The sequence below is a fragment of the bacterium genome (assembly GCA_016786595.1).
GTDB lineage: Bacteria > Bdellovibrionota_C > UBA2361 > SZUA-149 > JAEUWB01 > JAEUWB01.
This window is the reverse complement of sequence record JAEUWB010000035.1, coordinates 1-86798: the sequence shown is the minus strand read 5'-3', so window position 1 is coordinate 86798 and position 86798 is coordinate 1. Positions and strand designations below refer to the sequence as shown.

Sequence of the window (86798 nt, the reverse complement as noted above, 5' to 3'; positions counted from 1 at the left end):
CAAAAGCCGAGTGCTCAACAAACGAAGGTAAATACAATACTTCTCCCGACTTCAGCACTAACTCGCGGTAATTGTCTGAGCCTTCTTTGCCTAATCCAAAGCGCACCTCGCCAGATACTACAAGTGCAAATTGCTCGTTCTCGTGCGAGTGCGAATTAACAAAGCAGCCCTTTTTTAAGACTACATTTGAAATCATCATTTTATTGCCGATAATTCGCTGACGCTCTAAAAGTGGCATCGGCGAATCCATTGGCAAATCGTCCCACTTAAAAACTTCTGCGTTCTGCATAGCACCTCCAGCTTAAAACTTAATCAATTCAGATCTGATCTGCATACTCACTAGCAGCAAGGGTTAAGGTAAAAAATTTATGCTTATCAAAAGTGCCAGACCCTAACTTCACAGCATCTTTAGCTGTAACAATCACAGGCAGCTCCTGAGCATTTAGTTCCTCAAGCAAATTCACGGGGAATTGGCTGTGATCTGCTAAGGCAATTTTTCGTTTAGTCGACAATCCCAAACCTTGCAACATCCCAAAGAAAAATTCAGGTTTAGCAATCGCTGTCAAAGCCACAACCTCCTTGTCAACAAAGTAATCCAGCGCAAACCTTTCCCGCGAAACTAAATCGACAAAAACATCAGGATAAAGCAAAAATTGCGAACATGGCTTCGCTGCAAGTATCTCATGGCGGCCAATCCACTCCGGTAAAGGCTCAGCCTGATGACTTAAGACGCGTCTCACGAAAACTAGCTTTGTTGCCCGCGTTAGCGCCAGATCAAAATCTTCCCGCAATTTACCAGCAGGCAAAATTTTTTCCGACAAAATTGACTCACCTCGATCAGACGCGCTGATATCAAGCAAAACTAGATTTTCGTCCCGCGCTAAAGAGCGGTGCTGCAAGCCGTCATCCAAAATAATTAAATCCCCCAGGTCAGCATCTTCAATATACTTAGCTCCAGCAACACGCGAACGAGCAACAATCACCGGACATTTCCCACCCAACTCTGCCTTATGTAATAAAGCTTCATCACCGACTCGACTTGCCTCTTCCGAACCTAAAACTTGGTACGGGCCAATTTCTGACCCCCCATAACCACGCAATAAAATTGCAACGCGTCGCCCCTCCCGCAAATAACGCTGCGCTAAATGCTGCACGTAGGGAGTTTTTCCGTTTCCACCAACGGAAATATTTCCAACAGAAATTACTGTTAACTTCGAGCGATATTGAGAAAGCGTGCCGCGATCGTAGAGACGATTCCTTAAACCAGTACCAAAACGATAAAGCAGTGCAAAAAATTTTAAAATCATACTTGGAACCTGAGTTCGGGATAAGCTATCTACTACGAGAGCTAATATACCGCTATCTTTGGAAAAAATATTTCCGTGCGATGCTCGATCTGTCGCAAGCTTACACGTCTACGCTTCGTGCAGAAATCTTTTATCAAATCTATCAGCATCTTAGCCCTCTCGTAACGAAATCTTATCCCGAACTCAGGTTTTAACTTATATATTTGCCAAGTCTTTCAAGCACCCGATCAGTTGCACCTTGCGCCGCTAAAAAAGCCGCTTGTGCATTGTTGCCGATTTGCAGGCGCCTTTCAGGCTGCAGCAGTAAATCCGTTAGCACGCTCACAAGCTCCGTGCTTGAATTAATTTCAAATACACCATTGGTCTGCTTTAATAATTCTACGCCCCAGCGAATATTCGCAGTATTGCGCCCTAAGATAATCGGCACAGCAAACTGTGCTGCTTCAAACGGATTATGGCCCCCAATCGGAACTAATGTGCCGCCGATAAAGCTCACTTCTGAAGCCTGATAAGCCTGAGTTAATTCTCCCATTGAATCTAAGAGCATCACCCGCGCCTGCGCAGAAAAAACCTGCCCCAGGCTGCGTCGTAAATAATTAATCTCTGCACGGCTCAATTCAGCCTGAATTGTAGTAACTTGATCCAAATGCCGCGGCGCAAGGATTGCATAAAAATTTTGATTTAACTGCAATATGGTTTTAATTGCAGCAATAATTGATTCATATTCTCCGGGGCGAATACTTCCGGCTACAAATAAAAAATCCCTTTCGCTTAGCGCATAGCGCTTACGTAGTTCTAGGCGGCTCTGATCCACAGCCCCTTGCAAACTATCTAGTTTCGTCAAGCCCAGGGCTTGAATCTTATTCTGCTCTGCCCCGATTTCTACAAATTTTCTGAAGTCATCCTTGGATTGCACGAAGATTGCGCCGATGCTTTTCAAGAGCGGTTCAAAGAAAAATTTAAATCTGCGATAGCTCTCAAACTTGCGATCGGAAATTCTAGCATTCACAAAAACTACAGGAATCTTTAAAATTCTTGCAGTCACAAGCAAGCCTGGCCAAAGTTCTGTTTCAAAAATCAGGATTAACTGCGGCTGAATATATTTCAGGAAAATCCACTGAAAAAGCAGGAAATCATAAGGCAAAATTAAAGCATGCGGCGTTAACGCCTGGGCCTTGGTCAAGCCCGTGTCGGAAGTAGTAGAAATTACAAAGTCACAATCCTTGAGCTTAATTTCAAGCTTTTGCAATACCGGCCGCACACCTTCTAACTCGCCATAAGAAGCTGCATGCATCAAGACTACGCGTGGGCGTGTAAGTTTGAGCGGGCTTGCCAAGAGCAAACGCCGAGTCAAAGTGGATCTTAGACGCGCATTCAGCAAGGAAAAGAAAATAAACCCCGGCAGAATGATGAGCAGCAGGAGTTGATAAATAACGAATTGAAGCCAAAATAGGAGCATGCTTGCCTACTATTGCGTAAAGCGTGAGCGCGGTTCACCCTGCTGATGCTCTGCGCTGCCTTCAGCAAACTGTAAATTATATAAATATTGATACACACCTGATTGCTTAAGCAAATCTTGATGTGTGCCACTCTCGACAACCTTCCCCTGTTGAATCACTAAAATTTGATCGGCACGGCGGATCGTTGAAAGGCGATGCGCAATCACAATTACAGTGCGACCGACAACTAGCTGATCTAAGGCCTCCTGCACTAAACGTTCAGATTCGCTATCAAGCGCAGCTGTTGCTTCATCAAGTAATAAGATTGGAGAATTCTTTAACAGCGCTCGAGCAATTGCTAAGCGCTGGCGCTGCCCACCGGAAAGGCTCATGCCAAATTCGCCGATTACAGTTTGGTATTGTTGTGGCAAATTTAGGATAAACTCCTCTGCGTGCGCCGCCCGAGCTGCTGCTTCAACTTCAGCAACAGATGCCTGCAAATTTCCGTAGGAAATATTATTAAAAACCGTGTCGTTAAATAAAAAAGTATGTTGTCCGACAAAACCGATTTGCGCCCTTAAGCTTGCAAGCTTCAAATCACGCAAATCTTTTCCGGCGATTTCAATACTGCCCTTGAGGGGATCATAAAAGCGCAGCAATAAATTACCAATTGTACTTTTTCCACCACCTGAAGGCCCAACCAGAGCAAGTGTTTGCCCGCGCTGCAGTGTAAAGTTTAAGTGATCCAGCGCATACTCATCCTTCGACTGATATTTAAAGCACACTTGATTGAATTTGATCGAAAAGTCTGAATTTAAATTAAGTGCTTGTGCATTTTGTCGATCGTCAATCTCACTCTTAGTATCAAGCACTGAGAAGATGCGCTCGGCTGCAGCCGAGCCAGTTTGCAACATATAGTTAATGCGACTTAACTTCTTAAAGGGCTCATAGAGCATAAACATGGCAGAAAGAAAGGCAACAAAATCCCCTTGAGTACGAACCCCCTGCAATACGCTATAACCGCCGTAAAGCAGCACTAAGCCAATCGCAACGCTGGCAATCAATTCATTAGTCGGCGCAGAAAGTGCTCCATACTTTTCGGCCTTAATCAGAGTTTTAGTTAAGTTCGCATTCTCAGCGGCAAAACGCTTTGCTTCATATGCTTCTTGATTGTTGGCTTGAACAACTCCATGGCCGAGCACGGTCTCTTGCAACAGCGAGGTTAATCCGCCAAATTGATCTTGACCCGACTTACTTAATTTTCTGATCCGCTTACCAAAACGAATCAGTGGATAAAACCCCAGTGGAAATCCAATCAAGGCAATCAACGCCAAAACTGGGTCGAGATAGATTGCAGCAGCTAAAAGCGCAAGCACACGAACCGAGTCTCGTAAAATCGAGGAAAGTGCGTCGGTAATCGCTGTCTTTACCTGCAGCGTGTCGTTGGTCACGCGCGAGATTAAAGATCCAGACTGTTCACGTGCATAAAAAGCAGGAGAGAGCGTGAGTAAATGCGATTGGATCGCATTACGAATATCACGAATAATCGAAAACCCAATTACCCCAGACAAGTACTGCTGTACAAACCCCATGCTTCCACGCACCAGCGCAAAAATCAGGATATAAACCGGAAGTGCATAAAGCATGGCTTCATTCTTCGCGCCAAAAATATCATCTAAAATGCGTTTGATTAAGATTGGTAAAATTCCATCTGTCGCTCCGTAGACAACCATCGCCAGTAAAGCAATCGAGAATTTAGATTTATAAGGTTTTAAAAAACCAAGTAGTCTACGGTATTCGGGTGAGAAAATTGTCATCACAAAACGTCCTAAAATTCCTTGGTCAAATTTCTGAATCCAAATTTCTGCGTCTAGCTACTCGGCTTAGCAAATAGCACTTGCTCTGCTAAACGTGCAGCACGCAGTGCCGTACTTGCTCCATCCTGTGGGTTACCCTGTAAACGTTGTGAAACAAGGTCTAATCCTTGACGCATCTTCGCAGCATGCTCAGGATTACCCAGAATTGACTCTAACTCGAGGTGCAAACGCTCTGGCGTGACCTGATCTTGCAAAAGCTCAGTTACTAATTTTCTACCCGCGACGAGATTTACCAAAGAAAAATGCTTCACGCCTCTGATTAATAATCGTGCCAGAAAATAGCTAAAATTCGAAAGCTTGTAGATCACAGCACAAGGAGTCTTACACAGTGCTGCTTGGAGTGTCGCAGTACCAGAAGCAACAAGCGCTGCCTCAGCATAAGTCAGACACTCACGTGCCTGTTCACGCACAAGTGAAACATGCGGATGTCCGCGGACGAGCTTTTCCAGGCTTGCATAATCTAGTCCAGCAGCAACAGGAATCAGCGCTTGTAGTCCGGGACGTGCCGTAGAGAGCCTGTCGAAAGCTTCGAGCATAACTTTGAGCAAATTTCTGACTTCACTTTTGCGACTACCTGGCAAGAGCGCAATGTAGTTTGCAGCCAGCGGCAACTGATTGTTACGAATAAATTCGTCACGGGAAATTTTTACACGGTGATCAACCAGAGGATGCCCCACATAAGTTGTAGGAATTCCATGCTGAGAAAAAAATGCTTCTTCAAAAGGCAAAATTACGGCCAGCATGTCAATACGCTTACGAATTGTTTTCACACGTGACTTGCGCCAGGCCCAAACTTGAGGGCCAACGTAGTAAAAAATTTTAACACCTTCACGCTTCAAAAATTTAGCAAGCCGCAAATTAAAATCTGGGAAATCTACCAAAATTGCCAAATCTGGGCGACGTTCACGCACCGCTCTTTGTATACGCTTAAACGCTGAAATTACCTGAGTCAGTCCGCCCCACAGCTCTGTGATGCCCATCACTGCAGCGGACTTTTCTGCGTCAACAACTTGATCCAGGCCCGCAGCCTTAAGCTTTGACCCACCCATGCCAAAGAATTCAAACTCGGGATGACGTTTTTTAAGTTCGGCAATCAACTCTGCCGCGTGCTCATCGCCCGACGCTTCGCCAGCAACAACTAAAATACGCTGCGGCGTATTCAGATTACTCTGCGTTTGATTTAAATTAAATTCCATCACCAGATTGGAGCTATAGCTATGCGCTTTGGACTGCACTTTCTGCTCCATGAGCTTGAGTAGGACTCGCTAGCTCTACTTGTTCATAATTTGCATAGATCGCTTGGCGAATTTGATCGGCAAGCATCACTGCGCGATAGCCATCCTCACCGGTAACTTCTGGTGTAGAGCGAGTTAAAACAGCATTGAAGAAAGAATCAATTTCGTCATTGAGAGCATCGCGCTCGCCAATTGATATTTCCTCAACCCCCAGCTTAGGTCCCTCTGGAGTTTCAACCTTTGTCGTCAAACGTAAGCGTTTGCGGCCAAAATCTACTGCTAAATATACTTCGGGCTGGAACACCCGAATTGAGCGTTCAGTTGCATTCGCAACACGACTAGCTGTGATATTGGCAACGGCACCATTTTGAAAAGTCAGGCGAACATTGGCGATATCAATTGAAGCTGTCAAGACTGGAACTCCGACTGCATCAATGCGTACAACTTCGGAATTTGCTAAATGTGTAATAATATCTAGATCGTGAATCATTAAATCAAAAACAACATCGACATCAGAGCTTCGACCCGAAAATGCACTGACGCGCTTTGCTTCAAAGAAGCGTGGAGCTGTTAATTTACCTTCAAGGGCTTTGTAGGCGGGATTGAAACGCTCGAGATGTCCAACCTGCAGGATGCGTTGATGTTTTTTGGCAATGGCGATTAACTCCAGTGCTTCCTGAGCTGAAGTCGTCATTGGCTTTTCGACTAGGACATCAATTCCATTCTCAAGTAAGTATTTTGTAATTTCGTAATGTGCTGGAGTTGAAGCAGCGACACTCACACAATCAATGCCTTTACCCACTAAGGCTTGATAGTCGGTAAAACTCTGGCATTGAAAGTGCTCGGCCATTGCACTGGCGTGCTCTGGATTTCGATCCACGACCGCAACTAATTTAGACTTTGTCGAGCTTGCATGCTTTTCAGCATGAAAACGCCCAAGATATCCCACTCCTACAACTGCTGATTTTAACTGTCTCATTTTATTCCAATTTCTTTTCTAAAATCTTGAAGTCCCGGGAAACTACCGCAAAAACTGAGCTTTTGAAACATTTGCCCAAAAAAATCTGCTGATTGGTCAATTGTGTCTAGATAAAAATCAATGTAAGTTCCCCCATTCATTGATTATTCTTCAGCACGACGAGAACACACTATATATATGAGTAGAAAATTAAAAATCGTAACTGGATTAATTATCTTACTTGCTAGTGGTCTGGGCATTTTGGCCTTAAGCCTAAACTCAGTTGTTCAATCACTCAAACCACAGATTCTAAGTTTCCTTGCTGGGCATTTAAAAACAGACGTAAGCTGCGGGACGATTGAAGCGCATCTTTTTCCAAATGCACATGTCGTGCTTGGCGATGTAAAAGTCGGCACCGACGCGTTGAATGTTAAAAGTTTAAAGCTCAAAGCATCACTACTGCCACTGATCAGTAAAAAGCTTGATGTTTCTAGCATTCAAATCGTAGGCTTGAGTGCTACGGCTAAGCGATCAAAAGACGGCACTATCACCATGGGGCCTTTTAGTTCTAAACCAACTAATCCTGCCCCAGCCACAGCGACACCCCCGCCAGCAGCAACACCAATCGATCTAGCTGTTAAAGAAATTCTCCTGGAGGACATCAATTTTAAGTTCATCGACGAGCAACCAGAAAAACCTCAAGAGATTTCGATCGCTAATATTCGCGGGGAAATTCAAGGTATTGATTTAAAGCAAAAGTCTTTAAGGATCGGGCTGTCGCTACGCATGTTTGGCGATGAGGAGAACAATATTAAGATTGCAGGACAGATCGCCGACCCACGCAGTGGGAATATTGACCTTAAAATCGAAACATTGAACATTGCACTCGATAAAATCGCAGCTCTACTCGAGAACTATGGTTTTGACTCGGGCGACCTCGTGATGGACGGGACTACTTCTACACACTTGGCAATCAAAACTGCCCCCGGTGGAATTAAAACTGAGATCGATCTTAATGCGACCGATGCTCAAGTAGTCTACAAAAACTTACTAAATAAGAATAAAGGCGTCCCGGTTAAGATCAATACTAACGGACTACTTTCTGTCAGCGGGGCATTCCATGCAGATCAAGCAGACTTGACCTTCGGATCAAATCAAATCAGCCTCCCCTTTGATTTCCTTGCGCCGAATTCCCCAATTGACTTTAAAATCAAATCACCAAAACCAATTAACTTAGCAGAACTTGGAAGCATTTTTCCGCAAGCGAAAAATTTTAATCTCGGGGGCAATCTCAATCTTGATTTAAGCGGCACACATAAGCCACAAACTTTCCCCAACTTAACTGGCAATCTCAACTTCGATGGCATCAAGGGCTTACTACCATTGAAACCAACAGCACCAGTAGCAGGCGAAGAAGATAGTTCAGCAAGTCCGACAATCAGCTTAGATTCGCTTGCTGGAACACTGATTTTCAAAGATGGCGGCTTTGAAAGTGATAAAATGAAAATTAAAATTGCCGGCCAGCTCTTCGATGCAATCTTGAAAGCAAAGTCATTTAAAGGAGATGGCTTGATGTTTGGGATTGTTAGCCCCGCTTTTGAACTTGCGCCGTTAACTTCAGCATTAGTCACACCAGGGCAAGCAAATCCACTCACGGGCGTAGTACAAGGATTTAAATTTTCAAGTAACTACTCTCTACCGGAACAAGTCGGTAGTGCCTTAATGCAAATTACTGAGCTCAAATTACCACAAGCTTCCATTGCAAACCTCGCCCTCGATCTTCAAGCAAACGCCAATACAATCACGCTTAAGCCAACTGCGTTTGAAATCTTCAGTGGCAAAATTAATATCCAAGGCGATGCTTATCGTGTTCCACCAAAAAATTTCAAATTTCAAATTGATGGTAGCGGAATGGTGATCAACGAAGCGCTTCCAGCAGTCCACAATGTGCTCTCGGGAACAGTCAAAACCCTCTCACTGCAAACAAATGGTAACCTCGATAATCCAAAAGGTAGTTTAAACGGACCTTTAGTGCTTAGTATCGGACAAGGCGAGATTAAAGGTTTAAATATTTTTGGCTCAGTAATGAAGTCACTTGGCGATGTGCCTGCGCTTGGACAAATTATTGGATTACCTACGGAGTTACTACAACTGGCCCAAGGTTCAGGCACAGCTTTTGATGAGATTAATCTAAATGCGCAAATTCAACGCGAGCATCTAGATATTTCTAGTCTAACACTCAGCCATGCGCTCTATAATATTAGCGCCCAAGGCACTACTGGATTTGATGGCTCGATGCAGCTCACAGCGCAATTCCGCTTAAGCCCAGTTTTAATTAGCAAGCTTGTGACCAAACAACCCAAGTTGAAGTTGCTGCTTGATCGCAAGGGAAACTTAGTAATTCCTGTAACGATTTCCAAGCGTGAAGGTTCTACGATGATCGTTCCAGATATTTCCGAACTTGGTAAACAAGCATTAGAAAATACAGCAAAAGAAGCAGCAGGTCAGCTAATCAAAGGAGCGGTTCCTGGAGATGCCGGTAAGCTTTTAAACTCGTTATTTTAAAGGGTCGCTTCACTTTTTAGTGTAGCAAATTCTCTTGATGCTCTAATAAATGCAAGCTGTTTTAATGATTGAAGTTACAACTGCAGTTTGAGCCGATAAAAACGTCGCGATGAAAAATTTAAGCACTAACCTACTTCGTGCGCTCGGATTGCTGCTGATCGTTCTGCCCTTGTTACCATTGGCTTCAATCTTTGGGCCACTCCCCGATCAGCATTCATTTCGCCCACCTGCCTCTTGGATTGGAGGCATCGCCTTGGTCATTTCACTGGGAGGCGTTGCGCAGCTGCTAGTGCCTCAGTATTTCGGCAATTTTTGCAAAGCCAAGTGGCGAGATTTTTTAAAATTTCCCGACTCTCGATTTTTGTTACTCGCAATCAGCTTGTATCTAGCAATCGTATTTAAGCTAACACTAGCACTCTCGAGCGGAAGCCCTTTTTTTCTCGATGCCCTCGTGCAAAGTTTCCAAGCCCAAACATTTGCTAGCGGAAGAGTCGTGCTTGAACGTCCAGTGCATCCGGAGTTTTTTCTAATCCCGAATGTCGTTCTCGATCAAACAACCTGGTACAGCCAATTTCCACCGCTACATGCGCTCTTACTCAGCATTGGGCTCTTTTTTGGCTCAGAGTTACTAGCGATCTTAATACTCTGCGCTGGAACAATTTTATTTTTCTATTTTGCGTTGAAAAATATTTATGGACTAGAAACTGCACGCTTAAGCACAATCCTGCTACTTACGTCTTGTCCATTTTTCTTAATCATCAACCTTAGTTTCATGAATCATATCTCGACATTGTTCTTGATCTGCGCAGCATTTTGGGCCTTATCTACCGGCGAATGTTCTTCCGGCCTGCGCCCCTACTTACTTGCCGGACTATGCCTTGGGTCATCGTTTCTGGTTCGACCACTTACGGCGCTGGCGACTTTTCCAATCTTTCTTTTCGCCACTTTGCGCGCAAAGAAAGTCAGTGCATCAATTCTTTTCACAGTCGGATTTTTTTTCGCAGCAAGTCTACTCTATGCGTACAATGCTGCAACCACGGGAGAATTTTTTGTAAGTGGCTACGAAAAGCTGTGGGGTAGCGCCCACCAGCTTGGGTTCCATCAAACGCCATGGGGATTCGACCATTCAGCACTACGTGGCCTCAAAGAACAATTGTTAAACCTCTACTTACTTGAGGACTCTCTTTTCTCCTGGCCAATCCCCTCACTTTGGTTACTTGGCATTTTACTCTTTAAATTCCCGTATACCTTAAAAAGCTGGGATCGCTATTTATTGTCATTGTTAGCACTAACGCTACTTGCTTATCTATGCTACTGGCATCGTGATTCACTTTTTGGTCCGCGCTATATTTACTGCGCGGCTATTATGTCCGTGATCCCACTCACTGCGCGAGTCTTAATTTTACTGAAAGAAGCCTTAAGTAATAGCGCCCAAGTAATCTTCACCCTACTCGGCGTGGCGATAGTATTCTCGAACTCAATTACACTATTGATTCGACTGCCCGGATTACAGGCACAGAATTCCATTTATCGTGAAAGTGCGATTAAAACTGCGCAGGGAGCCGGGATTGAATCAGGGTTAATTTTCGTTGCCGTCCCTTGGGCGCAGCGTGTCACAAACCAGCTCCGTGCCGCAGATTTTCCGCCGACTTTAGTCGACCGGGCATATCTGCAGGGAGATATTTGCGAGTTGCATTTAATGCTTACTCAATTTCAACAAAAAATTATTACTCGAGAAGAAATGCAAAAAGTGCTGGAGCAAGCTAGTCGAGATCATGTGCAAGCTAAGCTTTACCCGGGAAACATTATCGCACGCCTGAAAGATCCCAAAAACATCGCCGAGAGTTGCGCCGAGGAATTACGTTATGATGCTTTAGGCTATACGAGCTACCTTCCGCATTTTCTGGAGAATCGCTTCCCGCTAGATCGACCCTTTATTGTGGCTATCGACTTAAGGGCAAAAAACAAGCTCCTCGTTCAGGATTTTCCAGGACTAAAACCTTACCTCTATCGCAACGGGTCACTACAACGACTATAGAATTCTGATTCAGTATACTGAATAGAGTGACAGGCGGGGCACCTGGTAAGTGCCCCGCGCTTGGGCCTTACTTCATGCTTTGCATCATTTCCATCATCGCGCTTAGTCGTTTTTGAATTGTCTCCAAACGCTGGCGTGCGACATTAGAATTTTTTGTAATCCATTCCGTATTTGTAAAGGCAGTTGGTGAAACGTCCTTACGGAATTGCTCAATGTAAGGATAAATCTTAGCGTAGAAAAATAAGCCCTCAGCATTGTTCTCAGCTAAGAAGTCCGCATGCGCAATGCCGTGGCGCGCCATGCTATAGGCCATTTCCCAATAACCAGAAACTTGCCGGAAAGCAGCATTCAGCTGATGGTCAGGCTTTGTAATCGCTGCAAAATCTTCATATGACTTGGGCCAGAATTTTCCATTTAATAGATTCCGTGATTCACGCATCACGGTTTCACGTCGTAAATCATAGAGACGCAGGGTTAATTCTGCATCTTGAAAGGTTGGTGTTGATTGCGCCATAAATATTGCTCCTATGCGAAATTGTAATCGAAATCTTTTAACATCCTAGCCCGAAATAGAGAAATTGCAGTTTTTCAGTGAATAATTTAGTAAAGATCAATGCCTCCTGCGATTTTCTACGACCTTGAAACATCCGACCGCTTACCTGTCGGTCAAATTTTAAATTACGCCTTCGTTGCCGTCGATGATCACTATCAGACACTGAGTCAGCTGACGGGGTCGATTCGACTTTCACGCTTGCAACTCCCTCGAGCTGGGGCAATTCTCAGTAACCGTATCGATGTGCTTGAACATCAAGAAAAATACGACGAGCTAGAAAAGCCGCATCTGCAAAGCATCGCTGAATTTATTAATAACTACGCTAAAAAAGCAGGTGACTATAAAGTTACCTTAATCGGCTATAACTCTTCGGGATTTGATTTGGATTATTTACGGACAAGCATGATCCGTAATGGCATTAACCCCTACTTTAAAGTAACTAATCGAGATGTTTATCTTGCTGTGCAGTATCTTTATACTTCAAACCAAGATTTTTATGAGAAACTTAGCGCTGACGCAACGCGCAATGAGCAGGAAATCAGTTTTAAGTTAGCAACAATTGCTCGCGTCTTTAAATTACTAGAAGGCGAACAATCACATGAAAGCCTCGCTGATACAGAACTAACAGTTAAACTGGCTCAAACCCTTGATGCAGGGTTTGATTTCGACGTTCGCACGCATGAAACTTATGACCCCTTTGCACTACAGCATGCTCAGCCTGGAACAATCATCCAACGACTACTGCGCAGCAAAGCCAAGCCCACAGAAATTACAAAAGTTAAATACTGCCTACAGTCAGCTAAATTTAAGCAAGGCTTGTGGATTAATTTAGATACGTTTGCAAAACTTAAAGCTGAAAATTCAGCAAAGTCTATGCTTTCCTGGCTGAAAGCCGATAAGTCATCGGTTGTGATTGACCGAGAGTTCATACCAACTCTTGAAGATCGTGAGTCTGCTAAGCTTGCACAACTACGCTGCGCTGGCATTTCTCTCGATAATTACTTTGAGGAAACCGATTGTGACATTGAACAATTTATTTATCGTGTCGCGCCAAACGAAATCGCACCACTTGAGGCATTATTTAATGGCACAAAGCAATCCTCGCAAATTTCTAATGACATCCGCACACTGCATCAGCGTTATCGTTTGACCTATTACACGCTTGGATCAAGTGCTGACGAACAAATGCGTGAGGCACTGAAGAGTTATGCACTTTATCGCTATGGAGGAAAAATGAAAATTTCAAAGAGTCCTAAAGCTGAACTTGCCGAAAAAGATTTTCACCCCACTTACCAAGCGTTGGTTGAAGAAATCAACTCAGGCTTAAAAAATGCAAGCCCAAGTGACCGGGTCCTGCTTGAATCTTTACTGAACTTTTACGAAAATTCCGAAATCGCAGCTGCGCTTAAATAAATTCTTTTAAGAAATATTTTCTTTACTTCAACGCAACAAATCTTCAATTCCGGACGAATATATAATTAAGGGCAACAAATTCGAGCCGGGCCTAGGCATCACACCCAGGCTCGGCTCGCTTTTTTGCTACACTTAAGATTTATTTGACACTATACGGTATTACGGTATATTATTATGACTATTAAAACTTTTAGGAATGAAGCCAGCAGGGACGTTGCTACAGCCTTAAATTCAAAGCGCGCACGTCAGATTTTGCCGGTACATTTACACCCTAAAGCTTTATTACTTTTATCTGTGCTTCATGCGGCAAGAAGGCTTGAGGATTTGATGATCTCACCCGGGTGGCATCTTGAAAAGTTACTTGGAGACCGTCGCGGGCGCTATAGCTTAAGAATCAACAAGCAGTATCGTGTTTGTTTTACTTGGACAGGGTCTGACGCAGAAAATGTAGAAATTATTGACTATCATCGGTAAGGGATTATGAAAAGAAAAACAAAAATTAAACCAAATCGACCAATTGCTGTACACCCAGGAAAAGTATTGCAAAGCATCCTGGACGATAATGAAATTTCGCAATCCGAACTCTCGCGTCATCTAAAAATGCCTCAATCCAAGATCAATGAAATCTGCAGAGGTAAACGCGGTGTTTCAGCTGAAATGGCATATAAACTTGCACGTGTGTTTAATTCCAGCCCTGAATTTTGGCTAAATTTGCAACGCGAATGGGAATTGAAAGAATTTGATGAAAATGACTTTTGCCATATTACACCGTTAAAAATCAGAGCTTAGTTTGAGCGCGAAAATTTCTGTTGTTTAAGCTCTAGTACGGGCACTCAGGCTAGACGTTTCACTTTTCGGTGTAGCGACAAATTACATCGGTAAATCATAAAGCATTGCCATTGGACTCTTGACCTGATCCGAGGTCACTCCAGTTGGCAATGGCTTTTGTGACAAGTGAATGCGCTCTTCGGCCAATTTATTGGCAACTTGCCCAGGAGTCAGATGTCGCAATGAAGCCTCTTTGTAGATCATTTTGATTGTGTCGTAGATTTTTTTGACTCGATCCTTAACACGCTCGTCGTTAAATCCACCAGCTGCGTGCTGATCAACGCAAGCAATGATTCCACCAGCGTTAACTGCAAAATCTGGAGTATAGAGAATGTTTCTTTTATTAAGAATTTGTTCAACCCCTGGTTCGCTGAGCTGATTGTTTGCCCCACCCGCAATAATTGAACAGTTTAAAAGTGTTGCCGTGCGGTCATTGAGAATGCCTCCAACAGCGCAAGGAGCAAAAATATCAAAACGCTGATTAAAAACATCATCGGATGAAACTGCAGTTGCCTTAAACTCCTTGACGATTACCTCGGCGCGCTCAGGATGCGTATCGGCAATTAAGATTTTTGCATCTGCAGCAGCTAATATTTGCGCAAGGTAATAGCCCACGTGTCCTGCACCTTGAATCATGACTGTGCGGTTTTTTAGGTCGGCCACACCGTAAACGTTTTCAACCGCAGCGCGCATGCCATGATAAACTCCTAAGGCCGTGTATGGTGAAGGATCTCCACAGCCGCCCTGCTCTTTGGGCATTCCAATTACATACTGGCAAGTTTCAGAAACAGTAACAATATCAGGAACTGACGTTCCCATATCTTCGGCAGTGTAATATTTACCAGCAAGGCTTGCGACAAATTTACCAAAGCTTTGAAACAATTTTTTACGGTCAAAATTAGGATCCACTGGGGGAATAATCACTGCTTTACCGCCACCGTAGGGAATACCTGCTAAGGAATTTTTGTAGGACATGCCTTCCGCTAAGCGTAGTGCATCGTAAAGAGCATCAGCAAAGGAGTCATAATGGCGCAATCTACAGCCGCCTGCTGCCGGGCCGAGTTTAGTACTGTGCAGGGCAATGATCGCTTGATACTTAAGGTCTGGATCTTCGTAGCAAAAAACTTTTTCGTGGCTCTTCGTGTCGATTATTTTTACAGCATTAGCATTAAAGTCTGGCATTACAGTACCCTCAATCTAGTAGAGCTTGGATCGAGGTAAAAATATCAGATTTAGCGAAATAAGAAATAGCCATTTGCTTTTTTTGTATTTACCTCATTATTGCTTATAATATTGTCGATAATCCGGATTTATGATTTTCAATTTGCGTATTATTGACAAAACCTGATATATTCTTGGGAAATATACGTAGCAGTGATTCACTATGACTGAGCCGACTCTCACTAAAATTGATGAAATCGACCGCGAGATTTTATCTGAGCTCGATCATAATTCTCGCCAATCAATCGCAGAGCTAGCAGCAAAACTTAACTTACAACGCGATCGCATCACCTACCGGATTAAAAAGTTAACTGAACAAGGCGTCCTAGTTGCGACAACAACAACTGTAAATCCCTACAAGTATAACCTTGTTGTCTATAAAATGTATTTACGCTTGCAAAACGATCAAGCCCGTATCAAAAAACTCGTTGCCAAAATTAAGAACCATCCCAACACCTACTGGGTAGGAGAAAGTGACGGCAAGTGGGATCTGATGTTAGCGATTTTTGCTCGCCATCCCGCAGAATTTAGATCTTTTCAACAAGAGATTCTTACCGACGCGACAGATTTAGTAATCAGCTTCGCAGTTTACACGCTGACTGATTCGTTTTTATTCCGTAAGCGCTATCTGGGGAAGAAAAGCTCGACATTTATGCGCCTTGGCGGCCACCCAGGCTCAGTTGAACTCGAAGAAATCGACTTTAAAATGCTTAAGCTTTTAGCTTTGAATTCGCGCTTAACGATTACTGAACTTGCGCAAAATTTAAGAACTACGCCGCGAATTGTTCAATCGCATCTCAGTCGTCTGGAAAAGCTTGGAGTGATTCTTGGATACCGAGTAATTCTCGATTTCGATCGACTCGGAATTTCACACTTTAAGGCTCAACTCCAATTGACCAGCACCGACCCCAGCCTGGAAGCAAGAATTTTTGACTACTGTCGAGGGGTTCCCAATATTACATATGTCGTCCAACAACTTGGCGACTGCGTCTTAGAGCTAGAGTTAGAAGTTGACGACTACCCGCATTACAATGCACTGATCGCTGATTTAAGAGCAAAGTTTGCCGATGAGATTCGAGAAATCGAAACAATCTTAATTCGTAAGCAGTTTTACCGCTTTTAGAGCAGTTCACTTAGTTAAAAATGACAACAACGCAAACTCAGTGACTTAAGGGTCTGACGCGAAATTTAGTTTTGCGACAGACCCCTCAAGCGCGGTAGAGGTAAAACGGTTTTACAAGACAGGTAAATGCAACCCTTTCGCCTCTGCAGTATTTTTTCATTTCAAAATACAACTTACAACTTATTTAAATCCCAACGCTTTTGCAGATGAAGCTTGAAGTTTATCCAGTGTTAAAAATGTTAAATCTTTCCGGTCTTCACCTGCGATCCATACCGCAGTTGCAAGATGTAGTGCATCAGCCCCACGTATATAACCATGAGACTGCACTTCTATGATTTCGTTTAATAATGAATGTGCAGGGAAAACCAAATTGATCAGTTCCAAGTTCTTGCGAGCCAAAACGGGATCAATGCTTTCACGAGAAAACGTTGCAATCAATTCAGATTCAATCAAATGATGTGAAACTATGTGCTTGTATCTTAGCAAGCGCTTGATCAACGTAGCATAGCCAGTTTCCTGCATGGAAACTGCGACTAAAACGCTCGTATCTAGATAACAAACCGACATTATTCTCGTTCCTTGAGGAAACGATCGAGTGCACCAGTCTTTTTTACCACAGAACTGAATTTGCCCTTACGAGCAGCTACAATGTAGCCCTGAGCCGTGAGTTGCTGATAGCGTCCGCTTAATGTCTGAACAGCTTTGTAAGGAACGATTTCAGCGATTGGCAAACCACGCTCCGTAATGATCGCAGTCCCATTTGCCTTAACATGCCTGAGGAGCTCGCTAAGTTTTGCTTTTGCTTCATAAATTGAAAATTGCTTGGCCATAATTAATCGTAGTCTAGCATAATCTAGTCAGACTAGTCAAATTATTAATCTAACTGGCCTTTTAATGATCCATACTTTTACGCTCCACGTGCTCTATTGCACATACTTCGAACCCAAATAATCATAGGAAAACAACTTGTTGGAATTAATACCATTGGTAGTTAAGGAGTTATAGGAAGTCTGTCCGCACGGGTTCGAGCCCGATTTTTTCTCCCGATTAAAATATTATTACAAAAATTGAGCGAACCTAGCAGGAACTCCGACTAGGAGTTCCGAGAATGAGTAAGGATAGACTTCCTTTAACTCCTTAACCGTAGAGCTGGAAAACTCTAGAATAAACGTATCCTTGATAGAACAGTCGAGAGACCTTAATACGCCTTAGCAAAAATCGCTTCGGTTGTTGCTGGCTTGCCGGTTAAAACACACTTGCCTTCGCTACCAGTTTGATCAAGCGGCAAGCAACGCACCGTAACCTTCAAATCATCCAGTAACGCCGTCGAAGCAGGATCCTCTGACCATTTAGCCCGCACAAAGCCACCGTGAATTTCAGGCTTAGCAGCCTGTTTAGCTGTGAAGTAGGCTTTAAAATCAGCAAAGTTATTAATATCAGTGCGCAGATTGGTCGCTAAATGATTTTGCGCTTGCTCATAGAGCGTAGCTTGAATTTCTGTAAGTAATTTCGGTAAAAGTTCTGGCATGGCCTCAAGTGAAACTTCAATCTTTTCCTTAATGCCCTTGTCGCGCCGATAAATCACAGCCGCATTTTTGTCAGCATCACGTGGACCAACTTCAACCCGCAGTGGAATCCCCTTTTTGATCCATTGCCAATTCTTTTCACCACCACGAATATCGCGACGGTCAACAAAACTCACCAGCGGATCTCCCGCATAACTCACCCCATGCAAAGCCGCTTCAACTTTTGCTGCATACTCAAGCACCTTGGCTTCACTCTCAGCCTTAGGAATCACCGGTAGAATCACAACGTGCTTTGGCGCAACTCGCGGCGGTAAGCGTAAGCCGTCATCATCTCCATGCTGCATAATCACGCCACCAATCATGCGCGTGGAAACACCCCAAGAAGTTGTGTGTACGTATTCCTGAGTCCCCGCTTCGCTGGCAAACTGAATGCCACTGGCTTTTGCAAAATTCTGTCCCAGGTAATGCGAGGTGCCGGCCTGTAACGCCTTACGATCCTGCATCATCGCTTCACAAGTATAACTATCAACTGCACCAGGGAATCTCTCGTGATCGGGCTTTTTCCCCGTAATCACCGGCAAGGCCAAAACATCCTGCATAAAGGATTGGTAGATATTTAAGATTTTTAGCGTCTCCTCGCGTGCATCTTCTTCAGTCGCATGCGCAGTATGCCCTTCCTGCCAAAGAAATTCCGCCGTGCGCAAAAACAACCGCGTGCGCATTTCCCAACGCACCACATTGGCCCATTGATTAATTAATAACGGCAAGTCACGATAAGAGCGAATCCACTTGGCAAAAGAATCCCCAATAATGGTTTCTGAAGTTGGACGAACAATTAGTGGCTCTTCAAGCTCGCTCGTTGGAATTAACTTACCGTCTTTCATCTCCAGACGATGATGCGTAACTACAGCACACTCCTTAGCAAAGCCCTCAACATGCGCTGCTTCTTTTTCCAAAAAACTCAGTGGAATGAAAATAGGGAAATACGCATTCTCGTGCCCCGTTTCCTTAAAACGGCGATCCAAAATGCGCTGCATGTTTTCCCAAATGCCATAGCCCCAGGGTTTAATCACCATACAGCCGCGCACCGGTGAAACTTCGGCCAAATCGGCAGCACGAATGACTTGCTGATACCACTCCGGGTAATCTTCGTGACGCTTAGGTGAAATTGCAGATTCCATAGTTCAAATGCCTAGATTTTTTCTTCCGAAACTTTTCCATTGTTCATCCGTAGCGAATAGACGCCGGTTTTTCTAGCGACAATCACTTCGTCAGTACAGCCATAAAATAACCCACTCTCGATCACACCCGAAATACCTTTGATGCGCATTTCTAAGTCTGGAGTAATTGTTGCAAATTTAGCATCGAGAATTAAATTGCCGTGCTCAGTAATGGTCGGTCCATACTTAGTAATCGACTCACGTAACTTCACTTCCGTGGCATTCAGCTTAAAAAGCTCGTTTCGCACATATTCCTCCGATTCTGTAATCACCTCAATCGGCACAGGATGCTTTTCACCTAAATGCGAAACGATTTTATCCTCACTCACAATAATCACTAGACGACGACTAACTCGAGCTAAAATCTTTTCACAAGTCATCGCCCCGCCACGACCCTTGATTAAATTCAAATGTGGATCAACCTCATCAGCCCCATCAAAAGACCAGTTAATGTCGGCCTGCGCTTGTAAAGGTAGCAACGTAAAACCAGATTTAGCCGCCTGCTGGGCAACTCGAATTGACGTAGGCACTCCGGTAACTTTAAGACCCTCTTCTGCAATCCGCTTACCAATGCACTCAATCGCAAGCTCAACAGTCGTCCCCGAACCAAGGCCAATTAACTCACCAGACTTCACACGGTTAGCAAGGGTCTGGGCAACTATGATTTTCATATGCATTCCTACGTATCTGGCAAAACTAATTTGGAGATCTTTCGACTCCGCGAGCTTCGCAAAGCGAAACTCGCTCCGCTCAAGATGACAACAGTAAGCGATTTTAAGCGCGCCCTGAGAGATTCACCCTACTGATTCGGCAGCCTAACGGCCGCCCGGTTCGAATCCTCTAGTTGCAAATCCTCTGCACTTCTCTAGCCACCGCACCCTGAGAGATTCACCCTACTGATTCGGCAGCCTAACGGCTGCCCGGTTCGAATCCTCTAGTTGCAAATCCTCTGCACTTCTCTAGCCATCGCGCCCTGAGAGATTCACCCTACTGATTCGGCAGCCTAACGGCCGCCCGGTTCGAATCCTCTAGTTGCAAATCCTCTGCACTTCTCTAGCCATCGCGCCCTGAGAGATTCGAACTCCCGACCTACTGGTTCGAAGCCAGTTGCTCTATCCAGCTGAGCTAAGGGCGCACATTTGCCACTTCTCAGCAATCTAAAACGGATTGCCGAATGAGTAAAGTTTTCAACAAGATACCCGATGTTAAGTGCTTATTTTGCACCCCTTGTTATCTCGCGAAGAATATCCTAGTTTCTCTGCTTTAAATTCTTTAACTTAGATAAACAAAGAAACTATATCAACGGACAAAAGTATGTCAGCAACAAATTCATATGATTGCATCGTCATCGGATCAGGCCCAGGCGGCTACGTCGCCGCAATCCGCGCCGCACAACTTGGCCTAAAAACAGCCTGCATCGAAAAAGAATCCCCCGGCGGCATCTGCCTAAACTGGGGTTGTATTCCTACAAAGGCGCTGCTCAAAAGCGCAGAAGTATTTCAAACCATGCAACACGCTAGCAGCTACGGACTAAACGCCTCCGGCATTACAGCTGACTTCCCGGCAATCATCAAACGCTCTCGTAACGTTGTCGATAAAATGACTGGCGGAGTAAAATTCCTGCTCAAAAAAAACAAAGTCGATCTCATCCCCGGAACCGCATCCCTTGAAGCTGGCAACTTTGTTGTCGTTAAAGACTCAGCCGGCAAAGCAACATCCTATAGTTACAAGAATGTAATTATCGCTACAGGAGCCCGCGCAAAAACACTGCCCAGCCTTCCCGTCGACGGCGAACGCGTGATTACTTATCGCCACGCCTTGGCCCTCAACGAATGTCCAAAGAAATTACTTGTCGTTGGTGCCGGTGCAATCGGCATCGAATTTGCCTACTTCTACAGCACCTTCGGCGCAGAAGTAACAGTCGTTGAATTTCAAGATCAAATCCTACCGATCGAGGACCAAGACTGCGCAAAAGGCTTAGAAAAAATCTTTAAAAATCAGAAAATCGAAATTAAAACTAAAACTGTCGTCGAAAGCCTAACGCGCAAAGGTAATAGCGTTAACGCACTTCTTAAAAGCGGCGATAAAGTCGAACAATGGTCGGGCGACTATTGCCTCGTGGCTGTCGGCGTTCAAGGCAATGTAGAAGATCTTGGCCTTGAAAAAATCGGCATTCGACCTGAAAAATCTTTTATTAAAGTTGACCAATATTATCGTACTGGCGTGCCCGGCGTATACGCGATTGGAGACGTGATTGGCCCACCACTACTTGCCCACGTCGCAAGTCATGAAGGCATTATCGCCGCAGAAGTCATCGCCAACCACCACACTCATCCACTCGACTATACGAGTATCCCGGGTTGCACCTATTGCAAACCACAAGTCGCCTCAATTGGCATGACCGAAAAAGCCGCACGCGACGCAGGGAAAAATGTCCGCATCGGGCGCTTCCCCTTTAGCGCCAGCGGCAAAGCAGTAGCTTCTAATGAAACAGATGGATTCGTGAAAGTCGTTGTCGATGCCGACATTGATGAAGTACTAGGAGTCCACATTTTACATCCTGAGGCTACAGAATTAATTGCTGAAGCTTCAGTGATTCGCTCATTAGAAGGCACAGCAACGAGCGTAGCTAATACTATCCACGCTCACCCAACACTATCCGAAGCAATGATGGAGGCAATGGCAGATGCGCTTGGAAGAGCAATCCACATCTAAGAACAAAAAAAGCAGCAGCGGAAAGACCAGCTCCAGCGTTCTTGTCGCCTCCAGCAAAAAACCTAAGACTAGCTCAACGCTAACTAAAGAGCTGCTCGCTCGCGCCTATCGCGACGCGCTCCGCGCGAGGTTAGCCGATGAAAAGACGATTGTCTTATACAAGCAAAATAAGTGCCACTTCCAAATTGGCTGCGCTGGACATGAAATTGTCCAAATCGCAGCTGCATACAATTTTAAGCCTAGCTACGATTATTTTTATCCGTACTACCGCAACATGGCTTTTTGCGTTGGCGTAGGCATGACCACAAAGGAATTAATGCTTAACGCCATGAATCGCGCAGACGATCCAAATTCTGGCGGTCGTCAAATGCCGATGCACTATGGACACAATCAACTCAACATCATCAATCAAAGCTCACCTACTGGAACACAGTTCCTTCAAGCCGTCGGAACTGCCATGGCGGCGAAATACCGTGGCACCGACCAAGTCGTTTATGTCTCTACTGGCGAAGGCACAACTTCCCAAGGCGATTATCACGAGGCTTTAAACTGGGCCGCACGCGAAAAACTTCCCGTCGTGTTCCTTGTCGAAGATAACGAATACGCGATTTCAGTCCATATCTCTGAGCAAACTGCCGGCAAAAGTGTTGCCGGGATTTCCTCGGGCTACGACGGATTGGAGGTCGTAGAAGTTGATGGCTTAGATTTTGAAGCTTCGCATCAAGTCTTTGCCACAGCAGTTGAACGCGCACGCTCAGGAGGCGGCCCAACAGTTGTAGTCGCCAAAGTTGTGCGCCTACAAAGCCATTCGATCTCTGATAACCAGGCTAAATACCGCGACGAAAAGGACATCCTCGGAGATCAAAAGCGTGACCCGCTACTACGCATGGAATCCTATCTTACTGCTACGGCAGGTTTTAGCACGACAGAACTAAAGAAAATTCGCGAAGAAGTCATTCAAGAAGTCGACGCTGGTGCAAACTGGGCTGAAGCGCAGCCAGAGCCAGCTCCGCATACTGCACTAGATCATGTCTATGTAGATCTCGATCCCGGTGCGGGCATTGTTGAAAAACCAGCAACTGGCGAAGAAACATTTATCGTTGACGCAATTAACCATGCACTTGACGAAGAGCTCGCACGGAATCCTGAGATGGTGATCTTCGGGCAAGATGTCGCGCATGGCAAAGGTGGAGTGTTCACGGTAACAGCTGGACTGACTGCTAAATACGGCATTAAGCGCGTGTTTAACGCGCCTCTTGCTGAAGCTTCAATTGCTGGAGCTGCTGTGGGCATGGCTGCTGTGGGCATGCGGCCTGTCGCAGAAATTCAATTTGGAGATTATATCTGGACTGCAATGATGCAAATTCGTAACGAGCTTGCAATCATGAACTACAGATCTAACGGCACATGGACTTGTCCAGCAGTGCTACGTGTTCCAATTGGCGGATACATTCATGGTGCGGTCTATCACTCGCAAAATATCGAAGCGACTTTTGCACACTTTCCCGGGCTCTATGTAGTGCTGCCCTCAAATGCGACAGACGCCAAGGGGCTTTTAAAATCGGCAATTCGCGGCAAGGACCCAGTGTTATTCTTGGAGCACAAAGGTCTATATCGCCAAGTTTATGCCAAGGGCAAAGAAGGCGGAGCTGATGACTTAATTCCGCTCGGGCGCGCTAAGGTAGTACGACCTGGTAAGCATGCAACAATTGTGACCTGGGGCGCCTTAGTGCAAAAAAGTCTCCTTGCTGCAGAAGAACTTGCTAAAGCAGGCGCCGAGGTTGAAGTAATCGACCTACGAACAATTGTTCCGCTTGATACGCAAACTATTTTAGAAAGCGTGAAGAAAACTAGTCGCTTACTCGTTGCTCATGAAGATGTGCTTTTTATGGGTTTTGGCGCAGAAATTGCGGCATTTGTAGCAGAGCATGCTTTTGAGTATCTTGACGCTCCGGTTAAACGAATTGGCGGCAAAGCATCGCCCATTCCACATTCACCAGTTCTAGAGGCGCAGATTTTGCCACAAACTGAGTGGATCACCGAAGGGTTAAGGCAACTACTTGCTTATTAACACTACGCTTAATAACTTGAGTAGTTTGGATTAAAATAAACTCTTCGGAGCTGTTACACTAAGTATCCGTTTGCTGAAGATATAAAGCACAAGGGCTTTGCAGCTGCTTTGGGCTTGAAAATCAAGGCGAAAAATTTTGAGGCAAAGATGATTACCGGTAATTTGCCAAAACCGGACTTTATTTGAAATAAACGAGGATTTTAGCTAATATCCCGTGACCAAGTATTTGGCCAAAAGTGCTCGCCGTATAGGAGATAATATGAAGACAGAAATGGTAATGCCCCAGATGGGCGAATCAATCGCCGAAGCTACAATTTTAAAGTGGCACAAAAAAATCGGCGATAATGTCAAAAAAGATGAGACGATCTTAGAGATTTCAACTGACAAAGTTGATTCAGAAATTCCTGCTCCCGCCAGTGGAGTTTTAGTCGAGCTTAAGGCGATAGAAGGCCAAACAGTTGCTGTTAAATCTGTAATCGCAGTGATTGATTCTGAAGGTGGTGCTGCGGTTAAAGCTACAACAAACGGCGCAGCTAAGTCAGCTCCAGTTGAAACTAAAGCCGAAGCCAAGAAAGAAGCTACAAAGCTGGCCCCTGCGCCTGTGGTCACACAACCAAGCCCGACTGCTAACCCAGCGCCACAAGTCGCAGTAACTGCGCATGAAATTCCTCGTGACTACGGCAATAAATTCCTATCTCCGGTTGCACGCAATGTCGGTGCAGCTTATGGCATGACGCCAACAGAATTAGCATCGATTCCAGGATCTGGAGTGCAAGGTCGCGTTACAAAAACTGACGTGATGACTTATGCCCAATTCCGGGACATGAAAGGTGGTGCGCCGTCAAAGAAAAGCCTCGATCTACCTGCGGCTCCACAACTCGAATATGGTCCTGACGGAACCCGCCGTGAGAAAATGGACAATATGCGTAAACGCATTGCCGAGCATATGGTCCGCTCCAAGGCCACGAGTGCGCACGTTTATTCCACTGCTGAAGTCGATGTTACAAACATTGTGAAATGGCGTGAACGCGTGCAGTCACAATTTCAAGCTCGCGAGGGCTTTAAATTAACAATGACTCCGCCGTTTTTGGAAGCCGCAATTAAAGCTCTGATTGCTTATCCACATGTGAATGCTTCAGTCGAAGGCGATGAAATTGTTTTAAAGAAAAATGTTAATTTGGGTTGCGCGGTTGCGCTTGGAAACACAGGCTTGATTGTTCCGGTGATTAAGAACTCAGAGACTTTATCACTCACAGGCATTGCCTCTTCACTGAATGACTTAGCCCAGCGGGCACGAAATAAAAAGTTAAACCCTGACGACACTCAAGGCGGCACATTTACCGTCACTAATCCGGGTGTTTTTGGTAACATTATTGGGAACCCGATCATTAACCAGCCGCAACTTGCGATTTTAAGTATTGGTGCCGTGAAGAAGCGCCCGATGGTAGTGAATGACGCAATTGCAATTCGTGACATGGTTTACTTAACGTTAAGTTACGACCATCGCGTAATTGACGGTTCACTTGGTGGGATGTTCTTACAATATGTGACCAAGTACTTAGAGGCTTGGGAAATCGACCGCGAGTTGTACTAGAGAGGTATACTACAGCCCTGTCATGTTGATCCCGTTTAACACTGCTCAGGGCAGGCTCCGCAATCTGTTCACTAAGTTTTCACCAGTCATAGCGAGGGAGGGTAGCGACCGAAGCAATGACACAAAACGCAAATAGATTGTCATCTACCACTGTGATCTTATCTTAGACCCGAGCGTTCGATTTCACTTCTTGTCATCTCTCGCAAATCTAGATCAATACGACAACTCGGCCACCGCATCATGCTCATGCAGTGACTCAAAATGCGTAACTTTTATCTGGGCATGCTCAATACGCGGTTCTTTACGAAGCTCTGCGTATAGCAACCGCACTGCGTCTTCAACAAACTTTGGATGCTCAGCATTAAGCTCAGCAAAAGCCTGCTCGTCGCCACGTTTTACCAATGTTTGCACTTCAGTCTTCAGTGCACTAACCAGCAGTGACTGCACTGCTTCAATTGTTAAGAGTTGTTGTGCAGCAAAAGTTAGATCGACTACAGCCAAACTACGCTGCGAATGCGGCACGGCAGAAACTCCACGAAACGTTTCTGCATGTTCAGATAAAAGCTGTGAGCAGGGGCAAACAGACGAATACAAAAATGAAAAATTCAAACTGACGCGGCTAGGCAAATTATGCTCTTTTTTGATTTGAATTTTCACAGGATAAAAACGCGGCGCGCGCACTTGCGTGCGTAAGCTAACTTGATCGATTTGATAATTAAAACCAAAAGCAATCTCACAAGACTTACTACCCATCAATTGACAAAGTCGCTGCGCTAACTCGTCTAAAGCTTTCCAGGAATATTCAAGCACTGTAGATTCAGAAAATAATTCAACAAAGCGCGACATATTAATCCCCCGCGCCTCTTGAGCTAAACTAACACTCACATCAATCTGAGTTTCTAATTTTGAATTCAGCGCATTCGAGAACGAAAATGTAAGTGGTAATTTTAAATTTTTAATGCCCACAACTGGAATGCTGACCTGCGCATCCATAAATGGATTAGCTGAGGCCATGATATCAGGAAGTGTATTTTTTACGTTATCGTGCATTTATTTTAATCAAGATGAAGATTCCAATGAACTGCCGATATAGCGCGAAAGCACTGTATTTTCAAGCACCAGACAAAATGGTCCTGGGTGGTCCTTGAGAACTGCTTTAATTCTGTTGAATTTATGCTTGCCCTCTTTTATCTAACTAGCATAAGGATAGCTCATAAGTGAAAACTAATTACGACTTGCCTAAACTAAGGAGATTCAGCTGTCATGAGAAATAAAATTATTCTCTCCCTTATCACTCTACTAATCCCATCATTTTCATTTGCAGATGATTTAGAAGATTTAGTGGATGCGATCAATGAAGTTTCGACTAACAACACCGAAATCAATCATTCGACTAAGGCACTTCAAGATGTCTGCTCAACAATCGTGAACATCAAGAGCGAAGGCAAATGCGCTGTATACAAAACTAAGATCTCAGGACATATCGGCAACAGCAATCCAAGAGCTAAGGGCAACACTTGGATTGGCTTTCGTGGTTGCACAAAACGTTACGGCAATAAAATGAATTTCGTCGACAGTAAGGGCAATGTCGTGAATAGCCTTGTGCGCTATAATAACTCTGGCAAAACTTATGCCTACAGATTTTACTGCACACAAGGAGTACAAAGCTGTAGCGGATGTTGCCGCCGTGCTCGATCAATCTATAACACCGCAGTCCAAAACACAGGCTCAGGAACAATTTACGCCGTTGGCAAAAATAAACGCTGCGTAGAAATCCCTGATGCACGCAAATGCTACAACAGCTCAGGTTGCTAATTTTTAATTAATTAAAAGGATTAGAAAGCTCATGAAAAAATATTTATTACTTTTAACATTGATCATGCCCTTACCGGCTTTGGCAGATGAGTTAGATTCAATTGCTGACGAATTAGAAGATCTAACTCGCTCAACCAGCGCTTTTTCGGATGTCTGTAAATCGGTTGCTTCCTTACCGGGTTGTTTGATTTACAAAGGCAAAAAGCAATCAGCGCATATTCCACGGAATAATCCTCGCCACAAAAGCGGATCACTAATTGCTAAGCGTGGTTGCGCAGTAACATTTTCTGGGAAAATAGTTGATAATAAAGGCAATCGAATCGCCAGTTGGGGACCTTATACTCCTGCAGGTGCATTGTATAAATTCCGCTACTATGGTTGCGGCACACCGGGCGCAAATTGCCAAAGCACAAAATCAATGGCGTCAAAAGCAAAAGCAAATACAGGCTCAGTTACCGTGTTTGCTGTAGGAAAAACTGGAAAGTGCTACCGCATTCCAAATCCGACAAAGTGCTATAACAGTTCGACTTGCTAACACTGGAACGGATAGAATCATGAATGCTCTAAGGAAGCTATGATTAAGTTCGAGGTTGAGCCAAGATCGGACTTATTAGAGCTTCCTTAGTTAACCCTGAATCGCCCATATCCTAGGGCGGTTCTTGATCCCAGCCCAAACTCAACAAGCATTTGCTGCAATAAGTTCCCTACCGTGCCAAGTAGCGACTCTTCTGAGCCAGGCCTCAACGCAAAACTAAATGTATATTCAGCTCCAGGTTTAATCACAGATAGATAGTCTCGTTCAGGTAACTGAGTATCAGCTGCAGAACCCCGGCCATGATACCAAGCAGGGAATGAATCCTGCAGAGTTTCAAATCCAAGATCAGGCAAAGCCCGCGTAGGAAAAGAATCAAAGAAGATCACCCGGCCTGGTGCCTCTGTTGTCCCAAAAATTTGTTCAAAATCTCTAGCTACTGCAAGTCCAGGATCTCCAGCCAGTAAGTTTTGTAGATATTCTTTAAAAGTTCCCTTGATCATTGACCCATGCACCACAGGATAACCATAAAGATGGTCAGTAACGACACTGATTTGCCGTAATAAACTAGAAGCATTCTGCCCAAGCACTAGTGGTGTAGATAATTTTAAAACACGATGATCGAGTAAATAGCCCTGAGTTCGTAGGGATTTATAAATTTGGATCTGCCGAGTTTTGAGTGCCTCTAAAGGGATAAGATTCTTCACTGCATTTTGATAAACCGGCAGAAATGTTTTGTGCATAAAATGCCGAAAATGATCGCGATTACGCTCAAATTCATTATTTTCAGCATGCTTCCAGGAAATGCCCTTTGCTAGCAAAAAAGCTGGATTAGCAGTGCCCCAATTGACCATACGTCGACGCATATCACGCGGCAGTGGAGTTGCATCATGGGCAATGCGTAGCGAAAGTTGTCGCTTAGGGATCACACGTAATTCTTGAGCTTGCTGCGAAATTTTTGAAGCTGATTTTGTGCGGTTGTTTCTGGAGCGGTCATTACGAGCTCCACGCTGCAGTGTCGTGCGAAAACTTTGAGCAGTTGCATCAAATTTTTTCTCCTCTTCCCGTACGGGAGAACGCTCAGTAATAGTTACCGTACTTGCAGTTACAGGCGAGTATTTTCCTTTTTTATTTTTTACCGGATCTGCTGCTGCGAAACTCACTTGGTCACCCTTAACTGGTTCAGGTGTCGGGTTCGTAACAACAGAAAGATAGAACCGCGCAGGGACATCAAAACCGGCAAAAGCGATTTCTCCCATTTTGTTGGCAGCATTATAGCTAATGATCTTGCCTGTTTTTTCGCTCATCTCAGTCTTACTCGTTCAGTGTTACTCGTTTAGTTGATCAATTGTGGCTGTCTGTTCGGGACTTTCCAGATTCTCCTGCAAATCAGTCTGCACTTGCGTGAATTGCTGAGCTTGCAGGGCAAAAAATTTGAGCGCTGCGCTAGTGATTGACATTACCAACTGCGAATCGCTTTCCCAAGCTGCAGTGCGAAAATTTTTAAGCTTTTGAGCATCGCTTCCTGCTTGTTCACAGATCCAAAGTCCTAAATAATGTCGAACCATTTTACCTACTGGACTCTGCTCTAATTCAGCAATAGCTTGTCCGATACCATGGCGTGCAATCACAACCGGCATACGATAAATCAGCGCTTTAGTTGCGCCAGATTTTCGGCGCTTTAGTGCAGCAGAAAATAAATTGTCTGCCGCAGCAACTACCGCAGTTCCGCGATCAGCTGTTTTATGCTCCAAGGTCATAACTACTTGCTCTCATAATTAGTCGAGATAGCCCTCGTCCGGTGCTAAGATTATTCCCGAGTTCAATTAATTTTGTCTCTGTTGGCAAGTTTTCTGCAGCTAAAGCGGTAATTAGCACCGCTTCTGCTGGAAATAGCTCTTCGTAGAGGTAGGGAGTCTTCCTTGCGATTTGAGCGGAATTGCCGGCAACACGTGCGCGTATTTCCAGGGCCGTTTGCAGCATTGCAGCAAAGGTTTGGTTACTGACGACAACGAGATCCATTTGGAGTTTCTTTTGCCACCATTCATATCCTGGGTCAGAAAAAATATTTTTTGCAAGTTCAAGCGCGATCACATCAAGTTCATTACTGTATTTTGAACGTAAGAAATATTCTTCAATTATTAATTCCCGATCGAGTAAAATTTGACACGACCGTGTAACGTAAGCTTGAACTTCAGGATTAAAAGTAAAGCCTTGGATCGTTTGATTGCTATTCGACCCGAGTAATTTCATTTTCCCGAGCGCTGCCGGACAAGTGATCCAGGCAAAAAGTCCCGCGGGGGTGCGCACCGGTAAAAGCAATAAGCTCGGGTCATAAGAAATATTCTCAGGATTGATTGTAATTTTAGCATGCCGCAACGCCCGCATTAAGGTTGAGGTTCTGATGACTGGAATTTTTAAATCCGTGTCTATGGCCGCTTCCATGGCCGCGCGTGGTAGATAAGTCAGGCTTGCAGTTTTCTCACCGGTCGAGCCAATGCCCGTTAAGGCATGAATAAAAACTGTTTTCTCGCTCATGGAATTGCAACCTCTTTACGGTTCTGCTTGAGCGCAGCTAAAAATTCATCTAGCTTATCTCGATTGGCCGTTTTAACTCGGGGCAGCGGCAATAAGAGTGTGACAATCATTGTCCACCCGCTCTTTAACTCAATTAGCCTGATCCATACTGGTGATGCATAACGCTTGGAACCTTCTCGACTGAAGCGCTCTTTTCGTTCTGCCTGCGCTCCATTCTCTCCCTGATTGATCTTCAACGGCAAACCAAAAATTTGGTTTTTAAATTGCCGTAACTTAAGCATGAGCTTAGCGCGCGCTTCGGCTTCGCTACTAGGGCCGAGGTCAGAAATAATAATATGCGAACCATCTTTACCGCTAACCAGTTGTGGGATATCGCCGCGCAACTGATTGGGAGTTTCAATATTTTTTCCGCCTTCGAATAATATTTTTCTGGCTTCAATTAAACCGGCACTTAATGCATTCTTAAGTTCGTCACTCGACCACTGCTGATGGATTACTGGCAAGTTCAGTTGATACGAACCTGAGATTGAAATAACCCGCACTCCTCCCGCTCCACGTCGCGAACGCCGACCAAATCCACCGATTGTAGCAGCAAGCCAAAGTGCAGCACAGGCTTTTAGAAAATCCTCGTCACGCATCGAGTGTGGTTGTGATAACACAAGTTGAAATTCATGCCGCGCTGGCAAGGCGCGCAAAGGTTTAACCCGTTCCTTGTGTGGCTGTGGCGAGATTTCTTGGGGCAGGACGTTTGGTCGGATTAGTTGGAGACGCACTCCCCTCGTGGCCTGGCCTTGTCTCCCACTAGAGCCAAAAATTTGCGACTCTTTATGCGCAAGAGATTTAAGATTATAAGCAGAAGCACAGAAGGCCCTATACCAGTAGCGCATTGCCCCCTTAAACGCCTGCTCACGCAGTGGCAGCCCGCCAAAGGCCAAAGAAAAAAGCGCTGTTTCCGTGCGAAATGAAAATGTTACTGACTTCATGCTTAAAATTATCTATGTTTTAATATTTAACGATTAACTTAACGCGGATCAAGTATTCAGAATAGATGTCAGATAATAATCAAAAATCTAAAACTACAACATGGGAACTAACCCTCGGAGCGCTGGGAGTTGTTTTCGGAGATATCGGAACCAGTCCATTATATGCGATGCGGGAATGCTTCTCCGAAGCACATGGATTAAGTTTAACACCTAGCCATGTACTCGGGGTACTCTCCTTAATTATCTGGTCTTTAATTATTTTGATCAGCATTAAATATGTAACTTTTGTGATGCGTGCCGATAACCAAGGTGAAGGCGGAATCTTGGCGTTAATGGCCCTGGCCAAGCCGCGCGACCATTCGACTCTGACTGTGGGCATTATTGTCATGGGACTTTTTGGAACTGCCTTACTTTTTGGTGATGGAGTAATTACTCCGGCAATCTCAGTGCTCAGCGCAGTTGAAGGCCTAGCAATTGTTACACCAGTATTCGAAAAATATGTGATCGGCATTACCATTCTAATTTTACTTTTCTTTTTCATGAGTCAACGTTTCGGCACGGCACGGATTGGGACTGTTTTTGGGCCAATCATTATCCTCTGGTACGCGGTATTGGGACTTTTAGGTATTTACGGGATTCTCAAAGAGCCTTCAGTATTTTTATCTTTCAATCCAAGCTATGCCATTGAACTAGCACTTGATGATCCAGCTCACGCTTTTTTTCTGCTCAGTTCAGTATTTCTAGTGGTCACTGGTGGCGAAGCGCTCTACGCCGACATGGGACATTTTGGACGGATTCCTATTAAGTATGGCTGGTTTTTCTTTGCCCTGCCTGGACTGCTCTTAAACTATCTTGGCCAGGGAGCACTACTCTTGCACGATCCCTTATCAATTAAGAATCCGTTTTACATGCTTGCACCAACCTGGGGACTAATTCCATTAGTTGCGCTAGCAACAGCAGCTACTGTGATTGCCTCTCAAGCAATCGTCTCGGGAGTTTTTTCACTAACTCGCCAAGCGATTCAACTCGGATATTTTCCGCGTGTGCGCGTCACCCATACTTCAGCAGAGCAAATCGGCCAGATTTACGTACCTTCGATAAATACTGCCCTACTAGTTACCACGCTCTGGCTAGTATTAACCTTTCGCACGTCAAGCGCACTTGCTGGCGCGTATGGCGTAGCAGTATCATTGACGATGGTGCTAACAACATCAATGATGTTCTACGTGACGCGTGGAGTCTGGAAATGGTCATGGGTCAAGTCGATAGTTGTAATTTTACCAATACTCATAATTGAACTCTTATTTCTCGGGGCCAACTGTTTAAAAATAGCAGATGGCGGCTGGTTCCCGCTGGTTACAGGCATAGTAATTTTTGCAATGATGACAACCTGGCAACGCGGTCGAGGTATTCTTGCTGAACGCCTGCGTGAACAGACCGTGCCGCTTGATAAATTTTTCAGCGAACTTCCAACACGTCAGATTTCGCGAGTTTCCGGGACGGCAATTTTCATGACTGGCTCGACTTCAGGTATCCCGCCAGCATTAGTGCACAATCTGCGTCATAACAAAGTGCTACACGAGCGCGTTCTTTTTATTACAGTGCTTTTCGAACAAACTCCAGTAATCCCATTTCACGAACGAGTTTCGATTCAACAACTCGATCACGGCTTTTATCGGATTCTGGCACGTTATGGCTTCATGCAAAAACCCTCAATTGAGAATATCTTAAGTGCCTGCCTCGCTCACGATTTAGAAGTGCGCACTGAGGAAGTGACATTCTTTCTTGGGCGCGAAATTTTACTTGCGACCCCGCGTCCGGGCATGGCAATTTGGCGCGAGAAATTATTTGCTTTCTTGCAGCGTAATTCGCAGCCCGCAACGCAGTATTTCAAGATTCCACCAAATCAAGTTTTGGAAATTGGCTTGCAGGTTGAGTTGTAGACTCAGTGCGAAGGTTGTCTCTTAGGCTTAGGCTTGAACTTCCCCTTAGCCTTCGACCTTTTTGTTCACCTGTGTCATAGCTGAAAACATTGACGCAATTTCGCTCAGAAGTGCGCGACATTCGCTCAATTCTTCCTCACTTGAAAGCTTCAAGATAACCAATAAATCAAATATCGCAGCACATTCTAAAGCAGAGCCACGTGCTATCGAATAAAAACGTCTTTTATCCATAGAACTTGTCTTACCTGCACCTTCGGCAATATTAAGCGCTATTGAGATCGCTGCCCTCCTCAACTGGCTTACGATGTCTTTGTTCCCCGGTGGAATTTGGACAAGAATGTCTGCAATTTTTGAAAAATAAGTTATAGCCTTTTGATATACATATAATTTTTGATGACTGAACATAGATGCAATTGCCTCCATATCTATATTCCTCCGTTTCTGTGTGCTTGTTGCGGAAATGAAGCGAAAATTTATGAAAACAGCAGGTTAAGAGTAAGGATAAGGAGCAGTGCAAGCCTAAGCCGAAGCAGCATCACCCCCCTACTTCGCGACCCATTCACGAAAGGGCATTTGACCGTTTGTTTCTTGCTGATAATCCCAAATCAAATCATCGATGGTCGGGTAGCCATTTAAGAATTCAGCAAACTGGCGTTCCGCTTTGACAAAACCGTAACGCGGACTCATTTGCTCGAGTGCTAGACTCAAATCTTCATGCGCCTGGGTTAACATCCAAATCGCACTGACGACACTGGTGCGATGCGCTCCGTCACTACAATGCACAAGCACCGGGCTTTCTAGCGTGTCTAAAATTTGAATGAGTTCTTGAATCGTTTTCTGCTCTGGACGGCGGGATGCGCGCAGTGGGAAATGGAGATATTTGCCGCCGAGTTCCGCAACAATATCTTTTTCACGCTTGCCATCTGCTTCTGGGTCGTCTTCTCCATAACGCAAATCCAGGACTGTTCTGATTTTATTGCTTGTAATTGTGCGGGCCAACCGTTGATGTGACATTTGCCCTGATCGATAAAATTCTCCTGGGATAATTTCTGCAAAATTTCGTTTGAAGATTAAGCGCGGCAGATATTCGGTAACGAGCTCGGGTCCAATAAAAATACTGGCCAGCAAAACCGTCGCAATCATCAAAATCAGTATATTTTTTATGTGCTTAAACATATTTTCTTCGTATAAGGCATAGGCATGTTCCCATTACGAGACAATAAGCGTCCATCTAATTTCCCTGCGGCGACTTGGACATTAATTATTATAAATATACTAGTATTTTTCTGGGAAACAACATTAGACAAGCGATCGATTGAAGACGCGATTAAATTATACGCGCTAGTTCCGAGGGAACTCCTGACTGCTGAAGCAATAAGCTGGCAGAGTCGCTTCCTCCCTTTACTGACGAGTCTTTTCTTACATGGGAGCTTGCTACATCTAGCGCTTAATCTGTGGACCTTGCACCTATTCGGCGACAATGTCGAAGACCGCATGGGGGTTGGGCGCTTTATTTTCTTCTATATTCTCTGCGGCTTAGGTTCAGGGATTGTGCATGCAGTGGTATTTAAGAATTCCTCCATGCCTGTGATTGGAGCTTCTGGGGCTGTGTCAGGGGTGATAGCTGCGTATGCGTTTATGTATCCCGGGGCAAAAATCATTACTGTGATCCCTATCATTATCATTCCCTACTTCATTCAAATTCGAGCATTTTTCTATATCGCTGTTTGGTTTATTGCGCAGATTCTTGCTGGCAGCCAGCTTGGTGCTGCTGCCGGCCAGGAGAATGTTGCATGGTGGGGCCACATCGGAGGATTTTTGACAGGCTTTTTTATTTTTTGGATTTTCATTCATCCCGAGCGATCAGACTAAATTTTTTCCGAAAAATTACGTTAAGATTAGAATTCTAATCTTGTCTACTCAGTTAAACTCGATTAAAGTCCAGCGTATTAGTGGCGCTTTTTTAGTGAATCCAATCAGGCACTTATGAAAAATCATCTCTCAATAGTTTTAGGATCAGCACTGCTTGTAATTGCACTTTCTGCTGTCTTAACAACTAGAGATAATACGCGCTCTAGTGATTTAGAATTAACGCGTGAGCAGTTAGTAGAGAAATACAGTAGCGGAGAAATTCCGCAAACAGATCACAATTTATCATTGCGTTTAATTCAAACTGCGCAAAAAGATATTTAAGCACAAATATTAATCGCCTAGTGGCTGAGATTAGATCAATTGAACCAGCCCTTCATCACAACGATCGACAATCTTCAGCTTGGTCTTTTTGATTTAGGCGGAGTGCTTTACCACGCAAATTATTTTGTAATCTACGAACGTGCGCGCGAAGATTTTTTGCGCTCAATCGCCCTGCCCTACTCGGACTTAGTAAAAGAAAATTATCACTTGGCGGTCATTGACGCAGAGCTACAGTATAAAAAACCAATTCGCTACGGTAACGAATTAGTAGTTGAATTATATTTTTCTGAAATCGGCAAAGCGAGCTTTCAAGCAAATTATAATATTTTCTCTTCACGCAAATCTGCAATTACAGATTTATTACACCATGGGCGCACCAAGCACGTTTTTGTAAAAACAAGCCCAACTCATGAATTTGAGATTTGCCCTTTACCAGAACAACTCAAGAAAGCCCTGCATAATTTCCCTAGCAAAATGAGTTAAATATGAGTTCTCCTTGGGCCGATCTCTTTCTTCTAGCAGCTAAAACAATTAGCTTTCATTCAGGGATTTTAAAAAAAATTGCAAGCCTCAGGGGATTAAATCATCGCCTACTTGCATTTGAAAGAATTATTGATCCAGAGAAGCTTCCCTATCCGATTGCTAGCAACCGCTATATCACACCGGAACATTTTGAAAACTTATTGCGCTGGGTTGCTAGGCATATGACCGTAATGCCTTTAGAAGATCTAATCGAAGCACGAAGTCACAATCACAAGATCAATCCCCTCACGGTAAGTCTAATCTTAGAAGGCGCATATCTGGAACATTACTTCATTGCACTGCCAATTATTCAAGAACTCAAACTTCCGGTCACAATCTTTCCGGCTACGGCATACCTTGGGACCGCGGAAATGCTCTGGCAAGACAAGCTTGCTCTGGCCCTACTCACCTGCTTCAGATCTCGTAAAAAAATACTCAGAGACTTAAGTGAGCAAGGCCTAACCAAAGACAAAGTAGATCCGACGCGCGATTTGCTGTTTCGTCTTTTAGAAAAAGAATCCGACAACGATTTTTATCTCGCCTTAGATGAACTCACCGAAGCACTTGCTCAAAGTTCTCCAGAAAATCGCTTTATAATCTTAGGGCTCTACGGAGAGCTTGCCCGCAACTACGCCGAGCTAAAGAGTGATGTCACGTTTATGTCTTGGCAGCATTTAACCGAACTCTCCAACAATCATGTTACGATTGGCCTGAGCACTCATACTTTTCGCCCTTTAGTTGAGCTTGGCACCGATGATTTACCCAAAGAGATTGAACACACTTTAAATACACTTCGTGAGCATAAATTATATGCGAACAATAGCTTCCTGCCACCTCAAGGGAAAATTCAAGTTAGATTCAACCAAGCGATCCGCGATGCTGGAGTTGCGGCAATACTTTATCACCAAAATCAGCAATATAATCTGAGAGAATGTGTTTGTGTTCCGGTCTTACACTGCTCAGAGGCCAGTAACTTTTCGCCACGAGAATTACTTGAAGATGGCTGGCTCTCCCGCAAACGCGGCAGTATTTAATTGCCGGATTTTTCCGTCTTAGCGAGTTTTTGATTTTCCTCAAGTAGGCGATCTAAGGATTGTTTCAAATCCGCCATCGAAGTGTAGCGATCTGCTAACAAGTTTCTAGCTATATCAGCCTCGCGGTTACCAAGCCGAGCATCGTCGATTGCCTGCTCTAAGCGTGCAGTTACGTGCTTACGCTCCGCGATTGAAGCTTCACTTAAATCCATTGTCCCATAAGAACGCTGGTTCCAATCTTGTAGGTTTGATCCGACCACTTTCTCAACAACTCCTGCATAACCAGGCATTTCCGGAGCACGTCCTCCTGGACCACTGCCAATTGCATTGTCATGGAAAGTTTGTTGATCCAGTGCGATGTCCATGTGTTGGTTTGGAGTGTAGCCGAAATCTCCCATTTCTAGCTGATCAGCTACGCCTAATGTAATAAAAATTGGCTCAAGCTGTCCACCGATGAGAGGGGTGCCATTAGTTTTACCTCCGAAGCCCCCACCTTTTTTACCCGCCTTATCTACGCTACCTCGCATTTTTTTGCCTTTACCGTAGTTCTCGATAAACTGCACGCCACCGCGAGTAAGATTGAATCCCGTGTTACTAATTGCCTTAGCGCTCTCAATTAACCGTTGGTCTTTAACCATTCTAGCGGCGTAAATACTTTCGCCCGGATCGTCATATGCCGATGGCAATTCAAAGCCTCGATAAACGCGTCTGTCTTGCGCATGAGCCATGCCTGCAAAAGAAAGTGAATAGTCAAACATTTCTTCGGCAATAACTTGCCCAACTCGAGCTTGCATATGCTTGTAAGCAGATTCTTTCTCAAATGCTACTTTTGGTAAGGCTGTTCCTGCTAAGCGGCGGGTTGCAAAAGTAATTGGAGTTAATGCGTTGTCAACATCCACATTTTGCGCGTCCTTCCCAGGAGTCTCGATATTTCCAGCAATGCCTAAATCTCCTGCGAATTTACGCACAAGGCCGCTTCCTTTATACCCTTCAAACGCTCCCTCCCAAGCACTCCAATACACAAAATCATCTTTCAACTGCTGAATGCTGCGCCCACTAATAGAATCAACGCGGTTATTGGGCATTATTGGCAGTCCACCCTTGCGCGACTGATATTCCATATCTGACATGTCATTACGAGTTTTCGCATTGTCATTTCTTAAGCGGTTAAAAATATTATTCGTTGCTGCTCTAAATTCTCCTGCGCGAAGTTGTAAGTTCTGGCCTTGGTTTTGCGATAACCCAGCACCAGTTCCGATTGAAGTCGCATATGTTTTTGCGCCGTTTTCAATCAGCTGGGCTCCGCCTTTCGCCGCACCCATCACCATATAGCCCATGATCACCGGAATAGTAGAAAAGCAAACGCCCACAATATAATAATAAGTCGATAAATTCATCGTCGGGTCGTATGCCGAAAGACTGGCCATCACGGTGCCCAAATCATTGGAAAATTGCGATGCCGTAGGATCTTGATTAGCTGCAAACATTCCAAACAGAATATCATCAAGCATCATTACAACAGCATAGCCAATATCCCAGCTCTTCACCCACAACCAGAGCACGCACCACATTAACGCGCCCGTATACTTACCAGGGATCACTAAAAGGATCGCAAAGAATGGAAAAGTATAGGCCAAGAAGTAAAGCATTAGCCCTTGATAGTATGGTAGCGTCATCGCAGTTGTGACCAGCCTACTTTTATGCTCTTGCTCGCGGCCCGACCATTTCATGCGTTCTACCTTAGCAACAGAGCCCGCTTCGCCACCTTGTCGCGCAAGCATTTGAGGATAGCGTGCGCTTGATCCCTTGTGCGACTCAATTTTCAATAAATGCTTAGCTAATACTTGATGCAGTTCATGCCCACGATTTGGATCGTCAGCAGTCATGCCGCCTAGAGCTTTTGTTAGATCTGCCTCAAATTTCTCCTCAGGGATACCTAAGGACTTGGCTCGCTCAGTTAAGCGAGTCTGGATTTGAGCTGATTGATCTAGGAGATCTTCGTAAACTAAATCCCAAATTTCTTGGCAGGAGTACGATCGTTGCGCTTCTTTTGCCACATTTGCACGATTCGCAGGATCAGCACGCGAAACCAAATAATCAATTGTGTATTGACTATAGGGAACAATTTCTTGATCTTTATTTTGACTATAAAAGCGTTGATACTCACCCTTTGGATCAGCGCCACGATCACCAAGGCTGGCAAGATGAGTTTGCCTTGCGGCCTTAGCAAGCTCACCACAATGTCCCCAAAGACCTGCGTGAATCATGGAACTCAAGCGCGGATCTGAAATCGATTGAGTCACGGCAGTTTGTAGCAACTGCGTGCGCGCGACAAAGGTCATATCCGCTTTTTGACGCTGCTCTACTAGTTTTGTAACAATTGAGCGCACAAGTTCGCTCGTTAAATTATTGTACCAAGCAAAGAAAGAAGAAACTTTTGGGGTATTTGTATTATCGATTGTTGTGATTGATTGGATCACTTCATTTTTTTCGGCTTGATCGCGAGCTTCATCGCCAAAAATCCAATTTGAGCCTGTCGTAGGTTCGCGCGTCAAAATAACAGCTGCTAATAACCCCGGACCAACTACAAACCAAAGAAAAGCCTTATATTCACCGGCAACAACATACTGAGTAATTGCTAGTATCCCTGCAACAATAAAGGCAATCGCACCAAGTGGCCCCATGATTGTAGAGCTGAATGAATCAAGCACATAGGACTGGTAATAATAACCAGCAGTCTCCAGAGCTGAAGCAACCATTAATGCTGATGAGCCAACTGAGACAGGGTCTGCCATACTTACCTTCCCTCAATTCCCCCACCAGTGCCTAAGTATTTTCTCTGATAGGCGATATACTGATCGTTTTCAGCGCGATCTTGATACTTAGTCATGCGATTTTCAGATCGACCGAGCATGATATCCCCTCCATCAATACGAGTCCCTGAGTAAGTGCTGCGTTGGACAACGTTAGCCAAGTCCATACCATCGCGGCGTAGGTCTGGGCGCTGTTCGTGCGCAATCGTCGAAGTAATTTGGTGGGTATACAATGGCTGCAATACGAAACTCGCGGGACTCCCACTACTGAACAACCCAGCCATCACAGTGAGTTCTCGCGGAATTTGTGCATAAATATCTCCTACGCCTCGCACTTCTTTCCCTTGATAAGCCACATCGGTAAACCACTTAAAAGGTTCAGAATATCCCTTACGCTCAAATTGACCTAGTTTCGCCAATTCGAATTTACGTTTGTAATCCCAGACCGGCTCGTCTTGGAAATCGTGGTTATACCAACCGTAAGAGACCGCACTCCAAGCATGCTTTAAGACATCTTTAGAGATACTTGCCTTATAGACGTTATTCGCCATTTCAAAGTCCATAATTGAACCGGCAATATTGGCGCTCTTAGTAGATTGTCCCTGCAGCACTGACTTAGGATTAATCAAGACATTATTAACAATACCACCTTTCGAGGCTTGGCTTGCGCTACTAAGGACCATTCTTTTCTCGTAAGCGTCTGAGGCGCGGGCAAATGCTCCGCCACGGGCTGCCATCACGGCATCTTCTTTTTTCTTAGCCATCAAGGCAACTTCGTTCTGGGCGTGAATCGAAGATTCGTAGTCGCGCATTGCGTTACCGATGCGGCCAGCAAACTTACCCATACTATTGCCAACAGCATCAATAATTTCACCGGCTCCGCGTTTAACGATAAATCCCGTCAACACTGGCACTGCGGCCATCGCTCCAGCAATAATTAGATAATGCGTATTCATCGAGTAAAGTGGATCTGACCCTAGCACCTGCTTAAAGACTAGCCCCGGATCTTCGGCAAAACGATCATCAATTGCGTGAGTGCCGGGCAAGGTTGACCAGAGAATTTTCTCTAAGAGCATGACTGCTGCCATGCCAACATCCCAAGATTTAACCCATGCCCACAAAGCCATCCAAGCCAAGAAAAGTTCATATCTACCAGGAATGATCAAAGCTAAAGCAAAAAATGGAAAGGCAAGTGACAAATAAAATAGAAGCATGCCTTGCACATAGGGCAGAGCTAACATCGCCTCAAGAAAATCACCGACACCTTTATAGCGTTCTGGAACGTTAATTTTGGAAACAATTTTATTGACCGAAAAAACTTGATCATTGGCCAGCTTAAAATCCCGGTCGGCAAGCAAATACTGCGAGCCTGGATTCAATTCCTTCAATGCTTTATTCATCATCCGTGCAGCAACTGCATTATAGACAATGTTAAATTGCTCAGCAGGAGTGTGCGCCGCAGTGTCAGGGTTTAGCTTTTTTAAAATCGCTTGCATTACAGATGCATCTGTCACTTCTTGCGGCACTGAGCTCATCGTATCTAGCACCATTCTGCGCGCTTCTTGCTTCAGTGAGCAAAATGCCAAATTCCAAATATCAGCGCAGGCTATATTTGTTTTACCTGCGATGTGTGGGTCCTTACACTCAGCGTTAGGATTCTCGAACATGCTTTTTGCAAAAGGTGAATCCATAAACTGCCTTAAATACGGGTGCGTATCTAAAGACACAGGGAAGGCCCCATAATCCCGCATTAAACCCTGAGCTTCGAGTTGATTTTTAGTAGTTAAGTTATCGTCATAAGCACTTCTTGCGGCCGATACATAGGGAGCACATTCTTTGAGCAAGACAAGCTTTGTTAATGTTTGAAGTGCAGGATCTTCAATGCGGGAATTGAGCATCGCTGCATAAATTTGGCTTTGTAATAAGAATTGTAATTGATCTTGATCCTTGATTTGAAAAATAACCTTAATCAAGCCCTGGTTGACACTATCTACAATTTGCACCCAGGTGCTAAAAAACACTGAAACTTTCGCTTGCTTGAGCAGTTCCAACGAGGGGCTATCAATCGCTTCATTCAACGCAGCTTTTTTCTCGTCCATGGTAATTGGCCGCTGCCCCATCGAAAAGGATGGGCCAATTGAAGGGGTGCGCGAAAAAACAACTGCTTGAAAAAGAATTGGCCCAGCGATAAACCACATTGCGTGCAGATATCTGCCGCCAAGGGCAACAGTCATAATTGCGCCAATTGCTGCAGCGATATAGAGCACGGCGCCAATTTCATTGGAAAGTCCCTGCGAGAAAGTATCAATTATTCCGGATTGGAGATAATGCCCGCCAGTTTCCAAGGCGGCAGCAATCAGAGAACCTGCTGTTCCTAAAGATCCTGATTCGATGCTATTGACTGGATCCGGCATGCCTATTCTCCAGAACCATCATTATCACCACCCGACGAAACTGAAGCATCTGCATTCGTCGCTGTAGTATCGTAATTCTCTGATCCATAGAAGCCACTCTCGTATCCCTTTTCCTGGATATACAATTCTGCTTCTGAATCGATTGCTTGTTGTGTGTATTTAGCGCTGTAGTTCATCTTACGAGCACCCCGCAGCATATTGGCTGAAGATTTTTGCCAAATAATGTCATCATCGTGACTGCGCTCAAAACGCGCAAGATTTGCTTTAGCATCGACGTAGCGGGCATAAAGACCATCGCCTTGTTTTTTCTTAGCTTTACCAGCTTCACTTTTCATTAAGGCGACACGTGCATTATCCCATGCTTCACCAGTAGCCATTTTCCACTCATTATCTCGAGTTCCTCCTAAGCGGTTACGCTCGACGTTCTTTTGACGCGCTTGAACACGAGAGCCATATGAAGACAGGCGTGAGTTAAATACATCAAGTAAGTCAGTACTGGCCATGGTCAGGTGGGCCGTGATCACCGGAATTGCTAAAGTCGATACGCCTAAAACGGAGTAATATAAATTCGGCGAATAAACTGGGTCATTGCTAAAGATTGTGGTCCAAATTGAATTCGGATTCGTCCAGTCTGCTGTGTAAGCACTAAGTTCACTACGTACAACATGCGGCATGAATTCCCAAAGCAGCTGCTCGATCATGTGCACAAGTGCATAGCCAATATCCCAAGACTTGACCCAAATCCACATTGCAGGCCACATGAAAAATGTATTCACTCTTCCTGGCATTAATAAGAACAACGCAAAGAATGGGAAAGTAATCGACAGTAGAAACAAGGCCACACCTTGAATATAAGGTAGCATTCCACTGAGCGTTAATAAGTATGCTTGATCCCCGATTGATTCAGCATCTTGTCCCCATTCAAATATCTCACTAGTCATCTGCGAGTGTTCAGTCAGACGACCATAAAGGCCACTAGTTAATGCGCCGTGAGGAGTTCTCAGCACATGGTTCTGTAGTAAATGTCCGGCAATCACTTGAAACGCTGCTGAAGAAACTTCAGGATTATCAATCTCCCCAGTGGCTGGAATTTTCTCCAAGACTTCTTTTGCTAAGTCTTCCCATTTCAACCCAAGCTTGGTGTTTTCCTTAGCAAGTTTTTCAAATTTATATTTTGCTTCCTGGTATGTACCTAAGAAAACATATTTCCAAACGTCGCTACATGATGCCGAGTCTTGACTCCCGCGTTCACTCGGGCGCAGGTAGGATAGTGGCTCATAGCAGCCGTACAAGTCCGGACGTGTGCAATTTAATTCCTGAAAATTGCTGCCAATGAAGCAACCTTGTAAGTCTTGCAAGTATTGACAAACTGGTCGTGAAAACTGCACTTTGCGGTCACTAAATATGCGAGCTTGTTCTTCTTCGAGTTTGCTTTTCTGTTCTAAAATTTTCGGATCTAAACTCGAACCCTTAGCACGGGCTTTCTCTTCTAGAATTTTAATACTTGAGAGCGATTGCATATTATTTGTCGCTTGCCCGCACTCACCGACAAGACCCGTCATAATCAGTTCATGCAAGCCTGCGCTATTGGGTCGCTCTTGAAAGAGCGATTCGAATAATTTCATGCGGGCAACAAACTTAAGGTCGCTTTGGCGATCTTGGTCGACTAGAAATGCTACTGTGTTTTGCACGATAGCAGAAACTGCTTTGTCAAATTCAACAAATATATTCGATAAGTAGGCTGTTCCATTTTCTGGAAGCTCTACCTTAAGTTCCTTGAGCTTTTCCTCAATCGCAGCCTTTGACTCCTCTTCTCCACTATTTAGCCCGGCATTCTCACCGTAACGGTTACCAAACTTCCAATTGGTAAGCTCAACATTTTGCTTAGAGAAAATTACATATTGAAAGAGAACAGGCGCGATCACAAACCAAAGCGCGCCGCGATAGGATCCAAAAATGACAAGTTGGCCGAGAGCCATTGCTGCGAAAGCAATAAAAATCAGCGCTCCCATTTGTTGAAACCAGAACTGCATAGTCGCAAGAATCTCAGACTGGCCATACATGCCAGCTGTCTGCATCACTGCAGCGATTAAGTGCCCTACAGCACCAATTGCAACTCCATCCGTTTCTGGTGGCATATTATTTTTAAAAATCTTTACCTAAACCCGTTGCCAAAAGTTTTTTCGATTAACGAAACTTTCGTCAACGGGTATTTATTTATTTTGTCCAGTAAAATCAGTTTACTGGACGATTAGACTGAGTGCCTCAACTACAGCCTAATTAACAGCTATTTTGGCACTCAGTCTAAAAGTTACGGTGTCCCAACTCCACCTGGTTTAGGTCCACCACCCTTGCCAGAAAACCATGATCCAATTTCAGCTAGCTCAGCAGTATCTCCCAGCATTTTCCCGATCTGATGTGTATCGATGCTGCCAGTTTTTGCTTGCATCTCTGTCGCAAAAGTTGCCAACTTAGCTATTGATTGACTGTCAACATCCGGCAAGTTCCAAAACTCAATACGGTCAGTAACTGCTGCACGATACATATCAAAGGCCTGATAACTGCGGTCTTTCTGTAAATCTTGGTATAACATTCTTGCATTTAATTTCGTGTAACCAGCTCGCCCTTGATTTGCTAAACGACGCTTATCAATCATTGCCCCTGCTGTAGACATTCCTGAACTAGCCATCGCACCTACTCCTGCACCGATTAACGGTGCTCCAACCACAGCACCCACTCCAGTAAAACAGCAGATAACTCCAGCGACTGTAGCTACTCCGCCTAGCACCATCCCTACCCCACCATTAATCAGGTTTTGCGACTGACTTGCTTCGGTGGCATCAATTTGTTCTTTAATTCCAAGGAGTTCCCTACGCCCTGTTCGAGCGACTTGGCCTTTACGAAGGCGGTTTTTAACTGTTTTTACCGCGTATTTTTCACGCAGTTTATCGATAACACCTGCCTGATATGAACCGTACATCATGTCTGCATCTGCGCCACGCTTCTGCCCAAGCGCCTTAGCGCCATTTAAAAATGGAGACACTAGTGCGGCTTTGCCGCCAAGAATCGCCTGTCCAAAAACTACAGGGATACTCACAAGCGCAACAGAAAGAATGTGGTAGTAATTTGAGAGGCTGTAACCCGGATCATAACCAAAAGCTACACGCAAGGCATCAACCGGTGCTCGCGTAATCTCTCCGGTGCCTTCCATCGCAGAGCGCCAATCGTAATTTGCGTGTGGCATAATTTCCCAGAGAAATTCATCGAGGACCTTAACCATTGCAAACCCGACATCCCAGAATTTCACCCACATCCAAAGCGCAGGCCAAATAAAGAATGCCCCGGCAAAACCTGGAACAAGAATAAAAATACAGAAGAACGGAAATAGTAGTGCGAGTATATAAAGCAATACACCTTGAAAGTAGGGCATCGCCATAGCCGTGCTGTAAAGTGTAAAGCGATGCGTATAAGAATCTAGTGCTTCACGTAAAAGTCGCGAACCTTTATAGATATCCTCATTTTTACTGAAGTCCCCCGGCACATTATTTTCGTACTCGGTTTTGATTTTATAATCGTATTCAATGCCGTCAATACTGAGGTGTTGGTGCAAGGTGCTTGCCCAGTTGCGACTTGGGTCACGAGTCAGCTCATTCCGAATAAAATAACCGGCAACAATCTGTGGCAAATAGGCTGAGGGGGCCTCGCCTCCAGAACCGTTAGTCAACTTACTCAAAAGTTCTTTAGCTACTTCTACACGCAATTCTGGCTGCTGAGCGTTAGTGGTCAAACTCCCGTCAATCGCTTCGGTAATCGCACCACAAGCTTCTTGCTTAGCACCGAGATAAACCCAATTCCAGATATGAGCGCAGGAAACATTATCGTAAAACTCACTCGGCTCCTCAGTGCAAGCAGCTCCGTTTGAACAGGCAAGATCCAAATTCATTTTCGCTAATTCTGTTCCAGTTATACCAATGCACTCATCATAGGAGACATCCGTTGGAGCACTGGCACTTGCAGTTCCTGTCTTCTCAATAATTGTTAAGTTCCCACGGACATAGTTTCGCGCCGATTCGCTAAGTTTATTTTCACGCGAACCGCTTTTAAGATCGAGCTGATACTTGGTCGCATTCCAATCGCGCTCTAAAGCCTCAGCCGCTCTTACTTCCTCTGGACTTAATCCGCCACGGTCGGTTGGGTTTTTATATTTCCTGTACAAATCTTGCGTTTCGATATCGACCATGCGTTGAATTAAATTCGTATTCTCAGCGCACTGTCCGCGCATGCTTAGATGGATTAATTCAAGTAATCCCGGATCGGCAACACGCGATGACATCACTTTATCCATAACTTGCTGACGTACATTAAAAAGCAAATCTGGCTTTTCGCTACTCTTGGTCAACATGTCGATCAGTTGGCGTGAAAGCTCAGAGACAAATAAATCCCACTGATGGAAGGCCCAGGAGACTTTAATCTGTTTACCTTCCATCGAAGGAAAGACTTCTGCTGCATTAGGAGTACCGCGGTCGAAGGTACCAAACTGCCATTTAGTTCCATGCGCTTCGATACGAGAACTGAGGATCCAAATAAATAGCGGTGGTCCCAATAAGAACCATTTTGTCGCATCGGCACGCCCGTAAACAACAAAAGAGACTATGGCAAAAATTGCGCAGCCTAGTAGAATCACTACGCCAATTTGATCAAACATCCAGCCTAAGTGGGCAAGAATTTCAGATTGCGCGAAGTAACCTGCAGTCTGTAGCATTGCTGCCATTTCTGTTCCGGCGGATACGTAGTCAGCCATAAGCTATTTACGCTCCTTTTCCCAGACATCAATTTGCATTGGCACTGGTGATAATTCATTGCCCTCGTCGTTTTGCGACCAGAGATATAGTGACGTTGCAAGATCACTACGCACAAAACCCTTGATCGCCCCACCCGTAACAGGGCCAAAATTTCCGGCTTTTTGATTGCCCCCAATTAACTTATCGAAACCGCCACTCAAACCCTTTACAGCACCGCCACCCAAATCTTCTGCAGCTCCAACAAAAGTTTCTGTATCTTCTTTGTACGCGCTTGAGAGACTAGACCAAAGCGCTTTGACCTCATAAAGCTCAAGCTCAAAGCCACCGCCGCCATCAATCGAGTTATATTGCGCAATCATTGTAAAAACTGAATGTGAAAGTCGCACTTTCCAATGCTGTTCTTGAAACTCACGACTCATGCCAGCGCCATAGAGTCTTTTATAGTTACTGAGATATTTATCAATGCCCGTTTGGGCAATTCCCAGCCCTGAGTCAATTGAATCTAGCTTGGCATTTTTCTTATCTAACTTTGAAGCCTTAGAACCTTTTGAAAAATTACCAGCCTTGCCTGCAAGGCCTGGAATACTACTCATCACCTCTCCAGCACCAGAGCTAACGCCACGAATCATTCCACTCTGGCGTGCATGATCTGTGACAGCACCGCCATCGCTACTTTCATTAGTTTTTCCTCTACCGCTTTCCCCCCATGGGGCAAGATCCGAATAAGCAAGGTCCCGGCTGCGCGCACTTAAGCCCGCGGCGTTTTTAAATGCTGTCATTGCCGCATGGTTCATGTTCATGACCTTTACAGCATAGCGACCTTCTCCTAACTCTTTTGACTCATCAGCAGTTTGACTTACTGCATGAGTAAAACTTGAAAGAATCGCGGCACGACCTTTTAAAATGCCAAAGCCCATTAAGACTGGTGTCGACATGATCGACATCGCCATCAACGCATAATAGGTATTGATATGATATATCGGATCCCCCGATAATGCGTGTGTTAAAATGTCTTCCGGAGGAATTGCAGTGAGAGATGTTTTTTCGAGAACATCATAGTGTGGCATTAAGTTCCAAAGCACTTTCTCCAGAACCATCGCAACCGCAAAACCAATATCCCAAGATTTGACCCAGAACCAGAGCAAGAACCAAGTGAAAATCGACTCTGCCTTGCCGGGCATAACAAGAACCACTGCCATAAAAGGGAAAACAATACAGAGTAGATATAAAATTACTCCCTGAAAATATGGAAAGGTTAAAGCTGCAGAGAAAATCGCTTGTCTTAATCCATAGGAGGTATATGTCTGCTGCTCACCGAAAGCGTTATTAAAAGCATCTACAGAAGCAATTTTTTTGAATTCGACCTCAAGCACTTCTGGCATTTGAGTTCCTGCTTGCTGTGCAGATTCAAGTTCAGACTTAACTTGCGCTGCTGAAAGCTTAGCATCTAATTGCACTCTTGATCCGAAATCTTGAAGCCACCGCGACGGTGCACGTTGTCCGATTGCGCGCTTAATCAACATCGCACCTAAAACGTTTTCTAAATTACATTCTTCGATAACAGAATTTCCGCCGGGATCGGTCACGTCACCCTGCACAAGAACTTCTTTTCCACAGCGTAAACGTGTTCGCTGACCCCGTGGCGTTTGCTCAGAAGGCAGCGGAGACATTCCAAAGACTTGTCGAATTTCATTGCACAGAACTCTTTGCTTCGGTTGGCCAGGTCGGCCAGTGTACTCGGCAAGCACTTCTTCGATCCTATATTTTGCGTTTTTCTTTACTCCAGCTGCTATATACGACCATAATTCTCCACAGGTCATTGTAAAATCAGGGGCTTCAACTTCTTTGTAAGTTAAAGGATTCAGCTGCAGTCCATATCGATCCTTAAACCCCGCAAGATCTGTCGTGCCTAAATCTTTAACTAAATACTCCCTTAAAGTCGGGTCACCCTTAAGACTTACATTATACTCTTCAGCGCGACAGATAATCTCCTCGTATTGCTCCCGCGTTGCCTTTCCTTGCTCCACGGCCTTTTCAAGCTCAACCGCTTGAGCAATCGCAACTTCCTTTGATTCCGGAGGAGCATCAGCTGCAATTTCAGTTCTAATTTCACTCGCTTTCTTTGTAAGATGCTCGAAGTAATCATATTGCAGCTTCGGATCAGCAACTCCAAGATATGCGGCTGAAAGCTCTCCGCACTCTCGATTCAATGAGCTACGAACTACTGCAACTAAGTTACCATCGACTAAGTCGCTCGCGAACATTTGATCCAAAACTACACCGCGTGTAAGAAATAAAAGCTCATTCTTGCCTTCGGCATTTGTCTGCTCGCTTGCTCCAACAATTGTCGAGGTAATTTTATTGACTACACTACTGACAAACCTTGTGTATTGATCAAATACCCAAGAAACCTTGGTGTCACTCGTAACGTTATAAGTCGCAAGATCTCCAGATAATGCCCCCTGCACTGCTTCTTGAGCAACTGGGGTTGACCCCATTGCCCATTGCACATTTTCAGCGGGAGTTACGGAATAAACAAATAATTGGAAAAGGGCGGGACCGAAAACGAAGTAACGCGCAGCTCGATAGCTTCCGTAGATAGCAACTGAAACAATCGCGCCAAGAGCAGCAACCATATAGAGTAACGCTGCCCAATCATCGAATAGCGCTTGGAAGTCATGCAAGACCTCCGACTGCGAGACATATCCTGCCGTCTCTAAAGCGGCGGCGATTAATGTCCCAGCTGATTGTATTACATCCTGTGCCATCTACCCGAAAAAACCTGGTTCAGTGCCAAATAACTCCCAGTTATTGAGAACCTGGTCGTCCGTAACCTTTAAGTCCTTGCTGTGTTCCGGTATTAAGTCGACCAGACTGGTTTGCGGCTGCTGCAGCTTCTTGCTCAGCAAGGCGACGCTTGTCGTATTCCGTCCAAGCCTCTAAAAGCATCGTTTTAATCGTGCTTTCTGCCGCCATGTTATTAAATGCATAGTTAATCTTGTTGAATGCACGAGTTGTTAATCCGCGAACAAGTTCTTTTTCATTCTCTGGAACCATGCGCTGCGTGACAAAAATATCTTCTGCTTGCGCAGCCATTGTGCGTAGGTACTTGGAGTAAGCTACAATTGCAGAGTTGCCTGAAAAGTTTTCGATAAAACGGCAACGTGTTGATTCCGGCATCGATGAAACATGCATGATATCTGCAAAGGTAACATTCGCGCCTAGCGAAGCGCGTTCTAAAGCAACGCGGAAATTCATTTTTTCGCAGGCGATGTTTTGCACATTCGAGCCCTCATTTGCCCCACTATACATACATATTGGCCGTGATACTTCTGTTGCCTGACAGATAATGCCCTCTTCTGAATTTTGAAGATTTTTGTTTTTATCGTAGCACTCTACTGCGCATACCATTGCTCGTTCAATTCTGCGTGCGAAGCGGTCGATATACCAAGTGGTTCTTGTTTCATCGCCAGCTGGAGCATTCTTTGCAGCCCTAAAGCTGTAATTAAGTGCGTTGCCTCCAGTAGCACCAGCGGTTGCTCTAGTCGTCAAATCGCCAAAATGTGTGGCAAAACGACATGCATATTTTAATCGTGGCGCGATATCGGCAGGTGGAGGCGTAGCAAGCTTAATACCTTGTGGAATTCCAAAAACTTTGCGCACCAAAGACCATTCACTTTCGTCAGGCATTTCCTTGCGCGTAAATGGATCCACAATCTTCTTGCCTGCCAGTTGCTCGACCTTAGCTAGGCAGCCTGCGTAGTCACAAACGCCAGGAACAAACTCGCCGTTACACTGTTGCATGCAATTCTGCAGCGCCATTTCAGTATTGGCGAATGCATGTGACAATTCAGGAGAAGCTTGCTTATTAGCTGCCCAGGAAATTTGCTTTAATAACATTTGCGTTACTTGCGCGTCAGCTTGGTTCTGTACCGCATTTAAACCCGAAGCAACTGTTTTATCGAGATATGCAAGTGTCAGATCAGAAACACCTTTCAAAGTGCTAAATAATTGCATGTGCTGGTCAACAATTTCTTGATTTTCCACTGCACTTGCGCGCATTGCAGAAAGTGGCTGAAATTGCGCCATCGAAGTCAAAACAACTTGATTGTCGTTAGATAAGTCCTGGATAGTAAACTGGCGATAAAGCTCATTGGCGGGAATAACATTTTGCTTAATCCCAGCTTCTTTTTCAAGTGGAAGCTTTTGAATGACTAGCGGGTCGCCAACCATTCCATTTAATTGGAAGCTCCAACCTCCAGCATCTTTAGCAAGGTTATTCTTCTTATAGTAATCTTTCTCTTTATAGTTACTGTCACCAGTTTGCGTATCTTGATAGAAGAAGCTGGCACTTTCACTGGAGAATTCATCCATTTTACGAGCACGCATCGCCTTCGCCTCGGGTGAACACCAGGGATCAATGCGGCGGCGCTCTGCGCTAAGTGTTTTACAGAACGTTTCACGGTCATCTTGTTTTTCTTGCCCTGTCGTTCCGGTTGCTCCAGTAACGCCAGCAAGGCCGCCCGTATCCGTAGAACTATCTTGCGCACTCGCGCTACTTGCAAGCAGCACACTCAAAACTAAAATTGTATAAATTTTATTTGGAGAAAACATTTTTACTAACATATTCATCACCATTAAATTTTTCCCATTAAAACTTTTGACTTGTTTCATCACTGCACCTAAAACCTACTTAACCCTGACGCTGAAGAATTGGCTGGCTGAGCTTTTCCTTTGACTGATTTGTACTGGGCACGGATTGAGTCTTCACGTGATTTCGCTGCAGCTCCAATCGGCGTTGATAAAATTCCTGACTGCTCAAGTGCAGTTAAATCAACTTTCTCGCCTTGAATCGTCTTGACAAAGGTGTAGAGACTTTCAAAACCTTGTTCTCCAGAACGTGAGTACCCGCGCTTATCGTTTTTGGATAAAACGACCACTGCTGGAGCAAAGGCGATACCCATCGCTTTTGACATTTCTTCACCGCGAGCGATGGGCATTGTCAACCCAGTGTATTGTTTATATTGATCGATGATTTCTTGTTTTTCATCGATCATACTCAAAGCCAGCATTTTTACGCGCGAATCATTTTTAAGTATGCGATACAAACGCTCTACTTCCGGACTCATTCTGCGCGCGTGCTCACTTTGCACCGTAAAGAAATAAAAGATTTCAATCTCACCGCCTGAAACAGACTTAATCAGTGGTAGCGTATCTTTCTCGGTAATTTTCAACGGGGAGTTTGAGTCTTTGCGTGCTTTCGCCAAATTGTATTTTAAATATTGATCTGCTCCAAACCATTGCTCTTCAGTGATGATTCCTTCGGCAATCATCGCCTTTCCAATTAAGGCAGTTAATGCGGAAACGTCTGCCATCAGGCGATTCTGATAGCGCGCATATTGGCGTGCGTATGCAAATGCAGTTTGCATATCGCCGGCTTGGAAGCGCTCAGCCATAGCCTTGAATGGTCCAGGTGCTTCAGGATTGATACGAATCGCTGGGTCCTTGTCGGGGGAAACGATGTGCGACTTCGGGTCGCTATTTACAAATTGGATCTGAGTTGCAGAGGATTGCTCGGTTGTTTCGATCTTTGGACTCGAATTAGCTACTGCTTTATTTTCAGAAGTATTTTCTTCTGGCGTGCTAGCAATTAATTTCGATCCGAGTTTGTTTGGGTCGGAATTCTTGTCACAGAAAAAGCTCGTGCAAACTTCGGCGGCAACAATATGTGCCGGTAAAAATCCGCTCACCAATACGCATGAGAATATCAATATGAATTTCTGCATTTTACAAACTCTCTGAAGATAGACTCGCCCCGGTTACAGTCACTTATCAGGACTTCTCAATTGCATGCCCCAGATCGAGGGCTATCTTCCTAGAATTGTTATGGATTCATCGGCGGGAGGTGTGACCTATAACTCCGACAAAAAGTAGCCCCCCTACTTGCCTAAAAGCTCAAAAAGTAACCCCGTACCTTGCCCCCCTCTGCTCCAGAAAGTAGCCCCCCTACTTGTGGATGCGCAGAAAAAGAGGCCTGGCCCAAGGCCAAAAGAAAGCGTATGATAAGAAAAAGCTAGTTATTATAGGAACTTACAAATAAGCCTTTTACTGCCGTGACAGAGCAAACCTCAAAAATCGCACAAGACTTTGCTGCCTACTGGCAAACCCGCTTCCAGAAATTCCCCCTCCTCCACCTCGATCACTCCTGGTTCAGCCTCGGCACGGTCGATCACCTCGCCCTGGGACTTCGCGGACAGAAAGACTATTCTAGCGCAGACCTCGAATTACTAACCGGAATCTCAGCTTACCTCGGCACAATCATTGCCCCAATTCTAGAATCAGTCGGCATCAAGTCCGACCAAGGACTAATTAAATTTAGTGAGCGCATCGGCATCTACCTCGAGGCACAAAATTCACTGGAAAATCTTGCCGACAAATCCCCGACACCATACTTCGTCCATATCCAGGAGAAAATCGCACAACGCCTCAGCCGTCCCGAAATTCTTTTCCCCTACATCGGAGACACCCTGCGTCCCGTCGCCTTTAATTCCCAACTAATCAACCTCTTCGCGGCAAGTTTAGCTCTAGGACTATGTGCCCAGAGTGAAGGTAATGAAAAAAAATTAAGCTTTCTCGATTACCAACCAACCCTAGAGCAAGCTGTGAAAAAAATTGCTCAATCCTGCGCCGATACTTACGGCAAGCTCTTTCCTGCCGAGCTCGTGGGCCAATCCCCAGAAGTCTACATGGAAGGTGTACTTTTTCCGCCTCCATATATTGAAGAAGATTATCCCTACACTAGAGCAATTAACCGCTTTCTCGAATACGCAGCTGAAGTTGGTATTGGCACAGATCATATTAGCGCCTTTAGCACAAATTTAGCGCGAGTTGCTGAAGAGCAGTTGTCTGATTTTGGATTTATTTTACTTGCCGCAACATCCGGATCAGCTCTACCTGAAGAAGTCTTAGCTATTTCAGAAGCAAAAGGCCTAAGGATTTGCCAACTGCGTGAAGCCTACGCCCAAGCCTATCAAATTATTTGGGGAACGGAGCGCTGGACTGAAATCGAAAAATTAGCTGAGCCCGAAGCTGATGCCATTCTACTTGAAACCGAGTTGGGATTTCACCCCTGGCTCAAACTTGAACACGCCGACTTAATGCGTAATCGCTTGCGACCACTACTTTCGGCAATTGCCGCACTAGATCTAAAATCAGCCTGCCAAATTAGCGAGGACTTAAAATTACTTGCCAGCGAAGCACCGGCCGTACGTGCCCAAGCTGCCTATTTAGTCATGTTACGTGGCGGCATGCAGGAGGCATACACGAATCTACAGGATGCCCTGAAGGATGGGCCTGAATGTAAAGATGAGGCCCAGATTCATTATTTACTGGGATTGTGTGCGCTACGCATGAATAAGCCAGATCAAGCTTTTGACTATTTTCGCACTGCACAATCATTAGTGCGCGGCTTTAGGCGCCAAGACCTTTTAATCCGCACAAATTTAGCAACACTTTTAATGGTAAAAAACGAAAACGAGCAAGCACTCAAGGCCTTTTCTGATATTCTGGAAGCACGGCCACTGCATATTTTTTCATTAATTAATCGCGCCGTGATTAATTCCCAATTGCAAAAATTTGATTTAGTTACCCAAGACGTGAAAACCACGATGAATTTCTTACCCACCCATCCTGAGGTTTTTAGAAATATCCTCTACTTCACTGACCCTGATTCGCCCGAGTGGACAAAGGAAGTTTTAGGGAAACTTTAGTCATCCTCCAGCAATAATTCTTCTGATCGGGACGATAATATACTCGAGGAGGACGATCACATGAAAATCAGTTACGTATATATTTTATCTAACGCTTGGAACACGGTGCTGTATATTGGAGTTACAGCAGATCTAATTAACAGAGTTTTACAGCACAGAATGGGCCTAAAATCGGGATTTGCGCACAAATACTGCACTAGTAAACTAGTATATTTTGAGGAATTCTTCGACATTTATCATGCCTTCGAAAGAGAGAAACAGCTCAAGCGCTGGGGGCGAAAGAAAAAGCTAGAACTCATAAGCAAATGTAACTATGCGATGCGAGATCTATTCGAAGAGCTAAATCAAGGAGTGAATAAGCCAGCCTAATTAAGTTCATACGAAACAAGCGCCCCTAGAACATCTTTTTGGAGATTTCTCGACTTCGCCTTTCACTCTCTCCGTTCGTTCAGGCTACACTCGAAATGACGACGCTGGTTGTCGGTATTAGAAATGAAGACAGCAGCACTTACCAAATATGTTGCTAAGTTTTACTATCGACATTCAAAATCGCGTCATCTCGACCGAAGCACATCGTCACTTTAAAGTGGCGATGTGCATAGTGGAGAGATCTCCAAAATAAAGTTCTGTTACTAAGACTCCTGAGCCGCCCGCTGCCCCACAATCAACTGCTCAACAACCCGACGGTCCAAGGGCGCAAATTTAGCCAAGGCTAGTTCTAGCGGCTTAGCCGCTTCATCTTTGCCTAGCACCCGCAAGATAAATAACTTATTTAATAGGGCTGTCACCGGGTATTGATCGATAGAAATTATATCGTCAAGAATTTTTAAAGCGGCCTCGTAATCGTTAGCAAGCATCAATGCCCAGGCATAATTATTGCCAATTCGTGAAAGACTTTCTCTACTCTTCGTCGCGGCAAGCACACTTGCTCGCGTCAAACATGACAAGGCCAGCGCCTGATCGCCTCGCGCTAAAGCACACAACCCACGCTGTTCCTGCACTAAGGCGTCCTCTTCCGCTCCAACTTCAGTAGCAAGCGTTTCAAAGTTTGCTTGGGCATCATCGAATTTGCCTTGAATCATGAGCAGCACATTTTTTTGAACTGCAATCAGTAAATCTCCAGGGGTTGCTTCTAAAATTCGATCCGCCTCCTGAAGCGCCGTATCAAGATCAAGATACGCTAAAGCCGTCACAAGTAGTTGCAAATCCTTGATCCGCAACAGCAAATCTTGCGCATCAATCACAAACCAAGGCAGCATTCCAAGCTTACGCTCAAGCTCAAACCTAAATTTATCTTGCGGCGTAAATAACGTGTCGGCAAACCAATCATCGCCAGCAACACTGCGCTGCGCGCCGCCCTTAACTTGGGCTTGGCTTTCAGCCAGTTCGCGTCGAAATTGAGAAACGGCACTACGCAGCTCCGCCATCACGACACCCTTAGTTCGCGCTTGCAGCACGACCTCGGTGGGTAAATCGCGTTTGCTTAACCCCGCGCAAAGCATTAGACCCACAAGAGAGATTTGATCATCAGGGTGCACGGCCATAAATTGCGCTGCATCGAGCAACTGCTCACTAGAATATTTTTGGTCGCTAAAATACTGATAAGCAAGCTTGAGGTGATTTATTCCTGGGGGAGTCTCTCCACACGCAAGTGGAGGCCAAAATAACCCCCTGTCGTATAATTTATAATCTAACCCATAGGTGCGCTTAGGATAGAGTAACTTCCAGGACACTGCAGTTTGTTTGGCAAGGAGCTCTCGCCACGCATCAGGAGCAGGCACTCTGGGGAAGTCTTGGCTAAAAAATGGGCTCGCTAAGTTAGCAAACCCAAGCGCAAGTAAGCTTAAGAAATTATTCTGCGGGGGAATGATGCGAAAATAATCCTTAGTGATCGGCAGCGGTAAAATCGGTTGATAGAGAAATGCGCCGATAGCTTTTTCTAGCGGCAGCACGCCACGCGCTCCAGTTTGCTCAGGGTGCTCAAACCAAACTTCCAAAATATCATCGACAAGCACTGCACTAACTTTCAGCCCCGCAGCCTCCCAAAGCGGATCCAAAACTCTTGCCAGATAGCAAGCAGCCCCAGCCAGGGTTTGTTGGTCTTCGGCATCAAGCTGCGATTTGCCGCGTAATGAATGCGTAATTAAATCTACAATACCAACACTTGGCCAATTGCCATCGAGTTTATAGAGCGGCGAATAGCTGGCAAGAAAATCGAAACGATTAACAAAATCTTCGGCACGGAGTTCGACAGCAGCGCTGATCATGCGATAAAGTAATTAAGCCTTCTTCTTGGAGACAACAATCACTGATCCATACTCTTTCCACTTCTCGTTTGGCCAGATAGGATTTGGAACTTTAAACACAGTAGTTTTGCCTGCCGTAGTCAGGGTTTTAAAGTAAGCTAGATAATCTCTTAAAAAATAAGGCCAACGTCCCTGCTCCTCGCAGCGCTGGTCTTGACTAAGCCCAGGCAGATGCTGCTCAAGTAAAATCACTGATTGCCTCGCAATTGCCAACATGTTGGAAAGCACTAAGCTAATGTCATCTGGTGGAATATAAAGCATGCACGCAGACGAAATCACCAAATCGTAGGAATTCTCCGGAAAGCGTCGCGCCAAGCTCTGGGCCGAACATCGATCTAATTTGCAATGCTTAAGACCAGCTGCTTGAAGCTGAATATTTCCCGCATCAATCCGCATTTTGTCTTGATCGATGCCGAGAAATTCAACTTCAGGAAGGAGTTTTCCCAAAGTGTGAAAATTTGTCCCATAAGAAGCACCAATTTCTAGTAAGGACCTAAATGGATACTGCTCGAGAATTGCTTCTATCAGCTTTGCCCTTTCAGTGTCGCGAATTGGCCCGGGCAAAACTCCTTGATGGAGTTGGCGTTGCTGCTCTTCTTCGGCGATCCAGAAGTTATTCCATAATTGGCGACGCAGTAGTCTCCAAATAAACTTGGGTAATTTTTTCTTGTAGAAGAGAATTTTTTCAGCCTGCGTCACGGAGAAAAGGATAGCAGATTGAAGCAGATCTAGTAAGAATTTTGTTCAATCGCAACGACCCGACCAGCGCGCGCTTAGAGCAATTCTTTCTCGATCCTTTCTGCCACTTTCTGCGGCGTAAAGCCGAAGTATTCGGCTAAAGCTTCAGCCGGAGCCGAGGCGCCAAAGCTATCGATGCCGACCGTTAAAGTGCTCTGCGAGTTACCTTCGACATGCTGTAACCAGCCAAATGTCGACCCAGCTTCAAGGGTCGCGATTTTAGCTGTCTTCGGGATAACTTCGTCACGATACTTCCGGTCTTGTGATTTGAATATTTCAACACAGGGCATTGAGACCACGCGATATCGATAGGTCTTGGGCAATAATTCAACTGTCTTACAAGCTAAACTAACCTCAGAGCCGGTGGCAACAAGCACACAAAGCGGCAAGTTTGCAGCGCCGGCTTCAAGAACAACATATCCGCCACAACGCACGTTTTGCGCAGTAACATTTGCACTACGTTTAATTGGTTCTAAATTCTGCCGGGTGAGGATTAGCGCAGCGGGACCATTTTGATGTTCTAATGCTTGCGCATAAGCCACTGCAACCTCAAGTCCATCAGCTGGTCGAAAAACACGCATGTTCGGAATCATCCGCAGCGCGTTGACGTGCTCAATTGGTTGGTGCGTTGGTCCGTCTTCACCCAGAAAGATACTGTCGTGCGTGTAAATGAATAGATTTTGTAATTCAGATAAAGCAGCCAGACGCACACTCGGCTTTTGATAGTCAAAAAAGCACAAAAAGGTCGATCCATAAGGGATAAAGCCGCCATAATAAGCAAGCCCGTTACCGATTGCGCCCATCGCATGTTCACGAACTCCGAAGCGCAAGTTCCTTCCCGTAAATTGACCGCTCTGCACATCGGTTGAATCTTTAATCAAAGTCAAACACGAAGGTTCGAGATCCGCAGACCCGCCAACCAGAAATTCCAGTTCCTTGGCAGCAACCTGCAAAATGTCCGAGGATAATTTACGAGTAGAAATTGCCTTGCCATCACTAGGCACAACGCTAAGAAATTTTTGATCTAAGTTTTTTGGGATTGTGCGATTTAAGCGCTGGGTGAGGCGCTCAGCTTTTTCCGCGTTTTGACTTTTCCAGCTAGAAAATTTTTTCTGCCAAGCATCATAATTTTCTTGCCATTCACCAGCACGCTTACAGAAAAATTCTTTGACCTGATCAGGCACATAAAAACTTGGTTCAAGCGGCCAAGCCTTGATTTTCTTTGTAGCTTCAAGTTCGTCCTTACCGAGCGGCGATCCGTGGACTTCTCCGGTATTAGCTTTGTGTGGGGCATCTTTGCCAATAATTGTTCGACAAGCAATGATGCTCGGTCGGTTTTGATCTTGCACTGCAGCTGCTAAAGCCTGGCGAATTTCTGCATAATTATGCCCATCAACTCGTGCAGTTTGCCAGCCATAAGCTTCGTAACGCTTAAGCACATCTTCCGTAAACGCCAGCTTCGTGTCTCCGGCAATACTAATATGATTGTCGTCAAAGAGCACTATCAAGTTGCCCAGCCCAAGGTGTCCCGCGATTGAAGAAGCTTCGCTACTGATGCCTTCCATTAAACAACCGTCGCCGACCATACAAAAAACACGGTGTGAAATAATTTCTTCACTTGCTGTATTCATTTGCGCTGCAAGTAGTTTTTCACCAATGGCCATTCCGACAGCATTTGAAATTCCTTGGCCCAGTGGTCCTGTGGTCGCTTCAACACCAGGAGTTAAGTGAAACTCTGGATGCCCTGCAGTTTTACTATGCAGCTGGCGAAATGATTTCAAATCCTCAAGCGTCAGCCCAGTGCCTGACAACGCAAGTAGAGCATAAAGCAACATCGATCCGTGACCATTCGAGAGCACAAAACGGTCGCGATTGATCCATTGAGTATCGCGCGGATTCAACTGGAGATATTCAAACCAAAGAACTGCGGCAACATCGGCCGCCCCCATCGGCATACCTGGATGGCCAGATTTTGCTTTTTCAACGCCATCAGCGGAGACCATGGCAATCGTATCGGAAATAAGTTTTAATTCTGAATCGGATAATTTCATACGAGCTATTTTTATAAAGGTTATCAATAATATACAAGTATCAGTTGTTTAGCGCGACTTGTGCTTTGCATTTTGCTTAGGCATAGGCTTGAACTTTCCCATAAATCGTAGTGCCTCATCCTAAAATTTGCCTGCGCGGGATTTTCCCTCTTCCCCTTATCCACTGAATAGACTATATCGGCCGCGCAGCCTGCGACAGTCGCGGTAAAGGAAGTAAGTAGTTATGGAACGTCTCGCCGAAGGTCTTAAATTAAAACTCGGAAATCCCGCACCATATTTTAGCCTCAAAGCAACTGATGGGCGCGTCTACTCATTAGCTGACTTTGCCAATAAGCAAGTTTTAGTAACGATTTTCACTTGCAATCATTGCCCCTACGCTCAAGCTTACGAAACTCGGCTTGTCGAACTTGCGCGATTTTATCAACCTCGCGGTGTGCAGTTTATTGCCATCTGCGCAAATAACGCCGATGCCTACCCTGAAGATAGTTTTGAGAAAATGGTTGAGAAGGCAAAAGCCTTGGCCTTACCTTATCCTTACCTCCAAGACGTCGATCAAAATGTTGCCAAAGCCTACGACGCCCAATGCACACCAGAAGTTTATATGTTTAATGCCGAACGAAAATTAATTTATCACGGCCGTATCGATGATAATTATCAAGAGCCAGAGAAAGTGACCGTCCATTCACTACGCGATGCCTTAGATGCTGTTTTGTCAGGTGAAGCTCCCAATCCAGCGCTAACATCCGCTGTGGGCTGCTCGATTAAATGGAAATAGTAAATTTTACTGAATGGTTAGTCTTTGGCTTAGGCTTGAACTTACCCTTCCCCTTAACCTAAATTTAAAGCTGAAGTTCAAGCCTAGCTTCAAGGTCGTAAATAATATCTGGCGCACAGCCAAATATCCCACTACAATACTCGTCAATGGATCTTTACCGCTACTTCCATCCGCATCATAACCCGCGCCTCATTTCTGAGCCGGTCAGGGCATTAGAGCTTAGTGAACTTGAACAAGCAGCAACTGAGCTGCGCATGGCCATTGCCCGAGCTCAAGTGCGATCGAAGAATGCCTCGCTCGGTCTAAAATCAGAAGAAAATTACGAAGAAATCCTCGTTGCTCTAGATTTCGCAATTGCCTCAATTCATCAAATTTCCGAAGAGCACCCAGGAGACGAACCTGAAGTATTAGAGCAAATGATTGACGAGCGCAGCGATGCGCCTGGCTGGGAAAACTGGACGAGACTGCTGCGTCAACGCATCGAATTATTAACGCATGGGATTCAACAAGACGTCGATAGTAACCATGACGTCATCGAAACTGAAAAAACCGGCACAAACGACGACGAATAAATATTATGCAAGAAGACAAAGGCCAGCGCCGTAGGCGTCTTACCGATCGCTTAAATATCCTCCGCGATCGCATCCGTTTTATCGAACAAGAACTTTTAGAATACACCAATGACTTTTACCGCGTTTGCATCTTTGGCAGCGCCCGCATTAAGCAAGATGATGAGCTTTACAAAATCACAGAAGAGCTTGCGCACCTACTTGGCCATCAAGGCATTGACGTGCTCACGGGCGGTGGACCAGGACTAATGGAGGCTGCAAATAAAGGCTTAACTGAAGGGCGCAATGAAACGCGCAGCAAATCGAAGTCGTTCGGGCTTTCGATCCAAGGCGGGATTGAAGCCAAACATACCAACATGCATCTCGATATTAAACAACATCACCGCACATTTTCTACACGCCTCGACGACTTCATGCGCCTTTCCAATGCAGTAGTTGTCATGCCTGGAGGCATTGGCACACTGCTGGAGCTTTATTTCTTTTGGCAGTTACTGCAAATCGGACACCTCACAAGTCGGCCAATTATTTTAATCCATGCAAAATTCTGGCAAGGGCTACTCGACTGGATGCGCAAGCAGCAAATCGACCGTGGGCTTGTCGGCCCAACTGACATGCGTTGGATTCATGTCGTAGAAACCCCCGCAGAGGCTTTAGCAATTATTAAAGTTGAGCATCAGAAATTCTTAGATCGCAAAGAAGCGATTACTTAGGAAAAAGCAGTATCCCTGCCAAAAGCAAGCCGAACACTAGGACTTTCAGCATCGAGTAATGTCGCTGCTGTTGCAAACTGCCGCGCTTAAGCATTAACGCAGAAGCGCTATGCATCAGCTTGGAGTTTGACGCCTGCTGATAAGCACCAAGCAAGATGCGCCCAGCACGAAGCATCAGTCGCTCAGAAAAATTCATTCGAGTTAACGTGCCCTTGCGACGCTGCCTGGAAACTCTAGTATCTGACCGCGCCTCAAGTTGGCCATTCAAAACTGGGCTAACGATATTTTCTCTGAGCATTTGCTCGCTAACCTCGCGATAAGCACTGATTGAAATCCGCTGTGGACGAGTAACAATCAAGTGTTCATTGCTTAGCGTATTGCCCTGATGCACGATCCGTAATTGGTCAATTAATTTTGCCGCCTTACGAATACTACTTGCGATCAAATGATCTTCAGTAGCAAGCATATTCAAACTGATTTCTCTTACGCGGTCAGATTTACGCCACGCTTCGGGAAGACGCTCCAAGCCAACGACTACCAATCTAGCATCGCGCATGCTCAGCTCTTCAATAATCAACTTCGCTGAACATTCCATTAACGCCAAAGAGAAATCACTGAAGGGGTTTTCTAAGTATATTACCGGGGAGCGCGTCATCACTGCGTTGAGCAGGCGCACTAGGCCGCGCGCAGCATGTGGCGCATGCGCCCACAACATTGCGGGATTTTCTACGCCAGCTAAACCGAGAAGTTTTTCCGCTAGGTGTCGTGGTAGATTGACACGGTCGAGTATCAAAATTAAGGGTTGATCGTTCCAATGCGCATTGACTAGTCGATTAGAACTGAGTTCTGATTCGTAGAGCTCTCGTGCGCCGACACGTAAATCGACGCGTAAACTTTTAGTTTGAGTACAAATATCGAATTTTTCTCTAATTTCACGTAGGTCCTCGATTACACCTGTTCTTAAGACTGCAATCGTTCCAGGCAAGACATTTACAATGCGAGGAAACTCGCCCGAGAGTGGGCGCAATTTAAATACCAAAGCGTCGCCAAGCTGAGTGTATTCGGATCTTGAATTTTCTGAGGGCATCAGGCGCACTGGAGCTTATCTTCCTATCTGATTTGTCTATTTTCTATGCTCGCTGTAATTAGATGAACGGATTTCCAGCTTAGTTTCTAAAGAATTATTATTATTTTGATGTATGCTTAGTTCTGTGATGAATTAGGGTCGAACCAAATCTAATTATTTCAACAAGTTATGGCCAAAGCAGAATTTATGGGTGAAAAGCTTAAACTATACAATACGCTCACAAGAACCACAGATGTCTTCGAACCCTTATCCAAGGGCGAAGTTAAAATCTATTGCTGTGGGCCAACGGTCTATAATTATCAGCATATTGGCAACTTAAGAACCTACATTTTCGAAGACATTCTAGTCCGCACCCTAAGATTTGCTGGCTACTCCGTGCGCCACGTGATGAATATTACTGACGTTGGTCACCTTGTTTCTGATGCCGATGAAGGCGAAGACAAAATGGCTCTTGCCGCCAAGCGCGAGCGAAAGAGCTCAGCAGAAATAGCTGCCTACTATACAGAGATATTCTTTAACCACTGTGCGCTATTAAACATTCAACGTCCTGAGATCGTCTGTAAAGCCGCCGATCACATCCAAGAAATGATTGAATTGATCAAGCGCCTTGAGGCTAAGGGCATTGCCTACGAAAGTGGAGGAAACGTCTATCTCGATATCACTAAAGTTGATGATTACGGCAAGCTTGCTCGCTTGCCGCTCGACCAACTTCAAGCCGGAGCGCGCATTGAAGTCGATAGCAAAAAGCGTAACACCCTAGACTTTGCGCTATGGTTTACCAAATCAAAGTTTGAAAATCAGGAACTCCAGTGGGATTCACCTTGGGGCCGAGGCTATCCAGGGTGGCATATTGAATGTAGCGCTATGTCGATGAAATACCTGGGGGAGAGTTTCGATATTCACTGCGGCGGGATTGATCACATCCCTGTGCATCACACCAATGAGATTGCACAAAGCGAAGGTGCGACTGGAAAACCCTTTTCGCGCTTTTGGCTGCACGGCGGGTTTCTGCTGGACAACAATGACAAAATGTCAAAATCCAAAGGAGGGTTTCTCACACTAGATAAACTGCTTGAGCGTAAAATCGACCCTATCGCCTACAGATTATTTTGTTTCACAAGTAAATATAGCCAAGAGTTATCGTTTAGTTGGGAGAGTCTCGAAGCAAGCATCAACACCTTGAAAAAAATTAAATCAACGATCTTAAGTATCAAAGCTGTCTCGGGCTCGTCATTGCAAGGGAGCGATAGCGACCGTGGCAATCTCGTCCACTCCGACCCTAATAACCCACAATCACAAGTCCGTCAGGCTCAGTCAAACCAATATAGCCAACTTTTCAACGCAGCACTCTTCGACGACCTCAACATGCCGCGAGCTATTGCCGTACTACATCAGCTTTTATCCGACAGCAGCTTGGCTAGTGCCGACAAGCTGTGCCTACTTTACAAGTTTGACCAAGTTCTTGGACTTGGCATTGAAACTTGGGAAGAAGGAACAGTAGAGATTCCAGCAGCAGTACTGACGCTACTTGAAGGTCGCCAAGCTGCAAGAAAAGCCAAGGATTTCAAGCTTGCCGATGAGCTGCGCGACAAAATTCTTGCCCAGGGGTTTGTAATTGAAGATAGTGCGACTGGACCAAAACTAAAACGCCAAAGTTAGTATTTAAGCTCAGTTGGAATATGACTACAAAACCCAGAATTGTCGTTTTTGGTGGCGCGGGATATATCGGCTCCAGTCTTGTGCGGCACTTAATCAATCATGGCTTCGCTGTCAGAGTGCTAGATAATTTTCGCTATGGCGATGATGGATTAAAAGGGCTTGATTCCCCCGATTTAGAAATTCTGGATGGCGATCTCTGTGACGTCCGTGAAGTTTCGCATGCAGTCAGAGATGCCGAGGCTGTTGTCCTACTTGCCGCTGTGGTCGGACACCGTTTTCAAGAAGTTAAGCATTCAGGTATTCGCGATGTTAATTTTCTTGCCTCAACGGTAGCGCTTGATGCTGCAATTGAGCACGGAGTGGAGCGCTTTATTTTCGCCTCGACAGACAGCGTCTATGGCAATGTCAGTGGCGTTGTTTTTGAAACTACCACCCCTGAACCTGTGAGTCTTTACGCGCGCTTAAAGCTGCGCATGGAAGAGCGCGTGATTCGGGCCAAGCGCACCGGGATTCACTCTACTGTGCTACGCATCGCACAGTGTCATGGATTTTCTCCGCGGATGCGCTTTGATGCGGTAGCAAATCAATTAATGCGCGACGCTGTATGCAAAAAGTCAATTTTTATTGGTAGCGCCGAGCAATGCCGGGCGATGATTCATGTTGATGATGTAGCTCAAGCAATCTTGGCTTGTCTCCGGGCTCATGTAAATTTAATTAGCGGAGAGACCTTTAATCTGGGAGACAATGACCAGAATCTAGCCGTCAGTGACGTTGTTCAGGTTGTTAATAGCCTGGTTCCAGGCACTGCAGTTGAAATTGGAGAAGAGGATGCTGACCTTTTAAATTACCATCTTTCCTCGACAAAGATTGAGAAAATTTTAGACTGGACCCCGAAGTATTCCTTGGAAGCAAGCCTAGTTGGACTGAAAGAAAAGATCGAAAATGGCTATTTCGCAAACCCCTATTCGATTCAGTACCAAAACACCGATTGGCTATAAAAAGTCCGGGCACACCCAAGCGGAGTGCTTTATCCAACTTTTACTTTCCTGAACGCTTATTCTACAAGATTTTTGTCGACAAAGAACATTCCTTGCTCATATAGTAGAATGATAAGTATTGACTAAGGCTGATGAAAAAAAGTGTCTTTGCACATTTAAGCTTGATTATTCTGGGGGCCACGTCTCCGGCGTTTGCCATCGACACAATGTTAGCAAGCAAACTCTCACAAGAATTAAGCAAAGAGCCCTTTTTTACTCAGCAACAATCGAGCACGGTCACTTCATATCAACCAAAACAGGGCTTACGAGGCTGGGATCATGCCTTTAAAATCCTGAGCACTAAGGGCATAGATCCAAAGCACCTTGAAGCAATTTTATCTGACCCGCGCCTACCGCGCCATGAACCTTTGATTTTCTCACTTAACCCACGTGAATCGCACTACCCTTACCGCAAACTTAACACCAAACGTAATCGCGCCAATGCTTTAAATTTCTATCGTAAGCACCGCACAGATTTTCTTCGTGCTGAAACTGAGTTTAATGTTCCGGCAAGTGTGATTTTATCGATTCTACAAGTCGAAACTTATTGCGGGAAAAATACTGGCAAACGTCCTACCTTCCATGGATTACTACGCCTGGCAAATGCAACCGATGCAGAAAGCCTCGAGGCGACATATCGCAGACGTAAAGCCGAAAACCCAAATGTAACTCGAGAAGCTGTATATCAGCGGGCAAAGTATCTCGAAGACACTTTTATGCCGCACGTGGTTGCGGCAATTATTCTAGCGTCGCGCTCAAATTTAAGCCCGCTTGATTTACGGGGCTCGGGTGCCGGGGCGCTCGGTATTCCTCAGTTTCTTCCGGGAAACGTGCTCGCTTATGGTGTAGATGGAGACAGGAATGGCCGGGTCGATATCTTCACTCCTGCTGATGCAATTAATTCTGTTGCAAAATTCCTTGCGCATCATGGCTGGAGCAGCGCACAGATGACTTCTAGCGCAAAGCGTCAGGCAATTTGGCACTACAATCGCTCCGAGCCATATATCAGCACGGTGCTGGCTATGGCCGAGATGCTGCGCACTTCCATGCGGCAGTCGTAGCCACTCTTTTCGTAGTTTTATTTTTGGAGATCTCTCGACTCGCACTTCGTGCTCGCTCGAGATGACGGTATTTATTATCTATAACGCTAAAAAGATTGTCATCCTGAGCGAGCACGAGCCAAATTTATTTTTGCTCGGCACAGCCGAAGGATCTCCAAACAGGCGACACTGAATGTTTTGGGAAAGCTGCTCTAGCTGGAAAAGAACAAAAAGGCAGAGTAGAGCTCAAGTCGTGTACAAAAAAAGAGCAGGTCAGCGTGCAACACATAAACCTGCTCTAGGGCGATAAATGAAATTTTTAACTTAACCGGCCGAAGAAGAACCTCCGCCATTTCCGCAATTTAGAACTGTAGCGCCATTATAGCCGAAAAACATTCTTACAAATGAGCGCAGTGTAAATGAAGCACAAGCCACGACCAGCAAACTTAATGCTTGTCCATAACTGCCAAGCGCAGCAGAAATAACTGTGCCAAGACCAGCGACAATCATAATTAGTGCGCCGAGATTACCTTCAATAAGTTGGATTAACCGACATGCAAATACCCCGATTCTGGTATCGCCTGTTGAGTTTGGGTCACCGATTCCTACATCTTGAGCAATGGCAACACTTGTAAGTCCGCATGCTAGCGTAACAAAACCAAGTGCAAACAACATCAAGGTCTGATGTTGATAGGTAAAAGTCAGATAGTGCGAATAAAAACTGCTACAAGCTTTCGAATAATTTAGCTTTATTTTTTTTAGATTTGCTTTGCTCAATACATCCATAAATCTTAAACTCTTAAGGTATTTTTAACTTCTAGAACTGTTATGGCGATTGTAATAAAAGATGTGCCTTTCAAATGCGATTATTGTTTAAACCAGAAAAACTATAATGAATTTGGAGCCTTACCGACCATATCTTCCATCTCTGCGGCATGTTTACCGCGTGCATCGAGATCTACATCTGGGCGAGCGGCCCAGTCTGACCACCATTGATAATATGGGTGTAAGTAGTTATCGCCACTGCGATATCCTTCGACTGTGCAGAAACTTGATGTTTTCCGCCCACGGCAGAAGATTTTCTGTAAAAATCCCATGTCAGGATTCGGCCGCCTAGCCCCAGAAGGAGTAGTGCCCCAAATATAGTTTGCATTTACAGAACTTGCTGATTCTTCAGATGCGGTAAATGCATGGCCATTTGTTCCAATATAATCCGAACCGTAGACGCCTAAGGCTAAAAAGCCTAAGCCACAGGAAATAAAGAATATTTTACCCTTGATGCCAAGCCTTGCTGGCTTTAAATTTTCTAAATTCTCGTCCATTAATTTAAACTCTTGTAATTGTTATGACTGCTTGATTCGATTTGTATCATTCAATCTAAACCCGATCATTATAAAAGGGCGGGGAGATTGGGAATCTCAAAAACAGTAGGGAAAAGTCGAGAGGGCCTTTTGGGCCACTCTCGAACTTTTCCGACAACAGTTTCATCACCGCCTCACTCGATACTCCAGCGCGACTTGATGTCGTCAACGTCGGGGACCTCTTTGATCTCAGGATAGCGAAGCGCTTGACCGAGGTCGCGTGCTTCTTGATCCGTGAGAAACTCAGCGAAGTTGTTGACGATCCAAGTTTTGAGAAACTTGTGGGCTTTTTTGATCTCTTCGGGATTACCGTAGAGAAAGCCCACTCGTGCCTTGTCCTTCTTGGCGACAAGAGACACGGCGGTCTCGAACTCGCGAAGACTTTCGCCGAGCTGATACATGCTGCGAGCTTGCCAGCGCATCTTTCGAGGCGTCGGGTTGCCTTTAGCATCCACGTTAAGGACCATTTTGTCGAACTGCGCGTAGCAGACCGCCTCGAACTTTGCGTCCTCAACTTTCGCATCCGCCTCTTCTTTCGCCACATCCGCAGCGTGTTCGGAGGTTTCCCGCGTGAAGCGTGCTAACGCAGTCTCGGCGCCAGGGGTTCCAGTGAAGGACGTGCCCTTGGCTTCGAGAGCCGCAATGTCGCCGATGAGTGCCTTCGCTTTCGCGAGAGCATCTTCAACGACTGCCGTTTCAGCGCTTGGCCATGCAATATCGAGGCCTTGAGATTTCTTGGTCTCGGCGGCGATGGCAGCTTGCTCAGCAGCATCGAGGAGTTTGTCGACGTTCTCATCAGAGAATCCGTCAACGCGGCCCTTCATGGTCTTCCACACAGGGTGGAGATCATCGGAGCCAAACTCGACGGTGTCGAGAGCGGCAAAGGCCTTGCGGACTTCCTCAGCTTTCGCCGGAAGTTCCGCAGCGGCGTCTTCGTATGCTGCCTTGGGTTTGTCCCAGGCAGCCTTGGCCGCTTTTACCTTCTCTTCTTGCGCGATGCGAAGTTCGTTCGCCTCGCGCTCTTTAGTCACCTGTTCGGGCGACTTATGGACGGCGGCACGAATCGCAAAGAATGCGATCGCGCCGACGACGATGAAGGCGGCCAGGAAAAACCCTGTCCGCACGAAGACTCCGAATCCTTGTTTCACAAGGCTCGGAGCTGGCGCTGCCGCCGGAGTCGAAGTCGAAGTCGTGGACCCTGCCGCTGGCGGCGGGGTCGTGGTTGACGAGGTGCCGCTGGCGAAGCGGCCGTTAAGCCAATCGAAAAGTTTCATAGTTTTGTTGTCGGATTCCTCCAGGCTTTGCACTTCAGGTAAAATGCAAACCAGGGAGGAATCCAAACAACGTATTAGCGATGAAAAATAAAACAAATAATAACCTTAAAATATTCCCAATCTCACCCATATTAAATTTTCAAAGAACACACTAAAAGCACTAACCCCGCTTGCGCTGGAGATTGCTAAAGCAGCTTAAAACTACAAGCACCGTCATTTCGAGCGACACGAAGTGGAGTCGAGAAATCTCCAAATCCTAGAATGGATCATTCTAGGAGATCTCTCCACTCGTAATTCGTCTAAAACAAATTTTAGACGAACTACTTCGGTCGAGATGACGCCAGTAATGCCATTGACTACTGGCTTTGCATCACATCATAAAAATGACATTCACTGTCATTGCGAGGCTACGTTAGTAGCCGCGGCAATCTCCCGCACAGCGGGTGCAAGGCAAAAACATTTATACCTTGCGGCACATCACATCATAAAAATGAACGCGACAGAGTTTCGTAACCTAAAGGTAGCCAAAAAAGGTCGCCCAAAAAAGTCGTAGGAGGAGTGTGTTCAGGGGCGGATCAGATTTCTCTTTTCCGCCCCAAGAGGACACACTCCTTTCTACTTACCTTGCTCCGCTTCGGCTGGTTTATCTTCCTGCCGAAGTTGAAGCTTGGCGATCAAGTCCTTCAAGCGATTGCGAGCGTCATCCTTGCCGGAGACGATCTGAACAGCAGTCGGGAAGTTGTCACCAACTTGGCGAGCGATGTTGTCAATCACACCAGCAAGCAGAATCGCAACTTTATGGAAGGCAACGACTCTATTGCAGAGCGCTTGGACATCAGCCTCTTCGACCGTATCCCAAGCGCCAAGCTCCTTGTCAGTGCCACCAAACGCCTTGGGATAGTCCCCAAGAGACGCCCAGAGGCGCTGGAACCAGAGGAGATACTTGCGGAGACCCGCGTTGCTCTTCTCCAGATCTGCAACCTTTGCCTGTCCTTCCTCGATCGCCTTCTGCAGACGCTCTTTGTCCTTGTTCAGAGCTTCGACTTGCTTGAGAGTAGTCTCGAGCTCTGCCTGCGCAGCTTTGAGCTGATCAAGCAAGGTCGGGTCGCACTTCGCCTGCAGCGTTGCGACTTCTTTTTGGAGCGCATCGATCTGCTGCTGGGCGAGCTTCAGCGCATCCTGAGCATTCTTGAGTTGAAAGCCAGTTTGCTTGCTGGTTTCCTGTGCAGTCGAAGCAAGTTCGGTCTTTTGCTTGAGCAAGGCTTCCGCGTTGGCCAATTTCTGCCTCAGAGTATCTCTCTCTGCTGCATCGATTGTCGCTTGCTCTTGCATCGCAGTTATCTGCGTTGCGAGCGGGTCGGTCTGGGCCGCTGAGTTGGCCCTGAGAGTCTTGAGTTCGGAGTTAGCTTTCGCTAACTCCTTGGCGTTGATGATCGCCCACCACGCGCAAAGCGCGGCAACGGCGATGACGATAAGTAGAATGATCCACATGGTTTTGTTGTGTCCTCCGAACGAACTCTGGAAAGTGACGATTCACTTCCAAGCGCTCGAGTGAAGACACAAAGCACCATGATAAAAATAAATAAAACCTTAAATAACTCTGTCGCTGTTCGATTGGAATCGGCGTGTTGAAACTGTTTAGCCTTAGGCTTGCACCCGAACTTATGCTTCCCCTTCTCGATCTACTTCAGACAATCGAACAAAAGCTAAGGATAAGTTTAAGTGCATGTTCAAGCCTAAGCGTGAATGCAATGCTAATTCCACTCGTACTCACGCCCCAAACCCAATTGAACAGCGATTAAATTTCCTCTACCGCAAAAAAATAATTTTCAGAGAACACTCTTCTTCAGCCACTTAAAGTGACTGCAAGGCCCCCACTCCTTCACGAATTTTTTTGCAAAAACTCCAAGCAAAGATACGAGTTAGGCTTATTTGTTATGCTGTTTTACTGACCGTACGAGCTCTCAAAATTAAATGACTATTTAACAGCTTATAATAGTTACAGAATTTCCGATTTACTGACAGTAGACACCTGTTGCCTTTGATTATTAGACGTACTATAATCAAATCATGAAAAGTATATCATCTAAAAGCATCTCGCAATTAAGGGAGTTAAATCCAAAGCTAGAACATCTCTATGACAAACTCATTAAGCGTTTAATCGAAGGACATTTAATTGGCTCAACACTAGTCGAAGGTTCTACGTTCACAGAATATCAAGCCCAGCAAGTCTTAAACGGTAAAGTAATCCATGGACATGCTGTTGATGAACACCTTGAATTAACAAACGGTATTCAAAGCGCAAGTTATATTCATCGCATTTTCTTGCAACATGAATTGATTACTACAAAACATATAGACCAAGCTCACAAAATCTTAATGAGTGGGATTGGAAAGCCAAGAGATAAAACCCCAGGCAAAAATCGCGGCGCAACTAACCTCAGTGCTTATACAATGCGGACAGAAGGTTCTAAGCTGGTAGAAGTACAGTACGCAAATCCGATTGAGGTTAAAGAACAATATCAAGCTTTTCTTGATTTTCATATTAATAAGCACTTAGCGAGTAATCGAAAGTTAGCAATCGGTGCGTTGGCAAAACTCTATTTTCATTTTCAAATGCTGCATCCCTATACTGATGGGAATGGACGTATCGGCCGGTTTCTCGTTAGTGCTAAGGTTGCAAGTGAACTAGGATATTTCTTTCGTTTTGAACTCAATGATGGCCCTGAACACCTGAAGATTATGATGCAAATGACTGGGCAATATGTAAAAGATAAAGCTAAAATTTCGTATTCGCATTTAGAAAAATTTTTGGATAAACACTTAACCTCGCTATGATTAACCTCAGCAACCAAGAAGCACTCAAGCACCTAAAAGATCACAAACAGTTCAAAGCATTCCTGGAAGCACTAGATTTCAGTAAATATCCAGGCCTTAACATCGAGCAAGTATTTTTATGGATTTCCACCGGGACGCTAGTCAAAGGAATGAATTTAAATTCTACGTTATTATTATTAGGAGAAATTAAATCCTGGGCTTCGGCGCATTCACAAGGGGGTTATCGCAAAAATGCCGGTGCACCAAAACGCAACATAGAAATTCGAAGAATTACACTAAGCGCAGAGCGTAAAGATATTGAGCGTGCCCGAGCTATCGCCACGCAAAAAAACACAAGTCTTCAGGCAATGTTTCGAGAGTGGCTGAAGTCAAATTAGTGGACTGCAACTTTTCTCCGATTAGCAGATACTCAACGTGATTGTCGTTGAAAGCTTGTAACAGCTCTTTGAAGTCGGGGCTCATCTTTTATCTGCTCCTTACGTTGGAGAGCGTAAACTACTAGCCCCCAAGCTGCGCGCATACGTTCTGAGGTGGTTTTTTGTTGCCAATATTTAATATCAAAAGAACGGTTCATATCGACCAACTTGCCAAACCTGGCAATATTGCCTTGCTGATCCGCTAGCTCGATCGGGCAATCTTTAAGTTGCTGCTTTAAACCACTCATAAAAACTATTTTAACATACTGCCTCTCGATGCGCTACCTAAAGGTCAGTCTGATTAATCTAACAAATTCGGAGCTAACCACTGCTCCACCGCAGCAACTGTCATGCCCTTACGCTTTGCATACTCTTCAACTTGGTCTTTAAGAATTCTACCAATTCCAAAATAGTGACTTTCCGGATGGGCGAAATAAAGTCCACAAACTGCTGCAGCCGGAGTCATTGCATATGATTCCGTAAGCTGTATCCCAGTGTGTTTAGTTACGGCTAGAAGCTTGAATAACTTTTCCTTCTCCGTGTGGTCGGGACAGGCTGGATAGCCTGGCGCTGGACGAATACCTAGATATTTTTCGCGAAGTATTGCCTCAGGCTTTAAATTCTCATCCGGCGCATAGGCCCAAAGCTCGCGACGAACGATCTGATGCAAACACTCAGCAAAAGCTTCAGCTAAACGGTCAGCTAAGGCCTTAAGCATAATCGAGCGGTAGTCATCGTTCTCTTTTTCTGCAGCTTGAACCAGCGCAGCTAAGCCAATTCCAGACGTCACAGCAAACGCGCCCAAGTAATCACGCACCCCCGACTCTAATGGAGCAACATAATCGGCAAGTGAAGTGTTAAAAATTCCTTCGCGCTTTTCCCCCTGCTGGCGCAACATATTAAATGTGATCAGCTCTTCCAACTTACCTTCCGAAGAAAAAACTTTAAGATCATCTGTAGCTGTAGAATTTGCCGGAAAAATTCCAACAACGCCTTTGGCACGGATCAGTTTTTTGTCAATCAAGGTATCTAGCAACTGACTTGCGTCATGATAAAGGCTTCTAGCTTCCTTGCCATATTGCTCTGAATCTAGAATCTCTGGGAACCGCCCCGGGAGTTCCCAGGCATTAAAGAAAGGTCCCCAATCAATGAAATTTCTTAACCTAGCAAGCGGAAAATCGTCATAAACTTTGACGCCTAAAAATTTTGGCACAACTGGGTCATAGCTCAGCTGTGGCTTATGCTTGCGGGCTTCTTGAATCGGTAAATAATGTCGGTCTTGTTTTTTTTGCGCAAACTCATCGGCAATTTTCTGATATTGAGAGTTAATTTCCGCAAGGAATTCGGGCTTGAGCGTTTTATTAATCAACTTGCCGACAACCGGTGCTGCTCGCGAGGCATCATTTACATGCACCACGCCGTGCTGGTAATGTGGAGCAATTTTCACCGCAGTGTGTTTGCGTGAAGTTGTCGCCCCACCGATTAAGAGCGGGATTTTAAAGCCTGAGCGCTCCATTTCTTTAGCCACATGCACCATCTCATCAAGCGATGGAGTAATTAAGCCACTTAAGCCGATAATATCGACCTCTTCCTGTCGAGCTGTTTCTAAAATCTTCTCACAAGAAACCATCACACCAAGATCGAGGATCTCGTAGTTGTTACAGCCCAAGACAACTCCGACAATGTTTTTCCCAATGTCATGCACATCGCCCTTAACGGTTGCAAGCAAGATCTTGCCATGCTTCTTGCTAACTGCAGCCTTTTTGTTTTCTAAATATGGCAGCAGCACGCTAACGGCTTTTTTCATTACACGCGCACTTTTTACAACTTGCGGCAAAAACATCTTGCCACTGCCAAAAAGTTCTCCCACTACGTTCATCCCAGACATTAAGGGGCCTTCAATTACAAGCATTGGTTCTTTAAGTTCACGATAAGCTTCAGCGGTGTCATCTTCTACAAAATCAGCAATGCCTTTGACTAGTGCATGCGTCAGCCGCTCCGCTACGGGGAGATTTCGCCAAGTTAGATCCTCGCTTGCCGATTTTCCAGTAGAAGTTCCTTTTAATTTATCAGCAAATTGCACCAAGCGCTCAGTGGCATCAGGACTACGGTTGAAAATAACATCTTCAATGTGATCACGTAACGTCGGGTCAATACTTTCATAAACATCTAATTCAGCAGCATTGACGATCGCCATGTCAAGCCCGGCACGAATGGAGTGGTATAAGAAAATAGTATTAAACGCCCTACGCACCGTATTATTTCCGCGGAAGGAAAAAGAGACGTTACTTAAACCGCCACTTACGCCAGCATGTGGCAAATTCGTCTTAATCCAACGCACCGCATCAAGAAAGGCAACGCCATAATTATTGTGCTCTTCAATTCCCGTCGCCAGAGCCAAAATGTTGGGGTCAAAGATAATATTTTCCGCCGGGAATCCAACCTGCTTGGTCAAAATATCATAGGCACGCTGGCATATTTCAATGCGACGATCGAGCGTATCTGCTTGGCCCTTTTCATCAAAAGCCATGACAATCACAGCCGCCCCATAGGCACGAGCAAGCCGGGCATGCTTAATAAACTCCGCTTCCCCTTCCTTCAGGCTAATTGAGTTAACAATCGACTTACCTTGACAGCATTCAAGTCCAGCTTGAATCACCTCCCACTTTGAAGAATCAAAGACGAAAGGAACACGCGAAATGTCAGGTTCGGATACAAGTAAATTCACAAAATCACGCATGATTTGCCGAGAATCAATCAAACCCTCATCGACATTGAGATCTAAAGCTTGGGCACCAGAGAGCACTTGCTCGCGCGCAATTGTTAAAGCTGTATCGAGATCATTATTTTTAACTAGTTCAAGAAATTTCTTCGACCCAGTTACGTTTGTACGTTCGCCAATATTAAAAAAATTCGACTCGGGAGTTTTTGTATATGGCTCTAAGCCAGAGAGATGAAGATAATGATCTTTAAGCTCCGGAATGACTCGCGGCTTAACACCTTCGACTAAGTCTTTAAGTTCGCGAATGTGATCTGGCGTTGTTCCGCAACAGCCACCAACTAAATTTACCAGCCCGCGCGACAAAAACTCTTTTAATTCACCACAAAACTGCCCCGGCGTTTGGTCGTAGCCACCAAACTCATTGGGTAGTCCAGCATTCGGATAGGCAATGACTGGATAAGGAATATCGCGAGCTAGTTCTTCAAGAAAAGGTCGCATTTGCTTTGCGCCAAGTGCGCAGTTTAAGCCAACCGCAGCAAGTTCTGGGGCATGCGCGATCGAATGATAGAAAGCCTTGGCGGTTTGCCCGGAGAGCGTGCGGCCACTTAAATCAACAATCGTGCCTGAAACTATAACCGGCAAGCGAGTATTTTTTTGTGCAAACGCTTGATCGATTGCAAACAGAATAGCCTTACAAAGCAGCGTATCAAAAACTGTCTCGACGAGCAGGAAATCAACTTGCCCGTCAATCAGCGCATTGATTTGTGGCGTATAGGCCTGAACAACATCAGCAAATGTCGTAGCGCGATAACCTGGACGCTCAACATCAGGTGACAAAGTAACAGAGCGATTTGAAGGCCCAATCGACCCAGCAATATAAGCACTTTGACTCGGCGAGCTAAGCTTAATCGCTTCGCGCACTAGGTTAACGCTTGTCAGATTCATCTCATAAACTAAGTGCTCACAGGCAAAGTCTGCTTGGGAAAATTGATTGGCATTAAAAGTATTGGTCTCAATCAGATCGGCACCTGCTGAGAGGTAAGTTGAGTGGATTTGCCGAATCAGATCTGGCTGAGTCAGTGATAGCAAGTCGTTATTGCCTTTTTGATCTTTGGCAAGCTGCATTTTCCCAGCGTAATCTTCAGGACTAAGCTTTGCAGCCTGAATCATTGTTCCCATGCCCCCATCGAGCACGAGAATTTTCTCACTGACAATTTTTCTAAAGGTTTCTAGGCGCATGAATCCCCAAAATTCGTATCATAACGTACTCAGATCTAATACCTTTACTGGTATTTGCGATTGATTGTAGATGAAGCAATGAGGGGATTCTTCATCATCAAGCTGTCCTTTACTTAACAAGGTAGCTCCAAACGTATATTTACTGCTTTCGTTCTCCAGCTGCTTTAGCACATCATCCCGCACTGACAATAGTAGTCTTTTTTTGGCTCGCGTACAAGCCACATAATAAATGCGAAGCTCTTCCTGATGATCGCTAATTTTTTCTGACTTTTTCAATGTTTGATAGACTACGCTTTGATTCTTGCGCGGGGGCAAGCAAAGAATTTCATTACTTCCTAAATTTCCAAGAATTGCATCCGAGCGTTCACGCAATTTGCTGGAAAGAAATGGTAAAATCACTGTATCAAATTCTAGTCCCTTGGCCGCATGAATAGTAGAAAGCACAACGGGTAGAGGTGCTTGATTGCGATCCCTATTCTCAACTGATTTATTTTTCGCTAGTGAGTCATTTGCTAGCGCATGTCCGCCACTAGATCTCTCATATGCAATCCAGCGCGCAAGCTTCTCATACGACTGTAGCAGCGGATCTAACTCACGCATGGTCGCAATCAGTAACTGCACATTCGCGATACGTTCAGCGTAGCCTAGCGCTTGTAGCCCACCACCAAAGTGTGGACTTAAGAAAATGCTTTCCAGTAGGTCAATTGCCGGAATGATTTGTGCCAACTGGCACCAAGTTGCAATTTGCGGCAAGCTCAGTGCGCACTTTTCCCACGAATCGTGCTGGAGTGACAATTTATAAATTTGCTGGTCGCTATAACCCAGCAAAGAAGAACGCAACAATCCTACCAGAGAAATCGCATCAAGTTTACCATCAATCCGCGCTGCAATGAATTTTAAAAATAACTCCACCTCATTTACTTCCTGCAATTCAAAGAAAGCTTGATTGTTTTTGACCGTATAGGGAATGCCCGCGGCACCTAATGCCAAAGCAAGCTTTTCTAGTTGCAGGCGCGTGCGCGCAAGAATTGCAATCTCTTGCTGCGGTGCAATCCAGTTTTTTGTTCCCCCGTTTTGTATTTCCCGGCTTTTTATTTCACGGGCAATGAGCTGGGCTTCAGCTGCGTCTTTATCGGAATCTGCCTTTCCTGAGACAAAAAATACTTCCACGCTTGAGTTACCACTGCTCGGCAATTTTGCAGTTAGCGGCTCAAAGTTAAGATCTGCCATCTCGGTAGCAAAAACATGATTTACAAAATCAAGAATTTGCGGCTCGGAACGATAATTCTCGGTTAGTGAAATTACCCGCCCGTTACGTGCTTCAACCGCCTGCACAGCTTCGCGAAATAGATTGACTTCAGCTCCACGAAATCTATAAATCGACTGCTTTTCATCGCCAACAACAAAAAGTGTTCGGCCTTCGTCGGTGAGTAGATGTTTAACGATTTGCCACTGTCGTGCATCGGTGTCTTGAAATTCATCGAGCATGAGGTGACGAATCTGATCGAGATACTTAAACCCTGCATGACTCGATTGGTTGCCGCCTCCACCTCGGTAGTTGCTGAGTATTTCCTCGGCACCAAGTAGTAGATCGAAAAAATCCACCGCTCCGCGCTGCAACTTTGACTGCTGGTAGTTGTAGGCAACCGCACTTGCGACTTTTTCAAAATCCTCAGTCAACTCAATAAAAGCTAATTCTGCCTCGAGAGATGAGATTTCAGGTAAGATTTGCTCAAGTAGGTCGGCAAGTATTTTTAAATAGTTCTTCGGTTTCTTGAGTGCGCGGCGGCGATAAAGATTGAGATAATTCGATAGCTCAGCGATATTTTCGCGATGCTGACTGAGCTCAGCTGGACTGGTTAGCTGCTGCTCAAGCTTTTCAGTGCGTTCTAGAATTCCCGCATAAATTTCCTGCTGCGGCGTCTCAAGACTTGCTTGAGCATCGCTAAACCAGCGTCTTTGAACTTCATTCCAAAATTTTAATTGTGAGATGAGCTTCTCAAAATTCACTTCGGCAAGTTCTTGCAGTAGTAAACGAATATCCTGCTCCAATGCTTCACGCTGATATTGAGCTTTAACTTTACCATGGAAGCGCTCAGAGATAGCTTGCTTGATTAAATCTGCGAGACGCTGGCGAGCTATGTCATGACGGTATAGCTTTAAAAGTTGATCACTTTTAGAATTGACTAGCACAGATCTAAAAATCTCTGAGAGCAATTCTTCACGCTCAAGCGGTGCAATAATTCGAGTATGCTGATAGCGCTCAAGTCCACTTCTTAAAATTAATGCACGTGCAAAACCATGAATTGTGCTAATTCGCGCCTGCGAGAAATCAACTCGGGCAAGTTCAACCGACTTAAGTGCTTCCTCTGAAATTTCGTTTCCGAGAAAGGCGCGACTGCTTTGCATGCGTTCAAGCGCGTGATAAATTCGGCGTTTTAATTCCTCTGCCGCTTTCTCGGTAAAAGTAATCACGAGAATACTTTTTACTGATGCACCAATTAAGATCTGTCTTAGATAGCGTGTGACTAAGACTTGAGTTTTTCCCGATCCAGCCCCAGCTCTAACGGCTACGCTCTTGAGTGGGTCGGCAGCAAGTAACTGCAGCGGACTGAGGCTAAAGCTACTTGAGCTTACCTCCGTGCTTGGCTCCTGCTTGATTTTCACTACGAGCTGAGTCGACTGCGTGGTGTTTTTTGCTTGTGCTTGCTGCGCTAAAAGTTTTTTCTCAAGTAAGCGCTGATCGCGAAAGCAAATGCGCGAGAATTCACAATAGGAACAAGCTGTAGTCTCTAGCACTTGACTAAAATCACCCTGGCGTACTCTTTGATCGAGCCTATGAATTAAGTCCTGAGTTTTTGCTTGATCAATCAAATCTGTGACTTCAGTTGGCTCCTCGAGCTCATTGTTTCTACCGCCAAGCGGAATAAAGCCAACACGAGCAACCTGACCAAAACGCTTTTCAACAATTGCAGAATAAATCGCAGGCTGTAGGCTTCGATTTTTCTTTACATCAGCCCTACTTGGGACACTGCCCGTCTTATAGTCCCAAACGTGAAATCTGTTTTGCTCTTGGTCAATGCGATCGACAATTCCACGAACTTGAACTCGCTCCAAATAGAAAAACGGGTCAGATTTATTAGCATATGACTGCGCTTCAACCGCGATTGGATAACTACTAAAGTAGTTAAGTTGCAGTTCTAGTGCACGTCGCAATGGGCCACGTAATTTTACTTTTGCGTCTAACGCCTGATCAAGACCGCGAAGAATATATTCTTTTTCCGCAAGATAAAATGCTGAAGAATCCCAATCAATTGTCGGTAGCACTTTTAAAGCTGCTCTAGGCTGTCGTTCTTTTGACTTTTCAAATTGCTCAAGTGCTATTTGCTTAAGATGATTACAGGCAGTTTGAAAATTTTCCCGGGTGACAGGAATTTTTAGTGCATAGAATTGCTTCAAACTTTCATGCACGAGTGTTCCACTTTCAGCTGGAATGCGATCCTCAGGGGCTTGATCTAAATTTTCAAGCTTAAGCACTGTGCGAAAAAAGTAGCGCTGCGGGCAATCGCTTAGGATTTCCAGATCGGAAACACTATAGGTGCTGAGGGCAGTTGCAGTTTGATACTCCTCCTCAAACTTAGCGTCATAGGCGGTAAGTTGGTTAGAACTGCGGCTCTGAATCGCCCGCAATGCACGCGCCGCTAAATCCTCGGTTTCACCCGGAGCTTTTTCCGACAAGCTTACGCTTACTACGTTCTGGTAAAATTCGTTGGTTCTTAGTGTGGCATAGCTACTCTGAGTAAGAACACGTCGTAGAATCTTACTCCACTCCTGAAAGCCTAAAATTGAATCTTGCGGTTTTAGTTCAACCCCAGGTGCATCTGGGTCAATTAACAATCGATAAGCAAGATTTGCTTCAACAATCGATCGCGTAATGGCGCGTTGTGTCAGGACTCGTTCACTGAGTAACTGTGAACTAATTTTCGGGTCAAACTTGGCTAAAGCTTGGCGATAATCAGCAAGCTTAACCCTCTGAGCAGAATACCAAGAGAGGAATTGCGCGCTACTCAGCTTATCCTTTGCGGCAGTCGGCCAAGCATCTAGGCAACTGAGGAGTTTTTGCGCAAGCGGTGTGTGGATTAAAGTATTCTCCAGCTTGGAATCATGAACTAGCTCAGTTTGACTGACTTCACTCTGCTTCGAGAGTAAGTTAATAAACTTAGTTTCAAGTTCTGACCTTCGCTTACCGGTCTCAAGTTTTAATTCCACGTTTTTTGGATAAATTAAACGCGCACTACTTTGTTCCTGACTTAATAATTCAAAGGCCAGTTCAAGAATGCGCTCCTCGGCGAAGTAATTCAGCCTGCGCTGCACTTCGTCAAATTGGTCACGTAGCAATAAGGCCTGCTCACGATATTTTTTATGTGGCAGACTAAGGCCATGAGCATCAATCACCTCGGCAAAGGCTTGGTCATCGAGCGCGAAATGCCTGAGCGCTGAGATGTAACGGTAAAGTGTGCCGCTCACCAATCGATTGCTGAGATCTGCTTGCTGGATCACCCACTGTAGCAAACACTCAGCTTGAATTAGCGTAAGCTTTCTTGGATTTTCTCGGATAATTCCGCTACGAACTGCGTGAGCTTGGTTGGAGAGTAAAATTTTCCACGCAATGTCACTGCAGTTCATAGCAAAAATGCGCTAAGAATTACTGTTCAGTAACTCGCGCATGTAGGCCTTAAGGCGTGGAGCAATATCACGACGCTTCAGGCCGTAATGGATGCCAGCTTGGATGAAGCCGAATTTATCCCCCGCATCAAAGCGTTGGCCACTAAATTCGTAACCAATAAAGCCTTCTGTCTTCATCATTCGCTCCATCGCATCAGTTAATTGAATTTCTCCATTCTTACCCGGATCGGTCTCTTCGAGATATTTAAAAATGTTTGGCCCAAGCACGTAACGTCCGACAATCGCTAAATTAGAAGGCGCATCAGTTAAGCTCGGCTTTTCAACCATCGTGTCTAATTCATAGACGCGCTCTGCAATCTGGTGCCCGCCACAAATTCCAAACTTAGACACATCCTCATCACCAACACGCATCAAAGCCACAACTGATTTTTGATATTTATTGTAAATATCAATCATTTGCTGCGTGCAGGGTGTCACGGCATCAACTAAATCATCGCCGAGAAGCACAACAAAAGGCTCCTCCCCGACTACGTCCTTGGCGCAGAGCACTGCGTGACCAAGCCCGCGTGGCTCCCCCTGCCTGACACTTACAAATTTCGCTAAATAGCTAGTGTCGTGCAAAGCTTTCAATAACTCTGACTTGCCTTCCCCTTGAAGCTTAGCTTCAAGTTCAGGATAGATGTCAAAATGATCAATAATCGCGTTCTTGCCACGACCTGTAATAAAAATAACTGTTTCAATTCCTGAATCAGAAGCTTCCTTCACGATATACTGCACCGTTGGGGTGTCAACGATCGGTAGTAGCTCTTTGGGCACAGATTTTGTTGCCGGTAAAAATCTCGTTCCTAATCCAGCTGCTGGGATTACAGCTTTTCTAACTTGCTTGCTCATTTAGAATTGCGCTCCTTCAAACGCACAATTTCATCATTCATTTTTCTCAATTTATTGCCAAATACAACAAGAAACGCGCTGATTAGCAACCAGAAAGCTGTATAGCCTAGAAAAAGGTACCAATAGGTCTGTGGAGTGTTAGAATTCATATAATTCCCCTATTCTTCAAGATGGCGCTGCCGAGAAAGGTTAGTGATCTCAGCTTGTAAAAAAAGTTTAGCTACTAAGAGTAACCACAACCAGCTAGCGAAAGTACCGAGTGCCAACGTAGCAGTCAGTAAGGTCCAAACAAAGCTGGGGGCACGTAGTCCTTGGTTGGAGATTACCTGCGGATGGAGTTGTGCACTTGGCTCAATCAGTCTGATCGAAAAAATCACAACAGGCACCAACACCGTTGCCAGCACGCCTAAGACAGCGGCAAAGCGCGCTGCCTGCACTTCTTCTGTGGCCAATAATTTACGAACAAGCACGTAGCCTGCAAGTGTCAGCCATAAAATTAGCTGTGAAACGATGCGCGGCTCCCAACGCCAATACGTGTTCCAGGAAGACTTCCCCCAAATCATGCCGGTAATCAGCACGATTGAAGCAAAAAGTAGCGCAATCTCTGCCGCAGCACGAGCAAAGTGATCAGATCGAGCGTCCGCACTCCAGAGATAATAAACGCTGGCAATAAAAAGTATGGCAATCATCAAATAGCTGGTAAAAGCTGCGCCAACATGAAAATAAAAAATGCGCTGCGCAGAGCCCATCACATTTTCATCTGGTACAACAATAAAAATCAGATATTGCACGAGGCAGATTAGTAAAACACTCAAACTGGGCAGCACCCAACGGGCCCAAACACTGGAGATCAACTGCTCTGGCGATAAAATATTACTCATCTGCTTGAACGCCCCTACCTTGCACGATCATAATTCACTAAAAATTCAAACAAGATCAACCCCAAACCTACAACTAAAATCGCAAATCCAAAAGTCAATAGCATTGCTGAACTTAGAAAAATATTAGGCGCTCGCTCAACGCTCGATTGTAAGACTGCCAGCACACCGAGCGTCTGCGGAATGGCCAAGGGCAAAAGTAAAATGTCGAAAACTAATCCTAAGCCAGAAATTTGCACTGCAATCGCCGCAAGTAAGGTAGCTAAGGCCGTAATCCCCAGTGCGAATAGTCCGAGGGTAAATAAAACTGGAGCGAACTGCGCGAATCCCTGAGTAAACAGATCGAGGCCAGAAATATAGAGTGTGGCGAAAAGTCCAAGCAGGTTTAGTGCTGCGACAAAAACCGTTCCAGAAAACACACGGGCAATAAAATGACTTCCCAGGTCGAGGCCCATCACTGCTAAACCATTGAGGGTGCGATTCTGGAAATCATTCTCCGCAAAAGTCCGACTCACTTCGCGACCGACAAGTAACCAATTCAAAACAATTAGGGCCAAAGTAAGATCAAGACGCAGCCGATCATCGGCTACTGCAAGTCGCGACAAGATTCCAGCAAGTGTGGCAAAGGTAAGCACCACTGCAACCACTCCATAGAAAAGTGCAGTGTCGCGGATGAGCATGCTGAGATCACGGCGCACTAGTGCAATCAAGAGTTTCACCGGCTAGCACCTCGCGAGATGTCGCTCTCCAAACCGTTCGATAGATCGAGACTATAATCACACAGATCCTGAACTTCTGCTTGCTGGTGATAGGAGAGTAGCGTCACGCTAGTTGAAGATTTTCTTTGTCTTAAAAGATCGACCAGCTTCCCAGCGCTCTTTGCATCTAGGTTTGAAAATGGCTCATCCAGGATCAGCACTAGTGGATCGCCCAAAAAAGCTACTGCCAGTGCAGCGCGACGACGAAAACCCTGCGAAAGTGTAGAAATCAAATCAAATTTAATTTCTTGAAGCCCAAAATCATCCAACACTCGCGTAACAGCCAAGTCATCGAGTCCGCGAATAGTTGCATGAATCTTTAAAATCTCGATTAATTTTAGTGTTTCGTAGAAAAAATTATCGTGATCGAGCACTCCTAGCACTGGTCGTTTTAATTGTTTTGCTACTTGGTTGGGCCAACTAATTTTTCCACTTGTCGGCGAATTTAGTCCAGCCAGGCAGCGCAAGAGCGTAGTTTTACCGCTGCCATTTTGTCCCCGAATGCCAAGAATTTCTCCGGCTGTAAGCTTACAGGACAATTTTGTAAAAACCGGTTTGCGCCCGAACCACTTGGATAAATCTTCAAATATAAAATTTGCTTGTTCCATTAATCCGTATCTGGCGTGTTTGGAGAAAAATGTTTTTTCTCCGCTTGATACTCTTCCAGGCTTAATTTACCCGCCTTAAAATCTTCTTCCAATTCAACTTCAAAAACTTGTGGTTCAACCTGCGGTTTGAGTGCCTGGTCCAAGGCGGTAACTGCCTTTGGCTCGTCAATTAAAACTTGGGCGTCGAAAAATGGAACGATTAAATGGGCAACACCAAAAATACAAATGAATACTGCAGCTAGTGCCTCGAGGTTATGCATGCTGCCTCCCCGACACTGGACTTACTACTCGCGCACTGCCACCTGCCACAACCGCAACAGGCTCCAATCGCGTCAAGACAATCAGTAAAAAGATCCCACAAAAAAGCACTCCAGCTCCAATCCAAAGCCAAACTTGCAGCGGATTTAAGAAAATTTTAAACGCAGCGCGACTTTCCGAGCTTGAATTATCAAGCCCGCCTAAAGCCAGATAAACATCTTCAAGCAAGGTCGAATGCACCGCAACTTCAGAGGTAACCTGTTCTCCCCGTGGATAAAAACGCTGCTCAGGGAAAAGAATTTGAATTAATGAATTGTTGCGATCGAGCACTTTAACTTCAGCAATTAAAGCCTGATAATTGGGAAAGCTTTGCTCACGTAAGTTGGCAAGTTCAATCCGGTAGCGTCCAATTTCAACTGCCTCCCCTGGTACCAAACTTACATCACGCTCGATTTTGTAAACACTCGAGGCAATAATTCCAAGCGCCATCACATAAATTCCTGCATGCACAAGATAGCCACAGTAACGCCGTGGCTTTTGCCGGATTAATCTCCAAATTGCAGCTAGCGAGAGCCGCTTCATGTTCGGCAAGATTTCATTTTGCACTCTCAGTCCTCGCCTAAATTCGGCAAGAATTGTCGTCATGCCCATCAGTAAAATCCCAAAACTTAGTGCGGCAAGTGGACGACTTAAATCAATGATAAAAAGTGTCACTGTTGCAGCACTGCCAACCAATAATGGAAAAGCAAGTAATGATTTTAGTTTAGATAAACTCGTTCTGCGCCAGGCCAAAAGCGGCCCTGTGCCCATCAGGAAGAGCAGACATAAAAATAGCGGGCTATTAACTTGATTAAAAAATGGCGGTCCGACAACACTTTTCTCGCCAACCACCGCCTCACTAATTACAGGGAATAACACCCCCCAACATGTGGCAAAACAGATGGAAACTAAGAGCAGATTGTTAATCAGAAACACCGCTTCGCGAGAATAAAATGTCTCAATTGGGTTCTCGGCTGCAAATTGTTCCCAGCGTGCAAAGCAGATCAGCGCAATGCTTAGCGTGTAAATCGCTAAATACGACAAAAAGACCCAGCCCACATCTGTTTCGGCAAAGGCGTGTACGCTCTGCACTACTCCCGAGCGCGTGAGAAATGTTCCAAAAACGCAAAGCCCATAGGAAAGAAACGCAAGCAGCGCGTTCCAGAATTTCAGAATTCCGCGGCGCTCTTGCACCATAATCGAATGAATTAAGGCAGTGCTTGTCAGCCAAGGTAAGAAAGATGCGTTCTCAACCGGATCCCAAGCCCAAAACCCGCCCCAACCAAGTTCGATATAAGCCCAATGACCTCCGAGAATTATGCCACAGGTGAGAAATGCCCAGGGAATTAATGTCGCTCGTCGTAAACTTGCCAGCCAGTCAGCAGTTAGACTACGCGTCATCAAGGCGCCGCACATCAAGGCCGCAGGCACTAAAAGTCCGGTGAACCCTAAGTACAAGCAGGGTGGATGAATTAACATTGAAGGGTTTTGTAAAAGCGGATTTAATCCTGACCCGTCGCTTGGAATTTGTTCAGTCGGCAACAGTCGAAACGGATTGGTAAAAAAACATACGACTGAGTAGAAAAAAAGTGTCCCAGCGTGAAAGAATGCATACGTTGCGCTGCGGAAAGTTTGCTGGGCAAATCTCAAAGATCTGACACAGAAAATTCCATAAATCGAAGTAACCACAGCCCAGAGCAGCATCGATCCATCCATCCCGCCCCAGACTGCAGAAATTAGATAGAGTGGGTGCATCTCGTTGTTCGATGTTTTCCAGACATAGCCAAAGCGATAATCATGTGTCAGGAATAAAATCG

At 45.2% G+C, this 86798-nt stretch carries 70 protein-coding genes and 1 tRNA gene; 26 read left to right on the top strand and 45 right to left on the bottom strand.

The genetic code is table 11. From position 1 onward, the window contains the following. The 6 genes from JNK13_05690 to JNK13_05665 all read right to left on the bottom strand — a co-directional run. Positions 1 to 289, bottom strand: a 289-nt coding sequence (locus tag JNK13_05690) for a cupin domain-containing protein (protein MBL7662227.1), incomplete at its 3' end; no start/stop codon positions are given. Positions 290 to 317: 28 nt separating this feature from the next. Continuing rightward, positions 318 to 1307, bottom strand: a complete 990-nt coding sequence (lpxK, locus tag JNK13_05685) for a tetraacyldisaccharide 4'-kinase (protein MBL7662226.1) — start codon at positions 1305 to 1307, stop codon at positions 318 to 320. Between the two features lie 190 nt (positions 1308 to 1497). Continuing rightward, complete coding sequence (locus JNK13_05680; GenBank protein ID MBL7662225.1) at positions 1498 to 2661, bottom strand: hypothetical protein; 1164 nt, start codon at positions 2659 to 2661, stop codon at positions 1498 to 1500. A gap of 114 nt (positions 2662 to 2775) precedes the next feature. Next, positions 2776 to 4563 (bottom strand): lipid A export permease/ATP-binding protein MsbA, encoded by a 1788-nt coding sequence (gene msbA / locus JNK13_05675; protein MBL7662224.1) that lies wholly within the window; start codon positions 4561 to 4563, stop codon positions 2776 to 2778. A 53-nt stretch (positions 4564 to 4616) separates the two neighbouring features. Continuing rightward, positions 4617 to 5858: a lipid-A-disaccharide synthase gene (lpxB, locus tag JNK13_05670; protein MBL7662223.1), complete on the bottom strand. Its 1242-nt coding sequence runs from the start codon at positions 5856 to 5858 to the stop codon at positions 4617 to 4619. Beyond that, on the bottom strand, positions 5839 to 6837 hold the full coding sequence (locus JNK13_05665; protein MBL7662222.1) for a Gfo/Idh/MocA family oxidoreductase: 999 nt from the start codon (positions 6835 to 6837) through the stop codon (positions 5839 to 5841). Before JNK13_05665 ends, lpxB begins: the two co-directional genes overlap by 20 nt. A 177-nt stretch (positions 6838 to 7014) precedes the next feature. Here JNK13_05665 and JNK13_05660 point away from each other — a divergent pair, with 177 nt between their 5' ends. Both JNK13_05660 and JNK13_05655 read left to right on the top strand, forming a co-directional pair. Further along, entirely contained in the window at positions 7015 to 9381 is a 2367-nt protein-coding gene (locus JNK13_05660; protein ID MBL7662221.1) for a DUF748 domain-containing protein, read from the top strand. 109 nt (positions 9382 to 9490) lie between these two features. Beyond that, positions 9491 to 11419 (top strand): glycosyltransferase family 39 protein, encoded by a 1929-nt coding sequence (locus JNK13_05655; protein MBL7662220.1) that lies wholly within the window; start codon positions 9491 to 9493, stop codon positions 11417 to 11419. 67 nt (positions 11420 to 11486) lie between these two features. Here JNK13_05655 and JNK13_05650 read toward each other — a convergent pair whose 3' ends face one another. Then, entirely contained in the window at positions 11487 to 11933 is a 447-nt protein-coding gene (locus JNK13_05650; GenBank protein MBL7662219.1) for a hypothetical protein, read from the bottom strand. Between the two features lie 99 nt (positions 11934 to 12032). Here JNK13_05650 and JNK13_05645 point away from each other — a divergent pair, with 99 nt between their 5' ends. From JNK13_05645 to JNK13_05635, 3 genes are all read left to right on the top strand, one after another. Beyond that, positions 12033 to 13385 carry a hypothetical protein gene (locus JNK13_05645; protein MBL7662218.1) on the top strand — a complete coding sequence of 451 codons (1353 nt, stop codon included), beginning with the start codon at positions 12033 to 12035 and terminating at the stop codon, positions 13383 to 13385. A gap of 174 nt (positions 13386 to 13559) precedes the next feature. Beyond that, positions 13560 to 13859, top strand: coding sequence for a type II toxin-antitoxin system RelE/ParE family toxin (locus tag JNK13_05640; protein MBL7662217.1), 300 nt, complete (start codon positions 13560 to 13562; stop codon positions 13857 to 13859). 6 nt (positions 13860 to 13865) lie between these two features. Then, on the top strand, positions 13866 to 14174 hold the full coding sequence (locus JNK13_05635) for a HigA family addiction module antidote protein (GenBank protein MBL7662216.1): 309 nt from the start codon (positions 13866 to 13868) through the stop codon (positions 14172 to 14174). Between the two features lie 81 nt (positions 14175 to 14255). Here the strand turns inward: JNK13_05635 and JNK13_05630 are convergent, their stop codons facing one another. After that, positions 14256 to 15395 (bottom strand): Glu/Leu/Phe/Val dehydrogenase, encoded by a 1140-nt coding sequence (locus JNK13_05630; protein MBL7662215.1) that lies wholly within the window; start codon positions 15393 to 15395, stop codon positions 14256 to 14258. A gap of 202 nt (positions 15396 to 15597) precedes the next feature. On the opposite strand from JNK13_05630, the gene JNK13_05625 reads away from it, so the two are divergent. Further along, complete coding sequence (locus JNK13_05625) at positions 15598 to 16557, top strand: Lrp/AsnC family transcriptional regulator (GenBank protein ID MBL7662214.1); 960 nt, start codon at positions 15598 to 15600, stop codon at positions 16555 to 16557. A 180-nt stretch (positions 16558 to 16737) separates the two neighbouring features. On the opposite strand, the gene JNK13_05620 is transcribed toward JNK13_05625, so the two are convergent. The 5 genes from JNK13_05620 to JNK13_05600 form a co-directional block, all read right to left on the bottom strand. Then, a complete protein-coding gene (locus JNK13_05620) occupies positions 16738 to 17124 on the bottom strand; it encodes a type II toxin-antitoxin system VapC family toxin (protein ID MBL7662213.1) in 387 nt (128 codons plus the stop codon). Beyond that, positions 17124 to 17387, bottom strand: a complete 264-nt coding sequence (locus JNK13_05615) for a type II toxin-antitoxin system prevent-host-death family antitoxin (protein ID MBL7662212.1) — start codon at positions 17385 to 17387, stop codon at positions 17124 to 17126. The genes JNK13_05620 and JNK13_05615 overlap by 1 nt, the downstream gene beginning before the upstream one ends. A gap of 368 nt (positions 17388 to 17755) precedes the next feature. Then, a complete protein-coding gene (locus JNK13_05610) occupies positions 17756 to 19264 on the bottom strand; it encodes a proline--tRNA ligase (GenBank protein ID MBL7662211.1) in 1509 nt (502 codons plus the stop codon). 11 nt (positions 19265 to 19275) lie between these two features. Continuing rightward, positions 19276 to 19974 (bottom strand): ribose 5-phosphate isomerase A, encoded by a 699-nt coding sequence (gene rpiA, locus JNK13_05605; protein ID MBL7662210.1) that lies wholly within the window; start codon positions 19972 to 19974, stop codon positions 19276 to 19278. Positions 19975 to 20364: 390 nt separating this feature from the next. Next, positions 20365 to 20438, bottom strand: a tRNA-Arg gene (locus tag JNK13_05600). A 179-nt stretch (positions 20439 to 20617) separates the two neighbouring features. Between JNK13_05600 and lpdA the strand changes: the two genes are divergently transcribed. The 3 genes from lpdA to JNK13_05585 all read left to right on the top strand — a co-directional run bounded on the left by lpdA (position 20618) and on the right by JNK13_05585 (position 25683). Next, the gene (gene lpdA, locus JNK13_05595; GenBank protein ID MBL7662209.1) at positions 20618 to 22018 is read left to right on the top strand and encodes a dihydrolipoyl dehydrogenase; all 1401 of its coding nucleotides are present in this window, start codon (positions 20618 to 20620) and stop codon (positions 22016 to 22018) included. Further along, positions 21990 to 24089 (top strand): tungsten formylmethanofuran dehydrogenase, encoded by a 2100-nt coding sequence (locus JNK13_05590; protein MBL7662208.1) that lies wholly within the window; start codon positions 21990 to 21992, stop codon positions 24087 to 24089. The genes lpdA and JNK13_05590 overlap by 29 nt, the downstream gene beginning before the upstream one ends. Positions 24090 to 24348: 259 nt before the next feature. Further along, complete coding sequence (locus tag JNK13_05585; GenBank protein MBL7662207.1) at positions 24349 to 25683, top strand: 2-oxo acid dehydrogenase subunit E2; 1335 nt, start codon at positions 24349 to 24351, stop codon at positions 25681 to 25683. Positions 25684 to 25896: 213 nt separating this feature from the next. On the opposite strand, the gene JNK13_05580 is transcribed toward JNK13_05585, so the two are convergent. Further along, a complete protein-coding gene (locus JNK13_05580; GenBank protein ID MBL7662206.1) occupies positions 25897 to 26733 on the bottom strand; it encodes a GTP cyclohydrolase I FolE2 in 837 nt (278 codons plus the stop codon). Between the two features lie 213 nt (positions 26734 to 26946). On the opposite strand from JNK13_05580, the gene JNK13_05575 reads away from it, so the two are divergent. Both JNK13_05575 and JNK13_05570 read left to right on the top strand, forming a co-directional pair. Continuing rightward, positions 26947 to 27498, top strand: coding sequence for a hypothetical protein (locus JNK13_05575; GenBank protein MBL7662205.1), 552 nt, complete (start codon positions 26947 to 26949; stop codon positions 27496 to 27498). Between the two features lie 31 nt (positions 27499 to 27529). Continuing rightward, positions 27530 to 28033, top strand: coding sequence for a hypothetical protein (locus JNK13_05570; protein MBL7662204.1), 504 nt, complete (start codon positions 27530 to 27532; stop codon positions 28031 to 28033). Positions 28034 to 28119: 86 nt separating this feature from the next. Here JNK13_05570 and cmr6 read toward each other — a convergent pair whose 3' ends face one another. From cmr6 to cmr1, 4 genes are read right to left on the bottom strand one after another with little or no spacing between them, the layout of a single operon-like run. Continuing rightward, positions 28120 to 29337, bottom strand: a complete 1218-nt coding sequence (gene cmr6 / locus JNK13_05565) for a type III-B CRISPR module RAMP protein Cmr6 (GenBank protein ID MBL7662203.1) — start codon at positions 29335 to 29337, stop codon at positions 28120 to 28122. Between the two features lie 21 nt (positions 29338 to 29358). Then, positions 29359 to 29790: a hypothetical protein gene (locus JNK13_05560; GenBank protein ID MBL7662202.1), complete on the bottom strand. Its 432-nt coding sequence runs from the start codon at positions 29788 to 29790 to the stop codon at positions 29359 to 29361. Further along, entirely contained in the window at positions 29774 to 30568 is a 795-nt protein-coding gene (locus JNK13_05555; GenBank protein ID MBL7662201.1) for a hypothetical protein, read from the bottom strand. The genes JNK13_05560 and JNK13_05555 overlap by 17 nt, the downstream gene beginning before the upstream one ends. Beyond that, on the bottom strand, positions 30565 to 31551 hold the full coding sequence (gene cmr1, locus JNK13_05550) for a type III-B CRISPR module RAMP protein Cmr1 (GenBank protein ID MBL7662200.1): 987 nt from the start codon (positions 31549 to 31551) through the stop codon (positions 30565 to 30567). The genes JNK13_05555 and cmr1 overlap by 4 nt, the downstream gene beginning before the upstream one ends. A gap of 65 nt (positions 31552 to 31616) precedes the next feature. Here cmr1 and JNK13_05545 point away from each other — a divergent pair, with 65 nt between their 5' ends. Next, on the top strand, positions 31617 to 33494 hold the full coding sequence (locus tag JNK13_05545; GenBank protein ID MBL7662199.1) for a potassium transporter Kup: 1878 nt from the start codon (positions 31617 to 31619) through the stop codon (positions 33492 to 33494). A 45-nt stretch (positions 33495 to 33539) separates the two neighbouring features. Here JNK13_05545 and JNK13_05540 read toward each other — a convergent pair whose 3' ends face one another. Both JNK13_05540 and JNK13_05535 read right to left on the bottom strand, forming a co-directional pair. Next, on the bottom strand, positions 33540 to 33917 hold the full coding sequence (locus JNK13_05540; protein ID MBL7662198.1) for a four helix bundle protein: 378 nt from the start codon (positions 33915 to 33917) through the stop codon (positions 33540 to 33542). A gap of 120 nt (positions 33918 to 34037) precedes the next feature. Further along, a complete protein-coding gene (locus tag JNK13_05535; GenBank protein MBL7662197.1) occupies positions 34038 to 34670 on the bottom strand; it encodes a tyrosine-protein phosphatase in 633 nt (210 codons plus the stop codon). 24 nt (positions 34671 to 34694) lie between these two features. On the opposite strand from JNK13_05535, the gene JNK13_05530 reads away from it, so the two are divergent. The 4 genes from JNK13_05530 to JNK13_05515 all read left to right on the top strand — a co-directional run bounded on the left by JNK13_05530 (position 34695) and on the right by JNK13_05515 (position 37243). Beyond that, positions 34695 to 35366, top strand: coding sequence for a rhomboid family intramembrane serine protease (locus tag JNK13_05530; GenBank protein ID MBL7662196.1), 672 nt, complete (start codon positions 34695 to 34697; stop codon positions 35364 to 35366). 114 nt (positions 35367 to 35480) lie between these two features. Continuing rightward, positions 35481 to 35687, top strand: a complete 207-nt coding sequence (locus JNK13_05525) for a hypothetical protein (GenBank protein ID MBL7662195.1) — start codon at positions 35481 to 35483, stop codon at positions 35685 to 35687. Between the two features lie 39 nt (positions 35688 to 35726). Next, positions 35727 to 36170 carry an acyl-CoA thioesterase gene (locus JNK13_05520; protein ID MBL7662194.1) on the top strand — a complete coding sequence of 148 codons (444 nt, stop codon included), beginning with the start codon at positions 35727 to 35729 and terminating at the stop codon, positions 36168 to 36170. Between the two features lie 2 nt (positions 36171 to 36172). Further along, positions 36173 to 37243 carry a polysaccharide deacetylase family protein gene (locus JNK13_05515; GenBank protein MBL7662193.1) on the top strand — a complete coding sequence of 357 codons (1071 nt, stop codon included), beginning with the start codon at positions 36173 to 36175 and terminating at the stop codon, positions 37241 to 37243. Here JNK13_05515 and JNK13_05510 read toward each other — a convergent pair. The 7 genes from JNK13_05510 to JNK13_05480 all read right to left on the bottom strand — a co-directional run bounded on the left by JNK13_05510 (position 37240) and on the right by JNK13_05480 (position 53058). Then, positions 37240 to 40038 carry a conjugal transfer protein TraG N-terminal domain-containing protein gene (locus JNK13_05510; GenBank protein MBL7662192.1) on the bottom strand — a complete coding sequence of 933 codons (2799 nt, stop codon included), beginning with the start codon at positions 40036 to 40038 and terminating at the stop codon, positions 37240 to 37242. The genes JNK13_05515 and JNK13_05510 overlap by 4 nt on opposite strands. A 2-nt stretch (positions 40039 to 40040) precedes the next feature. Continuing rightward, positions 40041 to 42470: a conjugal transfer protein TraG N-terminal domain-containing protein gene (locus JNK13_05505; protein ID MBL7662191.1), complete on the bottom strand. Its 2430-nt coding sequence runs from the start codon at positions 42468 to 42470 to the stop codon at positions 40041 to 40043. Positions 42471 to 42472: 2 nt separating this feature from the next. Next, positions 42473 to 44608: a hypothetical protein gene (locus JNK13_05500; protein MBL7662190.1), complete on the bottom strand. Its 2136-nt coding sequence runs from the start codon at positions 44606 to 44608 to the stop codon at positions 42473 to 42475. A 173-nt stretch (positions 44609 to 44781) separates the two neighbouring features. Continuing rightward, complete coding sequence (locus tag JNK13_05495; GenBank protein ID MBL7662189.1) at positions 44782 to 47271, bottom strand: DUF4225 domain-containing protein; 2490 nt, start codon at positions 47269 to 47271, stop codon at positions 44782 to 44784. 3 nt (positions 47272 to 47274) lie between these two features. Continuing rightward, a complete protein-coding gene (locus JNK13_05490; GenBank protein MBL7662188.1) occupies positions 47275 to 50040 on the bottom strand; it encodes a hypothetical protein in 2766 nt (921 codons plus the stop codon). Between the two features lie 40 nt (positions 50041 to 50080). Beyond that, a complete protein-coding gene (locus JNK13_05485; protein ID MBL7662187.1) occupies positions 50081 to 51946 on the bottom strand; it encodes a hypothetical protein in 1866 nt (621 codons plus the stop codon). An 8-nt stretch (positions 51947 to 51954) separates the two neighbouring features. Continuing rightward, the gene (locus tag JNK13_05480; protein ID MBL7662186.1) at positions 51955 to 53058 is read right to left on the bottom strand and encodes a hypothetical protein; all 1104 of its coding nucleotides are present in this window, start codon (positions 53056 to 53058) and stop codon (positions 51955 to 51957) included. A gap of 327 nt (positions 53059 to 53385) precedes the next feature. Between JNK13_05480 and JNK13_05475 the strand changes: the two genes are divergently transcribed. Continuing rightward, the gene (locus JNK13_05475) at positions 53386 to 55041 is read left to right on the top strand and encodes a hypothetical protein (GenBank protein MBL7662185.1); all 1656 of its coding nucleotides are present in this window, start codon (positions 53386 to 53388) and stop codon (positions 55039 to 55041) included. Positions 55042 to 55101: 60 nt separating this feature from the next. Then, positions 55102 to 55410: a GIY-YIG nuclease family protein gene (locus JNK13_05470; protein MBL7662184.1), complete on the top strand. Its 309-nt coding sequence runs from the start codon at positions 55102 to 55104 to the stop codon at positions 55408 to 55410. A gap of 263 nt (positions 55411 to 55673) precedes the next feature. Here JNK13_05470 and JNK13_05465 read toward each other — a convergent pair whose 3' ends face one another. The 3 genes from JNK13_05465 to tkt all read right to left on the bottom strand — a co-directional run bounded on the left by JNK13_05465 (position 55674) and on the right by tkt (position 60136). Beyond that, positions 55674 to 57308 (bottom strand): hypothetical protein, encoded by a 1635-nt coding sequence (locus JNK13_05465; protein MBL7662183.1) that lies wholly within the window; start codon positions 57306 to 57308, stop codon positions 55674 to 55676. 12 nt (positions 57309 to 57320) lie between these two features. Then, positions 57321 to 58046, bottom strand: coding sequence for a class I SAM-dependent methyltransferase (locus JNK13_05460; protein MBL7662182.1), 726 nt, complete (start codon positions 58044 to 58046; stop codon positions 57321 to 57323). Between the two features lie 74 nt (positions 58047 to 58120). Beyond that, on the bottom strand, positions 58121 to 60136 hold the full coding sequence (tkt, locus tag JNK13_05455; GenBank protein ID MBL7662181.1) for a transketolase: 2016 nt from the start codon (positions 60134 to 60136) through the stop codon (positions 58121 to 58123). A 223-nt stretch (positions 60137 to 60359) separates the two neighbouring features. Here tkt and JNK13_05450 point away from each other — a divergent pair, with 223 nt between their 5' ends. From JNK13_05450 to JNK13_05440, 3 genes are all read left to right on the top strand, one after another. Beyond that, a complete protein-coding gene (locus tag JNK13_05450; GenBank protein ID MBL7662180.1) occupies positions 60360 to 60911 on the top strand; it encodes a thioredoxin family protein in 552 nt (183 codons plus the stop codon). 146 nt (positions 60912 to 61057) lie between these two features. After that, on the top strand, positions 61058 to 61483 hold the full coding sequence (locus JNK13_05445) for a hypothetical protein (protein ID MBL7662179.1): 426 nt from the start codon (positions 61058 to 61060) through the stop codon (positions 61481 to 61483). Between the two features lie 5 nt (positions 61484 to 61488). Next, positions 61489 to 62190, top strand: a complete 702-nt coding sequence (locus JNK13_05440) for a TIGR00730 family Rossman fold protein (protein MBL7662178.1) — start codon at positions 61489 to 61491, stop codon at positions 62188 to 62190. Here JNK13_05440 and JNK13_05435 read toward each other — a convergent pair. Continuing rightward, the gene (locus tag JNK13_05435; protein MBL7662177.1) at positions 62183 to 63277 is read right to left on the bottom strand and encodes a hypothetical protein; all 1095 of its coding nucleotides are present in this window, start codon (positions 63275 to 63277) and stop codon (positions 62183 to 62185) included. The genes JNK13_05440 and JNK13_05435 overlap by 8 nt on opposite strands. Positions 63278 to 63463: 186 nt before the next feature. On the opposite strand from JNK13_05435, the gene JNK13_05430 reads away from it, so the two are divergent. From JNK13_05430 to JNK13_05420, 3 genes are all read left to right on the top strand, one after another. Then, the gene (locus JNK13_05430; protein MBL7662176.1) at positions 63464 to 64936 is read left to right on the top strand and encodes a cysteine--tRNA ligase; all 1473 of its coding nucleotides are present in this window, start codon (positions 63464 to 63466) and stop codon (positions 64934 to 64936) included. Between the two features lie 20 nt (positions 64937 to 64956). Then, positions 64957 to 65934 carry an NAD(P)-dependent oxidoreductase gene (locus JNK13_05425; GenBank protein MBL7662175.1) on the top strand — a complete coding sequence of 326 codons (978 nt, stop codon included), beginning with the start codon at positions 64957 to 64959 and terminating at the stop codon, positions 65932 to 65934. A gap of 131 nt (positions 65935 to 66065) precedes the next feature. After that, positions 66066 to 67034, top strand: coding sequence for a lytic murein transglycosylase (locus JNK13_05420; GenBank protein MBL7662174.1), 969 nt, complete (start codon positions 66066 to 66068; stop codon positions 67032 to 67034). Positions 67035 to 67337: 303 nt separating this feature from the next. Here JNK13_05420 and JNK13_05415 read toward each other — a convergent pair whose 3' ends face one another. The 4 genes from JNK13_05415 to JNK13_05400 form a co-directional block, all read right to left on the bottom strand. Beyond that, positions 67338 to 67799, bottom strand: a complete 462-nt coding sequence (locus JNK13_05415; GenBank protein ID MBL7662173.1) for a hypothetical protein — start codon at positions 67797 to 67799, stop codon at positions 67338 to 67340. Between the two features lie 101 nt (positions 67800 to 67900). After that, positions 67901 to 68335 carry a hypothetical protein gene (locus JNK13_05410; GenBank protein MBL7662172.1) on the bottom strand — a complete coding sequence of 145 codons (435 nt, stop codon included), beginning with the start codon at positions 68333 to 68335 and terminating at the stop codon, positions 67901 to 67903. Positions 68336 to 68508: 173 nt separating this feature from the next. After that, complete coding sequence (locus JNK13_05405; protein ID MBL7662171.1) at positions 68509 to 69744, bottom strand: hypothetical protein; 1236 nt, start codon at positions 69742 to 69744, stop codon at positions 68509 to 68511. 519 nt (positions 69745 to 70263) lie between these two features. Next, entirely contained in the window at positions 70264 to 71139 is an 876-nt protein-coding gene (locus JNK13_05400; GenBank protein MBL7662170.1) for a hypothetical protein, read from the bottom strand. 579 nt (positions 71140 to 71718) lie between these two features. Between JNK13_05400 and JNK13_05395 the strand changes: the two genes are divergently transcribed. Both JNK13_05395 and JNK13_05390 read left to right on the top strand, forming a co-directional pair. Further along, a complete protein-coding gene (locus JNK13_05395; protein ID MBL7662169.1) occupies positions 71719 to 72486 on the top strand; it encodes a Fic family protein in 768 nt (255 codons plus the stop codon). Further along, a complete protein-coding gene (locus JNK13_05390; protein ID MBL7662168.1) occupies positions 72483 to 72863 on the top strand; it encodes a hypothetical protein in 381 nt (126 codons plus the stop codon). The genes JNK13_05395 and JNK13_05390 overlap by 4 nt, the downstream gene beginning before the upstream one ends. A 32-nt stretch (positions 72864 to 72895) precedes the next feature. Here JNK13_05390 and JNK13_05385 read toward each other — a convergent pair whose 3' ends face one another. The 10 genes from JNK13_05385 to JNK13_05340 form a co-directional block, all read right to left on the bottom strand. Next, on the bottom strand, positions 72896 to 73150 hold the full coding sequence (locus tag JNK13_05385) for a hypothetical protein (protein ID MBL7662167.1): 255 nt from the start codon (positions 73148 to 73150) through the stop codon (positions 72896 to 72898). Between the two features lie 53 nt (positions 73151 to 73203). After that, positions 73204 to 76863, bottom strand: a complete 3660-nt coding sequence (metH, locus tag JNK13_05380; GenBank protein ID MBL7662166.1) for a methionine synthase — start codon at positions 76861 to 76863, stop codon at positions 73204 to 73206. An 18-nt stretch (positions 76864 to 76881) separates the two neighbouring features. Beyond that, the gene (locus tag JNK13_05375; protein ID MBL7662165.1) at positions 76882 to 81549 is read right to left on the bottom strand and encodes a UvrD-helicase domain-containing protein; all 4668 of its coding nucleotides are present in this window, start codon (positions 81547 to 81549) and stop codon (positions 76882 to 76884) included. Between the two features lie 12 nt (positions 81550 to 81561). Beyond that, entirely contained in the window at positions 81562 to 82440 is an 879-nt protein-coding gene (gene galU, locus JNK13_05370; protein MBL7662164.1) for a UTP--glucose-1-phosphate uridylyltransferase GalU, read from the bottom strand. Beyond that, entirely contained in the window at positions 82437 to 82589 is a 153-nt protein-coding gene (locus JNK13_05365) for a CcmD family protein (GenBank protein ID MBL7662163.1), read from the bottom strand. The genes galU and JNK13_05365 overlap by 4 nt, the downstream gene beginning before the upstream one ends. Positions 82590 to 82598: 9 nt before the next feature. After that, positions 82599 to 83321: a cytochrome c biogenesis protein CcsA gene (gene ccsA, locus JNK13_05360; GenBank protein MBL7662162.1), complete on the bottom strand. Its 723-nt coding sequence runs from the start codon at positions 83319 to 83321 to the stop codon at positions 82599 to 82601. A 14-nt stretch (positions 83322 to 83335) separates the two neighbouring features. Beyond that, on the bottom strand, positions 83336 to 84037 hold the full coding sequence (locus JNK13_05355) for a hypothetical protein (GenBank protein ID MBL7662161.1): 702 nt from the start codon (positions 84035 to 84037) through the stop codon (positions 83336 to 83338). After that, positions 84034 to 84684 carry an ABC transporter ATP-binding protein gene (locus JNK13_05350; protein ID MBL7662160.1) on the bottom strand — a complete coding sequence of 217 codons (651 nt, stop codon included), beginning with the start codon at positions 84682 to 84684 and terminating at the stop codon, positions 84034 to 84036. Before JNK13_05350 ends, JNK13_05355 begins: the two co-directional genes overlap by 4 nt. After that, complete coding sequence (locus tag JNK13_05345; GenBank protein ID MBL7662159.1) at positions 84684 to 84944, bottom strand: hypothetical protein; 261 nt, start codon at positions 84942 to 84944, stop codon at positions 84684 to 84686. The genes JNK13_05350 and JNK13_05345 overlap by 1 nt, the downstream gene beginning before the upstream one ends. Then, the coding region (locus JNK13_05340) for a heme lyase CcmF/NrfE family subunit (GenBank protein ID MBL7662158.1) at positions 84937 to 86798 on the bottom strand (1862 nt) is incomplete at its 5' end. The genes JNK13_05340 and JNK13_05345, both read right to left, overlap by 8 nt.

Bases quoted from the DNA above. Each gene is read 5' to 3' on its own strand.
- lpxK (MBL7662226.1), bottom strand. From the start codon at position 1,307: ATGATTTTAAAATTTTTTGCACTGCTTTATCGTTTTGGTACTGGTTTA.
- msbA (MBL7662224.1), bottom strand. From the start codon at position 4,563: ATGACAATTTTCTCACCCGAATACCGTAGACTACTTGGTTTTTTAAAA.
- JNK13_05665 (MBL7662222.1), bottom strand. From the start codon at position 6,837: ATGAGACAGTTAAAATCAGCAGTTGTAGGAGTGGGATATCTTGGGCGT.
- JNK13_05660 (MBL7662221.1), top strand. From the start codon at position 7,015: ATGAGTAGAAAATTAAAAATCGTAACTGGATTAATTATCTTACTTGCT.
- JNK13_05655 (MBL7662220.1), top strand. From the start codon at position 9,491: ATGAAAAATTTAAGCACTAACCTACTTCGTGCGCTCGGATTGCTGCTG.
- JNK13_05650 (MBL7662219.1), bottom strand. From the start codon at position 11,933: ATGGCGCAATCAACACCAACCTTTCAAGATGCAGAATTAACCCTGCGT.
- JNK13_05645 (MBL7662218.1), top strand. From the start codon at position 12,033: ATGCCTCCTGCGATTTTCTACGACCTTGAAACATCCGACCGCTTACCT.
- JNK13_05640 (MBL7662217.1), top strand. From the start codon at position 13,560: ATGACTATTAAAACTTTTAGGAATGAAGCCAGCAGGGACGTTGCTACA.
- JNK13_05635 (MBL7662216.1), top strand. From the start codon at position 13,866: ATGAAAAGAAAAACAAAAATTAAACCAAATCGACCAATTGCTGTACAC.
- JNK13_05630 (MBL7662215.1), bottom strand. From the start codon at position 15,395: ATGCCAGACTTTAATGCTAATGCTGTAAAAATAATCGACACGAAGAGC.
- JNK13_05625 (MBL7662214.1), top strand. From the start codon at position 15,598: ATGACTGAGCCGACTCTCACTAAAATTGATGAAATCGACCGCGAGATT.
- JNK13_05620 (MBL7662213.1), bottom strand. From the start codon at position 17,124: ATGTCGGTTTGTTATCTAGATACGAGCGTTTTAGTCGCAGTTTCCATG.
- JNK13_05615 (MBL7662212.1), bottom strand. From the start codon at position 17,387: ATGGCCAAGCAATTTTCAATTTATGAAGCAAAAGCAAAACTTAGCGAG.
- JNK13_05610 (MBL7662211.1), bottom strand. From the start codon at position 19,264: ATGGAATCTGCAATTTCACCTAAGCGTCACGAAGATTACCCGGAGTGG.
- rpiA (MBL7662210.1), bottom strand. From the start codon at position 19,974: ATGAAAATCATAGTTGCCCAGACCCTTGCTAACCGTGTGAAGTCTGGT.
- lpdA (MBL7662209.1), top strand. From the start codon at position 20,618: ATGTCAGCAACAAATTCATATGATTGCATCGTCATCGGATCAGGCCCA.
- JNK13_05590 (MBL7662208.1), top strand. From the start codon at position 21,990: ATGCGCTTGGAAGAGCAATCCACATCTAAGAACAAAAAAAGCAGCAGC.
- JNK13_05585 (MBL7662207.1), top strand. From the start codon at position 24,349: ATGAAGACAGAAATGGTAATGCCCCAGATGGGCGAATCAATCGCCGAA.
- JNK13_05580 (MBL7662206.1), bottom strand. From the start codon at position 26,733: ATGCACGATAACGTAAAAAATACACTTCCTGATATCATGGCCTCAGCT.
- JNK13_05575 (MBL7662205.1), top strand. From the start codon at position 26,947: ATGAGAAATAAAATTATTCTCTCCCTTATCACTCTACTAATCCCATCA.
- JNK13_05570 (MBL7662204.1), top strand. From the start codon at position 27,530: ATGAAAAAATATTTATTACTTTTAACATTGATCATGCCCTTACCGGCT.
- cmr6 (MBL7662203.1), bottom strand. From the start codon at position 29,337: ATGAGCGAAAAAACAGGCAAGATCATTAGCTATAATGCTGCCAACAAA.
- JNK13_05560 (MBL7662202.1), bottom strand. From the start codon at position 29,790: ATGACCTTGGAGCATAAAACAGCTGATCGCGGAACTGCGGTAGTTGCT.
- JNK13_05555 (MBL7662201.1), bottom strand. From the start codon at position 30,568: ATGAGCGAGAAAACAGTTTTTATTCATGCCTTAACGGGCATTGGCTCG.
- cmr1 (MBL7662200.1), bottom strand. From the start codon at position 31,551: ATGAAGTCAGTAACATTTTCATTTCGCACGGAAACAGCGCTTTTTTCT.
- JNK13_05545 (MBL7662199.1), top strand. From the start codon at position 31,617: ATGTCAGATAATAATCAAAAATCTAAAACTACAACATGGGAACTAACC.
- JNK13_05540 (MBL7662198.1), bottom strand. From the start codon at position 33,917: ATGGAGGCAATTGCATCTATGTTCAGTCATCAAAAATTATATGTATAT.
- JNK13_05535 (MBL7662197.1), bottom strand. From the start codon at position 34,670: ATGTTTAAGCACATAAAAAATATACTGATTTTGATGATTGCGACGGTT.
- JNK13_05530 (MBL7662196.1), top strand. From the start codon at position 34,695: ATGTTCCCATTACGAGACAATAAGCGTCCATCTAATTTCCCTGCGGCG.
- JNK13_05525 (MBL7662195.1), top strand. From the start codon at position 35,481: ATGAAAAATCATCTCTCAATAGTTTTAGGATCAGCACTGCTTGTAATT.
- JNK13_05515 (MBL7662193.1), top strand. From the start codon at position 36,173: ATGAGTTCTCCTTGGGCCGATCTCTTTCTTCTAGCAGCTAAAACAATT.
- JNK13_05510 (MBL7662192.1), bottom strand. From the start codon at position 40,038: ATGGCAGACCCTGTCTCAGTTGGCTCATCAGCATTAATGGTTGCTTCA.
- JNK13_05505 (MBL7662191.1), bottom strand. From the start codon at position 42,470: ATGCCGGATCCAGTCAATAGCATCGAATCAGGATCTTTAGGAACAGCA.
- JNK13_05500 (MBL7662190.1), bottom strand. From the start codon at position 44,608: ATGCCACCAGAAACGGATGGAGTTGCAATTGGTGCTGTAGGGCACTTA.
- JNK13_05495 (MBL7662189.1), bottom strand. From the start codon at position 47,271: ATGGCTGACTACGTATCCGCCGGAACAGAAATGGCAGCAATGCTACAG.
- JNK13_05490 (MBL7662188.1), bottom strand. From the start codon at position 50,040: ATGGCACAGGATGTAATACAATCAGCTGGGACATTAATCGCCGCCGCT.
- JNK13_05485 (MBL7662187.1), bottom strand. From the start codon at position 51,946: ATGAAACAAGTCAAAAGTTTTAATGGGAAAAATTTAATGGTGATGAAT.
- JNK13_05480 (MBL7662186.1), bottom strand. From the start codon at position 53,058: ATGCAGAAATTCATATTGATATTCTCATGCGTATTGGTGAGCGGATTT.
- JNK13_05470 (MBL7662184.1), top strand. From the start codon at position 55,102: ATGAAAATCAGTTACGTATATATTTTATCTAACGCTTGGAACACGGTG.
- JNK13_05465 (MBL7662183.1), bottom strand. From the start codon at position 57,308: ATGATCAGCGCTGCTGTCGAACTCCGTGCCGAAGATTTTGTTAATCGT.
- tkt (MBL7662181.1), bottom strand. From the start codon at position 60,136: ATGAAATTATCCGATTCAGAATTAAAACTTATTTCCGATACGATTGCC.
- JNK13_05450 (MBL7662180.1), top strand. From the start codon at position 60,360: ATGGAACGTCTCGCCGAAGGTCTTAAATTAAAACTCGGAAATCCCGCA.
- JNK13_05445 (MBL7662179.1), top strand. From the start codon at position 61,058: ATGGATCTTTACCGCTACTTCCATCCGCATCATAACCCGCGCCTCATT.
- JNK13_05440 (MBL7662178.1), top strand. From the start codon at position 61,489: ATGCAAGAAGACAAAGGCCAGCGCCGTAGGCGTCTTACCGATCGCTTA.
- JNK13_05435 (MBL7662177.1), bottom strand. From the start codon at position 63,277: ATGCCCTCAGAAAATTCAAGATCCGAATACACTCAGCTTGGCGACGCT.
- JNK13_05430 (MBL7662176.1), top strand. From the start codon at position 63,464: ATGGGTGAAAAGCTTAAACTATACAATACGCTCACAAGAACCACAGAT.
- JNK13_05425 (MBL7662175.1), top strand. From the start codon at position 64,957: ATGACTACAAAACCCAGAATTGTCGTTTTTGGTGGCGCGGGATATATC.
- JNK13_05420 (MBL7662174.1), top strand. From the start codon at position 66,066: ATGAAAAAAAGTGTCTTTGCACATTTAAGCTTGATTATTCTGGGGGCC.
- JNK13_05415 (MBL7662173.1), bottom strand. From the start codon at position 67,799: ATGGATGTATTGAGCAAAGCAAATCTAAAAAAAATAAAGCTAAATTAT.
- JNK13_05410 (MBL7662172.1), bottom strand. From the start codon at position 68,335: ATGGACGAGAATTTAGAAAATTTAAAGCCAGCAAGGCTTGGCATCAAG.
- JNK13_05400 (MBL7662170.1), bottom strand. From the start codon at position 71,139: ATGTGGATCATTCTACTTATCGTCATCGCCGTTGCCGCGCTTTGCGCG.
- JNK13_05395 (MBL7662169.1), top strand. From the start codon at position 71,719: ATGAAAAGTATATCATCTAAAAGCATCTCGCAATTAAGGGAGTTAAAT.
- JNK13_05390 (MBL7662168.1), top strand. From the start codon at position 72,483: ATGATTAACCTCAGCAACCAAGAAGCACTCAAGCACCTAAAAGATCAC.
- JNK13_05385 (MBL7662167.1), bottom strand. From the start codon at position 73,150: ATGAGTGGTTTAAAGCAGCAACTTAAAGATTGCCCGATCGAGCTAGCG.
- metH (MBL7662166.1), bottom strand. From the start codon at position 76,863: ATGCGCCTAGAAACCTTTAGAAAAATTGTCAGTGAGAAAATTCTCGTG.
- JNK13_05375 (MBL7662165.1), bottom strand. From the start codon at position 81,549: ATGAACTGCAGTGACATTGCGTGGAAAATTTTACTCTCCAACCAAGCT.
- galU (MBL7662164.1), bottom strand. From the start codon at position 82,440: ATGAGCAAGCAAGTTAGAAAAGCTGTAATCCCAGCAGCTGGATTAGGA.
- JNK13_05365 (MBL7662163.1), bottom strand. From the start codon at position 82,589: ATGAATTCTAACACTCCACAGACCTATTGGTACCTTTTTCTAGGCTAT.
- ccsA (MBL7662162.1), bottom strand. From the start codon at position 83,321: ATGAGTAATATTTTATCGCCAGAGCAGTTGATCTCCAGTGTTTGGGCC.
- JNK13_05350 (MBL7662160.1), bottom strand. From the start codon at position 84,684: ATGGAACAAGCAAATTTTATATTTGAAGATTTATCCAAGTGGTTCGGG.
- JNK13_05345 (MBL7662159.1), bottom strand. From the start codon at position 84,944: ATGCATAACCTCGAGGCACTAGCTGCAGTATTCATTTGTATTTTTGGT.